At 59.3% G+C, this 115343-nt stretch carries 103 protein-coding genes and 2 pseudogenes (2 of these 105 running past the window's edge); 44 read left to right on the forward strand and 61 right to left on the reverse strand.

What is annotated here, in order from left to right; translation table 11 throughout:
• The 4 genes in view from EL257_RS26645 to EL257_RS26660 are tightly spaced (at most 57 nt apart) and all read left to right on the forward strand, a layout consistent with a single transcriptional unit that may run on beyond the window.
• Positions 1-1111 carry the 3' portion of an SUMF1/EgtB/PvdO family nonheme iron enzyme gene (locus tag EL257_RS26645; RefSeq protein ID WP_126367628.1) on the forward strand. Its footprint begins 434 nt before the window's first position, so 1111 of the gene's 1545 nt are visible here — the last part of the coding sequence; its start codon lies off the left edge, out of view; its stop codon occupies positions 1109-1111.
• A 36-nt stretch (positions 1112-1147) separates the two neighbouring features.
• Entirely contained in the window at positions 1148-1879 is a 732-nt protein-coding gene (locus EL257_RS26650; protein ID WP_126367630.1) for a hypothetical protein, read from the forward strand.
• Between the two features lie 4 nt (positions 1880-1883).
• Positions 1884-2390, forward strand: coding sequence for a hypothetical protein (locus EL257_RS26655; RefSeq protein WP_126367632.1), 507 nt, complete (start codon positions 1884-1886; stop codon positions 2388-2390).
• A gap of 57 nt (positions 2391-2447) precedes the next feature.
• Positions 2448-3851 (forward strand): VWA domain-containing protein, encoded by a 1404-nt coding sequence (locus tag EL257_RS26660; RefSeq protein ID WP_126367634.1) that lies wholly within the window; start codon positions 2448-2450, stop codon positions 3849-3851.
• 105 nt (positions 3852-3956) lie between these two features.
• Here the strand turns inward: EL257_RS26660 and EL257_RS26665 are convergent, their stop codons facing one another.
• Together EL257_RS26665 and EL257_RS26670 are read right to left on the reverse strand one after the other, a co-directional pair.
• Entirely contained in the window at positions 3957-5933 is a 1977-nt protein-coding gene (locus EL257_RS26665) for a methyl-accepting chemotaxis protein (protein ID WP_126367635.1), read from the reverse strand.
• A gap of 188 nt (positions 5934-6121) precedes the next feature.
• Positions 6122-7042, reverse strand: coding sequence for a LysR substrate-binding domain-containing protein (locus tag EL257_RS26670; RefSeq protein ID WP_126367637.1), 921 nt, complete (start codon positions 7040-7042; stop codon positions 6122-6124).
• Between the two features lie 158 nt (positions 7043-7200).
• Here EL257_RS26670 and EL257_RS26675 point away from each other — a divergent pair, with 158 nt between their 5' ends.
• A complete protein-coding gene (locus tag EL257_RS26675; protein WP_126367639.1) occupies positions 7201-8595 on the forward strand; it encodes a NorM family multidrug efflux MATE transporter in 1395 nt (464 codons plus the stop codon).
• A gap of 68 nt (positions 8596-8663) precedes the next feature.
• Here EL257_RS26675 and EL257_RS26680 read toward each other — a convergent pair whose 3' ends face one another.
• Positions 8664-10334: a putative bifunctional diguanylate cyclase/phosphodiesterase gene (locus tag EL257_RS26680; protein ID WP_126367641.1), complete on the reverse strand. Its 1671-nt coding sequence runs from the start codon at positions 10332-10334 to the stop codon at positions 8664-8666.
• Positions 10335-10595: 261 nt separating this feature from the next.
• Here EL257_RS26680 and rep point away from each other — a divergent pair, with 261 nt between their 5' ends.
• Together rep and EL257_RS26690 are read left to right on the forward strand one after the other, a co-directional pair.
• A complete protein-coding gene (gene rep / locus EL257_RS26685) occupies positions 10596-12605 on the forward strand; it encodes a DNA helicase Rep (RefSeq protein WP_126367643.1) in 2010 nt (669 codons plus the stop codon).
• Between the two features lie 57 nt (positions 12606-12662).
• On the forward strand, positions 12663-13235 hold the full coding sequence (locus EL257_RS26690) for a xanthine phosphoribosyltransferase (protein WP_016772573.1): 573 nt from the start codon (positions 12663-12665) through the stop codon (positions 13233-13235).
• A 595-nt stretch (positions 13236-13830) separates the two neighbouring features.
• On the opposite strand, the gene EL257_RS26695 is transcribed toward EL257_RS26690, so the two are convergent.
• From EL257_RS26695 to dadA, 6 genes are all read right to left on the reverse strand, one after another.
• A complete protein-coding gene (locus EL257_RS26695; protein ID WP_126367645.1) occupies positions 13831-15753 on the reverse strand; it encodes an acetyl-CoA hydrolase/transferase C-terminal domain-containing protein in 1923 nt (640 codons plus the stop codon).
• A 361-nt stretch (positions 15754-16114) separates the two neighbouring features.
• Positions 16115-16531, reverse strand: a complete 417-nt coding sequence (locus EL257_RS26700) for a c-type cytochrome (protein WP_126368273.1) — start codon at positions 16529-16531, stop codon at positions 16115-16117.
• 182 nt (positions 16532-16713) lie between these two features.
• Entirely contained in the window at positions 16714-17262 is a 549-nt protein-coding gene (locus tag EL257_RS26705) for a cupin domain-containing protein (RefSeq protein WP_126367647.1), read from the reverse strand.
• An 88-nt stretch (positions 17263-17350) separates the two neighbouring features.
• Positions 17351-18424, reverse strand: a complete 1074-nt coding sequence (gene alr / locus EL257_RS26710) for an alanine racemase (protein ID WP_126367649.1) — start codon at positions 18422-18424, stop codon at positions 17351-17353.
• A gap of 93 nt (positions 18425-18517) precedes the next feature.
• Positions 18518-18871: a RidA family protein gene (locus EL257_RS26715; RefSeq protein ID WP_126367651.1), complete on the reverse strand. Its 354-nt coding sequence runs from the start codon at positions 18869-18871 to the stop codon at positions 18518-18520.
• A complete protein-coding gene (dadA, locus tag EL257_RS26720; RefSeq protein ID WP_126367653.1) occupies positions 18843-20147 on the reverse strand; it encodes a D-amino acid dehydrogenase in 1305 nt (434 codons plus the stop codon). The genes EL257_RS26715 and dadA overlap by 29 nt, the downstream gene beginning before the upstream one ends.
• Before the next feature lie 155 nt (positions 20148-20302).
• On the opposite strand from dadA, the gene EL257_RS26725 reads away from it, so the two are divergent.
• Positions 20303-20791 (forward strand): Lrp/AsnC ligand binding domain-containing protein, encoded by a 489-nt coding sequence (locus EL257_RS26725; protein WP_010465173.1) that lies wholly within the window; start codon positions 20303-20305, stop codon positions 20789-20791.
• An 87-nt stretch (positions 20792-20878) separates the two neighbouring features.
• On the opposite strand, the gene EL257_RS26730 is transcribed toward EL257_RS26725, so the two are convergent.
• A complete protein-coding gene (locus tag EL257_RS26730; protein WP_126367655.1) occupies positions 20879-21232 on the reverse strand; it encodes a YkgJ family cysteine cluster protein in 354 nt (117 codons plus the stop codon).
• A 146-nt stretch (positions 21233-21378) separates the two neighbouring features.
• On the opposite strand from EL257_RS26730, the gene EL257_RS26735 reads away from it, so the two are divergent.
• Positions 21379-22689: an NAD(P)/FAD-dependent oxidoreductase gene (locus tag EL257_RS26735; protein WP_126367657.1), complete on the forward strand. Its 1311-nt coding sequence runs from the start codon at positions 21379-21381 to the stop codon at positions 22687-22689.
• A 131-nt stretch (positions 22690-22820) separates the two neighbouring features.
• Here the strand turns inward: EL257_RS26735 and EL257_RS26740 are convergent, their stop codons facing one another.
• The gene (locus EL257_RS26740) at positions 22821-23063 is read right to left on the reverse strand and encodes a DUF1127 domain-containing protein (protein ID WP_126367659.1); all 243 of its coding nucleotides are present in this window, start codon (positions 23061-23063) and stop codon (positions 22821-22823) included.
• Between the two features lie 175 nt (positions 23064-23238).
• On the opposite strand from EL257_RS26740, the gene EL257_RS26745 reads away from it, so the two are divergent.
• Together EL257_RS26745 and EL257_RS26750 are read left to right on the forward strand one after the other, a co-directional pair.
• Positions 23239-24660, forward strand: a complete 1422-nt coding sequence (locus EL257_RS26745; protein ID WP_126367661.1) for a PLP-dependent aminotransferase family protein — start codon at positions 23239-23241, stop codon at positions 24658-24660.
• Positions 24661-24720: 60 nt separating this feature from the next.
• Entirely contained in the window at positions 24721-26289 is a 1569-nt protein-coding gene (locus EL257_RS26750; RefSeq protein WP_126367663.1) for a phospholipase D family protein, read from the forward strand.
• An 88-nt stretch (positions 26290-26377) separates the two neighbouring features.
• Here EL257_RS26750 and EL257_RS26755 read toward each other — a convergent pair whose 3' ends face one another.
• Positions 26378-27520 carry an MFS transporter gene (locus EL257_RS26755; RefSeq protein ID WP_126367665.1) on the reverse strand — a complete coding sequence of 381 codons (1143 nt, stop codon included), beginning with the start codon at positions 27518-27520 and terminating at the stop codon, positions 26378-26380.
• Between the two features lie 184 nt (positions 27521-27704).
• Positions 27705-29198 (reverse strand): aldehyde dehydrogenase, encoded by a 1494-nt coding sequence (locus EL257_RS26760; protein ID WP_126367667.1) that lies wholly within the window; start codon positions 29196-29198, stop codon positions 27705-27707.
• Between the two features lie 235 nt (positions 29199-29433).
• Here EL257_RS26760 and EL257_RS26765 point away from each other — a divergent pair, with 235 nt between their 5' ends.
• Positions 29434-29796 (forward strand): cupin domain-containing protein, encoded by a 363-nt coding sequence (locus EL257_RS26765; protein WP_126367670.1) that lies wholly within the window; start codon positions 29434-29436, stop codon positions 29794-29796.
• Between the two features lie 177 nt (positions 29797-29973).
• On the opposite strand, the gene rpmG is transcribed toward EL257_RS26765, so the two are convergent.
• Both rpmG and rpmB read right to left on the reverse strand, forming a co-directional pair.
• Entirely contained in the window at positions 29974-30129 is a 156-nt protein-coding gene (rpmG, locus tag EL257_RS26770; protein WP_022960960.1) for a 50S ribosomal protein L33, read from the reverse strand.
• Positions 30130-30140: 11 nt separating this feature from the next.
• A complete protein-coding gene (rpmB, locus tag EL257_RS26775) occupies positions 30141-30374 on the reverse strand; it encodes a 50S ribosomal protein L28 (RefSeq protein ID WP_007920377.1) in 234 nt (77 codons plus the stop codon).
• Positions 30375-30822: 448 nt separating this feature from the next.
• On the opposite strand from rpmB, the gene EL257_RS26785 reads away from it, so the two are divergent.
• Complete coding sequence (locus EL257_RS26785; protein WP_126367674.1) at positions 30823-32409, forward strand: ABC transporter substrate-binding protein; 1587 nt, start codon at positions 30823-30825, stop codon at positions 32407-32409.
• Between the two features lie 101 nt (positions 32410-32510).
• Here the strand turns inward: EL257_RS26785 and radC are convergent, their stop codons facing one another.
• Positions 32511-33185 (reverse strand): RadC family protein, encoded by a 675-nt coding sequence (radC, locus tag EL257_RS26790; RefSeq protein WP_126367676.1) that lies wholly within the window; start codon positions 33183-33185, stop codon positions 32511-32513.
• A gap of 135 nt (positions 33186-33320) precedes the next feature.
• Between radC and coaBC the strand changes: the two genes are divergently transcribed.
• The 5 genes and pseudogenes from coaBC to EL257_RS26815 all read left to right on the forward strand — a co-directional run bounded on the left by coaBC (position 33321) and on the right by EL257_RS26815 (position 38045).
• Complete coding sequence (gene coaBC, locus EL257_RS26795) at positions 33321-34529, forward strand: bifunctional phosphopantothenoylcysteine decarboxylase/phosphopantothenate--cysteine ligase CoaBC (RefSeq protein WP_126367678.1); 1209 nt, start codon at positions 33321-33323, stop codon at positions 34527-34529.
• A gap of 5 nt (positions 34530-34534) precedes the next feature.
• Positions 34535-34990 (forward strand): dUTP diphosphatase, encoded by a 456-nt coding sequence (gene dut, locus EL257_RS26800; RefSeq protein ID WP_126367680.1) that lies wholly within the window; start codon positions 34535-34537, stop codon positions 34988-34990.
• A gap of 338 nt (positions 34991-35328) precedes the next feature.
• Positions 35329-36705 (forward strand): annotated as a pseudogene (locus EL257_RS26805) (phosphomannomutase/phosphoglucomutase); the annotation flags it as partial.
• Between the two features lie 17 nt (positions 36706-36722).
• Positions 36723-37628 (forward strand): acetylglutamate kinase, encoded by a 906-nt coding sequence (gene argB, locus EL257_RS26810; RefSeq protein ID WP_016772548.1) that lies wholly within the window; start codon positions 36723-36725, stop codon positions 37626-37628.
• 204 nt (positions 37629-37832) lie between these two features.
• Entirely contained in the window at positions 37833-38045 is a 213-nt protein-coding gene (locus EL257_RS26815; protein WP_126367684.1) for a hypothetical protein, read from the forward strand.
• A gap of 150 nt (positions 38046-38195) precedes the next feature.
• Here the strand turns inward: EL257_RS26815 and pyrE are convergent, their stop codons facing one another.
• Complete coding sequence (pyrE, locus tag EL257_RS26820; protein ID WP_008078597.1) at positions 38196-38840, reverse strand: orotate phosphoribosyltransferase; 645 nt, start codon at positions 38838-38840, stop codon at positions 38196-38198.
• An 82-nt stretch (positions 38841-38922) separates the two neighbouring features.
• On the opposite strand from pyrE, the gene EL257_RS26825 reads away from it, so the two are divergent.
• Positions 38923-39702, forward strand: coding sequence for an exodeoxyribonuclease III (locus EL257_RS26825; protein ID WP_007920349.1), 780 nt, complete (start codon positions 38923-38925; stop codon positions 39700-39702).
• An 88-nt stretch (positions 39703-39790) separates the two neighbouring features.
• Here EL257_RS26825 and EL257_RS26830 read toward each other — a convergent pair whose 3' ends face one another.
• A complete protein-coding gene (locus EL257_RS26830) occupies positions 39791-40159 on the reverse strand; it encodes a DUF4870 domain-containing protein (RefSeq protein WP_126367686.1) in 369 nt (122 codons plus the stop codon).
• Between the two features lie 25 nt (positions 40160-40184).
• Positions 40185-40907, reverse strand: coding sequence for a ribonuclease PH (rph, locus tag EL257_RS26835; protein WP_126367688.1), 723 nt, complete (start codon positions 40905-40907; stop codon positions 40185-40187).
• Positions 40908-41177: 270 nt separating this feature from the next.
• Here rph and EL257_RS26840 point away from each other — a divergent pair, with 270 nt between their 5' ends.
• The 6 genes from EL257_RS26840 to EL257_RS26865 all read left to right on the forward strand — a co-directional run bounded on the left by EL257_RS26840 (position 41178) and on the right by EL257_RS26865 (position 46480).
• Positions 41178-42041, forward strand: a complete 864-nt coding sequence (locus tag EL257_RS26840; protein WP_126367690.1) for a YicC/YloC family endoribonuclease — start codon at positions 41178-41180, stop codon at positions 42039-42041.
• A 12-nt stretch (positions 42042-42053) separates the two neighbouring features.
• Positions 42054-42674 carry a guanylate kinase gene (gene gmk / locus EL257_RS26845; RefSeq protein ID WP_126367692.1) on the forward strand — a complete coding sequence of 207 codons (621 nt, stop codon included), beginning with the start codon at positions 42054-42056 and terminating at the stop codon, positions 42672-42674.
• A gap of 167 nt (positions 42675-42841) precedes the next feature.
• Positions 42842-43105: a DNA-directed RNA polymerase subunit omega gene (rpoZ, locus tag EL257_RS26850; protein ID WP_122594506.1), complete on the forward strand. Its 264-nt coding sequence runs from the start codon at positions 42842-42844 to the stop codon at positions 43103-43105.
• Positions 43106-43162: 57 nt separating this feature from the next.
• Positions 43163-45268: a bifunctional GTP diphosphokinase/guanosine-3',5'-bis pyrophosphate 3'-pyrophosphohydrolase gene (gene spoT / locus EL257_RS26855; RefSeq protein ID WP_007920338.1), complete on the forward strand. Its 2106-nt coding sequence runs from the start codon at positions 43163-43165 to the stop codon at positions 45266-45268.
• Between the two features lie 24 nt (positions 45269-45292).
• Positions 45293-45673: a RidA family protein gene (locus EL257_RS26860; RefSeq protein WP_003229509.1), complete on the forward strand. Its 381-nt coding sequence runs from the start codon at positions 45293-45295 to the stop codon at positions 45671-45673.
• A 66-nt stretch (positions 45674-45739) separates the two neighbouring features.
• Positions 45740-46480 carry a hypothetical protein gene (locus tag EL257_RS26865; protein WP_126367694.1) on the forward strand — a complete coding sequence of 247 codons (741 nt, stop codon included), beginning with the start codon at positions 45740-45742 and terminating at the stop codon, positions 46478-46480.
• Positions 46481-46567: 87 nt separating this feature from the next.
• Here EL257_RS26865 and EL257_RS26870 read toward each other — a convergent pair whose 3' ends face one another.
• A complete protein-coding gene (locus EL257_RS26870) occupies positions 46568-47422 on the reverse strand; it encodes an SDR family oxidoreductase (RefSeq protein ID WP_126367696.1) in 855 nt (284 codons plus the stop codon).
• Positions 47423-47610: 188 nt separating this feature from the next.
• Here EL257_RS26870 and exbB point away from each other — a divergent pair, with 188 nt between their 5' ends.
• From exbB to EL257_RS26905, 6 genes are all read left to right on the forward strand, one after another.
• The gene (exbB, locus tag EL257_RS26875; protein ID WP_126367698.1) at positions 47611-48564 is read left to right on the forward strand and encodes a tonB-system energizer ExbB; all 954 of its coding nucleotides are present in this window, start codon (positions 47611-47613) and stop codon (positions 48562-48564) included.
• 6 nt (positions 48565-48570) lie between these two features.
• Positions 48571-48999, forward strand: coding sequence for a TonB system transport protein ExbD (gene exbD / locus EL257_RS26880; protein WP_126367700.1), 429 nt, complete (start codon positions 48571-48573; stop codon positions 48997-48999).
• Positions 48996-49742, forward strand: coding sequence for a TonB family protein (locus tag EL257_RS26885; RefSeq protein WP_126367702.1), 747 nt, complete (start codon positions 48996-48998; stop codon positions 49740-49742). The genes exbD and EL257_RS26885 overlap by 4 nt, the downstream gene beginning before the upstream one ends.
• Before the next feature lie 278 nt (positions 49743-50020).
• A complete protein-coding gene (locus EL257_RS26895) occupies positions 50021-50950 on the forward strand; it encodes a hydrogen peroxide-inducible genes activator (RefSeq protein WP_126367706.1) in 930 nt (309 codons plus the stop codon).
• Between the two features lie 9 nt (positions 50951-50959).
• On the forward strand, positions 50960-53035 hold the full coding sequence (gene recG / locus EL257_RS26900; protein ID WP_126367708.1) for an ATP-dependent DNA helicase RecG: 2076 nt from the start codon (positions 50960-50962) through the stop codon (positions 53033-53035).
• 80 nt (positions 53036-53115) lie between these two features.
• Complete coding sequence (locus tag EL257_RS26905) at positions 53116-54516, forward strand: aminoacyl-tRNA deacylase and HDOD domain-containing protein (protein ID WP_126367709.1); 1401 nt, start codon at positions 53116-53118, stop codon at positions 54514-54516.
• A gap of 263 nt (positions 54517-54779) precedes the next feature.
• Here EL257_RS26905 and EL257_RS26910 read toward each other — a convergent pair whose 3' ends face one another.
• Entirely contained in the window at positions 54780-55163 is a 384-nt protein-coding gene (locus EL257_RS26910) for a helicase (protein ID WP_039757355.1), read from the reverse strand.
• 585 nt (positions 55164-55748) lie between these two features.
• Here EL257_RS26910 and EL257_RS28170 point away from each other — a divergent pair.
• Positions 55749-56119: pseudogene (locus EL257_RS28170) on the forward strand (DUF6124 family protein).
• A gap of 62 nt (positions 56120-56181) precedes the next feature.
• Here the strand turns inward: EL257_RS28170 and EL257_RS26920 are convergent.
• From EL257_RS26920 to tssA, 29 genes are all read right to left on the reverse strand, one after another.
• Positions 56182-57201, reverse strand: coding sequence for a hypothetical protein (locus EL257_RS26920; RefSeq protein ID WP_232013050.1), 1020 nt, complete (start codon positions 57199-57201; stop codon positions 56182-56184).
• 167 nt (positions 57202-57368) lie between these two features.
• Positions 57369-57809, reverse strand: a complete 441-nt coding sequence (locus EL257_RS26925; protein WP_172604588.1) for a hypothetical protein — start codon at positions 57807-57809, stop codon at positions 57369-57371.
• Positions 57810-57852: 43 nt separating this feature from the next.
• A complete protein-coding gene (locus tag EL257_RS26930) occupies positions 57853-58611 on the reverse strand; it encodes a lysozyme inhibitor LprI family protein (protein ID WP_126368276.1) in 759 nt (252 codons plus the stop codon).
• Positions 58612-58613: 2 nt separating this feature from the next.
• The gene (locus tag EL257_RS26935; protein ID WP_126367713.1) at positions 58614-59477 is read right to left on the reverse strand and encodes a tetratricopeptide repeat protein; all 864 of its coding nucleotides are present in this window, start codon (positions 59475-59477) and stop codon (positions 58614-58616) included.
• Between the two features lie 4 nt (positions 59478-59481).
• Positions 59482-59937 (reverse strand): hypothetical protein, encoded by a 456-nt coding sequence (locus tag EL257_RS26940; RefSeq protein WP_126368278.1) that lies wholly within the window; start codon positions 59935-59937, stop codon positions 59482-59484.
• A 184-nt stretch (positions 59938-60121) separates the two neighbouring features.
• Positions 60122-62734, reverse strand: a complete 2613-nt coding sequence (locus tag EL257_RS26945; RefSeq protein ID WP_126367715.1) for a T6SS phospholipase effector Tle1-like catalytic domain-containing protein — start codon at positions 62732-62734, stop codon at positions 60122-60124.
• Entirely contained in the window at positions 62719-63201 is a 483-nt protein-coding gene (locus EL257_RS26950; RefSeq protein WP_232013130.1) for a DUF3304 domain-containing protein, read from the reverse strand. The genes EL257_RS26945 and EL257_RS26950 overlap by 16 nt, the downstream gene beginning before the upstream one ends.
• 294 nt (positions 63202-63495) lie before the next feature.
• Entirely contained in the window at positions 63496-64050 is a 555-nt protein-coding gene (locus EL257_RS26955) for a DUF3304 domain-containing protein (protein WP_126367719.1), read from the reverse strand.
• Positions 64050-64856, reverse strand: coding sequence for a DUF4123 domain-containing protein (locus EL257_RS26960; RefSeq protein WP_126367721.1), 807 nt, complete (start codon positions 64854-64856; stop codon positions 64050-64052). The genes EL257_RS26955 and EL257_RS26960 overlap by 1 nt, the downstream gene beginning before the upstream one ends.
• 11 nt (positions 64857-64867) lie before the next feature.
• Positions 64868-66934 (reverse strand): type VI secretion system tip protein VgrG, encoded by a 2067-nt coding sequence (locus EL257_RS26965; RefSeq protein ID WP_126367723.1) that lies wholly within the window; start codon positions 66932-66934, stop codon positions 64868-64870.
• Between the two features lie 28 nt (positions 66935-66962).
• The gene (locus tag EL257_RS26970) at positions 66963-67964 is read right to left on the reverse strand and encodes a serine/threonine-protein kinase (protein ID WP_126367725.1); all 1002 of its coding nucleotides are present in this window, start codon (positions 67962-67964) and stop codon (positions 66963-66965) included.
• The gene (locus tag EL257_RS26975) at positions 67961-68689 is read right to left on the reverse strand and encodes a PP2C family protein-serine/threonine phosphatase (RefSeq protein ID WP_126367727.1); all 729 of its coding nucleotides are present in this window, start codon (positions 68687-68689) and stop codon (positions 67961-67963) included. Before EL257_RS26975 ends, EL257_RS26970 begins: the two co-directional genes overlap by 4 nt.
• Entirely contained in the window at positions 68689-72228 is a 3540-nt protein-coding gene (gene tssM, locus EL257_RS26980) for a type VI secretion system membrane subunit TssM (protein WP_126367730.1), read from the reverse strand. The genes EL257_RS26975 and tssM overlap by 1 nt, the downstream gene beginning before the upstream one ends.
• Positions 72229-72242: 14 nt before the next feature.
• On the reverse strand, positions 72243-73118 hold the full coding sequence (gene icmH / locus EL257_RS26985) for a type IVB secretion system protein IcmH/DotU (protein ID WP_126367732.1): 876 nt from the start codon (positions 73116-73118) through the stop codon (positions 72243-72245).
• Between the two features lie 5 nt (positions 73119-73123).
• Positions 73124-74455, reverse strand: coding sequence for a type VI secretion system baseplate subunit TssK (gene tssK / locus EL257_RS26990; protein ID WP_126367734.1), 1332 nt, complete (start codon positions 74453-74455; stop codon positions 73124-73126).
• 2 nt (positions 74456-74457) lie between these two features.
• Positions 74458-74958, reverse strand: a complete 501-nt coding sequence (gene tssJ, locus EL257_RS26995; protein ID WP_126367736.1) for a type VI secretion system lipoprotein TssJ — start codon at positions 74956-74958, stop codon at positions 74458-74460.
• Between the two features lie 5 nt (positions 74959-74963).
• Positions 74964-76160, reverse strand: a complete 1197-nt coding sequence (gene tagH, locus EL257_RS27000) for a type VI secretion system-associated FHA domain protein TagH (protein ID WP_126367738.1) — start codon at positions 76158-76160, stop codon at positions 74964-74966.
• An 18-nt stretch (positions 76161-76178) separates the two neighbouring features.
• Complete coding sequence (locus EL257_RS27005) at positions 76179-76319, reverse strand: hypothetical protein (protein ID WP_003229566.1); 141 nt, start codon at positions 76317-76319, stop codon at positions 76179-76181.
• Positions 76320-76412: 93 nt separating this feature from the next.
• Positions 76413-77933 (reverse strand): sigma-54 interaction domain-containing protein, encoded by a 1521-nt coding sequence (locus EL257_RS27010; RefSeq protein WP_126367740.1) that lies wholly within the window; start codon positions 77931-77933, stop codon positions 76413-76415.
• Positions 77934-77943: 10 nt separating this feature from the next.
• Positions 77944-80601: a type VI secretion system ATPase TssH gene (tssH, locus tag EL257_RS27015; protein WP_126367742.1), complete on the reverse strand. Its 2658-nt coding sequence runs from the start codon at positions 80599-80601 to the stop codon at positions 77944-77946.
• Positions 80602-80612: 11 nt separating this feature from the next.
• The gene (gene tssG / locus EL257_RS27020; protein WP_126367744.1) at positions 80613-81620 is read right to left on the reverse strand and encodes a type VI secretion system baseplate subunit TssG; all 1008 of its coding nucleotides are present in this window, start codon (positions 81618-81620) and stop codon (positions 80613-80615) included.
• The gene (tssF, locus tag EL257_RS27025; RefSeq protein WP_126367747.1) at positions 81584-83371 is read right to left on the reverse strand and encodes a type VI secretion system baseplate subunit TssF; all 1788 of its coding nucleotides are present in this window, start codon (positions 83369-83371) and stop codon (positions 81584-81586) included. The genes tssG and tssF overlap by 37 nt, the downstream gene beginning before the upstream one ends.
• 101 nt (positions 83372-83472) lie before the next feature.
• Entirely contained in the window at positions 83473-83865 is a 393-nt protein-coding gene (locus EL257_RS27030) for a hypothetical protein (RefSeq protein WP_126367749.1), read from the reverse strand.
• The gene (locus EL257_RS27035; protein ID WP_126367751.1) at positions 83853-84704 is read right to left on the reverse strand and encodes a hypothetical protein; all 852 of its coding nucleotides are present in this window, start codon (positions 84702-84704) and stop codon (positions 83853-83855) included. Before EL257_RS27035 ends, EL257_RS27030 begins: the two co-directional genes overlap by 13 nt.
• A gap of 5 nt (positions 84705-84709) precedes the next feature.
• Positions 84710-85213, reverse strand: coding sequence for a PAAR domain-containing protein (locus EL257_RS27040; RefSeq protein ID WP_126367753.1), 504 nt, complete (start codon positions 85211-85213; stop codon positions 84710-84712).
• Between the two features lie 11 nt (positions 85214-85224).
• A complete protein-coding gene (tssE, locus tag EL257_RS27045) occupies positions 85225-85632 on the reverse strand; it encodes a type VI secretion system baseplate subunit TssE (RefSeq protein ID WP_090287609.1) in 408 nt (135 codons plus the stop codon).
• Positions 85633-85641: 9 nt separating this feature from the next.
• Positions 85642-87117: a type VI secretion system contractile sheath large subunit gene (gene tssC, locus EL257_RS27050; RefSeq protein ID WP_025112673.1), complete on the reverse strand. Its 1476-nt coding sequence runs from the start codon at positions 87115-87117 to the stop codon at positions 85642-85644.
• A gap of 28 nt (positions 87118-87145) precedes the next feature.
• Positions 87146-87649 (reverse strand): type VI secretion system contractile sheath small subunit, encoded by a 504-nt coding sequence (tssB, locus tag EL257_RS27055; RefSeq protein ID WP_126367755.1) that lies wholly within the window; start codon positions 87647-87649, stop codon positions 87146-87148.
• Between the two features lie 32 nt (positions 87650-87681).
• Entirely contained in the window at positions 87682-89244 is a 1563-nt protein-coding gene (gene tssA / locus EL257_RS27060; protein WP_126367757.1) for a type VI secretion system protein TssA, read from the reverse strand.
• A gap of 699 nt (positions 89245-89943) precedes the next feature.
• Here tssA and tssI point away from each other — a divergent pair.
• From tssI to EL257_RS27090, 6 genes are all read left to right on the forward strand, one after another.
• A complete protein-coding gene (tssI, locus tag EL257_RS27065) occupies positions 89944-91971 on the forward strand; it encodes a type VI secretion system tip protein TssI/VgrG (RefSeq protein ID WP_126367759.1) in 2028 nt (675 codons plus the stop codon).
• Positions 91968-92816 (forward strand): DUF4123 domain-containing protein, encoded by an 849-nt coding sequence (locus EL257_RS27070; protein ID WP_126367761.1) that lies wholly within the window; start codon positions 91968-91970, stop codon positions 92814-92816. The genes tssI and EL257_RS27070 overlap by 4 nt, the downstream gene beginning before the upstream one ends.
• Positions 92813-93604: a hypothetical protein gene (locus tag EL257_RS27075; RefSeq protein WP_126367763.1), complete on the forward strand. Its 792-nt coding sequence runs from the start codon at positions 92813-92815 to the stop codon at positions 93602-93604. The genes EL257_RS27070 and EL257_RS27075 overlap by 4 nt, the downstream gene beginning before the upstream one ends.
• Positions 93601-94425 carry a hypothetical protein gene (locus EL257_RS27080; protein ID WP_232013051.1) on the forward strand — a complete coding sequence of 275 codons (825 nt, stop codon included), beginning with the start codon at positions 93601-93603 and terminating at the stop codon, positions 94423-94425. Before EL257_RS27075 ends, EL257_RS27080 begins: the two co-directional genes overlap by 4 nt.
• Positions 94422-96758, forward strand: a complete 2337-nt coding sequence (locus EL257_RS27085) for a lipase family protein (RefSeq protein WP_126367765.1) — start codon at positions 94422-94424, stop codon at positions 96756-96758. Before EL257_RS27080 ends, EL257_RS27085 begins: the two co-directional genes overlap by 4 nt.
• A 95-nt stretch (positions 96759-96853) precedes the next feature.
• Positions 96854-97210 carry a hypothetical protein gene (locus EL257_RS27090; protein ID WP_126367767.1) on the forward strand — a complete coding sequence of 119 codons (357 nt, stop codon included), beginning with the start codon at positions 96854-96856 and terminating at the stop codon, positions 97208-97210.
• Between the two features lie 97 nt (positions 97211-97307).
• Here EL257_RS27090 and EL257_RS27095 read toward each other — a convergent pair whose 3' ends face one another.
• From EL257_RS27095 to EL257_RS27105, 3 genes are all read right to left on the reverse strand, one after another.
• Positions 97308-97583 carry an HU family DNA-binding protein gene (locus EL257_RS27095; RefSeq protein WP_003213368.1) on the reverse strand — a complete coding sequence of 92 codons (276 nt, stop codon included), beginning with the start codon at positions 97581-97583 and terminating at the stop codon, positions 97308-97310.
• Between the two features lie 190 nt (positions 97584-97773).
• Complete coding sequence (locus EL257_RS27100; protein ID WP_126367769.1) at positions 97774-98922, reverse strand: NAD(P)/FAD-dependent oxidoreductase; 1149 nt, start codon at positions 98920-98922, stop codon at positions 97774-97776.
• A gap of 19 nt (positions 98923-98941) precedes the next feature.
• Positions 98942-99109, reverse strand: coding sequence for a rubredoxin (locus EL257_RS27105; protein WP_003177199.1), 168 nt, complete (start codon positions 99107-99109; stop codon positions 98942-98944).
• Positions 99110-99309: 200 nt separating this feature from the next.
• On the opposite strand from EL257_RS27105, the gene EL257_RS27110 reads away from it, so the two are divergent.
• A complete protein-coding gene (locus tag EL257_RS27110) occupies positions 99310-99870 on the forward strand; it encodes a chorismate--pyruvate lyase family protein (protein WP_126367771.1) in 561 nt (186 codons plus the stop codon).
• Positions 99870-100760 carry a 4-hydroxybenzoate octaprenyltransferase gene (ubiA, locus tag EL257_RS27115; RefSeq protein WP_126367773.1) on the forward strand — a complete coding sequence of 297 codons (891 nt, stop codon included), beginning with the start codon at positions 99870-99872 and terminating at the stop codon, positions 100758-100760. The genes EL257_RS27110 and ubiA overlap by 1 nt, the downstream gene beginning before the upstream one ends.
• 82 nt (positions 100761-100842) lie before the next feature.
• On the opposite strand, the gene EL257_RS27120 is transcribed toward ubiA, so the two are convergent.
• Entirely contained in the window at positions 100843-101226 is a 384-nt protein-coding gene (locus EL257_RS27120; RefSeq protein WP_126367775.1) for a hypothetical protein, read from the reverse strand.
• A gap of 150 nt (positions 101227-101376) precedes the next feature.
• Between EL257_RS27120 and phoB the strand changes: the two genes are divergently transcribed.
• The 3 genes from phoB (at position 101377) to EL257_RS27135 (ending at position 104941) form a co-directional block, all read left to right on the forward strand.
• Complete coding sequence (gene phoB / locus EL257_RS27125; protein ID WP_007896474.1) at positions 101377-102066, forward strand: phosphate regulon transcriptional regulator PhoB; 690 nt, start codon at positions 101377-101379, stop codon at positions 102064-102066.
• Between the two features lie 137 nt (positions 102067-102203).
• On the forward strand, positions 102204-103490 hold the full coding sequence (gene phoR, locus EL257_RS27130) for a phosphate regulon sensor histidine kinase PhoR (RefSeq protein WP_232013131.1): 1287 nt from the start codon (positions 102204-102206) through the stop codon (positions 103488-103490).
• A 110-nt stretch (positions 103491-103600) separates the two neighbouring features.
• Complete coding sequence (locus EL257_RS27135) at positions 103601-104941, forward strand: hemolysin family protein (protein WP_126367779.1); 1341 nt, start codon at positions 103601-103603, stop codon at positions 104939-104941.
• A 124-nt stretch (positions 104942-105065) separates the two neighbouring features.
• On the opposite strand, the gene EL257_RS27140 is transcribed toward EL257_RS27135, so the two are convergent.
• From EL257_RS27140 to EL257_RS27170, 7 genes are all read right to left on the reverse strand, one after another.
• Positions 105066-105962 (reverse strand): peptidoglycan DD-metalloendopeptidase family protein, encoded by an 897-nt coding sequence (locus EL257_RS27140; protein ID WP_126367781.1) that lies wholly within the window; start codon positions 105960-105962, stop codon positions 105066-105068.
• Positions 105963-106148: 186 nt separating this feature from the next.
• Positions 106149-107072 carry a response regulator gene (locus tag EL257_RS27145; protein ID WP_126367783.1) on the reverse strand — a complete coding sequence of 308 codons (924 nt, stop codon included), beginning with the start codon at positions 107070-107072 and terminating at the stop codon, positions 106149-106151.
• Between the two features lie 177 nt (positions 107073-107249).
• Positions 107250-108011: a phosphate signaling complex protein PhoU gene (gene phoU, locus EL257_RS27150; RefSeq protein WP_016772483.1), complete on the reverse strand. Its 762-nt coding sequence runs from the start codon at positions 108009-108011 to the stop codon at positions 107250-107252.
• A gap of 119 nt (positions 108012-108130) precedes the next feature.
• Positions 108131-108964 carry a phosphate ABC transporter ATP-binding protein PstB gene (gene pstB, locus EL257_RS27155; protein WP_007920249.1) on the reverse strand — a complete coding sequence of 278 codons (834 nt, stop codon included), beginning with the start codon at positions 108962-108964 and terminating at the stop codon, positions 108131-108133.
• A 93-nt stretch (positions 108965-109057) separates the two neighbouring features.
• Positions 109058-110728 (reverse strand): phosphate ABC transporter permease PstA, encoded by a 1671-nt coding sequence (pstA, locus tag EL257_RS27160; protein ID WP_126367785.1) that lies wholly within the window; start codon positions 110726-110728, stop codon positions 109058-109060.
• A 16-nt stretch (positions 110729-110744) separates the two neighbouring features.
• Complete coding sequence (locus EL257_RS27165) at positions 110745-113030, reverse strand: ABC transporter permease subunit (protein WP_126367787.1); 2286 nt, start codon at positions 113028-113030, stop codon at positions 110745-110747.
• A gap of 301 nt (positions 113031-113331) precedes the next feature.
• A complete protein-coding gene (locus EL257_RS27170; RefSeq protein ID WP_126367790.1) occupies positions 113332-114333 on the reverse strand; it encodes a phosphate ABC transporter substrate-binding protein PstS in 1002 nt (333 codons plus the stop codon).
• Positions 114334-114520: 187 nt separating this feature from the next.
• On the opposite strand from EL257_RS27170, the gene EL257_RS27175 reads away from it, so the two are divergent.
• Positions 114521-115343, forward strand: the 5' portion of a protein-coding gene (locus EL257_RS27175) for a helix-turn-helix domain-containing protein (protein ID WP_126367792.1). It continues 236 nt past the right edge of the window; 823 of the gene's 1059 nt are visible here — the first part of the coding sequence; its start codon is at positions 114521-114523; its stop codon lies off the right edge, out of view.

A 115343-nucleotide genomic window follows, 5' to 3' on the forward strand; every position in this document is an offset into this window, starting at 1 on the left:
CGACAAGTACAACCTGTGGCTGCGCAAGAATGCTGCCGACAAGCTGCCGAAAGAAGACGGCGCGCTAGGCTTTCTGCGCCTGCCAACAGAGGTCGAGTGGGAGTTCGCCGCCCGTGGCGGTCTGGAAGTCGGCGCGGCGGAGTTTCGCGACACGCACTATCCGATGCCGGACGGCATCAACGCCTATGAGTGGTTCGCCGGGGCGCAATCGTCCAACGGCAAACTGCAACTGAGCGGTTTGCAGAAACCCAATCCGCTGGGCCTGCACGACATGCTCGGCAACGTCGATGAAATGATGTTCGAGCCGTTCCGCCTGAACAAACTCGACCGCCAGCACGGCCAGGCCGGCGGCTACGTAGTGCGCGGCGGCAATTACCTGACTGCGCAGGCCGACCTGCGCACCGGGCTGCGCAAGGAACAGCCGTACTACAACGCCGACGGCCAGGTGAAAAACAAGACCACCGGCCTGCGTCTGGTCATGGTTTCGCCAACCCTGACTTCGCGTGAACGCGTCGCCAGCATCGAAAGCAGCTGGAAGAAACTCGGCACTGGCAGCAAGGAAACCGAATCGGCCGATAAAGGCACAGTGCAGTCCTTGAACACGTTGGCGTCGGGCGTGGAAGACAAAGCCCTCAAGGAAAAACTTCAGGCGTTGGAAAACCAGTTGCGCGCGAGCAATCAGCAGCAGGAAGAAACCCGCGATCAAGCGATTCGCGCCAGCCTCAATCTCGGCGCGTTCCTCTGCACCAAAATGCTCGATGACGGCCAGTACGTGGACTTCCTGCAGAAAAACTACAAGCTCAACTGCGAGTCCGCCGACAAGGACGCCAGTTGCGACATGCGCAAGGGCAAGCTCGACGAGCAGAAGGATCGCCTGCACAAACTCAGCCGTTACTACGCCAGCAGCCTGGTGGAGTCGGCGACGTTGTATGGCCAGCCGCTGCTGGAGGCACAGGTTCCGGTGATGGAAGAAATCATCACCCGCAACAAACAACTGCAGGACCTCAAGCCGTACTTGCGCACGCATTGGGCGAATCAGAAGACCTTTCTGCAAAAACAGAAGATCGACACCGATGCCTGGCTGAACAGCTGCAAAACCGTATCCCAATAACAACGCACCACAACACTGTCATCAAGGAGTTTCACCATGTCGCGCAGCCTCTGGACTCGCTTCAAGCTACAAATCGCTTTCGTACTCACCGGTAGCCTGCTGCTGACCGGTTGCGCCAACACTGGCAGCTCGATGCTCGGTGGCAGCGACGGTGCCGACCCACGCCTGACCCAGGGCAGCGACGCGCAGTTCTTCAGCAAGTCCGGTTATCAGGCCTGTGCCGTTGGCGCCGGCGTCGGCATTCTCGGTTGCGCGTTGTCCAACAGCAGCAACAAGGCTGTTTGCGCCATCGCCGCCGGTATCACCGCGTGTGGCGTGGCGATGGGTGCCAACTACTATCTGGATCAGCGTCGCAGCGAATACTCCGACACCACCACCCGTCTGGCAAAAATGAACAGCGAAGTCGAACAAGACACGCAAAACGTGGTTACCCGCACCGCGACCGCGCAACAAGTGATCAACGACGATCAGGCGCGCATCGCGCAGATCAAGAAAGACATCGCCAATAAGAAAGTCGACAAGACCAAGGCCCAGGCGCAAATCGCCGAGATCGATCAGAACATCGCGCGTCTGCGCAAAGACCTCGGCAACATGCGCACCAAGGTCACCGAGTACACCAAAGTGGCTGACGCCGAACGTGCTCAGGGCGCCAACGCCGAGATGAAACAGGTCGACATGAACATCCTGAAAATGAACGAGAAAGTCGCCGCCCTGCAGAAGGAAGTCGACGGTCTTTACAGCCAGCGCTCCGCGATCACTTTGGGTTAAGCACATGACGCTGAAACAGCTGGCGGTTGTGACCGCCGTTCTGGCGCTGAGCGGATGCGCCACCAAGCCGGGCGAGTGCGACGCAACCAATCGCGACAGCAGCATGTTGACCAAAATGAACTGTGACTACACCGGTGGCTACAGCGATCAGGTCAAGCAGAAGGAGCTGGCGCTGACCGAGGCTCGCCAGCAGAACGCGATGTTCCGCCAGGTCTACGAGAACATCCAGGCCCAACAACTGAGCACCCGCACCGATCTGGCCAGCCAGCAGAAATCCCAGGCTGAGCTGAATCAGTCGCTGGGCAAGCTGCTGACCTCACTCAAGGGCCGCCGTGGCAACGAAGGCCAGGTGCAGAAGCAGATCAGCGACCTGGAGCAACAGCTCAAGGCCTCGCAGGTTGCGCCAACTGCCAAGGTGTCACCGGCAACGCTGGCGGCCAAGCAGGAGCAGCTCAAAACCCTGCAAAAGAAGGTCAATCAGTTGCAGTTCAGTCTCGGTTACGAAGAGTAACTTTTCACCCCGCAGGCCTGCCGTCGCAGGCCTGCAGCTTTTTCAGGAATCGTCGTCATGCAGCGGGTCATCAGGGATGCGCACGCCACACCGGAGGGGATGAGTGCGCTGCAGGCCAAAGTCGCCCTCATTCAGAAACACTTTCCACCGACAACCGCGAGTCTGTTCGCTATCCCACGGCTGGGCAGTGGCGAGGTGCTGGAATGGTGGACCGAACTGGGTGGCCAGCCCACGCCGTATGCCGAGCTCAATGAGGACGCGCAGCGACGCTTGCTGCAAACCTATGAGGTGCGCCAGACCTCCCTCGAACAGTTGGCGAATGAATTGCAAAAACGCGGTCAGCCGGATGTCGCGGATGATCTGCGCAGTCTGCTCGGCAGCCCTGAACTGGACAAACTCTACAGCCTCAACGGCGAGCCACTGGTGGTGCGCTGGAACCAGCGCCCGCCAAGGCCGGTCGTGCCGCCGGTCGTACCGCTGGCGCCAGTGGTGGCACCTTCGCGCCGCGGCTGGTGGCTAGCCGCGTTGCTGGCGCTACTGTTGCTGTTGTTGCTGGCGCTGTGGTTGTGGTGGTTTCTGCACCGTGAGCCTGCCGTCGTCGCAGTGCCCCCTGCCGCACCGATCGTGGCGCCAGTTGAGCAGCCGGTCGAACCGCTGCCCGAACCCGTCGTCGAACCGGAGCCTGTGCCGGAACCTTTACCCGAGCCGGAGCCGGCGCCGATACCCGAACCGAAACCTGTGCCGCCGCCGAAACCGGTGGTCGTCGCTCCGCCGCCACCGACCCTGGACAACTTCGCCTGTCGGAAAAAAGCACCGGATGCGGTGGTCCCGCAATTTGTCGTGGTGCTCGATACCTCCGGGTCGATGGAGCTGAACATCAAAGCGGTGAAAGCCGATGAAGACTGGTTTTTCGGCAATAACCTCAACAAGTACACCGACCCGAACCGCACCTTGCAGATCTTCGAGAAACCGAGCCGCATGAACGTCGCGCAGGACTCGCTGGCCGGGATGATCAACGCGCTCGACCCGAAGATCGACACGCGCCTCATCACCTTTGAGGGTTGCGAAAGCACGCCAGACCAAGGGGTGTTCAAGTTTGCCGACAGGCAGCGCCTGATCAACGGTATCCGCGGCCTGGTGCCCAACCAAGGCACACCGTTGGCCGACAGCCTGGCTAAAGCGGCGAGCACCGTGGACGGACGCAACAACGATGCGGTGATCGTGATGTTCGTCGACGGCGAGGACGGTTGTCAGAAGGATGTTTGCGCGGTATCGCGACGTATTGCCCAAGAGCAACCACGCTTGCGCGTCAACGTGGTGAACATTGGCGCGGGCGGACCGTCGCAGTGCATCGCGAAAAACACCGGTGGCCGGGTTTACGCGAGCACCAACGCGGCCGAACTGGCCAAGCAGTTGAAGCTGGCGAGCAAGGAAGTGTCCAGCAGCGCCAAATGTAACTGACACCGTGCAGGAGCCGCGGCACGCTGCGATCTTTTGAGCTGCTTTTGAAGATCAAAGGATCGCAGCCTCGTTTTACTCGTCAGCTCCTACAGGGGCGCTGCGGGGTTAACGGAAGCGGTCGACCTCGGAGCGCAGGTCTGCGGCGAGTTTTTCCAGCTCTTTGGCGGTGACCGCGAGGTTCGAGACCACTTCGCGCTGCTCGCTGTTGGCCAAGGCAATGCTTTGCAGATTGCTGCTCAGCAAGGTCGCCGTGCTGCTTTGTTCCTGAGTCGCGGTGGTGATCGCGGCAAACTGCTGGCCCGCCGAACGGCTCTGCTCATCGATCCGCGCCAGCGCCGTGGCGACATTGGCGTTACGCGACAAACCTTCCTGCATCAACACATTGCCCTGCTCCATGGTGCTGATGGCGTTGCCGGTTTCCTGCTGGATGCTGTGGATCATGCTGGAAATTTCATCGGTCGCCTGACGGGTACGCGAGGCGAGGCTGCGCACTTCATCGGCCACCACGGCAAACCCGCGACCTTGCTCACCGGCACGCGCCGCTTCGATCGCGGCGTTTAGCGCCAACAGGTTGGTCTGCTCGGCAATCGAGGTGATCACACCGACGATGCCGCCGATTTCCTGCGAACGCTGGCCGAGAGTGTTGATCACCGTGGCGGTGCTGTTCAGCGCACCGGCGATCTGCTCCAGCGACGACGACGCTTCTTCCATGGAACTGCGGCCGATCTGGGTTTGCTGGGCGTTTTCCTGGGCCAGACGCTGGGTCGCGCCCATGTTGTCGGCGATGTTCAGCGACGTCGCACTGAACTCTTCAACGGCACCGGCCATGCTGGTGATTTCGCCAGACTGCTGCTCCATTCCTTCGTACGCGCCGCCGGACAAACCGGACAGTGCCTGCGCACGGCTGTTGACCTCTTCCGAGGCGCGGCGGATGTGCTCGACCATAGTCGACAGCGCCTGACTCATCTGGTTGAACGCACGGGACAGCTGACCGATCTCGTCGTGGCTCGACACGTTCAGACGCACGCTCAGGTCACCAGCACCCAAGGCTTCGGCCTGACGCACCAGATCGCCCAGCGGCGCGAGTTTGCTGCGCAGCAGCCAGACCACAGAGCCGACGGCCAGCAACATCGCCAGCAGACTGCCGATCGCCAGTTGGGTACCTACGCTCCAGGTCACCGCGCGAATCTCGGCCTTTGGCATGCTCGCCACCACCGACCACGGGCCATCTTCGAACGGCACGGCGACGCTGTAGAAATCTTCGCCCTTGTCGCTCCAGAACTCACCCTTGCCTGGGGTTTTCACCAGATTGTTGATGGTCGGGACGGCTTGATCCAAGGCTTCTACGCCGGCAACCGGCACCAGCCATTTGTTCTGCTCGTCGAGCAACGCCAGCGAGCCGGTTTTGCCGATGCGGAAGCGTTTGAGGTTGGCGAACTGTGCGTTTTGCGCATCGGTGTAATCGAAGCCGACGTACAACACCGCAATGATCTTGCCCCCCGCGTCGCGCACCGGGGTGTACTGCGACATGTAGTAACGTTCGAACAACAGCGAGCGGCCAACATAGCTCTGTCCCGCCATCAACTTCGCATACGCCGGGTTGGCGTGATCGAGCACGGTGCCGATGGCACGGGTGCCGTCCTGCTTGCTGACGTTGGTGCTGACGCGAATGAAATCTTCGCCGCTGCGCACGAACACCGTGGCCACGCCGGCGGTCATCTGCTTGAACTCGTCAACTTCCTTGAAGTTGTTGTTCAGCACCACGTTGCCCAGGTGCAGGCCCGGAGTCTGTACGCCGGCCACGGTCACTGGCTCATCCGGATGCACGCTCAAGCCGCTGCCGAAGCGTTTTTCGAACAGCCCGCTCAAACGCAGGGTGCTTTCGCGCAGCGTGCTGTGAAAAGTGCTCAGTTGGTCGGCCAGCAGCCGCGCCTCACTGGCCAGATGTTCTTCACGGGTGGCGAGGTTGGCGGTATCCAGTGAACGTAGGGCGAACACCGAACTACCGCTGATAACAATCGCCAGTATCACAGCAAGGGCAAGGCCCAGCTGCGAAGCGATCCGAGCACGAGGTTGAGACATGAACAGCTCCTGGCCGAGCCACCGAATCTTCCTTGATCGCGGTAATTGCCCGGAAAATATTCTAATAATGGGGTGCAGCGCGGAACCGGCACGACGGTTCCACTTGCTCGTAGTCGGCGGGAAAACCGAATACTTGAGCGGTTTACGTGGGTATGGCGCAGTAATGGCATTGTGCCGGCTCGAACGTTTCAGCTCAAGCGCGCGACCGTCGGCAGTTGCATGGCGCGGACCTCGCCCTGCAGGAAGTCGCTGAGACGGCGCAAACGTTCACCTCCGGCACGCGTTTTCGGCCACACCAAGTAATAATTCAGTCCGCTGGCCACCGCTGTTGGCCACGGCAGACTCAAGCGTCCTTGCGCAACATCTTCGGCGACCATCAACAAATCGCCCATCGACACGCCGTAACCGCGCGCCGCCGCGATCATGCCCAGCTCCAGCGTGTCGAACACCTGGCCGCCCTTGAGCGAGACCTGCTCGGACAGGCCCATGCGTTCCAGCCAACTGCGCCAGTCGCGTCGATCCGGAGTCGGATGCAACAACTCGGCAGTCGCCAGTCGTGCCACATCCCAAGGCTGATCATTGAGCAGGTTGGGCGCGCCGACCGGGATCAGTTCTTCAGGAAACAACAGGCTCGCTTCCCAGTCCGGCGGAAAGTGCCCGTCACTGAGCAGCACCGCGCAATCGAACGGCTCGTTGTTGAAGTCAACCGAATCGACGTCCATCCACGCGCTGGTCAGTTGCACCTCATTGCCCGGCTGCAATTGGCGGAAGCGACTCAAGCGCGCCAGCAGCCAGCGCATGGTCAGGGTCGATGGCGCTTTCATGCGCAGGATGTCGTCTTCGGCACGCAGGGTATTGCAGGCGCGCTCGAGGGCGGCAAAGCCCTCGCGAACACCGGGTAACAGCAGGCGCGCCGACTCGGTGAGTTGCAGATTGCGCCCGCTGCGATGAAACAGCCGGCAGGCGAAATGTTCCTCAAGAGTGCGCATGTGCCGACTGACCGCGCTTTGGGTGATCGACAGCTCCTCAGCGGCGCGGGTGAAAGAACTGTGGCGCGCCGCCGCTTCGAATGCGCGCAGGGCATACAACGGCGGAAGGCGTCGGGACATACACAAAGCTCCAACAGCGGGATGCAGCCAATCTGGCGATGGTGTTTCAGGATGAGTTTCAGTCATGCAACCCATCCTTTTTATCCCTTTGTGCAAAGCCTGCCAAGCGCCGAGAATCGACGGTCTGCTGTTCCCTCCAAAATCGACTGGTGATGACCATGCAACATCCTGTGCGTACCGAACTCTGGGCCATCCTGCGGCTGGCGGGGCCGCTGATCGCTTCGCAGTTGGCGCACATGCTGATGGTGCTGACCGATACCCTGATGATGGCCCGCCTCAGCCCCGAGGCGCTGGCGGGCGGCGGTCTCGGCGCGGCGACGTATTCGTTCGTGTCGATTTTCTGCATCGGCGTGATCGCGGCGGTCGGTACGCTGGTGGCGATACGCAAAGGTGCCGGCGACATCCTCGGCGCGGCACGGTTGACCCAGGCCGGTTTGTGGCTGGCGTGGCTGATGGCGCTGGTCGCCGGATTGCTGCTGTGGAATCTGAAACCGGTGCTGTTGCTATTCGGTCAGACCGAAACCAACGTCAACGCTGCCGGGCAGTTTCTGGTTGCCCTGCCCTTCGCGCTCCCCGGCTATTTGAGTTTCATGGCCTTGCGCGGCTTCACCAGTGCAATTGGCCGGGCGACCCCGGTGATGGTCATCAGCCTGGCCGGCACCGTGGCTAATTTCCTGCTCAATTACGCGTTGATCGCCGGAATGTTCGGGCTGCCGAAAATGGGTCTGACCGGCATCGGTATGGTCACCGCTATTGTCGCCAACTGCATGGCCCTGGCGCTGGCCTGGCACATCCGCCGGCATTCGGCCTATGACGCCTACCCATTGCGTGCCGGGCTGTCGCGACCAAATCGGCAATACCTCAAGGAGCTCTGGCGCCTTGGCCTGCCGATTGGCGGCACGTACGCTGTGGAAGTCGGCCTGTTCGCATTCGCCGCGCTGTGCATGGGCACCATGGGCAGCACGCAGTTGGGCGCACACCAGATCGCCCTGCAGATTGTCTCGGTGGCATTCATGGTGCCGGCGGGCATGTCGTACGCGATCACTATGCGCGTCGGCCAGCATTACGGCGCCGGGCAGTTGCTGGATGCGCGGATGTCCGGGCGGGTCGGCATCGTCTTTGGCGCGGTGGTGATGCTGGGCTTTGCCATGGTGTTCTGGTTGCTGCCGAACCAGTTGGTGGGGTTGTTCCTTGATCACAATGATCCGGCATTTGCCGAGGTGATTCGCTTGGCGGTGAGCCTGCTGGCCGTGGCGGCGTGGTTCGAATTGTTCGATGGCACGCAGACCATCGCCATGGGCTGCATTCGCGGGCTCAAGGATGCCAAGACAACATTTCTGGTCGGGCTCGCCTGTTATTGGCTGATCGGTGCGCCAGCAGCTTGGTGGATGGCGTTCCACTTGAGCTGGGGACCGACGGGCGTCTGGTGGGGTCTGGCGCTGGGGTTGGCGTGCGCGGCGGTGAGTTTGACGCTGGCGTTTGAATGGAAGATGAAGCGGATGATTCGGCGGGAGCCTGCGGCAGAAGATTATCAAGCGGTTGCGGCGGATTAGGATCAGAAGATCGCAGCCTGCGGCAGCTCCTACAGGTCCTTGTTGGAGCTGCCGCAGGCTGCGATCTTTTAAACGGCTTCCACAGAAGTCTGCTGGCTGGCGCCAAAAGTCAGGTAATCCACCAGTTCAGCCAATGGCAACGGCCGGCTGATCAGATAACCCTGCACCTGATCGCAACCAAATCCGCGCAGCAATTCCAGCTGCTCCGGCGTTTCGACGCCTTCGGCCACCACTTCCAGGTGCAGGTTGTGCGCGAGGTTGATCATCGCGTGCACCAGTTTGCGGTTTTCTTCGCGCTGCTCCATGCCGCCAACGAAGCTCTTGTCGATCTTCAGCAAGGTGATCGGCAGGCTATTGAGGTGCACGAACGACGAGAACCCCGTGCCGAAATCGTCCAGCGAGAAGCGCACGCCGAGGCGACCGAGGGCGTCCATGGTCTGTTTGACCAGATCGCTGCGGCGCATCACGGCGGTTTCGGTCAATTCGAACTCCAGCCACTGCGCCTCGACGCCACGTTCGACGATCAAACGGCTGAGCGTCGGCAATAACTGACTGTCCTGAAACTGGCGGAACGACAGGTTGATCGCCATGTGCAGCGCCGGCAGACCTTGCTCGCGCAGCGCCTGCATGTCGCGCAGCGCCCGGGAAATCACCCAATAACCCAACGGCACGATCAACCCGCTTTGTTCGGCCAGTGGCACAAATTCGCTCGGTGGCAGCAGACCGCGTTCGCCATGGCGCCAGCGCACCAGCGCTTCGAGGCCGACGATCTGGCCATCCTCAAGGTTGAGGCGTGGCTGGTAATGCAATTCCAGTTCATCGCGGCGCAGGGCCCGGCGCAGCTCGCTTTCAAGGTCAGCCATGCTGCGCGCGTTGCGGTTGATGCGTTCGTTGAAAATGTGAAAGGTGCAGCCCTGGGTGCTTTTAGCCTGCTGCATGGCGATGTGCGCGTGCCACATCAGCGGGTCGGCGCCGCCGTTGGCGCGGGCATGGGCGATGCCGAGACTGGAGCCGATCAACAGGCTTTCGCCATCGACCCAATACGGTTCGGCCAAGGCTTCGGTAATTCGTTCGGCCATCCACTCGGCGCGTTGCGGCGCGCGGCGAGTATCGATCAACAGAGCGAACTCGTCACTGCCCAGGCGCGCCAGTTGATCGCCAGCCTCCAGCTGACTTTTCAGCCGGGCGACGACCTGCAGAATCAGCCGGTCTCCCGCTTGATGGCCGAGGGCGTCATTGGCATGGCGGAAATTGTCGAGATCGAGATGCCCCAGAGCCAGGCCGCGACCGTCGCCTTCAGCAAGACGCGCGGCCAGCAAGGTCTGGAAGCCCTGGCGATTGGCAATGCCGGTCAACGGATCCTGTTCGGCGAGGCGTTGCAGGGTATTTTCAAGCACCCCTCGTTCGCGCACGTGGCGCAGGCAACGACGCAACATGCCGGCATCGAGGGCGTCGAATACCAGCCAGTCGCTGACACCATCGGGTGCATGGGCCGGTTCGTGTTCAAGCAACAATACCGTCGGCAGGCTGCAGCGGCCGGGTGCCGGTTGCAACGCTGGAATGGTCAACAGCACCGCGTGCCGGTTGTCTTCGAACAAACGGCAGACTGACTCCCAATTCGGCGCGCTGATCAGCACCGCCGTGCTCCCCATCGGAGCCAGACACTCGCGCAATAACGCTGTCCACGCTGGCTCTTCGGCCAGTAGCAGCAAACGCAAGGGTTCGACAGGCGTAGACAAGCTAGCTCCCTAGACTCTGCAATGATGTGGGCGGGGGCATTATGCCGTTGCGACGACCAATGACCAAATGACCGGTTAGCAAAACGTTATTTTGTGTCACGAATGAGAACATTAGCCGCAAAATCCCCGCGCATCCTGCGTGAAAGTAACAAAACCGGCAAATTTGAATCGCGTGGTACGTCACAAGTCGGACAGAGCAGCACAATTCGCTGAGCCTGTTAAAATGCCGGCCCATTTCGTTATCGACTCCCGAATTTTCGTATGTCCCGACTCAATCCCCGGCAGCAAGAAGCCGTGAACTACGTCGGCGGCCCTCTATTGGTGCTCGCCGGTGCTGGCTCCGGCAAGACCAGTGTGATCACGCGCAAGATTGCGCACCTGATCCAGAACTGCGGCATCCGCGCCCAATATATCGTCGCCATGACCTTCACCAACAAGGCCGCGCGCGAGATGAAAGAGCGGGTCGGTACCCTGCTGCGGGCCGGCGAAGGTCGCGGCCTGACGGTCTGCACCTTCCACAACCTGGGCTTGAACATCATCCGCAAGGAACACGCGCGGCTGGGCTACAAACCCGGTTTCTCGATCTTTGACGAGACCGACGTCAAAGCCCTGATGACCGACATCATGCAGAAGGAATACGCAGGCGACGATGGCGTCGACGAGATCAAGAACATGATCGGTGCCTGGAAAAACGATCTGATCCTGCCGCCCCAGGCCCTGGAAAACGCGCGCAATCCCAAGGAACAGACCGCCGCCATCGTCTACACCCACTATCAGCGCACGCTCAAGGCGTTCAACGCGGTGGACTTCGACGACCTGATCCTGCTGCCGGTCAAACTCTTCGAGGAACATGCCGATATCCTCGAAAAATGGCAGAACAAGGTTCGCTACCTGCTGGTCGACGAATACCAGGACACCAACGCCAGCCAATACCTGCTGGTGAAAATGCTCATCGGCAAGCGCAACCAGTTCACCGTGGTCGGCGACGACGACCAGTCCATCTACGCCTGGCGTGGCGCGCGGCCGGAAAACCTGATGCTGCTCAAGGACGACTACCCGTCGCTGAAAGTGGTGATGCTCGAGCAGAACTACCGCTCCACCAGCCGCATCCTGCGCTGCGCCAACGTGCTCATCTCGAACAACCCGCACGAATTCGAAAAGCAGCTGTGGAGTGAAATGGGCCACGGCGACGAGATCCGCGTGATCCGCTGCCGCAACGAGGACGCCGAAGCCGAGCGCGTGGCCATGGAAATCCTCAGCCTGCACTTGCGCACCGACCGCCCGTACAGCGACTTTGCGATTCTCTATCGCGGTAACTATCAGGCCAAACTGATCGAATTGAAGCTGCAGCACCATCAGGTGCCGTATCGCCTGAGCGGCGGCAACAGCTTCTTCGGTCGCCAGGAAGTAAAGGACCTGATGGCCTACTTCCGCCTGATCGTCAATCCGGATGACGACAACGCCTTCCTGCGCGTCATCAACGTGCCGCGCCGCGAGATCGGCTCGACGACCCTGGAAAAACTCGGCAACTACGCCACCGAACGCAAGATTTCGATGTACGCCGCCACTGACGAAATTGGTCTGGGCGAACATCTCGACAGCCGTTTCACCGATCGTCTGGCTCGCTTCAAGCGTTTCATGGACAAGGTTCGCGAGCAGTGCGCCGGCGAAGATCCGATTTCGGCGCTGCGCAGCATGGTCATGGACATCGACTACGAGAACTGGCTGCGCACCAACAGCTCCAGCGACAAGGCCGCCGACTACCGAATGGGCAACGTCTGGTTTCTGATCGAGGCGTTGAAAAACACCCTCGAGAAGGACGAAGAAGGCGAAATGACCGTCGAGGATGCCATCGGCAAACTGGTGCTGCGCGACATGCTCGAGCGCCAGCAGGAAGAAGAAGACGGTGCCGAAGGCGTGCAAATGATGACGCTGCATGCATCCAAGGGTCTGGAATTCCCCTACGTGTTCATCATGGGCATGGAAGAAGAAATCCTCCCGCACCGTTCCAGCATCGAAGCCGACACCATCGAAGAAGAACGTCGCCTGGCCTACGTGGGTATCACCCGCGCTCGGCAGACGCTGGCGTTCACGTTCGCCGCCAAGCGCAAGCAGTACGGCGAGATCATCGACTGCGCGCCAAGCCGCTTTCTTGATGAATTGCCGCCGGACGATCTGGCCTGGGAAGGCAACGACGACACCCCGACCGAAGTCAAAGCCGTGCGTGGTAATAGCGCATTGGCCGATATACGCGCGATGTTAAAGCGCTAGAATCGACTACTTTTTAATCTACCTTCGGCGCCCCATGCGCCAACAGAGGAAGCTGTTGTGGAAGCACTGCACAAAAAAATCCGCGAAGAAGGCATCGTGCTTTCCGATCAGGTCCTGAAAGTCGACGCCTTTCTGAACCACCAGATCGACCCGGCCCTGATGAAGCTGATCGGCGACGAATTCGCCGCGCTGTTCAAGGACTCGGGAATCACCAAGATCGTCACCATCGAAGCCTCGGGCATCGCCCCGGCGATCATGACCGGTCTGAACCTCGGCGTGCCGGTGATCTTCGCCCGCAAGCAACAGTCCCTGACCCTGACTGAAAACCTGCTGTCGGCGACCGTCTACTCGTTCACCAAGAAGACCGAAAGCACTGTGGCGATTTCCCCGCGCCACCTGACCAGCAGCGACCGCGTGCTGATCATCGACGACTTCCTGGCCAACGGTAAGGCTTCGCAGGCGCTGATCTCGATCATCAAACAGGCCGGCGCGACCGTGGCCGGTCTCGGCATCGTCATCGAGAAGTCGTTCCAGGGTGGCCGCGCCGAACTGGACTCGCAGGGCTATCGCGTCGAATCGCTGGCTCGGGTGCAATCGCTGAAAGATGGCGTCGTCACCTTCATCGAATAACACAACCCCGCCGCTCCCCTGTAGGAGCTGTCGAGTGAAACGAGGCTGCGATCTTTTGACCTGCTGAAAGATCAAGATCAAAAGATCGCAGCGTGCCGCAGCTCCTACAGGGCTATTGCGCGGCGTCGCTGCTCGGTCGTCACCTTCATCGAATAACACAACCCCGCCACTCCCCTGTAGGAGCTGTCGAGTGAAACGAGGCTGCGATTTTTTCGATCTGCTGCAAGATCAAGATCAAAAGATCGCAGCGTGCCGCAGCTCCTACAGGGCTATTGCGCGGCGTCGCTGCTCGGTCGTCACCTTCATCGAATAACGCGACCTCGCCACTCCCCTGTAGGAGCTGTCGAGTGAAACGAGGCTGCGATTTTTTCGATCTGCTGCAAGATCAAGATCAAAAGATCGCAGCGTGCCGCAGCTCCTACAGGGCTATTGCGCGGCGTCGCTGCTCGGTCGTCACCTTCATCGAATAACGCGACCTCGCCACTCCCCTGTAGGAGCTGACGAGTGAAACGAGGCTGCGATCTTTTGACCTGCTGAAAGATCAACATCAAAAGATCGCAGCGTGCCGCAGCTCCTACAGTGGTGGGTTGTGCGGTTATTGCGCGGTGGCTTTGAGGCCTGTGAGCAGCAGGCGCTGGAACAGGTCTTCTTTCAGGCCTTCCGGAGCCGTTAGCTGCATACGTTCGAGATGTTCGGGATACAGCGATGGCTCGGGGGCGTCGAGGGCTGCTTTGCCGAGTTCGAGGATTTCGGTGAGTTTGAATTTGCTTTTCAGCCAGTTCAGCGCCCGCAGTAAATCCCTTTCGATCGCGGTGAAGTCACAACCCAGCGGATACTCCGGAAACAGGTTCGGATGCCGTGCGGCAATCGCTTGCAAACGTTGCGGTGTGTTGTCGGCGAAGCGCGGGTCGAGGCGGAAATCCTTCGGCAGCTTGCCGACTTTCTGCGCCTGTTCGATCAACCCCGGCTGAAAGCGCGAATCGCTGATGTTAAGCAGCGCTTCGATCACCGCCGCGTCGGACTTACCGCGCAGGTCAGCGATGCCGTACTCGGTGACGACGATGTCGCGCAGATGCCGTGGGATCGTGCAGTGGCCATAATCCCAGACAATATTGGAATTGACCTCGCCGCCGGACTCGCGCCAGCTGCGCAGGATCAGCATGGATCGCGCGCCTTCCAGCGCATGGCCCTGGGCGACAAAGTTGTACTGCCCACCTACTCCGCTAAGCACGCGCCCGTCCGCCAGTTGATCGGCCACACCCGCGCCAAGCAGAGTCATGGTGAACACGGTGTTGATGAAGCGCGCATCGATGCGCTGCAAGCGCTTGAGCTCTTCCTGGCCGTACAGCTCGTTGATGTAGCTGATGCGGGTCATGTTGAATTCAAGCAGCTTGCTTTGCGGCAGCTCACGCAGACGTTCATAGAAACTGCGCGGGCCAAGGAAGAAGCCGCCATGAACGCAGATGCCGTCAGGCTGCGCGGCCTCGTCGAGGGTGCCGGCGTTGGCCTGCTCCTGCGTCGGTATATCCGGGTAAACCTTGCGCCGAATGATTCCGGCATCCGCCAGCACCAGCAGACCGTTGACGAACATTTCGCTGCAGCCGTACAGGCCTTTGGCGAATGGCGCGGTGCCGCCCTCGCGCTGGATCAACTGCGCCCATTGGCTGAGATTGATGTCATCGAGCAACGCCTGATACCCGACGTTATCGGCCTGACGCGCCAGCAACGCGGCGGTCAGCGCATCGCCCATCGAACCGATGCCGATCTGCAACGTGCCGCCGTCGCGTACGAGGGTGCTGGCATGCAAACCAATAAAATGATCCTGAAATCCCACCGGCATGTTCGGCGTGGAAAACAGCGTGCTGCTGTCTTTCGCGTCGATCAGCAGATCAAAGGTGTCGATATCGACCTCGGCGTCGCCGGGCATGTAAGGCAAATCCGTGTGCACCTGGCCGACCAGCACAATGGTCTCGCCTGCTTCACGCCGCTTGGCGATCATCGGCAACAGGTCAAGGGTGATATCCGGATTGCAGCTCAGGCTCAGGCGATCCGGATGGTCGCTGCTGCTGGCGAGCAATTGCGCCACGAGATTCAGGCCGGCCGCGTTGATATCGCGGGCGGCGTGGCTGTAGTTGCTGCTGACGTAATCCTGCTGCGCCGGTGCGCTGTTGAGCAGGCTGCCGGGCTGCATGAAGAACTGTTGAATGCGAATGTTGGTGGGCAGACTGTCACGCTGCAGGTCGGCGAGGAAGTCGAACTCCGGGTAGTCCCCAAATACGCGTTCGACGAAAGGTTCGATGAAGCGCTTCTGCAAACCATCGCCCAGATTCGGCCGGCCAAGACACAGCGCGGTGTAGATCGTCAGTTGCCGCTCGGGCAAGTCCTTGATGCGCCGGTACAGGGCGTTGACGAAATGATTCGGCTTGCCCAGACCCAGCGGCAGGCCCATGTGGATATGCACCGGCAACCGCGCCAGAACGTCATCCACCGCTTGTTCGATCGAACACAACTGCACCATCTGAAGCCTCCCGCCCGTTCCGTTGATAGGGGTAGACCGAGATTGCCTTGAGTTTGCTGCAAAGGACAGCCGAAAGTCCCGGACGATCGTCGGCATGGGAGCTTTATGGCTGAAGATCGCATGCCCTCACCCTAGCCCTCTCCCAGAGGTAGAGAGGACTGAATGGGGGTTGCTGTGAAGATACGCCGACGTGCAAGTGATGCGCTGAATCCATAATCGCTAAGGTCTTTCAGGTCGACGGAGAGCGAAAGACATTACGGTCGGCCCCCTCTCCCTCCGGGAGAGGGCTGGGGTGAGGGGCTGTTGAATCGCAGGCACAAAAAAACCGTCCGAAGACGGTTTTTTTCGTCAGAAGTGCGGCTTATTTCAAACCGGACATTTTCTGGATAGCGCCCTTCAGCTCTTCATCCGAGCAATCGGCGCAGGTGCCTTTTGGCGGCATGGCGTTGATGCCAGTGATGGCCTTGGCGAGAATGCCGTCGAGACCGCCTTGATGATCCGCCCGTTCTTTCCAGGCGGCTGCGTCACCGATTTTCGGTGCACCCAACAAGCCGCTGCCGTGGCAAGCGTTGCAATGTTTGGCAATCACTTCATCCGGGGTTTTCGCACCACCACCGCCGCCAGCAGTTGCGGCCACTTCCATCCCTTTGCATTCCTGCCCCTGAACACACACCTGACCGACAGGCTCAAGGCGTTTGGCAATGTCGTCGTTCGTCGCAGCTTGAGCGCTGACAGCCCAGAGGGCCAGTACGGTTGCTGGTGCAGCCAGCATTTTCATAATTAGGTTCACGCGTTCACCCTCAATGGTGGCTATTCACGCCTGCGGCCACGGTTCGCAGGCGGGCGCAAGTATAGCGGGTAGCCCGCCACACTGAAACAACCCCATTCTTAGAGGGGTCTTGTTGCGCATCGGTAAAACAGCTCGGGTGCCTTCGCCGTAATGGCTTGGCGCCTCTTGATTTAGAAATTCGCCGGCGTGGCTGCGCTGATAAGTCGCGCAGGCATGTCGAACGGATTCCGGAAACGATGCGGCTTGGTACTTTCAAAATAGTAGCTGTCGCCGGCTTCGAGAATAAAAGTTTCCAGCCCTACCACCAGCTCCAGCCGGCCTTCAACCAGAATTCCGGTTTCCTCGCCTTCATGGGTGAGCATTTCTTCGCCGGTATCTGCGCCCGGTGGGTAGATTTCGTTGAGGAAAGCGATGGCACGGCTCGGGTGCGCGCGGCCGACCAGTTTCATGGTCACGGCGCCGTCAGAAATGTCGATCAGCTCATTGGCCTTGTAGACGATCTGGGTCGGGACTTCCTGCAGGATTTCTTCGGAGAAGAACTCGACCATCGACATGGGAATGCCGCCGAGCACCTTTCTCAGTGAACTGATCGAAGGGCTGACGCTGTTCTTTTCGATCATCGAAATGGTGCTGTTGGTGACGCCCGCGCGTTTGGCGAGTTCACGCTGGGAAAGCCCTTTGAGCTTGCGGATCGATTGCAGTCGTTCACCGACGTCCAAGGCGGGAGCCTCCTGATGTTGTAAGAATATTGAGCGTTATCATGGCGACAGCGTTCAGTATTTACAACACTTGGCCCCCGCAGCGGCGTCAACCCTCGGAATAGAGCCTTGGCACCCGGCGCAGGTTGCAGAAGATCTGGTACGGGATGGTGTCGGCCCATTTCGCCACGTCGCTGGCGAGGATGTTTTTGCCCCACAGTTCGACGGACGAGCCAAGTCCGGCTTCCGGTACGTCGGTCAGGTCGATGCAGAGCATATCCATCGACACCCGCCCCAGCAGACGGCTGCGTTTGCCGGCCACCAGCACTGGCGTCCCGGTCGGCGCCTGACGCGGATAACCGTCGGCATAGCCCATGGCGACTACGCCGATACGCATCGGCTTGTCGGTAACGAATTTCGCACCGTAGCCAATCGGTTCGCCGGCTGGCAGTTCACGCACGCTGATGACTTTCGACTCCAGCGTCAGGACCGGTTGCAGGCGTTCGGCGACAGCGTTGGCTTCTTCGAACGGCGTCGCGCCGTAGAGCATGATGCCCGGGCGTACCCAGTCGCTTTTGATCTCTGGCCAGCCGAGCACCGCCGGCGAGTTGCGCAGGCTGATTTGCGCAGCCAGGCCCTGACGCGCCGCTTCGAACACTGCGACCTGCTCGGCACTGCTTTGCGCATGCAGTTCATCGGCGCGGGCGAAGTGGCTCATCAATACGATTTTCGCCACTTTGCCGCAGGCCAGCAGACGCTGGTAAGCGCTTTGAAAATCCTTTGGATGCAGGCCAACGCGGTGCATGCCCGAATCGAGCTTGAGCCACACCGTCAGCGGTTTGCTCAATGCCGCCTGCTCGATCGCTTCAAGCTGCCACAGCGAGTGCACCACGCACCAGAAATCATGCTCAACGATGAGCGCCAGTTCATCCGCCTCAAAGAAGCCTTCCAGCAGCAGAACCGGCGCACGGATGCCTGCGGCGCGCAGCTCCAGCGCTTCTTCGATGCACGCCACAGCGAAGCCATCCGCCTCGGCTTCCAGCGCCTGGGCGCAACGCACCGCGCCATGGCCGTAGGCGTCCGCCTTGATCACCGCGAGCGCCTTGGCGCCGGTGACTTCGCGGGCAATTCGGTAGTTGTGACGCAAGGCTTGAAGGTCGATCAGGGCACGGGCAGGACGCATGGCGGCAAACTTCTGGGCGGTCAGGAGAAGAAAAACCGGCGCCGACTGACGACATTAACCGCCAACAGCGCCGGGAGAGGGATCTTTGTAACGTTACGGCAGCGCAGCGACGATGCAAATCTCGACGAGAATGCTCGGCTTGGCCATTTTCGCCTCGACGGTGGCACGGGCCGGGGCCGCGCCTTTTGGCAGCCACTGGTCCCATACCGAGTTCATTCCGGCAAAGTGCGCCTCGATGTCGTTCAGGTAGATCGTCGCGGACAGCAGATGCTGCTTGTCGGTGCCGGCCAGATCGAGCAAACGTTCGATATTGGCGAGGACGTCGCGAGTCTGCTGTTCAATTCCGGCGTCGAAGTCGTCGCCGACCTGCCCGGCCAGATACACGGTGCCGTTGTGGCTGACGATCTGACTCATGCGCTCATTGGTGAGCTGGCGCTGGATTGCCATGTTTTGCGGACTCCTGGGTCGTGTTGCCATAACGGGAAATATCGAGGCCTTCGGCGCTGATCTGCGGTCGCTTCTTGGCCATCAGATCGGCCAGCAGACGGCCGGAACCACAGGCCATGGTCCAACCGAGCGTGCCGTGACCGGTGTTGAGGAACAAATTCTTGAACGGCGTGGCGCCGACGATCGGCGTGCCGTCCGGGGTAGTCGGACGCAGACCGGTCCAGAAACTCGCCTCGGCCAGATTGCCGCCCTGAGGATAAAGGTCGTTGACGATCATCTCCAGAGTTTCACGGCGACGCGGATTGAGCGACAGATCAAAACCGGCGATCTCGGCCATGCCGCCGACGCGAATGCGGTTGTCGAACCGAGTGATCGCGACTTTGTAGGTCTCGTCGAGAATGGTCGACGTCGGCGCCATGTCCGGATTGGTGATCGGCACGGTCAGCGAGTAGCCCTTGAGCGGATACACCGGCGCCTTGATGCCCAGCGGCTTGAGCAATTGCGGCGAGTAGCTGCCGAGCGCCAGCACGTAGCGGTCGGCGGTTTCCAGCTTGCCGTCGATCCACACCCCATTGATGCGATCACCGGCATAGTCGAGCTTTTGAATGTCCTGGCCGAAACGGAATTCCACGCCCAGCTTGCGCGCCATTTCGGCGAGGCGGGTGGTGAACATCTGGCAGTCGCCGGTCTGGTCGTTGGGCAAACGCAGGGCGCCGGCAAGAATGTCGGTCACGCCAGCAAGTGCCGGTTCGACGCGGGCGATGCCGGCGCGGTCGAGGACTTCAAACGGTACGCCGGATTCTTTCAGCACCGCGATGTCTTTGGCGGCGTTATCCAGTTGCGCCTGGGTGCGGAACAGCTGCGTGGTGCCGAGGCTGCGGCCTTCGTAGGCGATGCCGGTTTCGGCACGCAATTCGTCGAGACAGTCGCGGCTGTACTCGGACAGACGCACCATGCGCTCCTTGTTCACCGCGTAACGATTGGCTGTGCAGTTGCGCAGCATTTGCGCCATCCACAGATATTGATCGATATCGGCAGTTGCCTTGATCGCCAACGGCGCGTGACGTTGCAACAGCCACTTGATTGCCTTGAGCGGCACGCCCGGGGCGGCCCACGGAGAGGCGTAGCCAGGCGAGACCTGCCCGGCGTTGGCGAAACTGGTCTCCATGGCCGCAGCAGGCTGCCGATCGACCACCACCACTTCAAACCCGGCACGGGCCAGATAGTAAGCACTGGCGGTACCGATGACGCCGCTACCCAAGACCATAACGCGCATTTTCTTATTCCTCATCGCGGCCGTTCGCCGAGCTGTGTTGTTCGAGCACTGATGGGCGCAGTGTAAAAAAGAAATTCCAGTGCTTTTCACTATATAAGCGCCTATATTTGGCGACAATTCTCGGCAAAAACCCTTTTCACGGAGGCGCATCCCCTATGCGTACCAACACCCAGACCAAACGTGAGCTGGACAAGATCGACCGCAACATCCTGCGCATCCTGCAGGCGGACGGGCGAATCTCCTTCACTGAACTCGGGGAAAAGGTCGGCCTCTCGACCACGCCGTGCACCGAGCGCGTGCGGCGTCTGGAGCGCGAGGGGATCATCATGGGCTACAACGCCCGGCTTAATCCGCAGCACTTGAAGGGTAGCCTGTTGGTGTTCGTCGAGATCAGCCTCGATTACAAATCCGGCGACACGTTCGAAGAGTTTCGGCGTGCAGTGTTGAAGCTGCCGCATGTGCTGGAATGTCATTTGGTCTCGGGGGACTTCGACTACTTGGTGAAGGCGCGGATTTCCGAGATGGCTTCGTACCGCAAACTGCTCGGCGACATACTGCTCAAACTGCCGCATGTGCGCGAATCGAAGAGCTACATCGTCATGGAAGAAGTCAAAGAGAGCCTGTGCCTGCCGATTCCTGACTGAGGTTTTGAAGATCAAAAGATCGCAGCCTCCGGCAGCTCCTACAGAGAAATGCATTCCCATACAGGAGCTGCCGAAGGCTGCGTTCTTTTAGATCAACACCTGCCGGTTCGCCGCCATGTACTCGAAAATCTGCTTTTCAACCCGCGGATGAATCAACTCCGCCGGCCGTCGCTCGTTCGGGCACGGCAAGGTCTTGGTCGTGCCGAACAACCGGCAGATCAGCGGCCGCTCTTCATATACCGTGCAGCCGTTCGGCCCCAAGTGCACGCAGTTGAGCTCTTCCAGCGCTGCATCCTGTTCGGCGCGGCTCTTGCGCGGCAGACGGGCCATCTCTTCCGGTGAGGTGGTCACCGGGCCGCAGCAGTCATGGCAGCCGGGCACGCATTCGAACGAGGGAATTTGCTGACGCAGGGCGCGGATTTTCTGGCTGTTGCAGCTCATCGAAGCAGTGACCGAGGCGAATAGGCGACAATTGTGCCGCAAAAGCCTGGATCCAGACACCGCAGGCCGACCAGTGTTGCCGGGGTTCGGGCGCACGGCTTATGCTCCGTCAAATTTCCTCGACACCCAGCCGTTGGATGATGCCCATGACCGCCCGCGCTCAGAACACCGCGAGCCAACCTCACGTTGCCTCTTATTACGCCGCCAGCAGCCTGCCGCACCCCGACTATCCGGTGTTGCAAGGCGAAGCCGTGGCCGATGTCTGTGTGGTCGGCGGCGGCTTTTCCGGATTGAATACGGCGCTGGAGCTGGCTGAACGCGGCCTCAGTGTGGTGTTGCTGGAGGCGCACAAGATCGGCTGGGGCGCCAGCGGTCGCAATGGCGGGCAGCTGATTCGCGGGGTTGGCCACGGCCTCGACCAGTTCGCCAATATCATCGGTGCCGATGGCGTGCGTGAAATGAAGCTCATGGGCCTGGAAGCGGTGGAAATTGTCCGGCAGCGCGTCGAGCGTTTCGGCATTGCCTGCGACCTGACCTGGGGCTATTGCGACCTTGCCAACAAACCTTCCGACCTTGAAGGTTTCGCTGAAGATGCCGAGGAGTTGCGCGGCCTCGGCTATCGCTACGAAACCCGCTTGCTGCAAGCCGACGAGATGCACACCGTGGTCGGTTCGAAGCGCTACGTCGGCGGCTTGATCGACATGGGCTCCGGGCATCTGCACCCATTGAATCTGGCCTTGGGCGAGGCGGCGGCGGCGCAGCAATCGGGTGTGCAGCTGTTCGAGCGATCGGCGGTGACGCGCATCGATTACGGCACCGAAGTGAAGGTGCACACCGCGCAGGGTTCGGTACGGGCGAAAACCCTGGTGCTCGGCTGCAATGCTTATCTCAACGACCTCAACTCGCAACTAAGCGGCAAAGTTTTGCCCGCTGGCAGCTACATCATCGCGACTGAGCCATTGTCCGACGAGTTGGCCCATAGCCTTTTGCCGCAGAACATGGCCGTCTGCGACCAGCGGGTGGCGCTGGATTACTACCGGCTCTCGGCGGATCGACGCTTGCTGTTTGGCGGCGCGTGTCACTACTCGGGGCGTGATCCGAAAGACATCGGCGCTTACATGCAGCCGAAGATGCTCGAAGTGTTCCCGCAACTGGCCGGGGTGAAGATTGATTACCAGTGGGGCGGGATGATCGGCATCGGCGCCAACCGCTTGCCACAGATCGGCCGGCTCGCCGATCAGCCGAACGTGTATTACGCCCAGGCCTATTCCGGCCACGGAGTGAATGCCACCCACCTGGCGGGCAAGCTGCTGGCCGCAGCGATCAGTGGCCAGCACAGCGGCGGGTTCGATCTGTTTGCCAAGGTGCCGCACATCACCTTCCCCGGCGGTAAGCTTTTGCGCTCGCCATTGTTGGCGCTGGGGATGTTGTGGCATCGAATGAAAGAGTTGGTCTGAACCATCCCTGTAGGAGCTGCCGAAGGCTGCGATCTTTTGTTCTTGCCGTTAAAACAAGATCAAAAGATCGCAGCCTTCGGCAGCTCCTACATTTAAACGTGGCCGGGATGTCGACCGGGACGATACGGCTCTCAGATCCGCCAGAACGGCTTCAACCCCTCCTCCAATGCCTGTTCACGCGTCAGGCCGACGTCCCTGAGCTGATCCGTGGTCAGCGCCAGCAAGGCCTTGCGCGTGTGCAGACGATGCCACAACAGACCCCAGCGACTCAGGCCAGACGGTGCGTTACGCATGAGATTGCGCGCATTTTCCTTCTGCCCTGCCGCCAGTTCCTGACTGTGTAACGTCAGCCGCACATCGCTCAAGCCGTTCATTTTTGTCGCTCCTGTTTACTTGGGTAGCCAGAGATTCCATGATGCGCGGGCGAGCAAAACCATTACAGACGCAAACAACCTGTATTAACTCCATACAGATTTACTGATCTGCCGACTGAATGATCGATTTTTGCCGCATCTGTACTGGTTTTTGCTCAACTGCACCGAGGCCGCCATGACTCTGTATGTAAACCTTGCCGAATTGCTCGGCACCCGCATAGAACAGGGCTTCTATCGGCCCGGCGATCGCTTGCCCTCGGTGCGCGCCTTGAGCGTTGAACATGGCGTCAGCCTGAGCACGGTGCAGCAGGCTTATCGCATGCTTGAAGACAACGGTCTCGCTACGCCGAAACCCAAGTCCGGTTACTTCGTGCCGGTCGGTCGGGAGCTGCCGGAGCTGCCCGCAATCGGTCGCCCTGCGCAGCGGCCGGTGGAGATCTCACAATGGGATCAGGTGTTGGAATTGATCCGCGCGGTGCCGCGCAAAGACGTGGTACAGCTTGGCCGCGGCATGCCCGATGTCGGCTCGCCGACCATGAAACCGCTGCTGCGTGGGCTGGCGCGAATCAGTCGCCGACAGGACATGCCCGGTCTGTATTATGACAATATTCACGGCAACCTCGAACTGCGCGAACAGATCGCTCGCTTGATGCTCGATTCCGGGTGCCAATTGAGCCCAAGCGATCTGGTTATCACTACAGGCTGTCACGAAGCGCTATCCACCAGCATCCACGCCATCTGCGAGCCGGGCGACATCGTCGCGGTAGATTCGCCGAGTTTCCATGGCGCCATGCAGACGCTCAAAGGCTTGGGCATGAAAGCCCTGGAAATCCCTACTGACCCGCTCACCGGTATCAGCCTCGACGCGCTGGAACTGGCGCTGGAGCAATGGCCAATCAAGGTCATTCAGCTCACGCCGAACTGCAACAACCCGCTCGGCTACGTCATGCCAGAGTCGCGCAAACGCGCGTTGTTGACGCTGGCCCAGCGCTTTGACGTGGCGATCATCGAAGACGATGTGTATGGCGAACTCGCCTACACCTACCCGCGCCCACGCACGATCAAATCCTTCGACGAAGATGGTCGCGTATTGCTGTGCAGTTCGTTTTCCAAAACCCTGGCGCCGGGATTGCGCATTGGTTGGGTCGCACCGGGACGCTATCTGGAACGGGTGCTGCACATGAAGTACATCAGCACCGGATCCACCGCGCCGCAGCCGCAAATCGCCATCGCCGAATTTCTCAAGGCTGGTCATTTCGAACCACATTTGCGCCGGATGCGCACGCAATACCAACGCAATCGCGACTTGATGATCGACTGGGTAACCCGCTATTTCCCCGTCGGCACCCGCGCCAGCCGTCCGCAGGGCAGCTTCATGCTGTGGGTCGAGCTACCAGAGGGTTTCGACACGCTGAAACTGAATCGTGCGTTGCATGACCAAAACGTACAGATTGCTGTCGGCAGCATCTTTTCCGCCTCGGGGAAATACCGCAATTGCCTGCGGATGAACTACGCTGCCAAACCAACCGCGCAAATCGAAGAGGCGGTGCGCAGGGTCGGTGCGGCCGCGATAAAATTACTCGCGGAGACCGACTGACTTTTTTCGCGAGCCTGGCGTCCAAATCCCGACCTCAGCCGCCAACCGGAACATGCCTACGTGAGCTTCAGACAGCCCCTACTCGCTTTACTGATACTCGCCTCGTTCCTCAGCGGCTGCGCCAGCCTTGATGTATCGCGCGAACCGAGCCAGACGTTACCGGCGGAGCAGTCCAGTTTCGGCCGTTCGATCCAGGCTCAGGCGGCTCCCTATAAGGGGCAATCGGGTTTCCGTCTGCTGTCCGACAGTGGCGAGGCGTTTACCGCCCGGGCTGAGCTGATTCGTCATGCGCAGGTCAGCCTTGATTTGCAGTACTACATCGTTCACGACGGCATCAGCACCCGAATGCTCGTGGAAGAGGTGCTGAAGGCTGCCGACCGTGGCGTGCGCGTGCGCATCCTGCTCGACGACACCACCAGCGATGGCCTCGACCAGATCATCGCCACGCTGGCGGCGCATCCGCAGATCCAGATTCGCTTGTTCAATCCGCTGCATCTGGGGCGCAGCACCGGTGTCACGCGTGCGGCGGGACGTCTGTTCAATTTGTCTGTGCAACATCGGCGCATGCACAACAAGCTGTGGCTGGCGGACAACAGTGCGGCCATCGTCGGCGGGCGCAATCTGGGTGATGAATATTTCGATGCCCAACCCAATCTGAATTTCACCGACATCGACATGCTCAGCGTCGGCCCGGTCGCCGAGCAGCTTGGGCACAGTTTCGATCAATACTGGAACAGCGCGTTGAGCAAGCCGATTGAAGAGTTTCTCTCCAGTCGACCCACCGCTGCCGACCTGCACAACACCCGCACGCGCCTGGAAGAATCGCTGGAAGAAACCCGCAAGCAGAATCACGCGCTGTATCAACAGTTGATGAAGTTCACCACGGATCCGCGCATGGACATCTGGCGCAAGGAGCTGATCTGGGCCTGGAACCAAGCCTTGTGGGATGCGCCGAGCAAAGTCCTGTCCAACGGCGAACCGGATCCGCACCTGCTGCTGACCACGCAACTGGCGCCGGAACTGACCGGTGTCAGCAAAGAGCTGATCATGATTTCAGCGTATTTCGTGCCGGGCCAGCCGGGGCTGGTCTACCTGACCGGGCGCGCCGACGCCGGAGTTGCCGTGAGTCTGCTGACCAATTCGCTGGAGGCCACCGATGTGCCCGCGGTACATGGCGGTTACGCGCCGTATCGCAAGGCGTTGCTTGAACACGGAGTAAAACTCTATGAGCTGCGGCGCCAGCCTGGGGATAACTATGGCAGCGGGCCGCGCGTGTTCTATAGCCGTTCGTATCGCGGCTCGGATTCCAGCCTGCACAGCAAAGCGATGATCTTTGATCGACGCAAATCGTTTATCGGTTCGTTCAATTTCGATCCACGCTCAGTACTGTGGAATACCGAAGTCGGCGTACTGGTCGATAGCCCGGAGCTGGCCGAGCATGTGCGCGCATTGGCGCTGCAAGGCATGGCGCCAACCCTCAGTTATCAGGCGAAACTTGAAGAGGGCAAGGTCGTGTGGCTCACCGAAGACAACGGTCAGATGCATACCCTGACCAAGGAGCCGGGGAGCTGGTGGCGACGCTTCAATTCGTGGTTCAGCACCAGCGTCGGCTTGGAACGCATGCTATAAAAAAGCAAAAGATCGCAGCCTCCGGCAGCTCCTACAGGGGGATATGCGTCCAACTGCAGGAGCTGCCGGAGGCTGCGATCTTTTGACCTTAAGCCGCCTGCGCGGCGCCGAACGCCCCTTGGCGCAACAACAAAAGCACCAACCCGAACGCCCCCGCCGCCATCAACAGCGGCAACGCATGCCCATTGATCCACTGACTGCCCGCCCCCGCCGCCAACGGTCCGACCAGACAACCGACACCCCACAGCTGCGCGATGTGCGCATTGGCGCGGACCAGTGCGTCGTCTCGATAGCGCTCGCCGATCAAAATCAGCGACAAAGTGAACAAGCCGCCGGCGCTGGCGCCGAACAGTACCCACAACGGCCAGATCAGCAGCGTGTCGAGCAGCATTGGAATCGCCAGACTCGACAGCATCAACACCACCGCGCAACCGGCAAACAGCGTGCGCCGCGACAGGTAATCGGCCAGAGCGCCAATCGGCAATTGCAGCAACGCGTCGCCAACCACCACGGTGCTGACCATCGCCAAAGCAATTTCGGCAGTGAAGCCCTGTTGCAGGCAGTACACCGGCAGCAGTGTCAGAATCATGGCTTCAAACGCCGCGAACAACGACACCGCCCAGGCAATCGCCGGTAGCTCGCGGGCGAACCCCCACAAGTCGCTGAACGTTACGCTGTTGGCTTCACTGCTCGGCGCGCCGCTGCGTCCCAGGAGCAACAAAGGCGAAACCGTGAGCAGACCGACGCCCACCCAGAATCCGTAATCATGCTCGGTGCCGAGCGCGCCCAGCAGCAGCGGACCCGACAATTGGCTCAACGCATAGCTGCTGCCATACAGCGCCACCAGACGCCCGCGCCACTGCTCGACCACCAATTGATTGATCCAGCTTTCGCCAAGGATAAACACGATGGTCAGGATCACTCCAATCATCAGCCGCAGCAGCAGCCAGATCGGATAGCTCGGCAACAGTGCCAACAGGCCGATCGACAAGGCGCCGGCCCACAGGCACAAACGCATCAGGTTCGCCGTGCCGAAATACGCGGCGAGATGGCTGGAAATCTTCGCCCCCAGCAGCACGCCAATCGCCGGCATTGCCGCCATCACACCGATAGCGAACGAGCCATAACCCCAGCCTTCCAGGCGCAGCGACACCAGCGGCATGCTGACACCCAAAGCCAAGCCGACACTCAAGACAGACGCCAACACGGCGAAATACGTCCCCCACCGCATGTTCCACGCTCCTGTGGATATTTTTATGAACATCGCAAAACTACTGTGGGAGCGAGCCTGCTCGCGAATACGATTTCACATTCAGCAGATGAGCTGACTGATACACCGCATTCGCGAGCAGGCTCGCTCCCACAGGGATCTCTGTAGGTCCGAGAGCCTGACTGACTCAGGCTCTCTTAATGAATTACAGCTTGATCCACGTCGCCTTCAGCTCGGTGTACTTGTCGAAGGCGTGCAGCGATTTGTCGCGACCGTTGCCCGACTGCTTGAAGCCACCGAACGGAGCGGTCATGTCGCCGCCGTCGTACTGGTTGACCCACACGCTACCCGCGCGCAAGGCTTTGGCGGTCAGGTGCGCCTTGGAGATGTCCTGGGTCCAGACCGCTGCGGCGAGGCCATACGGCGTGTCGTTGGCGATCTGGATGGCCTCTTCAGCCGTGTCGAAAGCAATGACCGACAACACCGGGCCGAAGATCTCTTCCTGGGCAATCTTCATCGCGTTGCTGACGCCGTCGAAGATCGTTGGCTCAACGTAGGTGCCACCGGTCTCCTGCATGATGCGCTTGCCGCCAGCGACCAGTTTGGCGCCATCGCTATGCCCGGATTCGATATACGACAGCACGGTATTCATTTGCTGGGTATCGACCAGCGCACCGACGTTGGTCGCCGGATCCAGCGGGTTACCTGGCTTCCAGGTTTTCAGCGCCTCGATCACCATAGGCAGGAATTTGTCCTTGATCGAACGCTCGACCAGCAGACGCGAACCGGCGGTGCAAACTTCGCCCTGGTTGAAAGCAATGGCGCTGGCGGCGGATTCGGCAGCGGCCTGCAGGTCCGGCGCATCGGCGAAGACGATGTTCGGGCTCTTGCCACCCGCTTCCAGCCAAACGCGTTTCATGTTCGATTCGCCGGAGTAGATCATCAGTTGCTTGGCGATTTTGGTCGAGCCGGTGAACACCAGCGTGTCGACATCGTTATGCAGCGCGAGCGCCTTGCCGACGGTGTGACCGTAACCCGGCAGCACGTTGAGCACACCTTTCGGAATCCCGGCCTCAACGGCCAAGGCAGCGATGCGGATGGCGGTCAGCGGCGATTTTTCCGACGGCTTGAGGATCACCGAGTTACCGGTCGACAGCGCCGGGCCGAGTTTCCAGCACGCCATCATCAACGGGAAGTTCCACGGCACGATGGCCCCGACCACGCCCACCGGCTCGCGAGTCACCAGGCCTAGCTGATCGTGCGGAGTCGCGGCGACTTCGTCATAGATCTTGTCGATCGCTTCACCGCTCCAGCTCAGCGCTTGGGCTGCGCCTGGCACGTCGATGTACAGCGAATCGCTGATCGGCTTGCCCATGTCCAGAGTTTCGAGCAGCGCCAGTTCTTCGGCATGCTGTTTCAACAGTCCGGCGAAACGGATCATGGTGGCTTTACGTTTGGTCGGCGCCAGGCGCGACCAAACGCCGGAATTGAAGGTGGCGCGAGCGTTTTCCACCGCACGCTCAGCGTCGGCGGCGTCGCAGCTGGCGATCTTGCCGAGCAGACGACCGTCGACCGGGCTGATGCATTCGAACGTCTCGCCGGAGACAGCGTCGGTGTATTCACCGTTCAGGTAGGCGCGGCCTTCAATCTGCAAATCGCGGGCGCGTTGTTCCCAGTCGGCACGAGTCAGGGTGGTCATTCGGGTGTCCTCCTCTTATTGAATACGGGCGCCGCGATCTTCGCGGACGTCTTCAAGAATTCTGCCCGGCCAGCCTGCATTTCGGCCCGAGGCACCCGCCACCCTAAACCAGCGGCCGGGGTTGTTTCAATATATTTGACATAAGCCGGCCATACGGCCTTGCGGTGTTCATTTTAATAAACATAGACTTTGTTCAATTCCAGTCAACGCGCCGTCATTACGGGAGAAAACAACAATGAGCATCCACAACGTCGTCGACATCAGCCTGGGGAGCAGCGAAGCCGAACGCTATCGCCCGGACCCGACAAAAGTTCTCAAGGGCTACCCTGAGCAAGCGGTGTTCCATCAATACGACAGCCCTTGCGGGCAGATGGGCGTCGGCGTGTGGGAAGGCGCGGTGGGCCAGTGGACGGTGAATTACACCGAGCATGAGTATTGCGAGATTCTGCAGGGGGTTTCGGTGCTGCGTGACAGCGATGGCAATGCCAAGACGTTGCGAGTTGGCGATCGCTTTGTGATTCCGGCCGGGTTTCGCGGGACCTGGGAGGTGCTGGAGGCTTGCCGCAAGATCTATGTGATCTTCGAACAAAAAGCCTGATCTAAGCCCTCTGTAGGAGCTGCCGAAGGCTGCGATCTTTTGATCTTGATCCTTAAAAAAAAGATCAAAGATCGCAGCCTTCGGCAGCTCCTACATAGACAGCCTGCAAATATTCGAGGCAACAAAAAAGGCCCGCATCGTGAGATACGGGCCTTTTTTGTAAGTCAGGAAAATCAATTACTTGATTTTGCCTTCCTTGTACATCACGTGCTTGCGAACAACCGGATCAAATTTCTTGATCTCGATTTTGTCCGGGGTAGTACGCTTGTTCTTGTCGGTAGTGTAGAAGTGACCAGTACCGGCGCTCGAGATCAAACGAATCAATTCACGCATGATTAGCTCCCTTAAATCTTGCCATCGCGGCGAAGTTCGGCGAGCACGACAGTGATGCCACGCTTGTCGATGATACGCATGCCTTTGGCAGATACGCGCAGACGCACAAAACGTTTCTCTTCTTCAACCCAGAAGCGGTGATGCTGCAGGTTCGGCAGGAAACGACGACGGGTTTTGTTGTTTGCGTGGGAAATGTTATTCCCAGTCACCGGACCCTTACCGGTAACTTGACATACTCTCGACATGCCTCAGCCCTCTAAAACCACATGCCCAACCCGGCATGGGTTGGCCGCTTAATCTCTCAGTCATTTGGCGCCAGGCGCCGCGTTTCTTTAGAGGTCTTACCGGCTACACCTACAGTGAAGGAACCGGGCCCCTAGAAAAGAGCGCTGCTTTATACCAGAAAGACCGGGGTGCAACAACAATCGCTGTGCAATGAATCAATAAAAAGCCGCTTTTTCGGCTTGCGGGCGCTTTGGATAAAGGCTGAGGTGGATGTTGACCACTCGTCGCGGAAATTCCTCTTAACGAGCGAACCAGACTTTTTGCGCCACGCCGCGGTCTGAAAAACTGCCATCACTGTGCCCTGAAAATGCAAAAAGGGGATAGTCATTTGTAATCCAGCCCTCTAGGGTAGGCCTTTTCCAGACTGCACTTGCAGATGGGCCTTCGATCTGTAAAAGGAAACCGACCATGCGCCTCGCTGCCCTACCCCTGCTGTTCGCCCCGCTCTTGCTGAGCCCACTGGCCCAAGCCGCCGCATTGAGCGTCTGCACCGAGGCCAGCCCTGAGGGGTTCGACGTGGTGCAATACAACTCGCTGACTACCACCAATGCCTCGGCGGACGTGCTGATGAATCGCCTGGTGGATTTCGATACCGCCAGCGGCAAGGTCATCCCCAGTCTGGCTGATAGCTGGGAAGTCAGCACCGATGGCCTGACTTACGCCTTCAAGCTACACCCGCAGGTGAAGTTTCATACGACCGACTACTTCAAGCCGAGCCGTGAGCTGACCGCCGAAGACGTGAAATTCAGTTTCGACCGCATGCTCGATCCGGCCAACCCGTGGCACAAAGTTGCGCAGAGCGGCTTCCCGCACGCGCAGTCGATGCAGCTGCCAGCGCTGATCAAGAAAATCGATGCGCTCGACCCACTGACCGTACGTTTTACGCTTGATCATCCGGACTCGACCTTCCTCGCCACCCTGAGCATGGGCTTTGCTTCGATCTATTCCGCCGAATACGCCGACAAGCTGATGAAGGCCGGCGCGGCGGAGAAGCTCAACAGCCAGCCGATCGGCACGGGCCCGTTCGTGTTCACCCGCTTCCAGAAAGACGCCGCGATCCGCTACAAGGCCAACCCGGATTATTTCCGTGGCAAGCCTTCAGTGGATCCGCTGATCTTCGCTATCACCCCGGACGCCAACGTGCGCCTGCAAAAACTGCGGCGCAATGAGTGCCAGATCGCCTTGTCGCCCAAGCCTCTGGACGTACAAGCCGCGCTGAAAGAACCGACGCTGAAAGTCGAAAAGACTGACGCGTTCATGACCGCTTTCGTTGGCATCAACAGCCAGCATCCGCCGCTGGACAAGCCGGAAGTGCGCCAGGTGATCAACTTGGCTTTCGATAAGGCCAACTACATCAAAGCCGTATTCGAAGACACCGCCGAAGCGGCCAACGGCCCTTACCCGCCGAACACCTGGAGCTACGCGAAAAATCTGCCGGGCTACCCGCACGACGTTGCGAAAGCCAAAGCGCTGCTCGCCAAGGCCGGGTTGCAGGATGGCTTCAAGACTACGATCTGGACACGTCCATCGGGCAGCCTGCTGAATCCCAATCCGAGCCTCGGCGCGCAAATGTTGCAATCGGACCTGGCAGAAATCGGCATTCAGGCGGAAATCCGCGTCATCGAGTGGGGTGAGCTGATTCGCCGCGCCAAGGCGGGCGAGCATGATCTGCTGTTCATGGGCTGGGCCGGCGACAACGGCGACCCGGACAACTTCCTCACCCCGCAGTTTTCCTGCGCGGCGGTGAAGTCCGGCACCAACTTCGCCCGCTACTGCAACGCCGATCTGGACAAGCTGATCAGCGCCGGCAAGACCACCAGCGAACAAGGGGTGCGCACGAAGCTATACGAACAGGCGCAAACGCAGATCCAGCAGCAGGCGTTGTGGCTACCGCTGGCGCACCCGACCGCCTATGCACTGACGCGCCAAGACGTGCAGGGTTATTCGGTAAGCCCGTTCGGGCGTCAGGATTATTCGAAAGTCACCCTGAAATAGCCCGGTCCATTGTAGGAGCTGCCGCAGGCTGCGATCTGTTGATGTTGTTTTTTGAAGATCAACATCAACAGATCGCAGCCTGCGGCAGCTCCTACATGGCGTTACATCCAACCACACTCAGCCATCGACAACGGCTCGCCATCGCCCACGATGAAGTGATCCAGCACCCGCACATCAACCAACTCCAGCGCCTTCTGCAGACGCTTGGTCAGCAATCGATCAGCCTGACTGGGGTCAGTGTTCCCCGATGGATGGTTGTGGCACAGGATCAACGCCGCAGCGTTATTGGCCAGGCATCGCTTGACCACCTCGCGCGGATGCACGCTGGTGTTGTCGATCGAGCCACGAAAAAGTATTTCGAAATTCAGTACTTGATGTTTGGAGTCGAGAAACAGGCAACCAAACACTTCATGCGGTTCGTGACGCAGCATCGCTTTAAGATAATCGCGAACGACCTGTGGGTTTTCCAGGGCCGGTTTCTGCCTCGATTTTTCAGCCAGATGCCGCCTGTTCATTTCCTGAGCAGCTTGCAGTTGCGCAAACTTTGCCGGCCCGAGACCCAATTGTTTGCTGAATGCGTGCTGATCGGCCTCAAGCAGCAAACGCAGGCTGCCGAATTGAGTCAACAAGTTGCGCGCCAGATCCACAGCACTCAATCCGGGCAAGCCAGTGCGTAGAAAAATGGCCAATAACTCAGCGTCCGAAAGGCTCGCTGCCCCGTGCTCCAACAACCTTTCCCGCGGCCGTTCTGCCGCAGGCCAATCACGAATACTCATACACATTCCCTGTCTGTGGGCGCCGCTGTTCCGTAGCGGTCGCTGTGATATCTTAGCCCATCTTTTTTGCGGGCGGATTCACCCTGGGGAGGGGTTTTCGCCACGTATGTCACCCACGAAATGAAAGGCAGACCTATGCAGCGGCTGTATCGGAAACGCATCGTTCTGGGCGTCGGCGGCGGCATTGCGGCCTACAAGAGCGCCGATCTGGTTCGTCGCCTGATCGACCAGGGCGCCGAAGTGCGTGTGGTCATGACCCATGGCGGCGCCGAGTTCATCACCCCGCTGACCATGCAGGCCTTGTCGGGCCACCCGGTTCACCTCGACTTGCTCGACCCCGCCGCTGAAGCCGCGATGGGCCACATCGAGCTGGCCAAGTGGGCTGATCTGGTGCTCATCGCCCCGGCCACCGCCGACCTGATCGCCCGCCTCGCGCAAGGCATTGCCAACGATCTGCTGACCACGCTGGTGCTGGCCACCGACGCTGTGGTCGCGGTCGCACCAGCGATGAATCAGGCGATGTGGCGCGATCCGGCGACCCAAGCCAACCTGCAACTCTTGGAAAGCCGTGGCCTGAAGACTTTCGGCCCGGCTTCGGGTAGCCAGGCCTGCGGCGACGTCGGCATGGGCCGCATGATGGAAGCCACTGATCTGGCGCTGCTCGCCGCGGACTGCTTCCAGCGCCAGGCATTGACCGGCAAACACGTGGTGATTACCGCCGGCCCGACCCAGGAAAACATCGACCCGGTGCGCTACATCACCAATCACAGCTCCGGGAAAATGGGCTTTGCCCTCGCTGAAGCGGCGGTAGAAGCCGGCGCCCGTGTCACCCTGATCAGTGGCCCGGTGCACCTGCCAACGCCTGATCGCGTTACCCGCATTGATGTGGTCAGTGCCCGCGACATGCTTGCGGCCTGTGAGTCGGCGATCCCCTGCGATGTATTCATTTCCTCAGCAGCAGTGGCGGACTACCGCCCGGAAGTCGTCGCCCCGCACAAACTCAAGAAAGATCCTACGAGCGGCGACGGCTTCGTCCTGCAAATGGTGCGCAACCCGGACATCCTTGCCACCATCGCAACCCGTACCGATCGTCCATTCAGTGTCGGCTTCGCCGCCGAGACCGAACACCTGCTCGACTACGCTGCACGCAAGCTGAAGGACAAGAATCTCGATCTGATCGTCGCCAACGACGTCGCCAACCCGAGCATTGGTTTCAACAGCGAAGAAAACGCCTGCAGCGTCATCGACCGTGAGCTGCACGCCACGGTTTTCGCCCAGACCAGCAAGAGCAAGATTGCTCGCCAACTGGTCACTTTTATCGCCGAACGTCTGAACCAGGTTTAATTTACATGCACGCTTTGCAAGCCAAGATCCTCGATCCACGCATCGGTACCGAATTCCCGCTGCCGCAATACGCCACTCCGGGCTCCGCCGGCCTCGACCTGCGCGCGATGCTGGAACACGACATCCTGATCAAACCGGGTGAAACCGTGCTGATCCCCACCGGCCTGTCGGTCTATATCGGCGATCCGAATCTCGCCGCACTGATCCTGCCGCGCTCGGGCATGGGCCACAAACACGGCATTGTGCTGGGCAATCTGGTCGGCCTGATTGACTCCGATTATCAAGGCCCGCTGATGGTGTCGTGCTGGAACCGCGGCCAGACCGACTTCACCATGACCGTCGGCGAGCGCTTGGCGCAGCTGGTGCTGGTGCCGGTGGTGCAGGCGCATTTCGAAATGGTTGACGAGTTCGTCGAGACTGAGCGCGGCACCGGCGGCTTCGGACACACCGGCAGCAAATAAGCCAATCACACCCTGTAGGAGCTGCCGCAGGCTGCGATCTTTTGATGTTGATCTTTTAAAAGCAAAATCAAAAGATCGTCCGATCGCGGCCCGAGCCTTCGGCAGCTCCTACATGAGAAATTTGTGCAGATTTATCTGAACGGTTAAGCGCCGAAAATCAAGGTTTTGCTAGCCGCGAGCCCAGCCAGACGAGGCATCATGGCCCTTTCATAGCACGAACTCTCTGTGGAAAACGCCGTCATACCCTTCAGTTTGAGCCTGCCGTCGAACGACTCGTCGGTCTGTCCCGCCCCTTTCGAGATGGAGCATTTCCGCAGATGAACACCCCCGCCAAGCTTGCCCCGACGCTGCCTGACAGCATTTTCCGCGCCTACGACATTCGCGGCACCGTGCCGGAATACCTCAACGGTGAAACCGCTTACTGGATCGGCCGCGCCATCGGCTCGCAAAGCCTGGCCCAGGGTGAACCGAACGTGTCGGTGGGTCGTGACGGCCGCCTGTCCGGTCCGGAGCTGGTCGCCGAGCTCATTCGCGGTATCGCCGAAAGTGGCTGCCACGTCAGCGATGTCGGTCTGGTACCGACTCCAGCGCTGTACTACGCCGCCAATGTGCTGGCCGGCAAATCCGGGGTGATGCTGACCGGTAGCCACAACCCGTCGAACTACAACGGCTTCAAGATTGTGATCGCTGGCGACACTCTCGCCAACGAACAGATTCAGGTGCTGCATGAGCGCATCAAGAACAACGATCTGAGCAGCGGCCAGGGCAGCGTCACCCAAGTCGAGATTCTCGACCGCTACAACCGCGAAATCGTTGAGGACGTGAAACTGGCGCGCCGCCTGAAAGTCGTGGTCGATTGCGGCAACGGCGCGGCGGGGGTAATCGCCCCGCAACTGATCGAAGCGCTGAACTGCGAAGTCATCCCGCTGTTCTGTGAAGTCGACGGCAACTTCCCGAACCATCACCCGGATCCGGGCAAGCCTGAGAACCTCGTCGACCTGATCGCCAAGGTCAAGGAAACCAACGCCGACATCGGCCTGGCCTTCGACGGCGACGGCGACCGCGTAGGCGTGGTGACCAACACCGGCACCATCGTCTATCCGGACCGCCTGTTGATGCTGTTCGCCCGCGACGTGGTGGCGCGCAATCCGGACGCGGAGATCATTTTCGACGTCAAATGCACCCGCCGACTGGTGCCACTGATCAAGGAATACGGCGGTCGGCCGCTAATGTGGAAGACCGGTCACTCGTTGATCAAAAAGAAAATGAAACAATCCGGCGCGCTGTTGGCCGGTGAAATGAGCGGGCACATCTTCTTCAAGGAACGCTGGTTCGGTTTCGATGACGGCATCTACAGCGCCGCACGTCTGCTGGAGATCCTGAGCAAGGAAAAATCCACCGCGGAAGAGCTGTTTGCCACCTTCCCGAATGATATTTCCACGCCGGAAATCAATATCCATGTGACCGAAGAGAGCAAATTCAGCATCATTGATGCACTGCACGATGCTCAGTGGGGCGAAGGCGCCGACCTGACCACCATCGACGGCGTGCGGGTCGATTACGCCAAAGGCTGGGGCCTGGTGCGCGCGTCCAACACCACACCGGTGCTGGTGCTGCGTTTCGAGGCCGATGACGAGGCTGAATTGCAGCGCATCAAGGACGTATTCCACGCCCAACTGAAACGCGTTGCACCTGATCTCCAACTACCGTTCTGATCCACCCGGAGCCCTGAATGACCCTCGAACGCGAAGCCGCCGCCAACACTGCCAAGGTCCTGTCCGAAGCGCTGCCTTATATCCGACGCTACGTCGGCAAGACCCTGGTGATCAAATACGGCGGCAACGCGATGGAAAGCGAGGAGCTGAAAACCGGCTTCGCCCGCGACATCGTGCTGATGAAAGCCGTGGGCATCAACCCGGTGGTCGTACACGGTGGCGGCCCGCAGATCGGTGATCTGCTCAAGCGCCTGTCGATCGAAAGCCATTTCGTCGACGGCATGCGCGTCACCGACGCGGCGACCATGGATGTCGTTGAAATGGTACTTGGCGGGCAGGTCAACAAGAGCATCGTCAACCTGATCAACCGCCACGGCGGCAGCGCCATCGGCCTGACCGGTAAAGACGCCGGGCTGATTCGTGCGAAGAAACTCACCGTTTCCCGCCAGACCCCGGAAATGACCCAGCCGGAAATCATCGACATCGGCCACGTCGGCGAGGTGGTTGGCATCAACACCGAACTGCTGAACCTGCTGGTCAAAGGCAACTTCATCCCGGTGATTGCGCCTATCGGCGTCGGTGAGAACGGCGAGTCGTACAACATCAACGCTGACCTGGTGGCCGGTAAAGTTGCCGAAGCGTTGAAAGCCGAGAAGCTGATGCTGCTGACCAACATCGCCGGCCTGATGGATAAATCGGGCACCGTGCTGACCGGCCTGAGCACACAGCAGGTCGACGACCTGATCGCTGACGGCACGATCTACGGCGGTATGCTGCCGAAGATTCGTTGTGCATTGGAAGCGGTTCAGGGCGGCGTGGGCAGTTCGTTGATCATCGACGGCCGTGTACCGAACGCGATTCTGCTGGAAATCTTCACCGACACCGGTGTGGGCACGCTGATCAGCAATCGCAAGCGTCCTTGATCGCTAATCGCTGAAGCAAAAGATCGCAGCCTTCGGCAGCTCCTACAGGGATTTCGCACATTGAGAAATCCCTGTAGGAGCTGCCGCAGGCTGCGATCTTTTTTATGCGCGCGAGAATCGCCTTACGCAACACAGCGAAACGTCCGACATCGCATCAGAACAAATCCCCTTAGGATCTTCCACTTATCCACCGGAGATCTTCCCATGCAAAAAGACAGCGTACCTTACGGCAGCGACGTTTCGGCAGGCACCTACGAGTGTGCCGACTGTGGCCGCGCGTACTCCAATCAGTCGAAAAGCTCGCTTCCACCCTGCCCGGACTACCAACCCGGCACTCACGTGCTCAATGGCTGGAATATCTTGAGCGGTCAGGGCGATGCGACGGCAGATCCGTACCCCGCGCAGTCTGCCAACTAGCCGAAGACAAAAAGACCCCGCTCAGCCGAACCGAGCGGGGTCTTTTTTGCCTGCCCCCCTGTAGGAGCTGCCGCAGGCTGCGATCTTTTGATCTTTCGACGGCAAAAATCAAGAGATCGCAGCCTTCGGCAGCTCCTACAGAAAGGGGGATCAGACGCCGAACTGTGCGCGGTAGGCTTCGACGGCTGGCAGATGTTGCTTGAGCTGCGGATCGTCGGCGAGAAATTCCAGCACCTGGTTCAGCGAAACGATGCTGATTACCGGGATACCAAAGTCACGCTCCACTTCCTGAATCGCCGACAACTCGCCATTGCCACGTTCCTGACGGTTCAGCGCGATCAGCACACCGGCGGCCTTGGCGCCATCCTGCGAGGCAATGATCTGCATTACTTCACGAATCGCGGTACCAGCGGTGATCACGTCGTCGATGATCAGCACATCGCCAGTCAACGGCGCGCCGACCAGGCTGCCGCCTTCGCCGTGAGCCTTGGCTTCCTTGCGATTGAAGCACCATGGCAGGTCACGGTCGTGATGCTCGGCCAGCGCGACCGCGGTGGTCGCTGCCAACGGAATACCTTTGTAAGCCGGGCCAAACAGAACGTCGAAGGGAATGCCGCTTTCGGCGATGGCTGCCGCGTAGAAACGCCCCAGCTGCGCCAGGGCCGAGCCCGAATTGAACAGGCCGGCGTTGAAGAAGTAGGGACTGGTGCGCCCGGACTTCAGGGTGAACTCACCGAAGCGCAAAACGCCGCGATCGATGGCAAAACGAATGAAATCGCGCTGATACGCTTGCATGAAAAAAACCCCAAATACCACGGATTTAGCTAATTAGCTTGACGCCGTGTATCATACACGCACGCGATTTTTGGGGCCATTTATGCGGATCATCAGTGTGAACGTCAATGGTATTCAGGCTGCAGTCGAGCGTGGTTTGCTCAGTTGGCTGCAAGCACAGAATGCCGACGTCATCTGCCTGCAGGACACCCGTGCCTCCGCCTTTGAACTGGATGACCCAGCCTTCCAACTGGATGGCTACTTCCTTTATGCCTGCGATGCTGAAGTCCCCGCCCAAGGTGGCGTGGCTTTGTATTCGCGGTTGCAACCGAAGGCTGTCATCAGCGGTCTCGGTTTCGAGACGGCCGACCGCTACGGGCGCTACCTGCAAGCAGATTTCGACAAAGTCAGTATTGCCACCTTGCTGCTTCCTTCGGGGATGAACGGCGATGAGGACTTGAACCAGAAGTTCAAGCTCATGGACGATTTCGGCAAGTACCTGGACAAACAGCGGCGGAAACGTCGCGAGTACATTTATTGTGGCTCGCTTTACGTAGCGCAGCAGAAGCTCGACATCAAGAACTGGCGCGACAGCCAGCAATCTCCAGGTTTCCTGGCGCCGGAACGCGCCTGGATGGACGAGATTGTCGGCAACATGGGCTATGTCGATGCGTTGCGTGAAGTCAGCCGCGAAGGCGATCAGTACAGCTGGTGGCCGGACAACGAACAGGCCGAGATGCTCAATCTGGGCTGGCGCTTCGATTACCAGATCCTGACCCCAGGCCTGCGGCGCTTCGTGCGCAGTGCACGCCTGCCACGTCAGCCAAGGTTCTCGCAGCACGCGCCGCTGATCGTTGACTACGACTGGACGCTGACGATCTAAGCGTCCATGTTGCAGATACAAAAAAACCGACAGCGATGTCGGTTTTTTTGTGGGCGCTCATTCCTACAGGGGAATATGCAATTGGTCGTTATTTGATCAATCGCCAGGTAAACGGATAACGATACGGAAAACCTTCGTTAGCCTTCACACCGCCAATGATCGTCAGCACCAACGCGGCGATAGCCAGCAAGCCGAACAGGAAGAAACCGATAATCAGCAGCATGAGCAGGAAGCAAATCATCGAGGCAATCGCGACGGTGATCTGAAAATTCAGTGCTTCTTTGCCTTGAGCATCGATGAACGGATCTTTCTCACGCTTCATCTGCCACAGAATAAGCGGCCCGATCAGATTGCCGAACGGAATCCAGATCCCCAGCAACGCGGACAAGTGACAAAACATTGCCCACTGACGAACCTCCTGGCTCGGTTTGGGCAGCAACTCTTGCTCGTCACTCATCACATCCTCCTTGTGGTCAAGAACTTCAGTCGGCCAATGCAGCCTTTTGCAGTGCGAAGATTTCGTTCATGCCTTTTTTCGCCAGTTCGAGCATGGCATTCAGCTCTTCCGGCTGGAACGGCGCGCCTTCGGCGGTGCCCTGCACTTCGATGAAACCACCGCTACTGGTCATCACGACGTTGAGGTCGGTCTCGGCTGCGGAGTCTTCAAGATAGTCCAGATCCAGCACCGGCTCGCCCTGATACATGCCGACCGACACCGCGCCGATCATTTGCTTGAGCGGGTCGCCGCCTTTAAGGCCGCCGCGCTTCTTGATCACTTTCAACGCGTCGACCAGTGCAACCATGGCGCCGGTGATGGAAGCGGTGCGGGTGCCGCCGTCTGCCTGGATCACGTCGCAGTCGACATACAGCGTCACGTCGCCCAGCTTGGACATGTCGAGCGCGGCGCGCAGCGAACGGCCGATCAGACGCTGAATCTCAAGAGTACGGCCGCCCTGCTTGCCACGGCTCGCCTCACGCTGGTTACGCTCGCCGGTGGCGCGCGGCAGCATGCCGTATTCGGCCGTCAACCAACCCTGGCCCTGGCCTTTCAGGAAGCGCGGCACACCGTTTTCGACGCTGACGGTGCAGATGACTTTGGTATCACCGAATTCGACCAGTACGGATCCCTCGGCGTGTTTGGTGTAGTTGCGGGTGATGCGGATCGAGCGGAGCTGATCGGCAACGCGACCACTTGGACGTTTCATAGGGATACCCTGTACTGAGGACGGAAAACTGCCGAGCATTATAGAGCGCTGCACCGCGAGTGGGCACTGGTTAAAACTGCCGCCCGACGACCGAAGGCGCTGAACCGCCCATAACCGACGGGCTGCAGCGCTTTGTCACACCGTGTGTTTGGGCGCATTCGCCGCACTGCGCTACAATCCTGCGCCTTTGCTGCCAGTCGGCTTAAATTCACTGATATCGAGCCCGCGAGACTGCCGTTTCGCGCCGATCTGCATTGCGAGGTCACCGCCATGGTGCACAGCATGACCGCTTTCGCCCGCGTCGAAAAAGCCGGCGTCCAGGGCACCCTGAGCTGGGAACTGCGCTCGGTCAACAGCCGCTATCTGGAGCCGCACCTGCGCCTGCCGGAATCCTTTCGCGACCTCGAAGGCGCCGTGCGTGAAGCGCTGCGCCAGGGACTGTCGCGGGGCAAACTGGAATGCACCCTGCGATTCACTGAAGAAAGCACTGGCAAGACGCTGCAAATCGATCGCGAGCGCGCAGCACAGCTGGTCGCCGCCGCTGAGACCGTTGCCGGCCTGATCAAAAACCCTGCGGCGCTGAATCCGCTGGAAGTGCTGGCCTGGCCCGGCGTGCTGGTTGGCGATGCGAGTGACCCGCAGGCGTTGAACGCCGAAGCACTGGCGCTGTTCAACCTAGGCCTCAAGGAGTTGAAAGCCGGTCGTGAGCGCGAAGGCGCGGAACTGGCCCGGTTGATCAACGAGCGCCTGACATCCATCGAAGAAGACGTCGTGACCCTGCGTGAACTGGTGCCGCAAATGCTCGCCACCCAGCGCCAGAAAATCCTCGACCGCTTCACCGACATGAAAGCCGAGCTGGACCCACAGCGCCTGGAACAGGAAATGGTCATCCTCGCGCAAAAGAGCGATGTGGCCGAAGAACTGGATCGCCTGAGCACCCACATCATCGAAGTGCGCCGGGTGCTCAAATCCGGCGGCGCGGCCGGTCGCCGCCTCGACTTCCTGATGCAGGAACTCAACCGCGAAGCCAACACACTGGGCTCCAAAGCCTTCGATCCGCGCAGCACCCAAGCCGCCGTCAACCTCAAGGTGTTGATCGAGCAGATGCGCGAACAAGTGCAGAATATTGAGTAAGGCAACCCCGACATGACCCACAGCACTGGCACCCTGTACATCATTTCCGCCCCTTCGGGCGCGGGCAAGAGCAGCCTGGTCAAGGCACTGACCGACGCCAGGCCGGAGATCCGCGTTTCGGTTTCGCACACCACCCGGGCCATGCGTCCGGGGGAAGTGGACGGCGTGAACTATCACTTCGTCTCACGCGAAGCGTTCGTGAAGATGGGCGAACACGGTGATTTTCTGGAGCGCGCCGAAGTCTTCGGCAATCTCTATGGCACCTCGCAAAGCCACCTGCAGCAAACCCTCGACGCCGGCCACGACCTGATCCTGGAAATCGACTGGCAAGGCGCGGAACAGGTGCGCAAGCTTATGCCGCAGGCGCGTTCGATTTTCATTCTTCCGCCTTCGCTGCAAGCGCTGCACCAGCGCCTGACCAATCGCGGCCAGGACAGCGACGAGATCATTGACGGGCGCATGCGTGAAGCCGTCAGCGAGATGAGCCATTACGTCGACTATGACTACCTGATCATCAATGACGATTTCGCCCACGCACTGGACGATCTGAAGGCGATTTTTCGCGCCAATCAGCTGATCCAGAAGCGTCAGCAGCAGCTTCACGGCAAATTGCTGGCTGAACTGCTCGGTTAATCAGTACTTCCCAAAATGCCTGCAAGCGCTTTACATTGGTGCTTGCAGCGCGTTGAAGGGCTTGGTTAAAAAATCAGCGCTTCCCTAATCGCTGGTGATTTTTTAAACTGTTGAGTCCGCTCGCCCAACCGGGCAGCGCGCATCTTGCATTCGCTCCGAGGAATACCATGGCCCGCGTAACCGTTGAAGACTGCCTAGAACACGTGGATAACCGCTTTGAGCTGGTCATGCTCTCTACCAAGCGTGCCCGTCAACTGGCCACCGGCGGCAAAGAGCCACTGGTCCAGTGGGAAAACGACAAACCGACCGTAGTCGCCCTGCGTGAAATCGCTGAAGGCCTGATGAGCTACGAGTTCATCGCTGAGCAGGAAATCGTCCACGAAGATCCAGTCTTCGCTGCGTTCGAGGACGAGTCCAACGAGGCCGTCTAAGCCTATGCCTGGTCGACGTAGCACGGCGCGGGAACCCAGCTTGCGGCAGGAGTCATCATGCCGAGCATAGACGCCCTCGCCGATCGCTTATCGACCTACCTCGGCAACGACCAGGTCAACCTGGTCCGCCGAGCGTATTTCTACGCCGAACAAGCCCATGACGGTCAACGCCGTCGTAGCGGCGAGGCGTACGTCACGCATCCTCTTGCCGTGGCCAATATCCTTGCCGACATGCACATGGATCATCAGAGCCTGATGGCCGCGATGCTGCATGACGTGATCGAAGACACCGGTATCGCCAAGGAAGCGCTGCAAGCGCAGTTCGGCGAGACCGTGGCCGAACTGGTCGACGGGGTCAGCAAACTGACCCAGATGAACTTCGAGACCAAGGCCGAAGCACAAGCCGAAAACTTCCAGAAAATGGCCATGGCCATGGCGCGCGACATTCGCGTGATCCTGGTCAAACTCGCCGACCGTCTGCACAACATGCGCACGCTGGAAGTGCTGTCCGGCGAAAAACGCCGGCGCATCGCCAAGGAAACCCTCGAAATCTACGCGCCCATTGCCAACCGGCTGGGCATGCATGCGATCCGCATCGAGTTCGAAGACCTCGGTTTCAAGGCCATGCACCCGATGCGTTCCGCGCGGATCTACCAGGCAGTCAAACGCGCCCGGGGCAACCGCAAGGAAATCGTCAACAAGATCGAAGAATCCCTTGGCCATTGCCTCGCCATCGACGGCATTCAGGGCGAAGTCAGCGGTCGCCAGAAACATCTTTACGGCATCTACAAGAAAATGCGCGGCAAGCGTCGGGCCTTTAACGAGATCATGGATGTTTACGCATTCCGGATCATCGTCGACAAGGTCGATACCTGTTACCGCGTGCTGGGTGCTGTGCATAATTTGTACAAGCCGTTGCCGGGGCGCTTCAAGGATTACATTGCCATTCCCAAGGCCAACGGCTATCAGTCGCTGCACACCACGCTGTTCGGCATGCACGGGGTACCGATCGAGATCCAGATCCGCACCCGCGAAATGGAAGAGATGGCCAACAACGGCATCGCCGCCCATTGGCTGTACAAATCCAGCGGCGACGAACAGCCGAAAGGCACTCACGCTCGCGCCCGCCAGTGGGTCAAGGGCGTACTGGAAATGCAGCAACGCGCCGGCAACTCGCTGGAATTCATTGAAAGCGTGAAGATCGACCTGTTCCCGGACGAGGTCTACGTATTCACGCCCAAAGGCCGGATCATGGAGCTGCCGAAAGGCTCCACGGCGGTCGACTTTGCCTACGCCGTGCACACCGACGTCGGCAACAGCTGCATCGCCTGCCGGATCAACCGTCGTCTCGCACCGCTGTCCGAACCGCTGCAAAGCGGTTCCACGGTCGAGATCGTCAGCGCTCCCGGCGCACGGCCGAATCCGGCGTGGCTCAACTTCGTGGTCACCGGCAAGGCGCGCACGCACATCCGCCATGCGCTGAAATTGCAGCGGCGCTCGGAGTCCATCAGCCTAGGCGAACGCCTGCTGAACAAGGTACTCAACGGCTTCGACAGCTCGCTGGAGAAGATCCCGGCCGAACGCGTCAAAGCGATGCTCACCGAATACCGTCTCGAACTGATCGAAGACTTGCTCGAAGACATCGGCCTGGGCAATCGCATGGCCTATGTAGTCGCCCGCCGTCTGCTCGGCGAAGGCGAACAACTGCCAAGTCCGGAAGGCCCGCTGGCGATTCGCGGCACCGAAGGTCTGGTTCTCAGCTACGCCAAATGCTGCACGCCGATTCCGGGCGACCCGATTGTCGGTCACCTGTCGGCTGGCAAAGGCATGGTCGTGCACCTGGACAACTGCCGCAACATCAGCGAAATCCGCCACAACCCGGAAAAATGCATCCAGCTCTCCTGGGCCAAGGATGTCACCGGCGAATTCAATGTCGAACTGCGCGTCGAGCTGGAGCACCAGCGCGGCCTGATCGCCCTTCTGGCCAGTAGCGTCAACGCAGCCGACGGCAATATCGAGAAAATCAGCATGGACGAACGCGATGGTCGCATCAGCGTTGTCCAGTTGGTGGTCAGCGTCCACGACCGTGTGCACCTGGCCCGCGTGATCAAGAAACTGCGCGCCTTGACCGGGGTGATCCGCATCACCCGCATGCGTGCCTGAGCCCACTCTTACAAGGAGTCCTACATGACCAAGACTGTTATCACCAGCGACAAGGCCCCGGCCGCCATCGGCACTTACTCCCAGGCGATCAAGGCTGGCAACACCGTCTACATGTCGGGTCAGATTCCTCTGGACCCAAAAACCATGGAGCTGGTTGAAGGCTTCGAAGCTCAGACCGTCCAGGTGTTCGAGAACCTTAAAGCCGTAGCCGAAGCTGCGGGCGGTTCGTTCAAGGACATCGTCAAACTGAACATCTTCCTCACCGACCTGAGCCACTTCGCCAAGGTCAACGAGATCATGGGCAAATACTTCGACCAGCCCTACCCTGCCCGCGCCGCCATCGGCGTAGCCGCCCTGCCAAAGGGTTCGCAGGTTGAAATGGATGCCATTCTGGTCATCGAGTGATGCGCACGGCGCGGCCCCTAATGCCGCGCCGACTGCTGCAAGAAAAGGTTTTGAAAGGATTTCACCATGCGCAAAGCGCTAGCACTCTCGCTGCTCGCCATTTTTCTCGGCGGCTGCGCCAGCGACCCTGCAGACCGTGACATCAGCGGCACCTGGATAAACCAGGTGGCGATCGATGCCGCCGCCAAGGGCGGTCCACTGCGCGAAGCCCTTCAGGCTTATGGTCCGAACCTGGAATGGGACGTCAATACCAAAGCCAGCCAAGCCCGCTACACCAACGGTTTTGAGAACGTCGAGGGACGGTTGCTGGGCGAACAGTCCGGCGCCTGGAAAGTCGACTTCTATGGCAGCTCCGCCAGTGAGCTGAAACGCGACGGCGCGCAATTGCAGCAAGCCGCCAGCGAGAACGAACCGGAACAATTGTTCAGCCGTGCGCAGATTGCCGTGCCGGAAGGCGCGCCGATTGGTGCAAGCTTTGAACGCGCCTTGTATTCGGCCTATCTGGGTGGCGACTGGAAAATCGCCAGCGGTCAGGGCGAAGGCAACACCGTACAGTTCCAGGCCGACGGCCAAGTGACCGGTCTGCCGGGCGTTGATCGTTATGCCTTGTGTCTGGCGGGCGATTGCGCCTCCATGAGCAATGGCAACGACAGCATGTGGTTGCAACTTAACGGCCAAGGCAATAACTGGATCTTTGTACGCAAGGGCAAAGAACTGGAGATCTTGCAGGCGGTGAATGCCGCGCTGGCGGATGAACAGCCGCAGTTCGCTGCAGGTGAGCGCAAGTGGTTGCTGGAAAAACAGTAACCCAATGAAAAGATCGCAACCTTCGGCAGCTCCTGCTTTGGAATGCATTTTCCTGCAGGAGCTGCCGAAGGCCGCGATCTTTTGCTTTTAGCGACCTTCAAGGATCGCCGCGTAGCCTTCGCGATAACTCGGATATTTCGGCACCCAACCCAAGGCTTTCGCCCGCGCATTGCTGCAGCGTTTGCTGCCAGTGCGACGCACGCTGGCATCTTCTGCCCATTCAGTGACACCCAGGTAATCGCGCAACCAACCTACAACTTCGGCCAACGGCGCTGGCGCATCGTCAACCCCGATATAAAGCTGCTCCAGCTTCACGCCCTGACGGTCTTGTTCCAAAAGAAACGCCAGTAACCCCGCCGCGTCATCCGCATGGATCCGATTGCCATACAGCGGCGGCTCGACCGCGACGCGATAACCGCGACGCACCTGGGTCAATAGCCATTCGCGGCCCGGGCCATAGATACCGGTCAGACGCAGCACGCTCGCGGGAATGCCGCTATTGAGCGCGACCTGCTCCGCTTCGAGCATCAAGCGCCCCGAATAACCAGCGGCAACCGTCTCGGAAGTCTCATCAACCCAGGCACCGTCCTGCTGTCCGTAGACGCTGCTGCTGGAGACGAAAATCAATCGTTCGGGTGCCTGGCCGTAATCGCCCAACCAGCTCAGGACATTCTGCAACCCCTGCACATAAGCCTTTCGATATCCCTCTTCATCGTGATCGGTGGCGGCCGCGCAATACACCAGATAATCCACAGCGCCCACCGGCCAGGTCGCCGGGCATTCCTCATTGAACAGGTCGCCGGCTACGCCGATCACACCCTCCGGTAGCTTGGCAACGTCCCGGCGCAGGCCGTGAACACTCCAACCGGCGGCCAGCAATTGCGTGGCCAGACGACTGCCGACATCGCCACAACCGGCTATCAAAACAGAAGGCGCGGACATCAGAAAACTCCCATCGGAAAGGTAAAGACTAGCTCTGGCACAGGACGAACGGCTAGCAATGAAGGAAAAAAAGTTACTCTATTACTTTTGTTAACAAGAATTACTTGCAATAATGCACGCCACTTTTGTTCTCGGCCTCACGAGGCCTGGAAGAGCAACAACGTTTTTCTATCTCAGGTCCGGCCAGCATGACACGTAATCAAACTCCCGCTTCGCCAACCAATCGACCTCGCGCCTGGAGCGCAGTGGCGGCTTTGTTGTTCAGCCTGATGCTGGCGCCAACCGCCGCATTCGCTGACGCTCAGGCCCCGACCACGCCAGCCGCTACCGAACAAAGCTCAGCGGCCGCCGCGCCAGCTGCACCGGCTGCTACCGATCCGGTGCAGGCCGTGCAACCTGTCGACGCACCTGAAGTCCTCGAAGCCGACAACAGCCTGGGCATGGCCCACGACCTGTCGCCATGGGGCATGTATCAGAACGCCGACATCATCGTGAAAATCGTGATGATCGGTCTGGCCATCGCTTCGATCATTACCTGGACCATCTGGATCGCCAAAGGGTTCGAGCTGATGGGCGCCAAGCGCCGTCTGCGTGGCGAGATCGCCGCGCTGAAAAAAGCCACCACTCTTAAAGAAGCCAGCGCTACCGCGGGTAAGGAAGGCACCCTCGCCAACCTGCTCGTCCACGATGCGCTGGAAGAGATGCGCCTGTCGGTCAACAGCCGGGAGAAAGAAGGCATCAAGGAACGCGTCAGCTTCCGTCTCGAGCGCCTCGTCGCCGCCTGCGGTCGCAACATGAGCAGCGGCACCGGCGTGCTTGCCACCATCGGTTCCACCGCGCCGTTCGTCGGCCTGTTCGGTACCGTCTGGGGGATCATGAACTCGTTCATCGGCATCGCCAAAACCCAGACCACCAACCTTGCCGTCGTAGCGCCAGGTATCGCCGAAGCGCTGCTGGCCACTGCACTGGGTCTGGTGGCTGCGATTCCTGCCGTGGTGATCTACAACGTTTTCGCCCGCTCCATCGCCGGCTACAAGGCGCAGGTTTCCGATGCCTCGGCAGAAGTCCTGCTGCTGGTCAGCCGCGATCTCGACCACCAGCCTGAGCGCAGCTCGCAGCCGCACATGGTTAAAGTGGGGTAATCGGCCATGGGCCTGCATTTGAAAGAAGGCGCAGACGACGATCTGGCCGAGAACCACGAAATCAACGTTACGCCGTTCATCGACGTGATGCTGGTGCTGTTGATCATCTTCATGGTGGCTGCGCCGTTGGCAACTGTGGACATCAAAGTCGATCTGCCGGCCTCGACCGCCAAACCGGCGCCACGGCCAGAGAAACCGGTGTTTCTCAGCGTCAAGGCTGACCAGCGCCTGTTCATCGGCGAAGACGAAGTGAAGCCGGAAACCCTCGGCGCTTTCCTCGATGCCAAGACTCAGGGCAAGAAAGACACCACGATCTTCTTCCAGGCCGATAAAGGCGTGGATTACGGAGACCTGATGAGCGTGATGGATAACCTGCGCGCCGCCGGTTACCTGAAGGTCGGTCTGGTGGGTCTTGAGACGGCAGCCAAGAAATGATCACGACGCGCCATAAGCTGACGCGTTACAGCGGTAGCCTGGCCGTTGTGCTGGGCGTGCATGCGCTGGCCATCGCGCTGGCGCTGAACTGGACCGCCCGCCCGCCCATCGAATTGCCGCCACAGGCAATGATGGTCGAGTTGGCTCCGCTGCCTGCCCCGCCACCGCCGGCACCGCCGAAAGTCGTCACACCGCCGCAGCCACCGGCTCCGGTTGAAGAGCTGCCGATCCCGAAACTGGCCGAAGCACCGAAAGCGGAAATCGCGGTGCCGAAACCCAAGCCGAAGCCAAAGCCTAAACCGCCGAAGCCGGTCGAGAAGAAGCTGCCTGATCCGCCGAAGGAAAAACCTTCGGAGGAAAAACCCGCCGACACGCAACCGACGCAGGCACCCACGGAGAAATCCGCTCAGCCTGCGCCGGGCCCGTCGCCTGCGACGGTTGCCGCGAAAGCCAGTTGGCAAGGCTCCCTGCTGGCGCACTTGGCGAAGTACAAGAAGTACCCGGACAGCGCGCGGCAGAGGGGCAAGGAAGGCCTGAATCGTCTGCGGTTCGTAGTCGATGGCGAAGGTAATGTGCTGTCGTTCGAACTGGTGGGCCGCTCCGGCAACGCCGATCTGGACCGGGCTACCCTGGAAATGATCCGCCGCGCCCAACCGCTGCCCAAGCCACCGGCCGAGATGCTCAACAACGGCTCCATCGAAATTGTTGCGCCGTTTGTTTACTCGCTGGACCGTCGCCGTTAAGCAACACCGCAATACCTGTGGGAGCTGGCTTGCCAGCGATAGCGGTGTGTCAGAGAAGGATTTATTGGCTGACCCACCGCTATCGCTGGCAAGCCAGCTCCCACAAGGTTCTTCGCCAGCCGAGAGAACCAAGCCAAAAGGGCACCGAAAGGTGCCTTTTGCGTATCTGCCAGCGGCAAACCGAGCTCGACCGGTGTCGCACTCCGCCCTCAGTCTGATAACGTGCGTCTATCGATTGCAGCCGGTATGCTTGGCCCGCATCTTCATGGACGCTTGCTATGACCCTCACAGAATTACGCTACATCGTTACCCTCGCCCAAGAGCAGCATTTTGGCCATGCCGCCGAACGTTGCCACGTCAGTCAGCCGACGCTGTCGGTGGGCGTGAAGAAACTTGAAGACGAACTCGGTGTGCTGATTTTCGAGCGCAGCAAAAGCGCCGTGCGCCTGACCCCGGTCGGCGAAGGAATCGTTGCCCAGGCGCAAAAGGTTCTGGAACAGGCCCAAGGCATTCGCGAACTGGCCCAGGCCGGCAAGAACCAGCTCACCGCCCCACTGAAAGTCGGCGCGATCTACACTGTCGGCCCATACCTGTTCCCGCATCTGATTCCACAACTGCACCGGGTCGCCCCGCAGATGCCGTTGTACATCGAAGAAAATTTTACCCACGTGCTGCGCGACAAACTGCGCAACGGCGAGCTCGACGCGATCATCATCGCACTGCCGTTCAACGAAGCCGATGTACTGACCCTGCCGCTGTACGATGAGCCGTTCTATGTACTGATGCCGGCGCAGCACCCGTGGACCAAGAAAGAATCCATCGACGCTGGTCTGCTCAACGACAAGAGCCTGTTGCTGCTCGGCGAAGGTCACTGCTTCCGCGATCAAGTGCTGGAAGCCTGTCCGACCCTGACCAAGGGCAACGACGGCGCCAAGCACACCACGGTCGAATCCAGTTCGCTGGAAACCATTCGGCACATGGTTGCGTCCGGCCTCGGCATCTCGATCCTGCCGTTGTCGGCGGTCGATAGCCATCACTACGCTCCGGGCGTGATCGAAGTCCGCCCGCTGTCGCCGCCGGTGCCCTTCCGCACTGTGGCCATCGCCTGGCGCGCCAGCTTCCCGCGGCCGAAAGCCATCGAGATTCTCGCCGACTCCATTCGCCTGTGTTCGGTGGCCAAGCCCCCCGCACCGGTTACAGCCGGTTAAGCGAGCGTCATGACTGAGCTGTCGCAGGTGTCGGTGACGGCACTCAAGGGTGTCGGCGAAGCCATGGCCGAAAAGCTGGCGAAGGTCGGCCTGGAGAATCTTCAGGACGTGTTGTTCCACCTGCCGCTACGCTATCAGGATCGCACCCGCGTGGTGCCGATCGGCCATTTGCGGCCGGGACAAGACGCCGTGGTCGAAGGCACCGTGAGCGGTGCCGACGTGGTCATGGGGCGGCGCCGCAGTCTCGTCGTCCGCTTGCAGGATGGCACCGGCGGCCTGAGTCTGCGCTTTTATCATTTCAGCAATGCGCAGAAAGAAGGCCTCAAGCGCGGCACGCGGGTGCGCTGCTACGGCGAAGCCCGGCCCGGCGCGTCGGGTCTGGAGATCTATCATCCGGAATACCGCGCGATCACCGGCGACGAACCGCCGCCGGTGGACGAAACCCTGACCCCGGTCTACCCGCTCACCGAAGGCCTGACTCAGCAACGCCTGCGTCAGTTGTGCATGCAGACTCTGACGCTGCTCAAACCGAACACCCTTCCAGACTGGCTGCCAACCGAACTGGCGCGCGACTATCAACTGGCGCCTCTGGCCGATGCAATCCGCTACCTGCACAACCCGCCCGCCGATGCCGACGTCGATGAACTCGCCCTAGGGCATCACTGGGCCCAGCATCGCCTCGCCTTTGAAGAACTGCTGACCCATCAACTGTCGCAACAACGTCTGCGCGAAAGCATGCGTTCGCTACGCGCGCCAGCCATGCCGAAAGCCACGAAGCTGCCGCCGAAATACTTGAAGAACCTGGGCTTCAACCCGACCGGTGCCCAACAGCGCGTCGGCAATGAAATCGCCTACGACCTCAGCCAGCACGAACCGATGCTGCGGCTGATTCAAGGCGACGTTGGCGCGGGTAAAACCGTGGTCGCCGCACTCGCTGCGTTACAGGCGTTGGAGGCCGGTTATCAAGTCGCGCTGATGGCGCCGACCGAGATCCTCGCTGAGCAACACTTCATCACCTTCAAGCGCTGGCTCGAACCGCTGGGCATCGAGGTCGCGTGGCTGGCCGGCAAGCTCAAGGGCAAGAACCGCGTTGCCGCGCTGGAACAAATCGCCAGCGGCACACCGATGGTGGTCGGCACTCATGCGCTGTTTCAGGACGAAGTGCAGTTCAAGAACCTCGCGCTGGTGATCATCGACGAACAGCACCGCTTCGGCGTGCAGCAACGCCTGGCGCTGCGGCAGAAAGGCGTCGGCGGGCGCATGTGCCCGCATCAGCTGATCATGACCGCCACGCCGATTCCACGGACGCTGGCGATGAGTGCCTACGCCGACCTCGACACCTCGATCCTCGACGAACTTCCGCCCGGGCGAACGCCGGTCAACACCGTACTGGTCACCGACACGCGTCGCGTCGAAGTGATTGAGCGCGTGCGCAGCGCTTGCGCCGAAGGCCGTCAGGCCTACTGGGTGTGCACGCTGATCGAGGAATCCGAAGAGCTGACCTGCCAGGCTGCCGAAACCACGTTTGAAGACCTCACGCTCGCCCTCGGCGAACTGAAAGTCGGGTTGATTCACGGACGCATGAAACCCGTCGAGAAGGCCGCCGTGATGGCCGAATTCAAGGCCGGCAACCTGCAACTGCTGGTCGCCACCACAGTGATCGAAGTCGGCGTCGACGTACCCAACGCCAGCCTGATGATCATCGAAAACCCCGAGCGCCTTGGCCTCGCGCAACTGCACCAGTTGCGCGGCCGCGTTGGCCGAGGCAGTGCCGCCAGTCATTGCGTGCTGCTCTATCATCCGCCGCTGTCGCAGATCGGTCGTCAGCGCCTGGGCATCATGCGCGAAACCAACGACGGTTTCGTCATCGCCGAAAAGGATCTGGAACTGCGCGGCCCCGGCGAAATGCTTGGCACTCGCCAGACTGGTCTTCTGCAATTCAAGGTTGCCGACCTCATGCGCGATGCCGATTTACTACCCGCCGTCCGCGACGCCGCGCAAGCCCTCCTGGAGCGCTGGCCGACCCACGTCAGCCCGTTGCTCGACCGCTGGTTGCGCCATGGGCAGCAATACGGCCAAGTGTGAGCATGGTCGCAGTTTCTGACAGAACCTTCTGAACAAGCTGGTTATACTCCTGCCCATTGTTCCAAAAACGGATACAGACCATGACTGACGCAGCTCTCGCCCCCGAACTCCCGCACGCACCGTCTGTGATTCGGCTGTTGCTCGGCAAGCTGGGTATCGCCTACGAAGAAGTGCTCGACCACCACGGCCTCAATCCTTCGCGCAAGGTGCAAGCCGTGTTGCTGGACGACGCCGTGGGCGCGCTGATGGTGCTGTTTGCGCAGAGCCAGTTGCTGGATCTCAATCGTCTCGCCGAACTGACCGGGCGCCGCCTCACCGCGGTGCCCACCGAGCGCCTGGAAAAGATGCTCGGCAAACACAATCTGAGCCTGCTGCCGGGTTTGCCAGCGCTGACCAGTTCGCCGTGCCTGTATGAAGAAAGCCTGCTGCGCGAGCCGAAGCTGCTGATCAACTCCGGCGAGCCGGGCGTGCTGCTGGAAATCTCCAGTGAAGACTTCAAGTCGATGCTGACCAAGGCCAGCGCCGCCAACTTCGGCGAAGCCCTGAGCAGCATCCGTCCCAACCTTGACCGCCCGGACGATGACCGCGAGGAAATCACCCAGGCCGTGCAGGCGTTCACCGCGCGGCGCATTCAGCAACGTCTGGAAGCGACCATCGAGATTCCGCCGCTGGCCGAGACTGCACAAAAAATCATCAAGCTACGCGTTGATCCGAACGCCACCATCGACGACATCACCGGCGTGGTCGAAACCGACCCGGCACTGGCTGCACAAGTGGTGAGCTGGGCGGCGTCGCCGTACTACGCCTCGCCGGGCAAGATTCGTTCGGTGGAAGATGCGATCGTCCGCGTGCTCGGTTTCGATCTGGTGATCAACCTCGCGCTGGGCCTGGCTCTCGGTAAAACCCTGAGCCTGCCGAAAGACCACCCGCAACACACCACGCCTTACTGGCAGCAGTCGATCTACACCGCCGCCGTCATCGAAGGCCTGACCCGCGCCATGCCGCGCGCCCAGCGCCCGGAAGCCGGCCTGACCTATCTGGCCGGTCTGCTGCATAACTTCGGTTATCTGCTGCTGGCCCACGTGTTCCCGCCGCACTTCTCGCTGATCTGCCGTCACCTGGAGGTCAACCCGCACCTGTGCCACAGCTACATCGAGCAACACCTGCTCGGTATCAGCCGCGAACAGATCGGCTCGTGGCTGATGCGCTACTGGGACATGCCCGATGAGCTGGCCACCGCCCTGCGCTTCCAGCACGACCCAAGCTACGACGGCGCCTACGCCGAATACCCGAACCTCGTCTGCCTGGCCGTACGCCTGCTGCGCAGCCGCGGCATCGGCTCCGGCCCCGACGAAGACATCCCCGACGCCCTGCTCGACCGCGTCGGCCTGAGCCGCGAAAAAGCCAACGACGTCGTCAGCAAAGTCCTCGAAGCCGAAGTCCTGCTGCGCGAACTGGCTTCGCAGTTCAGCCAGGCCTGAAACGCATCACGGGCAAGCCCCACTCCCACAAGATCGACACAATCCCTGTGGGAGCGGGCTTGCCCGCGATGAACCCAACTCGGTTTCCTGGATGTACTGAACCCCTGTGGCGAGGGAGCTTGCTCCCGCTCGACTGCGCAGCAGTCGCAAAACCAGCCAACAAGATAGGCCTGACACAACAAGGCCTCAGGGTTCAGGGCCGCTCCGCAGCCCAGCGGGAGCAAGCTCCCTCGCCACAAAAGCTCTTCTCATCAAGACTCGGCTCAAGCCTTAGGCTTGGCCTTCCTCGGCTTCAAATATTTCATCAACCCCTGAAACCACATCACCAGCGCCGGATTACCCTTGAGCTGAATCGACTTGTCCTGAATCCCCTGCATAAACGCCAACTGCTTGTTCTTCGCCTGCATCGTGGCAAAGCCATAACCCGCATCTTTAAACGCAATCGCAAACGCCGGCTCCGCCACCACGCCAGACTTGCTGGTGATGCGCTGATCCTTCACCACGAAATGCCGCGCCACTTTCCCATCCAGCGTCTGCAGCTGAAACACCAGATCCTTATCACCCAACTGCTGCTGGAACGCAGGATTTGTCCGACTGGCCTTGCCCATCAACAAACCCATCATCCACAGAAGAAAACGAAATTTCATGCGCACAGCCTCAAAAGGAAAATGAACGGCCGGGGCAGTGTAAGGGATTCGGACGATAACGCCAGTATCTGACGCTGTTGGAAGAGGATGCTGACTATTTCCCGCACGATGACCGCCAAGTCACGATTCAGCGCTCGCCGACTGATCGTTCCCTCGCTCCGCGTGGGAATGCATCCCGAGACGCTCTGCCTCTCACCACTCACCTTTCCCACGCCTGGTGAGACACATCCCTGTAGGAGCTGGCGATGCCTGCGATCCTTTGATTTTCCGGCCCGCGAATCCATGGGAAATTTCCTGCGAAGTGCCGGGCTGTCCGTGAACTAGGCGGGATTGGTTGTGAGGGATAGGCTTTGTATGTCGCCGCAAAATCGGCGATACGGACGTGCAAGTCCGGCGGGAGTACACATTGGTTATGGCAATTCGCCGAGCGTTTTCCTATGCTCGCGGATCGTTATGGCTGCTGTGTATGGGAGGCCTTCGGGTCTGCCGGGTGACTCCACCGGTCTTGCACACCTATGCACAGCTGCCACCCCTGTCGAAGTGCGAGCGAAACGGTGCCAGCTCCTGAAACTGGAGTAAGACCGAATGAAGAAACCAACACCCAACCCCCCGGAAACGCCGGACATATCGCCCTACGAATCTCTGGAATCAAAGAAATTCCACGAAGCCGCCGAACGCGCCCTCGACCACCACTTCAAACCGCCCACCGAACCACATCTCAAACGCGAAACCGGCCTCTTCAACTCTCCCCCGGCACCGACGCCGAAGCCCTCAAGGCCAACGCCTCCGAAGACCTGCTGTCCATCAGCGTCATCGCCTGCGACCTGGCTGACGATCTGCACGGCTCACGCCGCTCGGTGGCACTGGAGCTGAGCCGAATGGCGGACGGGGTGCGACTGATGGTGGAAGGGACGCTTGATCATATCGAGGTGAAGAGCGCGGCGGCGAAGCCGTAGCGGGATTTGCGGATGAAAAAAAGTGGACGCCAAGTCCCCTTTCTAAAGCTCGATAACAAAAACTAGCGAAAGTCCTCTGCGCTTTTTGGGCGCGCTTCCAACCCCCGGAGCGGCGCCCGGTTTATGTAGGCATTCCCTCCCTCACCGCAATACTGCCGGAACACCGCCTTGTCGTCCTTGAGCACCGTCAGATAACTCAGAAAGGCTTGATTAACGAGGTAGGTATAAGCACCGTTTTTGAACTTGATGATGTTCAAGTTCACGCTGCCTTCAGAAGCGTTCACGACAAAGAATTTGCCCTTGGGTGGCAAAGCCGTCTTCGGATAGATCATCTCTATTTTGCTCGGCACGCCGTAACGGTACTGAACAAAACCGGCCGTGGGCTTGCTGTTTCCCCGTGCACAAACGGAAACCGTCTTACCACCCTCCAACGGGCAACTGAAGTAAATGTCTTCGTCATCTGAACACAACGTTCCATCCTGCCTGCCCTTCAATGGCGCTGTTTCTTGCGAGACGCGTACTGATATTTGAGTGACATCGGCGCAATTGGACAAACACACCAGCTTCGAAAGATCCGGAACATCGCTTTCAGTAAACAGGTAAGTCGCTGAACCATCACGGTTGCGAGCGTGGTAAACGGGAACACTGACAGCCAGCCCCTTGGCTGACACGGGCACGATTTCATCCTTCCCTGAGACGACCCAGCCTTCAGCACCACCGCACAACGCCTCCAAGGCAACTTCACTGAAGGGTTCTTTCGTTGGCACTGCGAACGGCTTGGCATCACCTCGACAGTCATAGCCGTGCCAGTACGGTCCGGTGTTCGGGTCAATGTCTGTCGAGAAAATATAGGCGCCGTCGAGTACTACTTTTCCGCCGTTGTAAGTAAAAACCAGCCAACGACGCGTCTTTGCCTGGGAGTAGTTTTCGTTCTCCAGAATGTAACGCTCGCCATCTCGATACAGCCAGAAACCACTCATTGCTCCGGCCGATTCCGCCTCGTCGGAGAGACGTTGCCCGGATTTTGCGTCCACCAGAAGGTTTTCTTTCAACGCCAACGCACAGCCGCTGCCCGCGTCCATGCAGGACTTAAGGGACGGGAACATTGGCCCCGCAGCCACAGAGAAAGAGCACAGCAATAACGCGACCAAAGCTAATCTTTTCAACTCGCCTCCCCGCTGATGATTCAAGAGCCTGATTGAATATGAAAAAAGGGGCGTTAAGCCCCCCAACGTGAGTATTCCCTGTCTCACCACTGGCAACCTGTTTCAGGCTTCGAATCCACGTTGTAATCATTTTCAAACGAATACTTCTTTGCAGATTTGTAATTTGTATACGTCATCGCATCAACACGGCCACCCTGAGTGACCATCTGATACTCACCTGACAGAGCGCCATCAACCACTTCAACCCAAGTCGTCGTGTACTGATAGGGGCGACCATACGCAAGCTCTTCTTGCTCAGTGTTGCGGTGAACCAGCCCAATAGCCTTTTTCGACTTGCTGTACTTGACGCCAGCACCGCTCCATTTGGCGACAGAATCGTAATAGGTTCTGAATTCAAAATTTATGGGCTTGCCTTCGTAGGAGCGGAAGCAAAAAACCTCGGTCGTGACCTCGCTATGAGCCGCCAGAGGAACGATAACGAGCAACGCGGAAAACAATGCAGACGAAAATTTCAAACCGAACATTCCTTTAGCGGTTTCATGGGTATCAGCAAACGATTCGGGCCTGTTATGCCCCAGGCTCAACCGCGTCGCACTTCAGCTCTTTGATTTGCTCGTTCTTGATCGGAATCACACAAGCGAGGCGCTTCTCTCCGAGCCCACGAAGCTCCGTCAACCTTAGCGTCACGTGCAATCCATCATCGGCAAACGCATGATCCTCAAACCCGGCATCGGCATAGTCCGTCCAAAATGCCTTGCCCTCGAAACTGCAAAACCGCTCGGAGGACAGCACTCTCCAACCGCCGTTGGGCGCCAGTATCTGGACCGTCAGGCATGGGCTGCCAAAGGTGCTGACATAACGTGCCACGACATCGCCGAAGCGCTGAGAGCCGGACAGGTACACCTTGTTGAGATCGACTACATTACCCGGCTCATCAGCGACGATTGTGTCCAGGTAGGCCGCACGCTCCAGACTTATTCTGGCCATGCAGTTGCTGATCGTCGTGACATGCGCTGCCACCCCAGGCTCGATTTCCGTGGCTTCAAGCGGGCACGTGGTGTCGCGTAGCTTGATCCAGGCGCGCTGAGATTCTCTGGCCATGGCGACCAGCGCCTTACCCTGCTCAGGGTCGCGCCGCTGTTGAGCCTCAAACCGTCCCAGCAGTTTCTTGTAGCTGGCATTGAGTTGCGTGTCGGCTTCCTTGAGGGCTGCCTCCACACACCGATCAACCTGGGCGCTAACGGTGATTTCTTTGCAGTCGTCCTCGGCCATCGCGAAGGAGACAAACAGACACCCAAAGGACAACGCGATAAAACGTGCAAACATGTTCAATTTTTCATTTCCTGAATGGCTGATCGCTCAATTACGCGTTGAGGTATTTTCTGCGCCTTGCCGTCGGCGCTCATCCCGTCGCGGTATTGGCTGTAATAGCGCTGCGCTTCGCCTTTCCGATCATGGCGCCAGAGCGAGTCGGCTATGTTCAACATCAGTACCGTGCGCTTACCAACGGACTCAACGCCGCGATAAAACTTCAGCGCCAGCTCATCGTTACCGCCCTCGGCCAAGTAGAAAGCCAAGTCGTTGAAAGCTTGAACATTGCGCGCCGGTGGGTGACAAGCCATATAGGACTCTGGACTTATAGTGCGAAGATTGAATGCGAGTTCTTCCACGCGAGATTGCGGCTTCTCAATATTTGAGACCTGCTTCAATAAGTCCTTTGGAGACGGCGTCTGCATGACGAGGTCAGGCGCATCCTCTTCTCCGGAAATCCACCGATTGCCCTCCCACTTGCCGTAGCAAAACCTGGCTGCAGGCTGACTGAGCACGCAACCGGTCTCCATCGAAATGACCCCGCAACCAGTTTCCTCTGTCGGGATTTCTTCACCCTCCTGGCCAATGACAACGCCATACAAAGTCTGAAGGAGGAGCAATGTTTTCTTGTCGGGACTTAACCAAGCCTCATGCGTTTCAGTACCCACCGCGGGTACATAGAGGGGAAACGTTTTTCCATTGGCGGTAAACGAGGCGACCGCCGACTCCGCAGCAGGCCTGCCCCATGTCTTGTCCTTCAGCGTCACTAAGTGCCCGCCAACCCCCACGATCTGAATATTTTCAGACAAGGCATTGGCTGAAGCTGACAGGCTCATGACAATCATCATCCGCTTAAGGGTGCCCGCGAGAAGATGATTCATCCGCTCACTCCTCATCCATCGGCGACGATTCCACGTCGGTCATGCTCAGCAGTCGAAATTCATTGTTCACAAACTCGTAGTAACGATCCCGGTTACCACTTTCCAACGCATTCCCCTGCGCATCTTCTTCGCCGTCGAGCGTGATGCCGGAGACGATGACCAAACGACTATCGGGCTGGTAAACCATGCCAAACGTGCTGCCGTCGTAAGCATTCGGCAGACCTCCAACCACTTCACCGGTCTGGGCGTCCAGCACTTCGCCGCAAATGGCGCTGCCGCCACAACCGAGCCTGTGCAGGATGTAATGGCCGGCGAAGTTGACCTTGCCTTGCGGGGCTTGCACCCGTGCCTGATCCATCATTGGACTGCTGTTCTCTTGCGGCACCAGTTTATGGTTGGGCCCGTTGAAAACTGGCGTGACGGTGTAATCCTTGAAGGCTGGATCGGCAGCGAATGCCATGGACGCGGCAGCCAATATCAAGCTGCCGAGAAGAACCGAAAATCCTTTCACGCTTTAGCTCCATCTATGCAATGCATCGTCAACATCCCCACTCGAAGGCGAGAGAAAAGGGGACAGACCACGTTTTTCGGGTAATTACTAAAACCGTGGTCTGTCCCCATTTCCCGCTGTTCACCTATTACGATTACACCTTCTTCTCCGACACCTTCAGATTGCCGGCCTGCTCGGCCACCAAGTCCATCCAGCCACCGGGCTTTTCTTCATCATTAGCGGCTTCCGCCACCATACCGGCCAATGAACCGAAGTCCTTCTTGCGCGCAGCTTCGGCTGCTTCCACCGCTTGATGGGCAACCAGGATTTTCTGTAGTGCCGCGGTGTTGGCAGTGGCTTCGCTCAACGGTTTAAGCGGAGGCAAGGCGGCGACTTTGGCGACCATATCGCCCGGCGTCTTGGTGAACGACCTCAGAGCATCCAGATTGCTTGCCATCGGAATCGCGATACCGGTAAGCGGGTCGAATGCGCTGATTTCTGGTAGGCCTTTCCCGGTCAGTATTGGTCGAGCGGCGTTCATCAGAGGAAGTGCCAGCAACATACGCGGATCGCGTTTTTTTATGCTCAAACCGATACTGGCTACCGCGACGCCGATGCCGATAACACGCCCAGCTGTGGCAACCAAAGACAGCTGTTTGTTTGACTCATTATCGAAATGCACCAGACGTATGCGGAAGTAATCTGTGAAAGGTTCGCGTGGCCCTAAGCCAGATGTATTCATAAACCATGCGCGAGAGTCATGAACCTGATCATCAAACAGTGCAACCAATTCTTCTTGACCCTGACGCACTTTGTTTGGCCCGCTGAACATTTCCTTGTAACGCGCCGTGCCATTGTCGTACAGGTAGTTGTACTCCTCGGCTTCATCTTCCTCGTTGATAGCGTAGACAGTGCCGCCAACCAACATATCGACGATCGTGCTGCCGATTTTCCAGTCATCCAGGATTCCCCATTCCTTCAGGTAGTCATGACGGAACTCAGCAGCCGCACCCAAGAGCTGAACTCGATCGAGGGGTGGATCGAAAGCTTTCTCCAGACGAATGCTGTCGACCTTTTCCTGGCCCCCCACAATCTGGACATTTAATTGATATTCTTTTTCCTGCGCCTCAGTGTAAGTGGGCAGCGGTTGCCCTTGGGCAGCGGCAGCAGATTCAGCGGAGCGACGCTTATAGATCGCACTCCAGGCATCCTGCTGGGCCGCCGGCATATCCTTGTCGACATTTGCAAAGAAACCACGTTGTGCTAAGCCACCGGCATAACGATCAATACGCCAGCCCGTAATGAGCGCCTGCTCACGCTTGATCATTTCATCGAGAGTGCCGCCTTTGACTTGAGACTGCCATGCATTGAAACGTTTGATCAGCTCGTCTGAAACCTTGAATTCGATTTCCGTTTCTGGGGCCATCACACGCCAGTCTTCGTGAACATCTGGCTGGCTTGCCGGCTCAGGTACCTGCAAAGGTGCACCTGCCTTGAAAGCTTCTGCATAAAGATGATGCAGCGGTATTTGCGATAGCACGTGGTCAGTACCCGGTAGGGCTTTGCCCTGACTTCCAGGTGGATAGCCCCCGCCCACATCTGAGTGCACCCCAGGGTAGAGATATTCTTCCGTTCCACTCCGATAACTTGACGCCTGAGTGTCATCCCGTTGGCCAGCAGCGTTTTTGGGCCTACGCCTGATTGAGTCTAAGGGGAAGCTGGCGCGCTGTTCGTGTGCTGATACCAGATGAACGCAACGCTTCAAAAAGTGGCAATCATCAGGAAGTGCGGTACTCATGCATTTTTCTACTGCCTCATCTGGCAGGCGCATTGTATCGTCAGCCCAGCCCATATGACCCGCTGCAAAAGGCATGCTATCTGCCATACCTACAGCCGCTACCGTGTCACAGATGCCGAGAAATTCGATAGATATTGGCAGTCCGGCAAAGCGGTACTCGGTCTGGCCATCAGCGCCAGTGCAACGAGTTAAGGTTTGCAGCCAATTAGCAAATGTCCGAGCCTGTGCTGCGCCACGGGAAAAACCATAAACATACAATCGCATAGCGAGAATGTGAGGTTTAACTTCCTCATCAACGCGCTTTTTTAACGCTTCCTCGAATTTCTGAATCTCTGGTCGCATTGCTGCTTCACGGTTTTTTTCTCCATTTTCCAAGAGTCCACCCGTGATCGCAGTCACCAGCCCGGTGGACATTGCACCTATCAGTCGCCGCATATCAGGCACAGCAAGGGCAGTAGACTCCAATGTCAGCTTTAATGCGTCCAGCATTCGAGTGAGCCCCCAGTTAATCCGGTTCTCACCCCCGCTCGCGAACATCAAACCACCATCGCTTGGCGTAAATTCGAGTATGTCAGGAAAAACGGTACCTACCCCTGGGCTGTAGTAACGAAAATATCCTTGCGCTTGCGCGTCGCTGGAGTCGCCGACACTGGCATGGAACATCCGAGCGATATTGCTGCGCGACGACGGAGTGGAAGAACCATCGGCCTGGTCATTGTTGTTGGTACCATCGAAAGCAAGGGTGATATGCAGGGTCTTACTGCAAGGTGGGCCGCTCTGAATATCACCTTTCGCCTGTAATAACTTTCGTTGCTGATTTCCAAACGCGACCTCATCACGCTTTTGCAGTTTTATATTTTCCGTCAACTGACTCGGCTCCCTTGGCAACCGGCGAGTCAAAGGAAAACTAGGGGCCACTAGTGCGCCAGCAGGTTTTGAAGTGGCTCCCGAATTCAAAAAGTCGGACATTTGGCGGACTCCTTCGCATTGAAATAAGCATGGTCCGGATAGTCAGGATGCTCCGGGGTGTAGCAGGTGGTAGAAACACGGACTTTATCGCAAGGTAGAAAATGCACCTGTATTGCGCAAAACTTTTCGCCATACTTAGGAACATCGACAATTTCTTTATGATGCGTGTAATTAGCGGCATGACGGGTATAAGCATCAGACTCAATCTGGCCGTACTTATCACGTTTAATGGCCGCGCGAGGGGCCGGATCGCTTTCCCACTCAACAACAGCTTTCAATCCCGGAGTCCATGTACGAGGCAAGGTGGTACAGCAAGTCTGAGAGCTCAGACCACCTTGATGCGGGCCAATGTTAGGCCCGCCGCCTCCATTCACTGTGAATCGATTAATGTTACTGGACGTGTGGTTATAGCCTGAAATGGGAGTGCCTAACATCTCGGACTGCGCCTGACAGGCAGCCAAATTCATCGAACCAAATATCAACAACAAAACGTTGGTTAACCGAATCCTTTTAGGACGAAAACACCCCAATCTACTTTTAACCTTAAAACGATCCCAGCCTAGAAAAACTTTTGATATAAGCGCCAACGAACCCCGCAAGTCGTTTACCCAAACCATACGCTTAGACATATACCTGACCCTCCATGCTCGCCTGATAATTAACAGGACTTTCGGACAACCAGGTCCTGCGCTTATTGTACATATACGTTTTAAATCGCATATCAGAAAATTCCTTTCGAACCTGCCGCACCGTATGCCGAATTATAACTTCGAACATACCGACGTCTCCTTTAATTGAAAATAAGCCTTATCGGGATAGTTACGATGACCGGGTGTAAAACACGTGGTAGAAACCCGAACTTGATCACACGGCAGAAAGTGAACTTGTAACGCACACACCCTTTCAGCGTACTTTGGAATTTCAACGATGGTTGAATGATGAGAATACCCAGCAGAGTGAAGAGCAGCAGCATCCTTTGCAATTTGACCCTGCTGGTCACGTTCAAGCTTCGCATAGGGCTGTGGATCTTTATCCCACTCAACAACCGCTTTTAGATTGGGACTCCATTGAACAGGAAGTCGACCGCAACAGACTTCACCGCCTCCCTGATGGGGCAAAATATGAGGACCACCGGCGCCATTGATACTAAATCGAATAACTGATGCAGACGTGTGGTTATAGCCAGTAACCGGCGCACTCACCATCTCCGGCCCACCACGACACCCACTAATCGCCGCCGCCCCCATCAATACCCACACACAGACCAGCCCGGAAGACATCGCCCTCCGCACCGCCCCCCGCGCAATCGTATTCATCAAATCAACGCCTTCGGCGGCTCATCGATCACAAACGACGAGTTCTCCACCAACCACTGTTCAATAAACGGCTCGCGTTCCTCCGGCTCTTTCAAGCCCTTCTGATTCGCCGCTAACTGGCTGCGATACAAATGCCGAATCAAACTCTCGTTACGACTCAAGCCATAGTTCTGTGGCACTGCGCAGCGATCGACGCGGTAGGCATCTGCTTCTGTCCACGCGAGCAAGTTGGCCACTTGCGGGTGATCGAACATTACCGGGCCGGCGGCGGGTATCTGGGCGTGGCGGACATAGTTGCCGGGCAGGCTTTGCGGTTGTTGGTCGCGGTCGAGCCAGTGCCACGAGATGACGGCGGCGTGGAAGGCGTTGCTTTGTGCCGGGGTCAGGGTTTCGGCGACTGGCAGCAGCATGCGCGGGTCGTAGTAGCGCAGCACGCCTTCGGAACGGCCCTGGTTCCATTGGGCTTGAAGGAAGCCGCGCAGGTGATCGGCGAGCGCTTCGAATTGCCATGGGCTGAATACAACGACGACATGTTTGTTGCAGTCGACGGCGTTGATGAAGGTTTTCAGCCAGTCGCGTTGGGCGATGTCGACGCGCAGCAGCAGCGGACCGAAGTCGGCGATGGCAACTTCGGGCGTTTTTTCGAACAGCTTGGCCAGCTTTGCCGCGTCGGGCTGTTCGGCAAGCTGTTGCAATAACGGGTAGTCGAGGCTGGTGGCATCGACCAGCACGTCGAGGTGCTGCTGCTTGAGTTGTTGAGCATTGACCCACAACTCGTCGAGCCAGCGCGCATTGCTTGGTTTCATGAAGTCATCCTTTATCGTGCGGCCAAGGCTTGAGCGTTACGTTTGGCCCGGGCCAGACATTCCTTGCACACCGGCGGTGGCGGTTTCGGTGCGTTGCCCAGTGCCTGCGGTGGCACCGCGCCCGCGATGTCCTTGTCGGCAGCGCCCGGCAATATCGGCGGTTTGATGCCGATGCCTGTGCCGGAGCCAGCCGAACCACCGGCATTGATCTTGATCACCGGCCCAACCACCGTCACCCCACCGCCATCCAGCTTGATAAAGCTCCCACCCCCCAGGATGGTCAGCTCCGTCCCCGCCTCAATAACAATCTTGTCTCCAGCCTTGAGGTGGATCTCTTTGCCCACACTGGTCAATTGCGCCGTGCCCAGCTTCACATGCTGGTTCTGCCCAACCGTGAGGTGATCGTCCAGCTTCGCCTCAACCTTGCGGTCGGCGATCGTGGTGCGGTGTTCTTCGGCCTTCAGCTCGGTGTAGGTGTTCTTAACCACCGTGTCATGACGCTCATTCCCGACCCGAATCTTCTGGTCATGCTCAACGTTCTCATCCCAATCGCGCTGGGCATGAATGTAGATTTGCTCTGCACCTTTCTTGTCTTCAATGCGCAGTTCGTTGTAACCGCCGCCGCCCGGTGAGCTGAGGGTTTTGAACACGCTGCGGGTCTTGTTCGCTGGCAGTGCGTACGGCACCGGGTTTTCTTTGTGGTACAGGCAGCCGGTCACCAGCGGTTGGTCGGGGTCGCCTTCGAGGAAGGTGACGAGGACTTCCATGCCGATGCGCGGGATGCTGATGGCGCCGTAGCGGTCGCCGGCCCAGGCGCTGGAGACGCGTAGCCAGCAGCTGGTTTTGTCGTCGGCGAGGCCTTCGCGGTCCCAGTGGAACTGGACTTTGATGCGGCCGTACTGGTCGCAGTGGATTTCTTCGCCTTTGGGGCCGGTGACCATGGCGGTCTGGCTGCCGAGCACGCGTGGTTTCGGGTGCTCGAGGGCTGGGCGGTAAAACACGTCCCACGGGGTGGCGAGGAAGGTGTTGCGGTAGCCCTGGTGGAAGTCGTCTTTGTTGTCGGTGGTGTCGCTGGTCACGCCTTCTTCGAGGACTTGCGGCTGTTTGCCTTCGTGGAAGATTTCGGTGAGCAGCCACAGGTCGTTCCACTCGGTGCGCGGGTGGTCGGACATTTCCATGAAGTGACCGCTGACCAGTTTGGTCTGGTCGCCGCGACCTTCGGCCTGGCGGTAGTCGGCGCGGTGGCGTTCTAGGGCGCGCTGGCTGAGGAACTTGCCGCGCGCGCGGTCGATGAAGCGGCCCGGGTAGTCGTAGTCTTCGAGATCCGGTTCGGTGCTGTCGCCGTCAGGCTTGTACGCAGCCTCCATTTGCAGACGCGGCTTTTCGAAGTCGTAGTCACGGCGCGTGGTGCGGCTGGTGCGGGTTTCCAAGCGCAGCTTGAAGCCTTTGATCACCGGTTCTTCGGCGACCATGCCGCTGCCTTGCACGTAGGCAGTTGGCTGGCCAAGGTTGGGGAATACGGTCTGGTCATCGCCGAACACCAGCAGGTGAGCTTTTTCGCTGTGCTGGAAGTGGTAGTGAATACCCTCTTCTTCGCACAGGCGCTGGACGAAGTGCAGGTCGGTTTCGTCGTACTGCACGCAATAGTCGCGATCCGGGCACGGTTGGCTGAGCTGGAAGCTGTAGGCGTTGCCCTTGATGCCGTGCTCTTGGAGGATCAACGCGATGATTTTCGGCGCCGACATCTGCTGGTAGATGCGCTGGTTGGTGCGGTGATGCAGGTATTGCAGTTGCGGCACGATCGAAACTTTGTAGCGAGTCAGACGCTTGCCCGCATCGCCCTGGGCGACGCGGTAGATCTGCCCGTGAATGCCCGAGCCCTGTGGATCGAATGCCAGAAACGCCTGCTTGTGCAGCAGCTGTTCGAGGTCCAGATCGGGGTTTTCGCTGACCAGTTCGAGGTCGAAGCGATACGGCTGGCTGATGCCTTCGGTGCCGGTGAACGACAGCACTTGCAGGTCGCCGACGTAGTCTTCGACCTTGAGGCTGAAGTGGGTTTCGTTAGCTGAGTTGAACATCGTGTGCTCCCTGTTCGAATGTCATCCGTTACGCCCGAAGTCGCAGACGTTGCAGCCAGGACGAAGTGGCGCCCAAGGCGTCACGCAATTGTTGGGCAGTGATGGTGCGTTCTGCCGGGTTGAAGCTCAGCGCGGTTCGCAGCGCTTGCCAGCCGTGCTGGGGTAGATTCGCTGGGGCGCGCAGCTCGCGCTCCAGGTGTTCGTCGCGGGCCTGGGTCGAGGGCAAGCGGCGGCACGGGTGTTTGCCGCTCGCCAACTCATAGATCACGCAGGCCACGCCATACACGTCCGCGCTGGCCGACAAGGGTTGGCCCTCAAGCAGTTCGGGGGCGGCGTAGCCCGGGGTCCAGGCGTTGAAGCGTTCACGGCTCAGGTGCGGCAGGCCGGGCAACGTGCCCGCCTCTGCCTGCCCCAGACCGAAATCGAACAGGCGCAGACCATCTTCGCTGAGCATGACGTTGCTCGGCTTCAGATCACCGTGCAGCACGCCGCGACGGTGCGCGTAGGCCAGCGTGTCGAGCAGCGGCAGGACGATGTCGCGCAGTTCTTTCCACGGCAGGCCGAGGGGCCGCTCGCAGAGCAATTTGTCCAGGGTCAGGCCACGCATGTATTCCATGGTGATGAAGGCCCGCTGGCAGTCGGTGTCGACTTCAAAGGTGTGCGCACGCACGACGTTGTCGTGGCGCAGACGCCGGGTCAGGGCGAACTCGCTGTAGAGCAAGGCGCTGGCGTCCGGCGATTCGGCAAATTCTTCGCTGAGGATTTTCAGCGCAATGTAGGGATCGGGATCGCCGAACTGTTCGTGCAGCAGGTCCCGCGCCCGGTAAACGGCGCCCATGCCACCGGCCCCGAGCAGGCGCTCGAGGTGGTAGCGACCGGCGAGTACATCCGGCAGCGCACCGATGCTGGCCTTGGTCGGCGTCAGCAACGGTTCGGCCTTGTTGCCCTTGGCGAAGGCGAAGTAGGTCAGGTTGTTGGCCTGTTCTTCGCTGATCAGCAAGTCATCAATGGGCGATTCGAGTTCACTCATTGGCGGATCACCACGGCAGTCAGGTTGTCGCGCGCGGCGCCACGCAGGGCGCCGTCGAACAAACGTTCCAGCGCCACGTGCGGCGCGCTGAGGCTGAGGGCATTGCCGAGGGCATCGCTGCTCAGGCCCTGATACAGGCCATCGCTGCAGAGCAAAAACGCATCACCCGGATAGACCTCGAGTTCCAGTACATCCAGAGTCAATGTTTCGGCCGCGCCAACAGCTCGGGTCAATGCCTGAGCCGCCGGGTGTGCTGCCGCCTGTTCGACGCTCATTTGTTGCTCGTCGATCAATTGCTGTTGCAGCGAATGGTCCTTGGACAGCTGATACAACCGCTGCCCACGCCACATGTAGCAACGGCTGTCGCCGGCCCAGATGCAGGCCGCGCGATTGCCTTCCACCAGCAGCGCGACGACGGTGCTGCCCATGATGCTGTCGTGGCGCCCGGCGGTAACCGTCAACTCTTGGCCCAAACGCCGGTTCAGCCAGTGCAGGCACTGGCGGATGGCTTTGAGACGTTCGTCGAAGTCCTCGTGTTGCGGCAGCTCAGCCAGACTGGCGACGATCAACTGGCTGGCGATATCGCCGCCCTGATGACCGCCCATGCCGTCCGCGACCACCCACAGTCCATGCTGCGGCGAGTCGAGGAAGGCATCTTCGTTGCGCGCCCGCACCTTGCCCGGGTCGGTACGCGCCGCGCTGCGCCAGGCACTGGCCACCAGCATCAGAGCTGCACCGGCATACGGAAGGTGCGCAGCACACCCATGTCGAACGGGTTCGGCGTGCGCTGGCTGGTCAGCAGGTAGTTGGCGCGCAGGCCACCCACGTCGGCTTTCAGTACCAGCACGTCGCGACCGGTCATGTATTCGGTCTGCATCAGATCGAACAGACGGAACAGCGACCATGGGCCGGAGTTCTTCTCGATGCCGATCGGACGCCCGGCCATCTTGTCCATGACCAGACTGGTGCGGCCGTCTTCAGCGTCGGTCGGCCACTTGAAGGTCATTGGCAGGATCGGACCGTGACGGTATTCCATGGTCTTGTCGCCGAACTTGAATTCGGAACGGCTGACCGCCGGATCGAGGGTGTAAGGCTCCAGTTTGAATTGCACGGTCGGCTCGGCCGGGTTGATCGAGAAGAAGCTCTGACGAATCGTCAGCGCTGCAGCCATCTGATCGAGGTAGACCTTCGATACCGGCAGGCTGTGGCCATCGACGCTGCGCATGCGGTAGTTGCCCGGATCGCCGCTGACGAACGGACGCATGTAGCTGTCGAAGAAGCGGTCGACGATGCCCTGAGCCTTGAAGAACTCGCGGAAATCGTTGATCGCCACGTCGCTGGTGCTGCTGGCGCTGAACGGATAACGCTTGCTGATGGTTTTGCCATACACGCTGTACAGCTCGTTCTGATAACGACCGTTCAGGTACTGATAGGCGTCGTTGAGTACCAGACGCCACGAGTCTTCGGCCAGCACGTTGAACCACACGCTCAGCGGGCGAGGCAGACGACCGGAGGCGTTGCGCAGGTTGGTCAGCGCATCACGCTGGCCGCTCATGCGGGTCTTGGCCATCTCGAAGGCGGCTTGCTCCGGCGTGCTGGAACGAGCCAGACCGGCCAGCTGCAGTTGCAGGTCGTTGAGCGCGCTGAACGCTGGGGTCAGGTCAGCGCCCGGGCCGTTGTTGTCGTCGAGCAAACGATGCAGCGGTTCGAAGCGGCGTTGCAGGGATTTCTTCGCGGTGTCCGGCAAGTTCTTCGCCACGTTCAGGACCGAAGCCTTGTCCGCCACGGCAGAAGCCAATTTGCCGACCTTGCCCAGTTTGCCCTTCTGTCCGGCCAGCGCATCGGCGGCTTCGCCGGCTTCATCGACCGGGTCAGCCGTGGCTTCGAAGCGCGTGTTTTCCCGCACTTCGGTGAGCAACGCGAGTACCGGCGAGTTGGCCGAGGTCAGGCCCGCCAGTTGCTCGGCGCCTTCGCCAGCGTCGCTGATCGGCGGCAGTGCCACCTGGCCAACGGCTTCGCTCCAGTAATTGGCGTAGTCGCGGAAGTACAGCTGCTCGAGTTCGACCATCAGGCGACGCAAGTCCATGTCGCTGATGCCTGCGCCTTCGCCCAGCACCCAGTTATCACGCAGGATATCGGTGACCAGCGCAGCGCCTTGCACCGAGAAATACTGCTGATAACCCTGCTGGGTGTAGAAACCCGGAATCACGTATTCAGTACCGATGAACAGCGAGCCTTGTGGGCCGAGGTGTTGACTGAACCGGTAATCCGGCAGGTTTCGCGCCTGCTCGCGGAGCATGCGGTAAACCACGGTAGCCAGCGATTCGCTGCGCAGAATCTGACGCGCCTGTGCGACCAACTGGTCGTTCAGCGGGTAGATGAATGGCTGCTTCAGCAGACGTTCGAGATGCGCATTCAAACCATTCTGCACAGCGGTGTTGCCGGTGTAGCGCTGCGACCAGTCGGTAGCGACCCAGTCCTTGAGCCATACGGCGTCACGACGGTCTTTCATGTTCAGCATGAGGTAAGCGCGCAGGCTGTTGAGCAAGCGATCGCGGTCCTTCATGTTGGCGCGAATCTGCCCTTCGAGCATGGTCGCCACCCGTGGCAGCAGTTGCGCTTCAAGCTCCCGCTCGTAGGCGTCGCTGACCACCGGGTTGACGTCGTCGCCCTGATACAGACCGCCGCGTTCGTGGTACGAAACATCGCCCCTCTTCGGGAATACCTGCGTCGCGGCGTAGCTGGTGTCGAGGGCTTTCAGCGCACCCATGGCGTCATCACGCGACGACAACGCCGTGCGCTGCTGCGTCCAGTTCTGCGCCAGATCGCGGAGGTTTTCCAGGCGCTCGTAGTTGGCCGAGAAACCGCCCGCCCAAAGCATGCCGAACAACGCCAGCGCGGCCAGCGCGCCCACATACAGCGCACGCTGCCCCCAGTGAATGCGGCTGCGCTCGCGCTTGTCCAGACCGGCCAGATCAGCTTCGGGGAAGATTACCTGGCTGAGCAAGTGATGGATGAAGCGCGAACGGCCGCTGCGCAGGGTCGGCAGCACGCCGGCGTTCAAGCCGAGGCTGGCGCCGATGCCGGCGGTGGTCGCGTCCATTTCCTGGGTCAGGTGCGGTGCGCTGGTCAGGTAGAAACCGCGCAGTTGCGTGGCCCGCTGATAACGGTTGCCGGTGAACGCCATGTCGACGAACAGGCACAGACGCTCGCCGATCTGCCCCAGTTGATGCGGGAAGTCGAGGATGCGACCACGGCGCTGGGTATCACGCTCAGAGTGCATGCGCATGATCACTTGGCTGTTCAAGCGGCGCAGCAGCTCTTCGAATTCGTTGCGCAGTACCGCGACGTCGGTGCCGACCTGATCCTTGCGGAAACTGGTGCCGAGCACCTGATCGCTCTCTTCGCGGGTCAGTTGATCGAAGAACTCGTCGAAGCCGAGCAGCTTGTCAGCCTTGCTCAGGACCAGGTACACCGGCACATCGACGTGAAGTTTCTGATGCACGTCCTGCAGACGGCTGCGCACTTGGCGCGCCAAGACGTCGATGTCCTGCTCGGTGCCGCCAGTCAGGGTTTCTACCGGGATGGTGACCAGCACGCCGTTCAACGGACGGCCACGACGACGCTTGCGCAACAACTCCAGCAAGGTGGTCCAGGCGCTGCCGTCGACTTCCGCGTCAGGCTGGCTCATGTAACGTCCGGCGGTATCGATCAGCACCCCGTGGTCGGCGAAATACCAGTCGCAATGACGGGTGCCGAGGGTGTCGCGGGTCAGCTTGCGGTCGATCTTGTTGATCGGGAATTCCAGTCCGGAAAAGTCCAGCAGGCTGGTCTTGCCCGAGGCCTGCGGGCCGATCAGCAGATACCACGGCAAGTCACTGCGCCAGCGCTCGCTGCGGCCGCGATACAGGCTCGACGTCTTGAGCGTTTTCAGCGCGTCCTTGAAACGCGCCTTCAACTCTTTCTGTTCTTCATCGATCAGCTCTTCGCGGCGAATGCGGTCCTGGCCGTCTTCGCTTTCTTCCTCGGCTTTCTTGCGAATGCCAGCGCGCCAGCTGACAAAGACCATGGTCAGGCCCCAGATCAGGAACAGCGCACTGATGGTCAGCAGACGCGAGGTCGCGCTTTCCCAGAACTTGTAATCATCGACCGCCAACAATGGGCCGACGAACCACACCAGCAATGCAACGAACAGCACCAGCAGCAAGGTCCAGACCCAGGTCTGGCGCAGGAAGGCGCCGACTTTCTTGAAAAACTTTTTCATCACACGTCCCTGTTTTACGGCTGCGCCTGCGGTTGCACCGCGGCTGGATCAAGCGGCTGATAAGGTTGCAGAACGGTGTCGCGTTGCTCGCTCAATACCCAGGCGAAGCCCGAATACATCACCACCAGGCAGACCAGAGTGAAGAGCACCACCATCCACGCCGGAACAATGCGCACCAGGTTGCGGCGCTGATCGTTGAGGCCTTCCCAGTGCGGCGACAACTCGCGCGGCACGTCGCCACGCAACTGACGGATTTGCCGGTACAAGGCATCGCGGATGCCTTCAAGCTCGAGCATGCCGCGCGCCTGTACGCGGTATTTGCCCTCGAACCCGAGGGACAGGCACAGGTACATCAGCTCAAGCATCGGCAGATGCTTGACCGGGTTTTTCGACAACCGATCGAGCAGCTGGAAAAACTTCTCACCGCCGAAGGTTTCGTTGTGGAAGCTGCTCAGCAGACTCATCTGCGACCACTCGCTTTCGTTGCCCCACGGCGTGGTCACGACCGCTTCATCGACCACGGTGCAGAGCACGTAACGCGCGGCCATCACCTGGCTGCTTTCGGCACCGTTGTGCAGAGCGCGGACTTCGAACAGCTTGAGCCCGGCGGTCAGGCGCTCGTTGAGCGCATACAGATCTTCACGAGTGTCGCTGTGCTTGAGACGCACCACTTCCGAAAGCAGTTCGGACGAAGCCGCTACCAGCGAATTGAGGCTGATGTTGAACGCTTCTGCCGGGCGTAGCCGCGCAGCGTAGATCATGCGTTCTTCCAGTTGCTCGAAACGCGGCGGCGCGGCGAAATCGGTCAGCGGACTCGATGCCGGTCCGTGGCCTTGACGATCGAGCAGGACGGTTTTGTCGTCCTGGCTGTAATCCGTTTCCTTGATCATATCGGTCAGTTCCTGATGGCCCAGAATTTCAGTTCAAGCTCGGCAAATTCGCCGGACACGTGGAACGCGAAACCGCCGGAGCGCTCGAGTTGTGCCAGGTCTTCGGAACTGAGTTCGAGGATGAAATAGGTTTTGTTCGAGTGGAACGCGATCTGCCGCGGGGCCACCGGCAACGGTTTGACCTTGATCCCCGGCAAGTGCAGGTTGACCAATTGGCGGATACGCTCCACCGGGCCGACCTTGAGGTGCTGCGGCAAACGCTGCCGCAGTTCTTCGGAGTCGCAATTGGCACTGGCCGCCAGCACGAACGAGGCCGAGCCGAGCAGTTTGTGATCGTGCAATGGCGAAACGATGATGCCGTACTGACGCGCCTGCAGGATCAGTTCGATGGCGTGCTGTTCGAGCACCATCGATAGCACCTGACGGATCGCTTCCATCAGTTTGCGGAAGCTTGCGCCCTGATCGGCGTGGGAGTAGCGGCTGTCCAGACGCGGGCGTTTGCTCTCGCCAGAGAAAGTCGCCAGGTCGCCAAGCATGGTCAGCAGCGTGCGGTACAACTCTTCCGGGTGCACCTGCTCAAGCCCGAGGTAATGGCGCAGCAGCAGTTCGGTGCGATTGATCAGTTGCAGCATCATGAAATCGCCGACCTCGGCACCGCCGACCTTGCCGTTGGAGCGAATCCGCTCGGCAATCGTGTCGCCGCGGTGGCTGAGCATGCTGATGACTTCTTTCAGGCACGACAGCAGATAACTGGAGGCGTGGGCCTGAATGTAGGTCGGCACGAAATCCGGGTCGAGGCTGATCACGCCATCGGGCGTGGTGTCGAGCACGTCGCAGATCTTCAGCTTCACGTACGCTTGATCGCTCTGCTGCTCGCCGAGCAACAGTTTGAAGTCCGGGCGCCCGCAGCTGACCTGGCTGGCCGAATCGTCGCCGGCGTTGGAGTCGGCCACTTCGGCGTCGTACGCGGTGTAACGTGCGAGCACGTCGGATTGCTCCGGGCGGCGCGACTCGATGTGGTTACCGGTGACCAGCGGCAGCGCCAGGTAAATCGGCGTATTGCCAGTGTTCGGCGGTACGTCCAGCGCCAGCGGCTCGGTGTTGCCGCCAAGTTCGAACAGGCTGCCGTCCGGCAAAATTCCCGAGGCTTCACTGATCACCAGTTTGCCCATGTTGAGGAATTGCAGGTCGATCTCCAGATTGAGGAAACCCCAGGTGTAACCGCCGAGCAGTTGCGTGCGGGTTTTCATCTGGTGATCGTAATAGCGATCGTTGTGCTGGAAGTGCTGCGGACGCAGCAGCATGCCTTCCTGCCAAATGACTTTATGCGTGTTCATGTTCAGTCATCCGCCTTGGCGAGCACTTCGTGGGTGTTGCGGATGCCGGCCTGATCCAGAGTCAGATCAGCCTCGGTCACTTCCAGCGGGGTGATCTGCACGGTGTAGCGCCATTTGGTTTCCGGCAGGTCGCGGTAAGCGGCGAGAACGCCGACGTAGCGGCTGCCCTCCTCCACGCTGAGTTTCATTTCCACGGTTTCACCCGGGCGCAGTTCGAGTTCTTCACTGGCCACCAGATCCGGATTGAGGGATTCCTTGGCGCGCTCGTAGAGGCTGAAGAAATCGGCATTTTCGAACGTCACCGGGTGCTTGAGTTCGAACAGGCGCACCACCACCGGCGACGGGCGACCGTTCAGATCCGGGTTGAGCTGGTCGCTGCCGGTCAGTTTCAGGTTGATCTTGGTGACTTTCGAGTACGGCGACAGCGACGAGCAACCAGCGAGCAGCACCAGCAGGGTGAGCGCAGTCAGCGTCTGGAAAAAAGCGGTAGAGCGGCGAGACATGCGCATCATCCTTGGTGGTCGGTATGGAGGGTGGAGATCAGGCGAATCTGTTCTTCGTAGGCCTGGGCGAAGTCGCGGGCCAGCAGGCGCTCGCTCCAGTCATCGTCCTGACGCAATGCCTGGTGATAACGGCCGAACGCTCTCCAGCGGCCGCCCGACGTGGCGATCAGCGGTTTGCTGTCGCGCTCGAAACGCAGGGTCAATTGCTCCGGCGAGAAATGTTCCAGCGTTCCGCGCACTGCGGCGCGACTGGCGGTCAGCAAGGCCACCTGATGCGCCTGCAAATCACGGAAGGCACGGGAAATCGCTTGCTCGGCCGGCAGGTGTCCGGGCTTGCTCGGCTGAAACAGAATCTGCAGCGCTTCGCTCGGATCGACGGCAAATTTCAGCGGGTTCTTGTTGGTGCCTTGCACGGTGGTCTGAGCGAGGCGCAGTTCGTTCTTCAGCTCGGAGCGGGTGCGCAAACTCTGCTGCAACCCGCCGATGCTCTGACGCAACAAGCGCGCAGCATTCAGTGCCAGCGCCTCACGCTCGTCGTGGCTGAGACCTTTGAGGTCCACACCGAGGGCTGCACCGAAGTGCTCCCAGAAGCCTTCGCTTTGGCGCTCGACGGCTTTGGGTGCCGGAGCAGGCTCAGGTTCGACAGGGGCCGCGACCAGTTCCGGCACCATCAGGCTTTCCATGTCGATGCGTGCGTAATCGGCGCGCTGGCGGGAGTCTTCCGGCTTGGCGCTCGGCGAGAGCAATTCGTCGATTTCCGAGTAAACGCGCTCCTGCTGTTCGAGCGCGTTGAGCGGGTCGAGGTCGAGGAAGGCGTCGTCCGGAATGATGCTGCCGGCAGCGCGTGGGCGGCCGACTTCGCCGTCGAAGGTCGCCGGGTCGCGCACCAGCCGCGCGCGAATCTCGAAGTCGCCGAGAATGTAGGTGCTGCCGTGCTCGATGCGCACCGGCTCGCCCTTGTGCAGGCGCGCGTGGCTGCTGCCGTCCTGCACACCGTTGCTGCTGGTGTCGGTAAGGAAGAACGAGCCCTCGCGGTAGCTGACAATCGCGTGGTGATTGGACAAGTGACGCTTGCGGTCAGGGATGATCCAGTCGCAATCCTCGCCCCGCCCGATCACGCCGCCGGCCTGTTTGAAGGTCCGCTGGCACAATTCGGTGGGCACGAACTGCTTGGTGTTCAGCATTTCGAAAACCAATTCCATGTTTGATGCTCCTTGCGGTCACTTGCCGCGATTGACCGCTTGCGGATCACCCAACGGGCGATAGTCGTTGTCGTTGAATTTGTAATTGCCGCTACAGCCGCCAAGGCCGCATAGAACGACGAGGGTCAGCAGGACAGCATGCCAGTGACGGACAGACATCAGAGGGTCTCCAAAGCTAGACAAAGCACAAAGCGCCGGCCCTTGCGGGCGGCGCTGAAATGGGTTTTTCGGGACAGATCGATGCGTTTTTGCCTAGCCATCGAAATCCCCCAGATTGATGTTCAGACGACCGAGCCGGTACAGGAGCGTGCGCCGAGGCAAGCCCAGTTCGCGGGCGGCGAGGGTCTGGTTGCCGTCGTTTTTGCGCAGGCAATCGAGCAGCAAGGTGCGCTCGACCTGCTCCAGGCGTTCGCGCAGATTCAAATGGCTGTTGTCTTCCAGCATCGGTTCCAGGCGCAGGGAAAAATGCTCGGCGAGCAACTCGCCGCCTTCGCACAGCAACACCGCACGTTCGACCAGCGCCTTGAGTTCGCGGACGTTGCCGGGGAAGGTGTAACCGCTCAGATGCTCCAGCGCTGCGTCCGACCAGCGCACTGGATCACGCTGCAAATACGTGCAGGTTTTCTCGGCGAAATGCTGGGCCAGTTCGAGAATGTCGCCTTCGCGCTGACGCAGCGCCGGCAGCTCGATCGGGAATTGCGCGAGGCGGTAGTACAAGTCCTCGCGGAATTTGCCTTCACTGACCAGCGTCGACAGATCGCGATGAGTCGCAGCGATGATGCGCACGTCGATCTTGTGCGTATCGTTGGAGCCCAGCGGGCGGATCTCGCCTTCCTGCAACACGCGCAGAATTTTCGCTTGCAGCGACAGCGGCATGTCGCCGATTTCATCGAGCAACAGCGTGCCGCCATTGGCCGCGTCGAACAGTCCGGCACGGTCGCGGTCGGCGCCGGTGAATGCGCCTTTGCGATAGCCGAACAGTTCGCTTTCCAGCAGGTTTTCCGGAACCGCCGCGCAATTCTGCACGATGAACGCCTTGGAACGACGCGGGCCGCAATCGTGAATCGCCCGCGCGACGACCTCCTTGCCCGTGCCGGTTTCACCGCGCAGCAGCACGGTATACGGGCTGTGCAAGACCTTGCTGATCAGCGAGTGGGTCTGGCGCATGGCCGCGCTTTTGCCGATCAGGCCATAGCCGCTGATGCTCGGCAGGCTGCGCGACACCGATGCGGCCGGCGCCAACGGTTGGCGCAGACGCTGCAGCAAATGTAACTGGCCAAGCACGAACGAGCCGAGCTGGCCGAGGGAATCGGCAAAGCCTTGCAGGTTGGTGCGACGACGACTGGCACACAGCAGCAAACCTTCAACGGCCTTGTGCTGATTGACCAGCGGCACACACAGCAACGACTGCCATGGTGACGCCGCTGCCGGTAGAAAACTGGTTTCGTGCAGGCTGCCGCTCAAATCGTCGAGGCACACCACGCGGCTCTGGCACAGTGCGAATTGCAGCAGTTGTTCACCGTTGTAATCCGCCGGCAGGCTCGCCGCTTCGCGCGGTTGCAGGGCGCCGTCGAGGCATTCGGCGTTCATCCCCAGGCAGGTGTGGGTAGCGTCGAGCAGATACAGCTGCGTCAGTTCGCAACCGCTCAGCTCGGCCAACCCACGCACGAAGTCACCCAGCAACGCAGCTCCGTCCGCCGCTCGCGACAGACTGGCGAACTGCGCCAGCAACGCTTCGGCATACACCAGCGGCTGCGGCACTTGGGTGAACATCACGCCCACCTCAGGCGAACTCGCACGTCACGCTGGCGTCGCCGTCGAGCGTGGCATGCACACGCTTGAGGCTTTCACCGGTGGCCATGGCATCGAGCAGACGATCGGCTACCAACGGCAGCACGTGCTGATCGAGCAGATGGTCGATCAGACGTGCGCCGCTTTCGCTTTGGGTGCAGCGCTCGGACAGGTGATCGACGAGGTTCTGGCACCAGGTGAATTCCAGCTGACGACGGTTCAGGCGCTCGCCGAGACGGCCGAGTTTGATCTCGATCAGCTCGCGCAGCACCGGGCCGCCGACCGGGTAGTACGGCACCACTTTCATCCGCGCCAGCAGCGCCGGTTTGAAGTGTTTGCTGAGCACCGGGCGAATGGTTTCTTCGAGCACTTCGGCGGTTGGCCGCGCGCCGTTTTCACAGAGGTCGCTGATCTTGTCGCTACCGAGGTTGGAGGTCATCAGGATCAACGTGTTGCGGAAGTCGATCTCGCGACCTTCGCCGTCGTTGGCCACGCCTTTGTCGAAGATCTGGTAGAAAAGGTTGAGCACGTCCGGGTCAGCCTTTTCGACTTCATCGAGCAGCACTACCGAGTACGGTTTCTGCCGCACGGCTTCGGTGAGCATGCCGCCCTCGCCGTAACCGACGTAGCCCGGTGGCGCACCGATCAGTCGCGAAACGGTGTGTTTCTCCTGGAATTCAGACATGTTGATGGTGGTGATGAAACGGTCACCGCCGTACAGCAGGTCAGCGAGAGCCAACGCTGTTTCAGTCTTGCCGACGCCGCTCGGCCCGACCAGCAGGAACACGCCGACCGGTGCGTCTGGCTTGTTCAGACCGGCAGCAGTGGCGCGCATCGAGCGATCCAGCGCGTGCACGGCTTGTTCCTGACCACGAATGCGCGTGCGCAGGTCGGTGGCGAAACTGGCAACTTTGGCGTTGTGTTCGCGGGCCAGTTGCGCCAACGGCACGCCGGTCCAGGCGCTGATCACTTCGGCAACCAGACGCGGGCACACTTCGAAGCTGACCAGACGTTCCTTGATTTGTGCAGCAGTCAACGCCGTGTGGGTTTCGTGGAGTTGAGCTTCCAGCGCTTCGACGCTTTGGCCTTCCTCGACTTCGGCGGCGTGGGTTTCGATCACCGTGCCTTCGGCGTCTTCCTCCACGCTAACGGTCGGCTCGACTGCGGCGGCTTCGCGGGCCTTGGCCAGTTGCTGACGCAATTCCAGCAGGCGCTCCGCCAACTGTCTCTGTTCAGTCCACAGGGTTTCCAGCGCGACCATTTCGCTTTCGGCTTCGTCCAGACGGGCTTCCAGTGCTTCGAGCGCTTCGAGATCGATCAGCAAGCCAGCTTCGGCATCGCGGCGCAGGGCCTGACGCTGACGGCCGCCTTCAGCCAGTTCACCACGCAAACGCTCGAGGCTTTCCGGGGCAGCGGCGAGGCTGATGCGCACGCGAGCGCACGCGGTGTCGAGCACGTCGACGGCTTTGTCCGGCAGTTGCCGTCCGGCCAGATAACGCGCTGACAATTCCGCAGCGGATACCACCGCGTCATCGCGCAGATAGATGCCGTGGCTCTTCTCGTAGACCTGAGCCAAGCCACGCAGAATGGTCACCGCTTCGCTGACAGTCGGTTCGTGCAGTTGCACGGGCTGGAAACGACGGGCCAGCGCCGGGTCTTTCTCGAAGTATTTCTTGTACTCGGCCCATGTGGTGGCGGCGATGGTGCGCAGTTCGCCGCGGGCCAGCGCCGGTTTCAGCAGGTTGGCCGCGTCGGAACCGCCAGCATTACCGCCAGCGCCAATAAGGGTGTGAGCTTCGTCGATGAACAGAATGATCGGTTTTGGCGAGGCTTTGACCTCATCGATCACGCCTTTCAAACGACGCTCGAATTCGCCTTTGACGCTGGCGCCGGCCTGCAACAGGCCCATGTCCAGCGAGAGCAATTCAACGCCTTTGAGCACTTGCGGAACTTCACCAGCAGCAATGCGCGAGGCGAGGCCTTCAACGATGGCGGTTTTACCGACACCGGCCTCACCGACCACGATCGGGTTGTTCTTGCGGCGACGGGCGAGGATGTCGACCATCTGCCGGATCGCGCCGTCTCGGCACAGCACCGGGTCGAGTTTGCCGTCGCGGGCCTGCTGGGTGAGGTTGTGAGTGAAGCGCTGCAACAGCGATTCGCCCTGCGCGGCCGGTTTGCCATTGGCCGCCGGTTGCTCCTGTTGCGACAGGGCAAATTCTTTCAGGCGATCGATGTTCAGTTTGGCGAGCAGCGGCTGATAACGGCTGCCGGCATAACGCATCGGGTTGCGCAGCAGAGCCAGTATCAGCGCGGCGTCTTCGACCTGGGTCTGGCCCAGTTCGAGGTTGGCCACCAGCAGCGCATCTTGCAGCCATTGCACCAGTTCCGGGGCAAACACCGGGTTGCGCGAAGCGCTGTGCTCGACGCGCGACTGCAATGCAGCGGTCAGTTCACCGGCGTCGACGTCAGCATCTTGCAACGCGCGCGACAGCAAGCCGTTCGGGCGCTCGAGCAAGCCCAGCAGCAAGTCTTCGACCAGAATCTTGCTGCCGCCACGGGCCACGCAACGCTCGGCCGAACGCTCCAGATCACGACGGGTTTCGGCGTCCAGCGCCTGGATGAGTTGTTGCAGGTCTACGTTGATCATGGCTCACGTCCTTAATGAATTTTGCTGCCCAGGGTCACCACGCCGTCCGCTTTTTCGCGGCCCAGCCAACTGGTCCAACCGAGGCGACAGGCGTTCTGCTCACCGATGCGCAGTTCGCGGATTTCTTCCTGGCGCAGGACCAGGCGAATGTCGTAATCGAGCGGGTCACGCAAGGTGAACCGCACCAGCGCGCAGAGCGGCTGGTAGCCGAAACCGATCGGCAGGAATTCATGAAATCGCTGCCAGTCGAGTTCGGTGATGTGAATGCGGAATTTGCCGCTGCGATCGCGCACGTGCTCGCCCAGCACCAGGTCTTCGCCGAGTACGCTGTTGGCGCGGCCCAAACGATTGCGCTGCTCGTCGAGAATTTCCACGCGGCGCTCGATGCACTGCTCGATGACCAGGTCTTCGTGCTTGAAGTAGTAACGCAGCACGGCTTCGATCAGCGCCGCCGAGTGCGCCCGCAAACTGAGCAAACCGAGGTACGGCAGCAGGCGTTTCCAGTTGAGTTCCTTGGCCTTGCGGATCTCATCGCCGCCCAGGCCGATCAGGGCAAACAGCTGCGCCGAGAACGGATCGACCGCGCCGCTCTGGAAGCTTGCGCGGTAGCGGTACTTGCGCCAGATCGGCAGCATCAGCCGTTGCAGACGATGGTGGAACAGGTCAAGGAAATTGCGCGTCGGGTTGCCGTCTTCGCTGTCGCCCAGGGCCTGCTCGCCATAGAACGCCGGCAGCGGCGAGCCGGAACCGACCAGGCCGATAAGGTTGAAGCGCATGCGCGCGCGCATCTTGCCGTGCTCTTCGAAAAACTCGACGCGATCGACGTCGCTGCGCGGGAAGCCCAGGCTCGGGTTGGCCTGAAACTCGACCTGATCGTACAGATCGTCTTCGCTCAGATGCGGGTGTGCCACGCGCAGCCGGTCGATCACCAGCAGCACGGCCTGAAACAGCGAGTACTCGCGTATTACCTTGGTCAGCCCGCTTAAAGCAGGGGCTGCAGGCCCATACGTGGTGTCCATTGGTACACCTCTCCCTGTGTGCTTTTTACCCGCAGCTCATGGAATGAATTGAGACTGGCGTAAAGCGCGAAAAACTCGTTGAGAACCGAAGCGAAAACGAACAGGTCGCCCTCGCCGATATAGCCTTCCGGGTCGATGGTCAGCTCGGTGCGCAAACCGCGCACCGGCAGACCGCGATGCAGTCGGTCGACGTGGTGATGTTTGATGTGCTTGAGGCCGCCGAGCAGGCGCTTGCTGACCTTCTCCGCGTGCTGGTCGTAGTAGCGCGGCAGGTCGTAGGTTTCCAGAATTACCTTCAACGCATTGACGTCCGCCAATGACAGATAGTTGAGCGACATGTTGCTGATCAGCTTCCACAGGAAGTCACGGTTCAGCGGCGGCGCGAAACTCGACGTGGCCGGGGTGATGTTGCGGAAGCTGAGAAATTCCGGGGTCTGCTCGCTGGCCATGCAGATGTCGCCGAGCTTGAGCTTTTTCGGCAGGTTCTGATTGGTGCACATCAGCTCGATCGACAGGGTTTCATGGGCTTCTGTGTGGCGGATGCCGAAGCTCAGATAAGTGTCGAGGCCGTCATGCAGCAGCGACGAACGCTGGCGGATGCTGTAATGCGGACGGCTGTTGGGCACGTCGAAACTCGGGTCGTGCTCGAACGATTCGAACGGCACGTATTCCTGATAACCGAGGCCGCCGGGCTTCCAGCCGGTCACGGTTTCCACCGAGAACACACCGCAGTTTTCCAGGTCGTATTCCGCTGGCAGCAGCAGGTATTCGTCCTGCTTGCCGTCGAGGCGGATCGGCAGCGCGTCGTGCTCGAACAGATTGACGATCGGCGTGCAGAACAGCTTCACGTTGTCCAGGGTCGGACGCATGCGCATGATGCCGCTCTTGCGAATGTCGAAGCGCAATTCAAGACCGCGCATTTGCTTGAGCGTGTCCTCCGGCAACGCCTTGAGGATGTCGAGGCCGTTGACATCGACAAACAGGAATTTGTCCTGGAAGGCGAAGTATTCCTGCAAATAGCGATAGCCACGGAAGGTGTTCAGCGGATACGGGATCAACGCCTCTTCTTCGGCAAAACCCACCGGTTTCACCCGGTCGCCGGGTATCTTGAACGCCATCGGCTTGCCGCTGACGCCATCAATCGGCTTGCCGGCGCCGTCGAGCGGGATCAGCTCGATGCCGTCGAGGTTGCGCAGCAGGCTCAGGTACAGCATCTGGCTGATGTAGCGCTCCCCGGCAAAGTGCAGACGCAGTTTGCTCAGCTCCAGCTCGCCGAGGTGGCCGTCAGCGCTCATCTCCAGGCGCAGACTGAGCAGCGAGCCGTCGCCCTTCACCGAGTAGTTCAGCGCCGCCAGATCCAGCGGCAGCACTTCGGTCGGGTAGCAGGTGCGGAAGCGGCAGCGCACGTCTTCGATCGGCTTGCTCTCGATCGGCGTATCGCGCGCGACCAGCAGCGCCGGCCCGGAACGCTTGAGCGGGTCGAACTGCAAAATGCTGAACGCCGGCAGCGGGCGCATGTAGTTCGGCCACAGCAGCTGCATTAACGAATGGCTGAGCTCCGGCAGCTCGTCATCGAGCTTCTGACGCAAACGCCCGGTCAGGAACGCAAAGCCTTCGAGCAACCGCTCCACATCCGGATCCCGCCCGGCCTGCCCCAGATAAGGCGCCAGCGCCGGACTACGCTCGGCGAAACGGCGACCGAGCTGGCGCAGTGCGGTGAGTTCGCTTTGGTAGTAGTGGTTAAAGGACACGGGATACCTGCCTGGTAGTGGAACTCATTTAAAAGAACAGCGGAACGTTCCATGCGGGCTGGGAATTCCCCGCGCGCAACGTCGGCAATGACGGCCGATAGTCATGCTTCAACATTTCTTTTTTGAAAAAAAAGGCGATCAATTAACCGACCAGCGAATATCGCCGCAAAAGTCAGGACACCACCCATCAATGTGTAAGCCATCGCACGAACGGGATAATGCGGTAAAAAATAATACAGAATAAGTGCAAGCATGAATGAGACAAAGAGGACTTTTAATTTAAGCCTTGGGATAAAAAAAGTTATAGCGTTCATCACTATAAAATACTGAACCATCAGATCGGGCGTCATGCCGATGCCAATACCTCTTGATGTCAATCCACCGTATATATCAATATATAAGTCGACACCAAAGTTATGCAGCGGAATGTACAGGGCACACACTATCAAATGGGGAATACAAGCCATTAATCGCCGAGCTTTCATTTCTTCCACGTCCCGTACTGATCCATATCACCTTGCGATATGGAATTTATCAATTTTGCGTTGGATACCGGCACATAAGGTGCGTCAGTAAGTTCGATGGTGTGAGGAATACCTTTATCGTATACCGTGTCTTTTTTCACGACCAACTTACAGTTTTCCTTTGCCCACAATATCCCTCGCAAAATGATGAAGTTATCGTAAACGTCTTTCGGTCCTCGCTCCGCCCCGGTATAGGCTTTGCCGTCACCCCACGTGACACCCGTTTCACCAGCCATCCTAATCGCGAGCTCTACCTGCTTTGTTTCTCGCAGATACTTCCTATAGGTGTTAACCGCAAACGGCACTTGACCAATGCCATCAGTCCAATAGGGTTTATCCTCCATGAACACCATCAAAAACTCAGCACCGCCCACGGCACGGAATTTCCAGTCACCAGGCATTCCGGAGTGAAACGTGAAGGAAAACCGGTCAACAATGGCAAAGTCGATCAATTCCTGCCAGGTAACATGTTTATAAGCCGCATTCGACTCTGTTCCAACCACGGTTGTTTCGGGGTTGATCCAGATGAGCTCTCTGTAATATCTGGCCAACGGTTCAAACCACTGTCCCTTTTCCGCGTACAGTTTTTCTGCAGTGATGATTCTGAATGGAGAGTCATCCTTGCCTGGCTTCAAGGCGAAGAGAGGTACACCACTTTTCCTTGTAATAATCCAGGCTGACGGCAGGTCAACTTTCTTTGGCTTTGTATCCTTGCTTTCTGTCGTTTCGGCAAGCACTTTAAGCGTAGTAACTTGATCCTGAGTCACGAAGGTGTAAGCAACGCCATCGATGTTGATTATGGTCTCCATACCTGTTATTCCGCCGATATATATATAGTTACAGGCTCTGCTGTTTTCCCAGATGAAAAACCAGCTGACATACCTGTCGACGTTGAGCCTGTTTTCTCAATCCCGCTATCAGAGCGGATGGTGTAGTTTAAATTTTCAACCGTTCTTCCATCTCCGGTTTTGAATTCAAAGATACGATTGAATACTCCAGGAATGATGACCGGCACCGGCGGCACAAACGGCGCTGGCGTATGCGAATTGCCAATAATCACCGTTCCGGATCCAGCCGTAACCTTGTTGCCATGGGTCCCCACCGAATCAACCGTCGCGGCAGGTTTGCCATTGATCAACACAGTAGTCGCCAAGCCGCCGGACATCGCACCACCACACGCCGAGGCATCGCCTTGGCGGGCGGCCGCGAGGCCGTCGAAGAACACGTCGCCGGAACCGGCGGCGATCGGGTTGGTACCATGGCCTGGAAGTGGGCAAGCGGTAGGGTCGGATACGCGTGCTGCGGGTTTGCCAGACATCGGGGATCTCCTTAGGTGACCTTGACTTGACCGCTGCCATCCAGGCGCGCGGAAAAACTGACCTGACGCTTGAACCCTTCAACTTCCAGCAGGCCTTCGATACTGAAGGCCAGGCGAAGCTGATCGTGGTCACGCGGCAGGGAAATGACACGCACGTTGCTCAGGCGCGGCTCGTAGGCTTCGATGAAGCTTTCGATGGCCAGGCGGGCCTGACTCAGGGAGTCGTGCAGGCTCAGGCGCATGTCATTGAGATCGGGCAACCCGTAGTCGGCCAGCGTTTGCACGCTGCCGGCCCGGGTGCTGAGCATTTTGGCCAGATGGGCAGCCACCGACGCCATGGCAGAAACCTCGAGGCTCTTGCCATTGCGTAGTTGTGCGTCGCCGTTGAGGCGTTCGAACAGGCTGCCGTATCCGTCCATGAGTCGCTCTTACTCTTTGTCCAGCTTGCCAACCAGCGACAGGGTGAAATCAGCACCCATGTACTTGAAGTGCGGACGCACGTTCAAGCTCACGCGGTACCAGCCTGGCTCGCCTTCAACGTCGCTGACGATCACTTGCGCAGCGCGCAGCGGACGACGGCCACGCACTTCGGCGCTCGGGTTTTCCTGATCGGCAACGTACTGACGGATCCACTTGTTCAGTTCTAGCTCGAGGTCGGTACGTTCTTTCCACGAACCGAGTTGCTCGCGCTGCAGCACTTTCAAGTAGTGAGCCAGGCGGTTGACGATCATCATGTACGGCAGTTGGGTGCCGAGCTTGTAGTTCAGCTCTGCCGCCTTGCCTTCTGCGCTGATGCCGAAGAACTTCGGCTTCTGCACCGAGCTTGCGGAGAAGAACGCCGCGTTGTCGGAACCTTTGCGCATGGTCAGGGAAATGAAGCCTTCCTCGGCCAGTTCGTATTCACGACGGTCGGAAACCAATACTTCGGTAGGAATCTTGGTTTCGATTTCGCCCATGCTTTCGAAATGGTGCAGAGGCAGGTCTTCAACCGCGCCACCGCTCTGCGGGCCGATGATGTTCGGGCACCAGCGGAATTTGGCGAAGCTGTCGGTCAGCTTGGTGCCGAACGCGTACGCAGTGTTGCCCCACAGGTAGTGCTCGTGGCTATTGGCAACGGTTTCCTTGTACACGAACGATTTGACCGGGTTTTCTTCCGGATCGTACGGGTTGCGCAGCAGGAAACGCGGCACGGTCAGACCAACATAGCGGGAGTCTTCCGAAGTACGGAAGCTCTGCCATTTGGCGAATTGCGGGCCTTCGAAGTGGTCTTTCAGATCTTTCAGATCCGGCAGGCCGGTGAAGCTTTCCAGACCGAAGAATTTCGGCCCGGCCGCAGCAATGAACGGCGCGTGAGACATGCACGAAACGCTGGCCACGTACTGCATCAGCTTGACGTCTGGCGAGCTTGGCGACATGTAGTAGTTAGCGATGATCGCGCCCACAGGCTGACCACCGAACTGGCCGTATTCAGCGGTGTAGATGTGCTTGTACAGGCCCGACTGCATGACTTCCGGCGAATCTTCGAAATCGTCCAGCAGGTCTTCTTTGGAGACGTTGAGGATTTCGATCTTGATGTTTTCGCGGAAGTTGGTGCGGTCGACCAGCAACTGCAGACCACGCCACGACGATTCCAGCGCCTGAAAGTCCGGGTGGTGCAGGATCTCGTCCATCTGCCGGCTGAGCTTGGCATCGATCTCGGCGATCATGCGGTCAACCATGGCCTTCTTGACCGGCTCACCGTTGTTCTGCGGCTTGAGCAGCTCTTCGATGAACGCCGACACGCCACGCTTGGCGATGTCATAGGCTTCGTCGTCCGGGGTCAGACGGGTTTCGGCGATGATGCTGTCGAGAATGCTGTACTCGCCGTTCTCGGCGCTCTTCTCTTGTGCTGCGCTAGTGCTCATTGTGTTGGCTTCCTTGGCTACTGGAGTCTCAAGCGTCCGGGGCTGCGGCGTTCAGGCCCAGCTCACCGAGTACGCGACCGCGGGATTCGTCGTCGGCGAGCACGCCTTCGATGGCTTTACGGAACGCAGGTGCGTTACCCAGCGGGCCTTTGAGGGCCACCAGCGCATCGCGCAATTCCATCAGTTTTTTCAGCTCAGGCACTTGGTCAACCAGGCTGGCCGGGTTGAAGTCCTTCATCGAATTGACGCGCAGTTGCACAGCCAGCTCGTCGGCCTCGCCATCTTCCTGCAGACGGTTCGGCACGCTCAGCGTCAGACCCAGTTCTTGCTTGGCCAACACTTCGTCGAAGGTCATCTTGTCGATGCTGATCGGCTTGCGATCTTCGATTTTGCGATCGTCCTTGCGGTGGGTGTAGTCACCGATTGCCAGCAGTTTCAGCGGCAGTTCAATCTCTTCCTGAGCACCACCGGTGGCGGGTTTGAAGGTGACGTTGATGCGTTCCTTGGGGGCTACCGAGCCTTCTTTGGCCATGGCTTTTCTCCTTGCGGTTGTGGCCCTGGGGCCTATTCGAGTACCACTTCGAGATCGAGGTGGCACAGCCTGCGATAAATCTCTTCCTTGCGTTCACGTACGGCATGGTTCTGCGGCAACAACTCGCAGCAACTGTGCAGCAGGTGCAGCACTTCCAATGCAAGATCGGGCTCCCAGGCGTGCAGGCCTGAGTCCTGTAATGTCTGATCGAGGGTTTCGAGTTGGTTCTTGGCCAGTTCGTATTTCTTGGCCATGAAGCACAGCCGGGCGAGTGCGAACTGCCAGAAGAACCGTTCGCGACCGCCATGCGCGGACTGCAAACCCTGCTTGAGAATCTGCACGGCAGGTTTGAGGCCTTCCTTGCGCAGCAGTGGCAAGACGTCTTCGAGGGCTTTTTCCCAAGCCGGCTGAGTTTCGACGTTTTCGCTCTCGACCTTGCGCGGCGCGCTGGCGCTTTGCAGGTGCGGCATGACGTTGGCGGCGATCCACGCCCGGGTGGACGGATCGGCAAACGGCGCGCCGTCATGGAAGCGCAATTCGATGATGCCCGGCAGGCGCTGAACCAAAAGCGCGAAGTGGATTTCCACTTCGCGCATTGCCAATTCGGCGTTGAGGTTCTGGAGGCATTCCCAGACCATCCTCTGACCATCGAACCAGAACGGCGCCTTCGCCAGGCTCGCCTCCAGTTCCACCAGCAGGTCGGCGTATTTGCCCTGATCGAAACGGTCCTGATAGAGCTTGAGTTTTTCCAGCGGCAGGCCGCGCAGCACCGTGATCTGCTCGGCGTTGCGCTCGGGCACGGCGTCGATGGTCATCCACAGCAGCGTTCGATTGAGCCGCAAAGCGCGCAGGTCGGTGGCTTTCTGCTTCAGCCACCAGGCACACAACGGACGCGCGCTTTCCTGCTGGGCGCGCAGCGCCTTGTGCGCATCGCGTTCGTTATCGATCGGCGCGCCGGGGGTGAGCAACTGGCTCGCCGCCTGCTTGACCTGCGCCACCGCCGCGCCGACCACGCCGGGTGCCGGCTGGTTGTCGGCAGCACGCTGGATCATGGTTTTCAGGCGACGGGAGATCGGCAGCAGCAGCGGCGCGTCATCGCCCAGATGTTCAGTGCAGGCGGCTTCCAGACCGGCCAGGTGCTCGGAAAGCTGCCGGAACATCGGCAACTGCTCTTTGATCGCAATGTTTTCGGTGATGACTTGCTCGAGCCGCGGCACCAGCCAGCCGATGGCGGCGGCACGAGTGCGGGGTTTGAGCGGGTGAACGTCGACCCAGTTGTGTTCCGACAGGTGGTGAAGCAATCCGAGGCCGGCAAGCAGGCCGGGGAAGGATTCACGCTGGTACAGCGACCACGTCAGCCAAGCGCCGACACGCAAATCCTTGGATTGGGTACGTAGGAGATTTTCGCTGTTTTCGCGGATTTTAAGCCAATCGATCTGCCCGCTTTCGTGCATAGACGAAGCTTTTGCCAGCTCGCTTTCCAAAGCCTCGAATTCGCTCGAAAAACGAACGTCTTCGCCCGCGAAATTCTCTTTGGAAACAGAGACTTTTGCGAGTTCGAGGTAATGGGCGGAAAGTTTGCTTGAGTAGGACATCCATGGCCTTTATTAAAGATTACAGTCGTGCGCCTATCGGAGTTAATCGCGGCGCGGGACAGTATCGAAGAGCGGTGAAGCGACTCATCCAATTGAGATGTGCTCTTTCAAGTGGGCGCATCGTAATCACAATGATGGCCACTAGCAAGCATCTGATTAAACAATAAGACGAAGTGTTTTCCGGCGTTTGTAGGAGATTGCCCTATATGTCACAGGGGATTCCCTGAGGCCGCTTAATCATCCGCACATTTTCGCTGCTCCCGCCAAACCATTGATCCAGAGCCTCGCAGCCAAGTCGAGGCGAGCTACTGGCCGCTCTTACCCTCGAGCGGCGTGCAGCATGACAAATCTGGAAAAAAATAGAAGTAGGACACTTCTGAAAAATGACTGGCATTGATCAATAACTTACCGGCGACAACGCTTGGTGGAAAAAGTGCCAGCATATTGATGGCACTTCATTGTTTGCACTGTTCATACCTATCGAACATCGTTAACTCCACAGTTAACGAGATAGCATCCTTCGGACATCTCCTACATTTCACCCAATACTTCAAACCCGGAATACTCTGACAAATGTCAGGGATACTTCTTACATCATTTAATTTCCCGCGCCGCTAGCTTGCTTGAGCAACTCTGTGTGCGCGGCGATCACGGAGGATCGGACACCGCGTTTTGACTCACTTTGCTTAAGGACAAGCCATGTTCAGCAAAGGCAATTGCGCGCCATTCTCGCTGCATATCCCCGCCATTCAACATGACTTCAAAGTGCTTGCCTTCTCGGGTGCCGAGGCGATCAGCCAGTTGTACGCGCTGCGCGTCGAGCTGGTGAGTGAGCACCCGGATTTTGATGTGGAAGGCTTGCTTGGCCAGCCTGCGTTTCTGCAGTTCGGGCCGCAGGGAGAAGGCATTCACGGGCGCATCGAAGATGTGCTGATCGGCAATGCCGGCAAACGCCTGACCCATTACCACCTGACCCTGGTCCCGGCGCTGTATTACTTGCAGTTCAATCACGACCAGCGAATTTTCCAGCAACGCACGGTGCCGCAAATCATCGCCCAAGTGCTTGAACAGCACGGCATTCAAAGCGATGCATTCACCTTTCACGTCACGCCGAATCCGCCGCGTGAGTACTGCACGCAATACGGCGAGGACGACTTTGCCTTCCTCCAGCGTTTGTGCGCCGAAGATGGCATTGCCTGGCATCACCAGCATTCGGCCGACGGGCATTTACTGGTGTTCACTGACAGCCCAGTGTTCGCGCCCAGTCTGGGGACGACGCACTTTAAGGCCGACAGCGGCATGGTCGCGGAACAATCAGTGGTCAATCACCTGACCATGGGTTTCAACACACGCACCAGCACGGTCACCCGTCGTGATTATGATCTCGAGCGCCCGAACCTGCTGCTGGAAAGCCGCTTCACCGCCGAATTCAGCCCCGATCTCGAGGACTACCGTTACCCGCTGTTGATGACCTCAGAGAAGTCCGGCAAACAGCAAACGCGTCAGGCTCTGGAGCGACACCGCAGCGACTACCAATGGATTGAAGGCAAAAGCAATCAGGCGACGCTGCGCAGCGGTCACCTGTTCGATCTGCGCCAACACCCGAGACCCGGCTGCAACGAGTCGTGGTTGTTGGTGACACTGACGCATGAAGCCGCGCAACCGCAAGTGCTCGAAGAGGCCTTCAGCAGCGACGATGTCCAGTCTGCCAATGGCTTCACTCAGGGTTATCGCAACACGTTCAATGCGATCCCGGCGGAGGTGTTTTACCGCCCGCCGCTGCCAGCGCCAAGACCCCTGCTGGTCTGCCAGACCGCCAGAGTCACCGTGCCACCGGGAGAGGAAATCTTTTGCGATGAATACGGCCGGGTTCGGGTGGAATTTCCCTGGGACCGCACTGAACGCAACAGCGAAAAAAGCAGCTGCTGGCTACGCGTAGCCTCCAGCTGGGCGGGCGATGGATTTGGCGCGGTGGCCATACCCCGGATTGGCATGGAGGTGGTCGTCACCTTTCTGGAAGGCAACCCGGATCACCCCCTGATAACCGGCTGCGTCGCAAACAAGGTCAACGGTGTTGCTCATCCATTGCCGGCCAGCAAAACCCGAACGGTACTGCGCAGCCAGAGCTCGCCGCGCAATGGCGGTTACAACGAACTGTCGATCGAAGATCGCGCCGGACAGGAGAAAATTCATCTTCGGGCCCAGCGTGATCTGGAGCAATTGATCCTTAACGACAGCCGCAGCCTGATCACGCATGACCGCTTCGAGCAAGTCGGCAATGACAGCACCAGCCTGATCAAGGGCAAGGATTGCCGCACTCATCAAGGTCTGCGCAGCACATTGATCAATGCCGATGATGTGCTGACCGTCAGCGGCACCAGCAGTCAGACCCTCGGTGCCCTGGTGATTCAGGCCGGTCAGCAGGCGCATGTCACCGCCAGCAACGTGGTGATCAACGCCGGCATGAGCCTGACGCTGTCGGCCGGCGGTCATCACATCGTGATCAACCCCGGCGGGATTTTCAGCAGCGTGCCCATGGTTGAGGGCGGCGCGCCGCTGCCGGGTCTCGCGCCGTTACAACCGCTGCAGGCAGAGGCTGGCCTCGCTCCGCCGATCAGCGCCACACCGCTGTCGATCATCAACAGTGCCCGCCAGCAGGCGGCGGACTATTGCCCTCTGTGCGAAGCCTGCGCAGCAGGTCAGTGCGAGCTGGGAGACGTCGCATGAGCCCGGTCGAACAATGGCTGCACACTCAATCCCGTGCCGGCTGCGATTTATATCTGGTGCTGGACGCGGAGAATCAAAGCGAAGCGCACGCTGCACTCGCTCGCGATCTGGGCACCGAGCAATTCCGCCATCTGTACGCGGGCACGGCCGCCGAGTCGCTGGCGCCGACCGGCCCGCTACTGGTGCAGATCGACACGGCGCACCATCCCGTCATCCAGCAATTGCTCGCCACACCCGAGCGGCATTGGGGCTGGCTAGCCAGTGCCCGACACACCGAGCTTGATGCGCTGGCCGCGCACTGGCGCGAGCGGGTGGTGACTGGCGAGCGCCCAAACCTGGCCGTGTATCGCGTGCATGACAATCGGGTTCTGGGGCGTGCGCTGGCGCATCTGCATTCCGAACAGTATTCGTCTCTTCTCGGACCGCTCGGCAGCGTCTGCTATTGGCACGCCGGGCAGTGGAACGTCGCCACCAACCCCGACCCAGGCGCCCATCCGCTACCGATCGACCCGCCATGGCTGCAGACGCCGACACCGGAACTGATCTACGCCAACGTGCTGTTCGACAACACCCGTCGCTACCTGGTTGGCGAACATACCGAAGTCATGGCGAAGCTCGCCGAGCAACTCGACATCGATGAGTGGTTATGGGGCCTGATTCAACTGGCGCGCTTGTGGGGCTGGCAACAACCGGAGCAAGTGCACTTTTTGCTGACCCGCTGTTTGCAGTTACCGGGATATCGGCCAGCCAAATCGTGGCTGCCCAAACCCGGTGAAGATCCGGCGGCGCACTTTGAGCGGGTGTATCAAGAAGCGCTTTATTGGCAGGGAGAGGTAGGTGGATGAGGAACTTGAAACGAGCGTTGATGCTGAGTGGTTGCCTGGAATTGCTGGTGGGTTGTACGACGGTGAAGACACCAAACACGTTTACGTTTGTTCCGGATTTTCCGCCCGGATTCAAGTACGACTTTACAGCCACCTACGTTCCGGCCAAGGGCCAAACATGCACCGTGCCGGGCGGGAAAAACACTCAGCTGGGATTCAATAAAACCAACATGAAGTACGAAAGGACTTCAGAGATCCCGCTTTACAGAACCGTAAACGAATGCCCGCTGGCGCTGAATTACATCGAGATCAAGATCATCGGTATTTATGGTCCAGGGCGAAGCAACTTCAGCTATGACTTCGCCTCGGTTGCTGTACGTCCGGAGCTGCTCGAATACCAAATGGGGACTTTCAGTAAGAACGGCAAGGGCGAATTTTATGGTGAATGCAGGTGGTCATTCCGCACCGTCGGCCCAAATCGTTACCTGATCAAACTGCTGACCTGCAAAAACATGGATGCACAGGGAAACGTGCTGCGAACGAGACCTTCCGCGGCGTACACATTGAATCAACTTGAGGGCAAGAAGGTGACGCTGAAGGTCAGGCTGGCAACTGAAGAATTACCAGCCATCGGCGATACCTGGATCAAAGTACCTAGCGGCTGGAAGCGCTGTATGGGTGCCAACTTCGGGGATCAATACGCCTTTTGCTACGGGAATGACAAAGATTTCAGCACTTTCAAAATGGTAGACGAGCGCATCTGCACCATTTACCCCGGCTGTACGGAAAACAAGGACGAGACCCCATGACGGAACAAAAAACACCGCATTCCCCGCACTTCAAACGAGTCCTTCAAAGTCTGGCATTGAGCACTTGCCTTGTTATGACTATGGGTTGTTCAGCTGTCAGCAAACCGAACACATTCACCTTTGTTCCGGACTTCCCGCCCAACTTCAAGTACGACCTGACGGCCACCTACGTGCCCGACAAGGATCAAACCTGCTCGGTGCCGGGCGGAAGGGGTACTCAGCTTGGGTTCAATAAAACCAATATGAAATACGCAGGCACCTCGGAAATCCCGCTTTATAGAACCGTAAGCGACTGCCCGCTGGCGCTGAACCATGTGGAGATCAAGGTCATCGGCGTTTTTGGCCCCGGACGAAGTAACAGCAGCTATGACTACGCCTCATTTGCCGTTCGTCCAGAGTTGCTGGAGCGGCAAATGGGGACTTTCAGAGATGACGAGACGGCTGAATTCTTCGGTGAGTGCATGTGGTTTTTTCGCACCGTCAGTCCCAAGCGTTACCTCATAAAAATGTTGAGATGCAAAAAAATGGATACACAGGGCAATGTCGGGAAAAGCCGCCCTTCCACGGCGTACACGCTGACTCAGCTAGCGGGAATAACCGTAAGGCTGAAGATCAAGTTGGCTGATGAGGAAAGGCCCGGCTGGGGTGACACCTGGGTTGAAGTTCCCCGTGGCTGGAAGCGCTGTTTGGGTGAGGGCATGGAAGATCAGCGTGGTTACTGTAATGGAAATTACAAGGACTTCAGCACCTTCAGGATGGTGGATGAGCGCGTTTGCACCATTTACCCCGGCTGCACGGAAAACAAGGATGAGACCCCATGAGCATTGAACCGTTAGATCCGAGCATCGCTGCTTTTATGCAAGGGAAAATCCATGCCTGCCCAAGCCGCGGACATTCGACGAGCTTTCAATTAGTGGACGAGTTCGGTGACGGCAAACCCTACAACGGTTTGGCCTACGAGATCATCGATTATGAAGATACCGTCTACACGGGCAAACTGGACGCCACAGGTTCCGGAAAGGTAGATGACCATTACTGTGGCCCAGTGGTACTAAAGCTCAATCAGCCGTTCAACGGGACAGAACCACTCTATAAAGATTTGAGGGCAAGAGAGCATTACCCCCTCCCCATCACCGAACTCCAGGTCCGCGCCGAAAAGACCCGCTTCTTCAACAAATCAGGCGTACGCACCCAAGCCAACCCCGCAAAAGACGTAGCCGCAAACGCTGCCTATTACCAGGTTGAGGTGAGCGAACTGGTCAAGCATGTAGCGCACTTGCCACCACTGGCCCATCGAAGTGATCCGCCGAATAGGGTGGTTCACAAACTCATGCGATCCGCCCCCAAAACCAGAGCTTTCGCGCAGGGTGATACAAGCACCCCGGACAGTGGCGCGAGCGCGATCTTCAGTCAGGGAGAACTGGCCACGGTCGAGTTGGGTTTCTTTCCACCGCCGCCCAAACCCAAAGGCATTGCCCTGCTGCCGAACAAGCATCATGTGATGGAGGTGCGCCCCATGAGGGCGTTGCGCCCGATGTTGTCGACGAGCAATGAGTTCTGCGCACTCAACCTCTACCAACTGTCTTTGATGGCGACCCTGAGTTACACCGACTTCGGACAGGAGCCCAACACACAACCGGTCAAGACCGACAGTGTGAGCTTCCCCTTGCAGCCCAGCAGCGGCAACTGGTTCGGCCATGCCCTGCCGCAGCTTGATGAACTGTGGAAAGTCGATGCCCTGCAACCGAAGAAGTACTTCCCCTTGTATGAGGAGGTCCCCTACTCGAAACGTCTGGAAGTGCTGCCGTTCGATCCATCGCTCTATCCCGAGGTAAACAACCCCGACTTGGGCGATCAGCAGGAGCACCCGGCCAAACTGCATTTTTTCGATGATCGCAAACAGGTCGACAGCACGGACACCCAAGCCTTCATCACCCATCACGACGAATTGATATTAATCAGCGTACGCGGAACCAGTGAAATAAGACCCGATGCGATGCGGGATGGGGATGCTTATCAGGTTCCTTTTGAGGAAGGAGAAGGCAAGGTACATCGCGGCTTCTATGGCGGCGCCCAAGCGGTTTACCCGTTTGTGGTGAGTTATCTGGAGCGATTCTACAGCGGGCAAAAACTGCTGATCACCGGACACAGTCTGGGCGGGGCAATCGCACTGATCTTGTCCGAAATGCTGCGACGCGATCCACAGTACCTGCCGGAGATCGTCCTCTACACCTACGGCGCCCCGCGCGCTGGTGACACGATTTTCATCGAAAGCGCCAAAGCATTGGTCCACCACCGCATCGTCAATCAGAACGATCCGGTCCCGAGCGTCCCCGCCACATGGATGAATACTTTCTCGAAACCGAAGGAAATGTATGCGGCCAACGTGGGACTACTGGCCCTGCATCCAGTTGGCGGTTTCGCATTTCTGATCCTGGGAATGATCAACTTGCTGGGCGACGACTATGGGCATCACGGTGACTTGCGTCATTTCATGCCGGTGACATTTGGCGAAGGTCACAAGTCGTCGATTCTGTGGAAACCGGGTTGCAGCACGATCAACGATCACGGGTGCGCCAAGGCATTGCGCGCGATCAATGGCTTGCCCGACCGAGTCTCGTTTTTTCGTCAACTCCTTGCCGCTGGCCAGCACTCCATGGTCAACAGCTACATTCCCGGCTGCTGGGCCAGCCTGCGCCGCTGGCAGGAGGCGCAGCAACTCAAACGCTCGCTGGTGACGCATCGAGAGTTCGAATGGGTCAGCGGCGTCCTGGACAATATTGAAAAGCAACTGCGTGCCGTTGAGCGCGGGATTCGAGCTCACCCCAGCGCCTATGTGCGCCACCAGGAACGAAACGACAAGACCGCAGCGCTCAACAATGAAATAGACAAGATCAAAATGACCCAGGCGCGTCTGGTCGCCCTGCGCGGACAGCGGGTCACCGAGGTCGACGTTTACGGCAGCTATGCCGACCAGCCCGAATGGGTTGAGGAAAGTCTGCTGCGCTGGAACGCCCACCCGGAAAACCTTGTTCGGGAGCAACTGGCGATGATCCCGCCCGCCGCCGAAGACCACGATGCCGCTATCGCCGCGATGACCGGAGGGCATGCGGTTGGCGCGCCGTTTCATTTGGATATTGATTCGATTGTGTAGCGATTAAACAACGCGCGGACAAATCATGCCTGTGCCAGAATCCACAGCCCAAAAGTTCGGCCTCGTTTACAACAGCTGGCAAGGAGCTTCACATCATGGAATTGAAACCACTGTTTTTCGCCACACTCATGTGGCTGCCCATCAACCAAGCGTCGGCAGATACCCCGCCGCTGGATGGCCATTATTATCTGACCGGCGCGATGGAAATGGGTGCTGAGTTGCTATTGCGCAAGGACGGCACCTTTAATGCCGGTGTCGCGTATGGCAGCGCCGACGGCTTCGCCAAAGGCACTTGGAAGGTAGAGAACCAGACAGTGTTGCTGAAAAGCCAGACCAAGCCTGCTTCCAACAGCGATCTGGGCGGCCTGTTCGAGGATCTGCAATTAGCGATCGAACCAAACTGTCTCGCCGTGGATTTTGGCAACGGCAAAGCCTGCTTCCGTCGCCAGTAACCCATCACGCAGCCACAAAAAAATGGGCACCCGACCGCAATCGGTGTGCCCATTTTTTATCGCAGCTCTCCCCGTTATTCGGAGGAGTACGCCGCCATCAAGGATTGACGCTGTCTTTCAATGATTTGCCTGGCTTGAACGCAACGGTGTTGCTGGCCTTGATCTTCACCGGTTCGCCGGTTTGCGGGTTCTTGCCGGTGCGGGCGCCGCGGTGGCGTTGCAGGAAGGTGCCGAAGCCGACCAGCGTCACGCTGTCTTTGCGGTGCAGGGCGCCGGTGATTTCTTCGAGAACGGCGTTGAGGACGCGGTTGGCCTGCTCTTTGGTCAGATCTGCTTTTTCAGCGATTGCAGCGGCGAGTTCTGGTTTACGCATTAGTGAAGCCCCTTTGACGGTTTTTTGTTGTTATGTCCGTGCTGTTCTCGTTGGAACAGCGCCCAAGGCGCCGCAGGCTCTACTCTGCGGCAGACGGGAGTGAGAATGGCACGCGGATACCGGCGGCGCCAGTGTCCCCGCGACCTTTGTAGGGGCAAAAGCGCGGTGATTCCGACAGAACGGCCAGTATTTACGCCAGTAGCGGCGGCAGCTGTTTGTTGAGGGCAAGTTTTTCCATGACCGCCGTACCGGTCAGGGCGTAACCGAGCAACTGGCCATTGCTGTCGTGGCACAGGGCTTTGATGTCAGTTCCCTGCCCTTCGACTGTCCAGACGCCCTCGCTGCCGCGTGGCGCAGGCGAAACCACCAACGGGCAGACCGGGGTTTTTACCGTGATCGGCATCGGGCCGTAGCTGACGGCGGTCGGGTTGCCTGCCAGCGTTTGCGCCAGCGCTCGGGCGCAGCTCATCAGCGGCATCACATACAGCAGATTCAGGCCATCGACTTCGGCGCAATCGCCCAAGGCGTAGATGTTGGCGTGGGAGGTTTGCAAATGCCGATCGACCACGACGCCGCGATTGACCTGCACACCCGCAGCGGCCGCCAGGTCAATGCGTGGACGCAGGCCGATCGCCGACACCACCACGTCGCACGCGACGACCTGGCCGTCAGACAGGTGCGCGTCCAGACCATCGGCTACTTTCTGCAGACGGGTCAACACCGGGCCGAGGTGAAACTTCGCCCCGATACTTTCCAGCCCGGCCTGCACCGCTGCCGCAGCCGCCGGATGCAGCAGGGTCGGCATGACCTGCTCGCAGGGTGCGACCAGTTGCACTTCGTAGCCGCCGAAGATCAAGTCATTGGCAAACTCGCAGCCGATCAACCCGGCCCCGAGCATCAGTACCCGACGCTTGCCCGCGGCGGCGGCGCGGAAACGTGCGTAATCTTCCAGATCGTTGATCGGGAACACCAGGTCTGCGCCATCGCCTTCGACAGGCACCCGAACGGTTTCTGCGCCCCAAGCGAGAATCAGATCGCGATAGGCCACGGCTTCTTCGCCGATCCACAGGCGCTTGTGGCCGGCATCGATGCCGCTGATGCGCGTATGAGTGCGCACTTCGGCCTTCAGTTGCTCGGCCATTGCCCCCGGTTCGGCCATGCTCAGGCCGTCGGCATCCTTGTTCTTGCCGAAGCCGGTGGAGAGCATCGGCTTGGAGTAAGAGCGGCCGTCATCGGCGGTAATCAGCAGCAGCGGAGTTTCGCTGTCGAGCTTGCGAAATTCGCGAGCGAGGTTATAGCCCGCAAGCCCGGTGCCAATGATTACGACAGGTGCGCTCATGCCTTACTCCTTGTTTTGCTCAGTTGATTTCGATCATTTCGAAGTCCATCTTGCCGACGCCGCAGTCCGGGCACAGCCAGTCTGCCGGTACGTCTTCCCAACGGGTGCCTGGCGCAATGCCGTCATCCGGCCAGCCATCGGCTTCGTTGTAGATCAGGCCACAAACGATGCATTGCCACTTTTTCATTCAGATACTTCCTCAGGGTTCAGGCTCATTTCCGGCGCGGACGGTCGATGGGTGTCGCGTTGCCATCCGGCTCAGGGCGTTTTGTACTGAGGGTGCCGGGCAGATGCAAGCCTGTTCGGCGCAATGGCGGCCGGCACCGATCAATATCGCGGGCTGCCATGGTAAGCTCGCCGCCTCATTTGCGGCCAATATGACTCATTGTGCAACAGACAAAATCCTCTTCGGCCCCGCTCTGGCTGCTCCAAAGCCAACTGACGCCCTCCCCCGATTCGTTGACCCTTGACTGGTTGTTCGACGAAGGTTCGCTGACCCGCCGCCTCACCCGTTTATCCGATGACGGCTTCAGCGTGACACCGCTGTTCGAAGGCTGGGACAACCTGCGCGACGACGAGTGCGCTGCGCTGAATCTGGCCGTGGGCAGCGAGGGTTGGGTGCGCGAGGTGTATTTGCGCGGTCACGGCGAAGCCTGGGTCTTCGCGCGCAGCGTGGCTTCGCGCGCCGCGCTGCAGGGTGACGGCTTGCACATGGACGAATTGGGCAGCCGCTCACTGGGCGAACTGTTGTTTTGCGATCAGGCGTTCCAGCGCCGCGCCATCGAAGTCTGCCACTACCCTGAGCAATGGCTGCCGACGGACGCCAAAGCCCCTGAGCTGTGGGGCCGGCGCTCGCGTTTTGACCGTGGCGCGTTGAGCGTACTGGTCGCGGAAATCTTCCTGCCGAGCCTGTGGCGCGCCGCCCGCGCCCATCCGGAGAACTGCTGATGTATCAGAGCTTGCTCAAGTCCCTGAACCGTTTGAATCCGCGCGCCTGGGACTTCGTTCAGTTGACGCGCATGGACAAGCCGATCGGCATCTATCTGCTACTGTGGCCGACATTGTGGGCGCTGTGGATTGCCGGCAAGGGTTCGCCGTCGCTGTCCAATGTCGTCATTTTTGTCCTTGGCGTGGTGCTGACCCGTGCCGGTGGCTGCGTGATCAATGACTGGGCTGATCGCAAGGTTGACGGCCACGTCAAACGCACCGCGCAACGGCCGCTCGCCAGCGGCAAGATCAGCTCGAAAGAGGCGCTGGTGTTCTTCGCGGTGCTGATGGGCATCAGTTTTCTGCTGGTGCTGTGCACCAATGCGCCGACCATCTGGTTGTCGCTCGGCGGTCTGGCGCTGGCGTTCACCTATCCGTTCATGAAGCGCTACACCTATTACCCGCAAGTGGTGCTGGGTGCGGCGTTTTCCTGGGGCATGCCGATGGCATTCACCGCCGAAACCGGCGAGTTGCCGGCGGCGGCGTGGCTGCTGTGGATCGCTAATCTGCTGTGGACGGTGGGTTACGACACTTACTACGCAATGACCGACCGTGACGACGATCTGAAGATCGGCGTGAAATCCACGGCGATTCTGTTCGGCGAGGCGGATCGGGTGATGATCCTGAGTTTGCAGGCGCTGTCGCTGGGCTGCCTCGTGCTGGCCGGGTCGAAATTCGAGTTGGGAACGTGGTTTCACCTTGGCTTGCTGGTGGCGGCCGGGTGTTATGTGTGGCAGTTCTGGTACACCCGCAGCAAGGACCGCATGCGCTGCTTCCAGGCGTTTTTGCATAACCACTGGGCGGGGTTGGCGATTTTTGTCGGGATCGTGCTGGATTACGCATTGCGCTGATTGAAAAGATCGCAGCCTGCGGCAGCTCCTACAGGCGTACACAATGCAATGCAGGAGCTGCCGAAGGCTGCGATCTTTTCCGCTATTTGGCCTTGGCAACTTTCCAGGCGCCGTCCATTTTGCCGTCGCCGGTCATGTCGCCGGCCTTCTTGTCCATCACGAAGGTGTACAGCGGCATGCCTTGGTAGGCCCATTGCATTGAGCCGTCGTCGCGCTTGATCACCGTCCAGTCGCCCATCGACTTGTCACCTGTCTGCGCCGTCAGCGGCGGCCAGTTTGCCGCGCACTTGTCGTTGCACGCGGACTTGCCAGCGGAGTCCTTGGCGAAGGTGTACAGGGTCATGCCCTTGTGGTCGGTGAACATGCCGTCTTTTTCCATCGCCGGATCGGCCGCCATGGCCAGGCCGGGCAAAGACAGGGCAGCAGCCATCAGCAGCGCTTTAAGGGAAACAGTCATCTGAGTCATGGAAACCTTCTTTTGTGGTTGTCAGGATTCGGACTTAGAGCTTAGTTGAGGATTCGCACAATCGCCGCAGACTGAAATACTGTCACACGACTGCAATAATTCCGTTATCTAATGCGGCGCAAGACAGTTAAATGACAAGAGGATTAAGGCATGGTTGGCAGGAGCATTCTGATCGTCGACGACGAAGCGCCCATTCGCGAAATGATCGCCGTGGCGTTGGAAATGGCCGGCTATGACTGCCTCGAGGCGGAGAACTCGCAGCAGGCCCACGCCATCATCGTCGATCGCAAACCGGACCTGATCCTGCTCGACTGGATGCTGCCCGGCACATCCGGCATCGAACTGGCCCGACGCCTCAAGCGTGACGAGCTGACCGGGGATATCCCGATCATCATGCTCACCGCCAAGGGCGAAGAGGACAACAAGATCCAGGGTCTGGAAGTCGGCGCCGACGATTACATCACCAAACCGTTCTCGCCGCGTGAGCTGGTCGCCCGCCTCAAAGCCGTGCTGCGCCGCGCCGGGCCGACCGATGGCGAAGCGCCGATCGAAGTCGGCGGCCTGCTGCTCGACCCGATCAGCCACCGCGTGACCATCGATGGCAAACCCGCCGAGATGGGCCCCACCGAATACCGTCTGCTGCAATTCTTCATGACTCACCAGGAACGTGCCTACACCCGCGGTCAGTTGCTCGATCAGGTCTGGGGCGGCAACGTTTACGTTGAAGAGCGCACCGTCGACGTACACATCCGCCGCCTGCGCAAGGCGCTCGGCGACGCTTATGAAAATCTGGTACAAACCGTGCGCGGCACCGGCTATCGCTTCTCCACAAAAGCATAAAAGCAGCTGCAAGCGTTCAGCTACAAGCGGCAAGAAACAGCGAACCGCTCTGACTTGCAGCTTGTAGCTTGAAACTTGACGCTGCGGCTAAGGACGCCTCTGTGAATCAAAACTGGCATGGCACCCTGATTCGCCACATGCTGTTGCTGGTCACCGCTTGCCTGGTGATCGGTCTGATCACCGGCTATTACGGCTGGAGCCTCGCGGCCGGTCTGGGCCTTTATCTGGCCTGGACGCTCAAGCAACTGCTGCGTCTGCACGAATGGCTGCGCCTGCATCAGCCTGATGAAGCACCGCCCGACGGTTATGGTCTGTGGGGTGAGGTGTTCGATAGCATCTACCACCTGCAGCGCCGCGACCAACGCGTGCGCGGGCGGCTGCAAGCAGTGATCGACCGGGTGCAGGAGTCCACCGCCGCACTGAAAGACGCGGTGATCATGCTCGACAGCGACGGCAACCTGGAATGGTGGAACCGCGCTGCTGAAACCCTGCTCGGCCTCAAGACACCGCAGGACAGCGGCCAACCGGTGACCAATCTGGTGCGGCATCCGCGCTTCAAAGAATATTTCGAGCAAGACAGCTACGCCGAGCCGCTGGAAATTCCATCGCCAACCAACGATCGCGTGCGCATTCAGCTGTACCTGACCCGCTACGGCAATAACGAACACCTGATGCTGGTGCGCGACGTCACGCGCATCCATCAGTTGGAACAGATGCGCAAAGACTTCATCGCCAACGTGTCCCACGAATTGCGCACGCCGCTGACAGTCATCTGCGGTTATTTGGAAACCCTGCTCGACAATGTTGAAGAAGTGAATCCGCGCTGGAGCCGCGCCCTGCAGCAGATGCAACAACAAGGCGGGCGCATGCAGACACTGCTGAACGATTTGCTGCTGCTGGCGAAGCTGGAGGCCACCGATTACCCGTCGGACAACCAGCCGGTGCAGGTCGATACGCTGCTGCAATCGATCACGAGCGATGCGCAGCAATTGTCCGGTTCGAAGAACCAACGTATCACTCTTGAGGCCGACGCCAGCCTGTTGCTCAAGGGCAGCGAGGCGGAATTACGCAGTGCGTTTTCCAATCTGGTGTTCAACGCGGTGAAATACACGCCGGCTGAGGGCAACATCCGCATTCGCTGGTGGGGCGACGAACAAGGCGCGCACCTGAGCGTGCAGGATTCCGGCATCGGCATCGACAGCAAACACCTGCCGCGCCTGACCGAACGCTTCTATCGCGTCGACTCCAGCCGCAACTCCAACACCGGTGGCACGGGGCTTGGTCTGGCCATCGTCAAACACGTATTGCTGCGCCATCGCGCGCGCATGGAGATCAGCAGCGTGCCCGGCCACGGCAGCACGTTCACCTGCCATTTCGCCCCAGCTCAGGTCGCCAGCGCACGGGCGATCCAGACCGCTGAGTAATGTCGCACTAGGCAATCGCCAGGTCAGCCGCTACATTGGCTGACTTGTGCCTGCCTTTCAGGCGCGACTATTACCTCTCTTGAATCACACGGAACCCGCAAAACTCCATCATGGACCCTTCCCCTGGCTTGTCCCTCGCAACGATATTCGCCGACTTCGGCATGATCCTTTTTGCTCTGATCCTGGTTTTGCTCAACGGTTTTTTCGTTGCGGCGGAATTCGCCATGGTCAAACTGCGCTCGACCCGGGTCGAGGCCATCGCTGAACAGAACGGCTGGCGCGGGCATATCCTGCGCACCGTACACAGTCAGCTCGATGCGTACCTCTCGGCGTGTCAGTTGGGTATTACCCTCGCCTCGCTGGGTCTTGGCTGGGTCGGTGAGCCGGCGTTCGCGCACATTCTCGAGCCGCTGCTGAGCGCGGTCGGTGTCGACTCGCCAGAGATCGTCAAAGGCGTATCGTTCTTTACCGCGTTTTTCATCATTTCTTATCTGCACATCGTCGTCGGCGAGCTCGCGCCAAAATCATGGGCGATCCGCAAACCCGAGCTCTTGTCGTTGTGGACGGCGGTGCCGCTGTACCTGTTCTACTGGGCAATGTACCCGGCGATCTACCTGCTCAACGCCAGCGCCAACGCGATTCTGCGGATCGCCGGTCAAGGCGAACCCGGCCCGCACCACGAACACCATTACAGCCGAGAAGAACTGAAACTGATCCTGCACTCCAGCCGTGGCCAGGATCCGAGCGATCAGGGCATGCGTGTACTGGCGTCGGCAGTGGAAATGGGCGAGCTGGAAGTGGTCGACTGGGCCAACTCTCGCGAAGACCTGATTACGCTGGAATTCAATGCGCCGCTGAAAGAAATCCTGGCGATGTTCCGACGCCACAAGTTCAGCCGTTATCCGGTGTACGACAGCGAGCGCCAAGAGTTTGTCGGGCTGCTGCACATCAAGGATCTGCTGCTGGAACTGGCGGCGCTGGATCACATTCCCGAGTCGTTCAACCTGGCTGAGCTGACCCGTCCGCTGGAGCGCGTGTCGCGGCACATGCCGCTGTCGCAGCTGCTGGAGCAGTTCCGCAAGGGCGGCTCGCACTTCGCCGTGGTCGAGGAGGCTGACGGCAACATCATCGGCTACCTGACCATGGAAGACGTGCTGGAAGTGCTGGTCGGCGACATTCAGGACGAACACCGCAAGGCTGAGCGCGGCATCCTCGCCTATCAGCCGGGCAAGCTGCTGGTGCGCGGTGATACGCCGCTGTTCAAGGTCGAGCGCCTGCTGGGCATCGATCTGGATCACATCGAAGCGGAAACCCTCGCCGGGCTGGTCTACGAAACCCTGAAACGGGTGCCGGAAGAGGAAGAAGTGCTGGAAGTCGAAGGCCTGCGCATCATCATCAAGAAGATGAAAGGGCCGAAGATTGTCCTGGCCAAGGTGTTGATGCTGGATTGAGTGTAATGCGGGAAACCGCATTGCCTGCTAAAAGATCGTCCGATCGCGGCCCGAGCCTGCGGCAGCTCTTACAGGGGATCGCATTCCCCATGTAGGAGCTGCCGCAGGCTGCGATCTTTTTGCTTTATTGCTTGCCCAACGCAAAATTGGGCAGCGCCCCCAGCGGCTGGACGAACTGATACGGAATCGACACCAGCCCCTCCCCCGTATTGCGCTGCACCACAAAGTGCAGGTGCGGGCCGCTGCTGTTGCCGGTGTTGCCCGACAGCGCCAGCGGGCTGCCGACTTTCACTCGCTGCCCTTCGCGTACGCCCACCGAACCTTGCTTGAGGTGCAGATACACGCCCATGGTGCCGTCATCGTGCAGCACCCGAACGAAGTTGCCGGAAGCATCGGTGCCGCGGCCGCTCTGGGAATTCTCCGTCTTGACCACCACTCCGGCTCGCGCCGCGATGATCGGCGTGCCAACCGGCATGGCGATATCCATGGCATAGCGATTCTTCGGCCCGTAATGGCTGTACTTGCCGTTAGCGCCCTGACTCAGACGGAACGGCCCGCCACGCCACGGCAGCGGATAGCGATAGCCTTGCGCCGTTCCTGCAGGATCGCCGAGGGAATAGTGAAACTGCGGCGTATACACCAGCGGTTGGCTAGCGCTTACCGCCTTCAGCTGCGCCAGCCGTGTATTGCTGCGCGCCGGCAGCACGCGGTGAATGGTTTGTGCGGGCGCGCCGCGTACGTTGCTCAGCCCGGTGAACGCCAGGGCAATTTTCACCGGCGCATACAGATCGTTGCGCACGAACACCACGTCCATACCCTTCTGCTTTTTGATATCGACAAAGACCTGTCGCTCCAGGCGCTCGATCATGCGGTCCTGGAAGACGAACACCTGCGCGCCTTTGCTCGGGCGGTCACTGTACGAAACCACGCCGTTGGCGTCGGTGGATTTGTAGACGGTCATGGCCAATGCCAGTTGGGAGACCAGGCAGAGACCGCAAAAGAGCAGCAGGCGCGCGAGCATGGGCATAAATCTGTCGAAGTGAGGCCTGGGAATCAGCCTAGCAGCTGAGACAGACCAGGCTAGTCGACAGATGTTTCAAATTGCCCAGCGCACAAAGCAAAAGATCGCAGCCTCCGGCAGCTCCTACAGGGAAACGCATTCCAATGTAGGAGCTGCCGCAGGCTGCGATCTTTTCACAGACGCCGATTACGCGCCCGGGATGAAGTGCTTCTGCGCCGTGCCTCGGGCGATCAGGCGGGAGATGTAGTCGAGCTTCTGCGCATCCTGGTCAACAAAGCGGAACGTCAGTTGCAGCCAGTCGCTGTCGGCTTTTTGCTCATGCGCCACGATGGCGTGCAGGTAACCGTTGAGACGGGCGATCTCGGCGTTGTCGCCCTGCTCCAGGTCGAGCACTGCGCTGTCGAGGATCTGCGGCAGCGTCTCGGTGCGCTTGATCACAAGCAGCGCTTCCTTGATGCTCAGCGCCTTGATCACGCATTGCTGATTGCCGCTTGGCAGACGCAATTGGCCCTGACCACGGCCACCGACCGGTGCTTTCGACGCGGCTGGCGCCTGTACCGGCGGGCTGTTGAGCAAACCGCGCGAAGCGGGAGCAGGTGCCGCAGCGGCAGGCTTGGCCGCAGCGGCGCCGACCACGGCAGGTTTGCCGCCAGTCAGTGCGCTCAGGGAATCATTGCCGAACGCCGAGTTCATCTTGGTCGGCGCGCTGTTCATCAAGGTGTCGAGCTTGCCAACCTTGTTCAGCGCCTGCTTGACCTTGGTCAGCAGTTGTTCGTTGGTGAACGGCTTGCTGACATAGCCGGAAACGCCGGCCTGAATGGCCTGCACGACGTTTTCCTTGTCGCCGCGGCTGGTCACCATGACGAATGGCATGGTCTTGAGGTTGTCCTGCTCGCGGCACCAGGTCAGCAATTCGAGGCCGGACATTTCCGGCATTTCCCAATCGCACAAGACCAGGTCGAACGCCTCTTTGGCCAGCATGGCCTGGGCCTTCTTGCCATTGATGGCGTCCTCGGTGCGAATCCCCGGGAAGTAATTACGCAGGCATTTTTTCACCAGGTCACGAATGAACGAAGCGTCGTCCACGACCAACACACTGATCTTGCTCATCCAACACCCCTATTAAAATCCCGGCAAGCATAACGCTGGCTGATGGCACATTGCCAAAACTCTTCAGTCACGCCGGGACTTTTCGTTCGCGGGTGCTGCTTTTTAATTCGATCTGCATTGTGAACAGCAGAAACAAAAACGCCCGGCCAAAGGGCCGGGCGCTTTTCTCAGGCAATCTTACTTATCGTCAGCTTCGCCCGGAACATTAGCGGTTTCAGCGCTTGTGCCTTCAACTTCTTCCTTCATGCGCTTGAGGCCCATGTGGCGTACATCGGTGCCGCGCACCAGATAGATAACCAATTCGGAGATGTTGCGCGCGTGATCGCCGATGCGCTCCAGCGAACGCAGCACCCAAATGATGCTCAGAACCCGCGAGATGGAGCGCGGATCTTCCATCATGTAGGTGGCCAGCTCACGCAGCGCGGTTTTGTATTCGCGGTCGATGATCTTGTCGTACTGCGCCACTGACAACGCCAGATCGGCATCGAAGCGGGCAAACGCGTCCAGCGCGTCACGAACCATGTTGCGCACCTGGTCTCCGATGTGGCGAACCTCGACGTAACCGCGCGGCGCTTCACCTTCCTCGCACAGCTGGATGGCACGGCGGGCGATCTTGGTCGCTTCGTCGCCGATGCGCTCAAGGTCGATCACCGATTTGGAAATGCTGATGATCAGCCGCAAGTCCGACGCCGCCGGCTGACGACGAGCGAGAATGCGCAGGCATTCTTCGTCGATGTTGCGTTCCATCTGATTGATCTGGTCATCGATCTCGCGCACCTGCTGAGCCAGGCCCGAGTCGGCCTCGATCAGCGCGGTGACCGCGTCGTTGACCTGCTTCTCCACCAGCCCGCCCATGGCAAGGAGGTGGCTGCGCACTTCCTCCAGTTCAGCGTTGAACTGCGCAGAGATGTGATGGGTAAGGCCTTCTTTGGAAATCATTTTTCGCTCCGCGAAAGTTGCAAGCTTCAAGCTGCAAGCTTCAAGCAGTTAAATATAAGTCCTGATATCGCACCGCATCGTTCTTGCCGCTTGAAGCTTGCGGCTTGCAGCTGCCTCAATCAGCCATAGCGACCGGTGATGTAGTCTTCGGTCTGCTTTTTCGCCGGATTGGTGAACAGGGTATCGGTGTCGCCGAACTCCACCAGTTTGCCCATGTACATGAACGCGGTGTAGTCGGAGACCCGCGCCGCTTGTTGCATGTTGTGGGTAACGATGACGATGGTGAACTTGGACTTCAGCTCGTAGATCAGCTCTTCCACTTTCAGCGTCGAGATCGGGTCGAGGGCCGAGCACGGTTCGTCGAGCAGCAGCACTTCCGGCTCAACCGCGATGGTGCGGGCAATCACCAGACGCTGCTGCTGACCACCAGACAAGCCCAGGGCCGACTCATGCAGACGGTCTTTCACTTCGTCCCACAGCGCCGCGCCTTTCAGGGCCCACTCAACCGCTTCGTCGAGCACGCGCTTCTTGTTGATGCCCTGGATACGCAGGCCGTACACGACATTTTCGTAGATGGTCTTCGGGAACGGGTTGGGTTTCTGGAACACCATGCCGACGCGACGACGCAGCTCGGCGACGTCTTCGCCCTTGCGATAGATGTTGTTGCCGTACAGGTTGATCGCGCCTTCGACGCGGCAGCCGTCAACCAGATCGTTCATCCGGTTGAAGGTGCGCAGCAGGGTCGATTTACCGCAGCCGGACGGGCCGATGAACGCGGTCACGCGCTGTTTCGGAATATTCATGCTGACATCGAACAGCGCTTGCTTCTCGCCGTAGTACAGGCTCAGGCCCGGCACTTCGATGGCAACGGTTTCCTGCGCCAGGTTCAGGCTCTGCTTGTCGCGGCCCAGGGCAGACATGTTGATGCCGTGACTGTGTGTTTCGTGCTGCATGGGTCTCACTCCGTTCGTAGCTGCAAGCTTCTAGCTGCAAGCTGCAAGTTTGAGCAAAAGCGGCTTGTAGCTTGCCGCTTGTGGCTAATGGCTTTAGCTATCCAGTGCTTTGTATTTTTCGCGCAGGTGGTTGCGGATATACACCGCCGACAGGTTCAGGGTCGCGATCACCAGCACCAGCAGCAGCGCAGTGGCGTACACCAGCGGGCGGGCCGCTTCGACGTTCGGGCTCTGGAAGCCGACGTCATAGATGTGGAAGCCCAAGTGCATGATCTTCTGGTCCAGGTGCAGGTACGGGTAGTTGCCGTCCACCGGCAGCGACGGCGCCAGCTTCACCACACCCACCAGCATCAGCGGCGCCACTTCACCGGCGGCACGAGCCACGGCGAGGATCATGCCGGTCATCATCGCCGGGCTGGCCATCGGAATAACAATCTTCCAAAGGGTTTCAGCCTTGGTCGCGCCGAGGGCCAACGAGCCTTCACGCACGGTACGTGGAATCCGCGCCAGACCTTCCTCGGTCGCCACAATCACCACCGGCACCGCCAGCAGCGCAAGGGTCAGAGACGCCCAGAGCAGACCAGGAGTACCGAAAGTCGGTGCCGGCAGCGCTTCCGGGAAGAACAAGCGGTCAACGGAACCACCGAGCACGTAAACGAAGAAACCCAGACCGAACACGCCGTAAACGATCGCCGGTACGCCGGCGAGGTTGTTCACCGCGATACGGATGATCCGCGTCAGGGTGTTCTGCTTGGCGTATTCACGCAGATACACCGCCGCCAGCACGCCGAACGGAGTCACGATCATCGCCATGATCAAGGTCATCATTACGGTGCCGAATATTGCCGGGAAAATCCCGCCTTCGGTGTTGGCTTCACGCGGGTCATCCGACAGGAATTCCCAGATCTTGCTGAAGTAGAAACCGACTTTGGTGAAGGTGCTCATCGCGTTCGGCTGGTAGGCGTGAACCACCTTGCCCAGACCGATTTCAATCTCTTTGCCGTTGGCATCACGAGCGGTCAGCGCGTCGCGGTTGAACTGCGCATGCAGATCGGCCAGACGTGCTTCGATGTCCTGATAACGCGCATTCAGCTCGGCGCGCTCCGATTCCATGTCCGCTTGCGCGGTGGCGTCGAGTTTGCCTTCAAGTTCCAGCTTGCGGCCGTGCAGACGGATGCGCTCCAGCCCTGCGTTGATTGCGCCGATGTCGGTTTTTTCCAGCGACTTCAGTTGTGCAGCGAGGCCGTTCACACGATCGATGCGTGCTTGCAGCTCAGGCCAGGCGGCCTCGCCTTCAGCGATGACCTTGCCGTCCTGTTTGACGTTGACCAGATAGCCGTAGAAGTTGCCCCACTCGCGACGCTCGATCGCCATCAGCTCCGGCGGCGTGGTCTGTTTGGTCAGCCACTCGCCGACGATCCAAGTGAAGTCATTGCCGTTCAAGTCACGGTTGCCGACCTTGATCAGCTCGCGGGTCATGAATTCCGGGCCTTCGTCCGGCACCGGCAGACCGGCACTCTTCAGACGCGCGCGCGGCACTTCTTCTTTCTGCACCACTTCGCCGATCACCAGGTGATTGGCCTGGCCCGGTACGTCGTAGTGCGCATGCACTAGATCCGCCGGCCAGAAGTGACCGAGACCGCGCACGGCAATCACCGCCAACAGGCCAATGGTCATGATGACCGCAATGGACACCGCGCCACCGCTGATCCAGACCCCCGGGGCGCCGCTCTTGAACCATCCTTTCAGGGAGTTCTGTTTCACAGACTTCTACCTTTGCTTAAAGCGACGAGTATTTCTTGCGCAGACGCTGACGAATCAGTTCTGCCAGGGTGTTCATGACGAAGGTGAACAACAGCAGCACCAGCGCCGAGAGGAACAGCACGCGGTAGTGGCTGCCGCCGACTTCCGACTCGGGCATTTCCACCGCGACGTTGGCGGCCAGGGTGCGCAGGCCTTCGAACAGGTTCATCTCCATGACCGGCGTGTTGCCGGTGGCCATCAGCACGATCATGGTTTCGCCGACCGCACGGCCCATGCCGATCATCAGCGCCGAGAAGATGCCCGGGCTGGCGGTGAGGATGACCACGCGGGTCATGGTCTGCCATGGCGTGGCACCGAGGGCCAGCGAACCGAGGGTCAGGCCGCGCGGCACGCTGAACACGGCGTCTTCGGCGATCGAATAGATGTTCGGGATCACCGCAAAGCCCATGGCCAGACCGACCACCAGAGCGTTGCGCTGGTCGTAGGTGATGCCCAGGTCGTGGGAGATCCACATGCGCATGTCACCACCGAAGAACCAGTTCTCCAGGAACGGGCTCATGTACAGCGACAGCCAGCCCACAAACAGGATCACCGGAATCAGCAGCGCACTTTCCCAGCCGTCCGGGACTTTCAGGCGGATCGATTCAGGCAGGCGGCTGAAGGTGAAACCGGCGACCAGGATGCCGATCGGCAAGAGCATCAGCAGACTGAAGATGCCCGGCAGATGGCCTTCGACATACGGCGCCAAAAACAGACCGGCGAAGAAACCGAGGATCACCGTCGGCATCGCTTCCATTAATTCGATCACCGGTTTGACCTTGCGGCGCATGCCCGGGGCCATGAAATACGCGGTGTAGATCGCCGCGGCAACGGCCAGTGGCGCGGCCAGCAACATGGCGTAGAACGCGGCTTTCAAGGTGCCGAACGTCAGCGGCGACAGGCTCAGTTTCGGTTCGAAATCGGTGTTGGCGGCGGTCGATTGCCAGACGTACTTAGGCTCGTCGTAGTTCTCGTACCAGACCTTGCTCCACAGCGCGCTCCACGATACTTCCGGGTGCGGGTTGTCGAGCAGCAGCGGTTGCAGCTTGCCGTCGGCTTCGACGATCACGCGGTTGGCGCGCGGCGACAGGCCGAACAAGCCTTGGCCTTCAACCACCTGATCAACCAGCAAAGTGCGGTGCGCGGTGCTGTGGAACACGCCGAGCTTGCCGCTGGCATCCAGGGCCAGGAAGCCTTTGCGACGCTCTTCGGCGGCGATTTCGATGATCGGCGTGGTGCCCATCTGGAACGTCCGAATCTGCTTCAGACGCTGTTCGCCATCCGGGTCGCGCGCCATGAACCATTGGGCCAGACCACCCTTGGAGTCACCGACGATAAGCGAGATGCCACCCACCAGTTGCGTAGTCGCGGTGACTTCCGCGTCGGCGTTGTCGAGCAACTTGTAGCGACCGTTGAGACTCTTGTCGCGCAGGCTGAACACATCGGCCTGGGCACGCCCGTTGACCACGTACAGCCACTGCTGGCGCGGGTCGACGAAGATGTTTTTCACCGGCTCGGTCATTTGCGGCAGATCGATACGCTTCTGCTCGTTGGTGACTTCGCCGGTCATCATGTTTTCTTCGCTGGTCAGCGACAACACGTTGAGTTGCGAACCGGTGGAGCCGACCAGCATCAGGGTCGAATCGGTGGCGTTGAGGCTGACATGCTCCAGCGCGCCACCGCTTTCGTTCAGCGCAATCGCCGCCTCTCCATACGGATACTCGATGGCCGGGCTGATGGTTTTCTTGCCATCGGGGTAGCTGACTTTATAGGTGTGACGGAACACCAGCGCCTGACCGTTGGACAAGCCCACGGCCACCAGCGGATGGCCCGGCTGGTCTTCGCCAATCGACGTTACCGTTGCGCCTGCCGGCAGTGGCAGATCGACCCGCTTGAGCTCAGCGCCACTGTCGATATCGAAGAACAGCGCCTGGCCCTTGTCGGATACGCGCATGGCCACCTGATTCTGCTCTTCCAGCGAGATCATCAGCGGCTTGCCGGCATCCTGCATCCAGGCCGGGGTGATCGAATCTTTCGAGGTCAGGTCGGCACCTTGAAACAATGGCGCAACAACGTAGGCGAGGAAGAAAAAGATCAGGGTGATGGCTGCCAGCACCGCCAGGCCGCCGACGAGGACGTACCAACGGGTGAAGCGATCCTTGAGCGCGCGAATGCGACGCTTGCGTTGCAGCTCAGGCGTATTGAAATCAATGCGCTTGGGAGGGGAAGTCGTAGTCATTGGGGAATTGGCCAGATCATTCATGCGCACACCCTAGCGATCCTGTATGACAGAAAGATGACAATGCAGTGACGCAGCAAATCCACCGCCAGCGGGACTGGAGGAGGAATCGAGAAATTCGAAGGTTCACGTTGCCCTGTGAGGCCCGCATGGAACCTGCTGAAACAGAACCGTTTGAAACCTGTGTAGGAGCTGACGAGGGAACCGAGGCTGCGATCTTTTGATCTTGCGGTCAGAGGCCAGATCAAAAGATCGCAGCCTCGTTTCACTCGACAGCTCCTACAGGGGTTCCGGCAGATCCGGGGGTTAACCCGGATCTACTGGGTTACTTCTTTGCGACTTCTGCGCCGCCTTCTTGCAGACCCAGGTCAGCCAGTGCTTTGGCAGCAACCTTGGCTGGCAGCGGGATGTAACCGTCTTTCACCACCACTTCCTGGCCCTGTTTCGACAGCACCAGCTTCACGAACTCGGCTTCCAGCGGGGCCAGAGGCTTGTTCGGGGCTTTGTTGACGTAAACGTAGAGGAAGCGCGACAGCGGGTATTTGCCGTTCAGGGCGTTTTCTTCGGTGTCTTCGATGAACTCCGAGCTGCCTTTCTTGGCCAATGGCACGGTTTTCACGCTGGCAGTCTTGTAGCCGATGCCCGAGTAACCGATACCGTTGAGCGAGGAGCTGATCGACTGCACCACCGACGCCGAACCTGGTTGTTCGTTGACGTTAGGCTTGTAGTCGCCTTTGCACAGGGCCTCTTCCTTGAAATAACCGTAGGTGCCGGAAACCGAGTTACGGCCGAACAGTTGCACTGGCTTGTTGGCCAGGTCGCCGGTCACGCCCAGGTCGCCCCAGGTTTTGACGTCGGCTTTGGCGCCGCACAGACGGGTCGACGAGAAGATCGCATCAACCTGTTCCATGGTCAGGTGCTGGATCGGGTTGTCCTTGTGTACGAATACAGCCAGGGCATCCACAGCCACCGGGATAGCGGTTGGCTTGTAGCCGTACTTCTGCTCGAAAGCAGCCAGTTCGGTGTCCTTCATCTTGCGGCTCATCGGGCCCAGGTTGGAGGTGCCTTCAGTCAGTGCCGGTGGCGCGGTAGCCGAACCTGCAGCCTGAATCTGGATGTTGACGTTCGGGTATTCTTTTTTGTAATTCTCGGCCCACAGGGTCATGAGGTTGGCCAGGGTATCGGAACCGACGCTGGACAGGTTGCCCGACACACCAGTGGTCTTGGTGTAGCTCGGGATAGCAGGGTCAACAGCGGCGAACGCGTTGGCAGTCGCAACGCCAGCAGCGACAAAAGTCATTGCCGCCATCAAACGCTTCAGTTTCATGCCTTACTCCTAGCAGATAGGGTGTGTTAAGTCGGGGCCAAGTATCAGCAGGCCGTGTGAACACTCTATGGCTGAAATATGACAATTGGATGAAAGGCCAGTATCGCAATCAGTAAAAAAGAAGAAACCCTTACTGAGTTGACAAATCACTATCAGAAGATAGCCTTGTCAACCACGAGAGGTACCCATGATAAACGACCGAATTCGCCGTGCACGCCTGCAGAAAGGCCTCACCCTTGAGGCCTTGGCCGTTCAGCTTGGCGACATAACCAAACAAGCATTGAGCAAATATGAAAAAGGGCTGAGTACTCCGAACTCGACTCGCCTGCTGCAACTGTCCAAGGCTTTGCATGTCAGCCCGGAGTATTTTTTCCGCGCGGATGCAATACAGCTCGCGCCGTTGGAGTTTCGCAAACTGGCCAGGATGCCCAAGTATCGGCAGGCACAGGTGGAAGAGAAAATTCGCGAACACCTCGAGCGCTACATAGCGCTCGAAGAATGTTTCAATCCCACTGACATCTATACCCCGGCCACCCCCGCTCAGATGATCCCGGTTTCCTGCCTCGATGAAGCCGAGCAAGCTGCTGAAGAGCTTCGCCAGTTCTGGGGAATCGGCAGCGACCCGATAGCCAACCTGACCGAGCAACTGGAGGAGCACAGCATCAAGGTCGCGATGCTTCATGGACCGGATGATTTCGATGGCGCCTGTGCTGCCACCGGCAACGGGGAGCACGTGTTGATTGCATTGAATGCCGATCGTCCCGGAGAAAGAATCAGGTTTACTGCCGCTCACGAACTTGGTCATTGGGTAATGGCATTACCTGAGAACATGCCCGAAAAGGATAAGGAGAATTGCTGCCATCGATTCGCCGGTGCTTTCCTCTACCCGGCAAAAAGCGTTACCAGTGATTTCGGTAGCCATCCTCGGTCCAGAGTCCACCCACGGGAACTACTGATTGCCAAACGCCAATACGGCATTTCAATGCATGCAGCGCTCAGACGCCTGAAAG

This window comes from Pseudomonas fluorescens (genome assembly GCF_900636825.1).
Classification (GTDB): Bacteria; Pseudomonadota; Gammaproteobacteria; order Pseudomonadales; family Pseudomonadaceae; genus Aquipseudomonas; species Aquipseudomonas fluorescens_BG.

Excerpts from the sequence above, each read along its gene's own strand:
- EL257_RS26650 (WP_126367630.1), top strand. The coding sequence starts at position 1,148 with ATGTCGCGCAGCCTCTGGACTCGCTTCAAGCTACAAATCGCTTTCGTA.
- EL257_RS26655 (WP_126367632.1), top strand. The coding sequence starts at position 1,884 with ATGACGCTGAAACAGCTGGCGGTTGTGACCGCCGTTCTGGCGCTGAGC.
- EL257_RS26660 (WP_126367634.1), top strand. The coding sequence starts at position 2,448 with ATGCAGCGGGTCATCAGGGATGCGCACGCCACACCGGAGGGGATGAGT.
- EL257_RS26665 (WP_126367635.1), bottom strand. The coding sequence starts at position 5,933 with ATGTCTCAACCTCGTGCTCGGATCGCTTCGCAGCTGGGCCTTGCCCTT.
- EL257_RS26670 (WP_126367637.1), bottom strand. The coding sequence starts at position 7,042 with ATGTCCCGACGCCTTCCGCCGTTGTATGCCCTGCGCGCATTCGAAGCG.
- EL257_RS26675 (WP_126367639.1), top strand. The coding sequence starts at position 7,201 with ATGCAACATCCTGTGCGTACCGAACTCTGGGCCATCCTGCGGCTGGCG.
- rep (WP_126367643.1), top strand. The coding sequence starts at position 10,596 with ATGTCCCGACTCAATCCCCGGCAGCAAGAAGCCGTGAACTACGTCGGC.
- EL257_RS26695 (WP_126367645.1), bottom strand. The coding sequence starts at position 15,753 with ATGGTGCAGTTGTGTTCGATCGAACAAGCGGTGGATGACGTTCTGGCG.
- EL257_RS26700 (WP_126368273.1), bottom strand. The coding sequence starts at position 16,531 with ATGAAAATGCTGGCTGCACCAGCAACCGTACTGGCCCTCTGGGCTGTC.
- alr (WP_126367649.1), bottom strand. The coding sequence starts at position 18,424 with ATGCGTCCTGCCCGTGCCCTGATCGACCTTCAAGCCTTGCGTCACAAC.
- EL257_RS26715 (WP_126367651.1), bottom strand. The coding sequence starts at position 18,871 with ATGGCAATCCAGCGCCAGCTCACCAATGAGCGCATGAGTCAGATCGTC.
- dadA (WP_126367653.1), bottom strand. The coding sequence starts at position 20,147 with ATGCGCGTTATGGTCTTGGGTAGCGGCGTCATCGGTACCGCCAGTGCT.
- EL257_RS26725 (WP_010465173.1), top strand. The coding sequence starts at position 20,303 with ATGCGTACCAACACCCAGACCAAACGTGAGCTGGACAAGATCGACCGC.
- EL257_RS26730 (WP_126367655.1), bottom strand. The coding sequence starts at position 21,232 with ATGAGCTGCAACAGCCAGAAAATCCGCGCCCTGCGTCAGCAAATTCCC.
- EL257_RS26735 (WP_126367657.1), top strand. The coding sequence starts at position 21,379 with ATGACCGCCCGCGCTCAGAACACCGCGAGCCAACCTCACGTTGCCTCT.
- EL257_RS26740 (WP_126367659.1), bottom strand. The coding sequence starts at position 23,063 with ATGAACGGCTTGAGCGATGTGCGGCTGACGTTACACAGTCAGGAACTG.
- EL257_RS26745 (WP_126367661.1), top strand. The coding sequence starts at position 23,239 with ATGACTCTGTATGTAAACCTTGCCGAATTGCTCGGCACCCGCATAGAA.
- EL257_RS26755 (WP_126367665.1), bottom strand. The coding sequence starts at position 27,520 with ATGCGGTGGGGGACGTATTTCGCCGTGTTGGCGTCTGTCTTGAGTGTC.
- EL257_RS26760 (WP_126367667.1), bottom strand. The coding sequence starts at position 29,198 with ATGACCACCCTGACTCGTGCCGACTGGGAACAACGCGCCCGCGATTTG.
- EL257_RS26765 (WP_126367670.1), top strand. The coding sequence starts at position 29,434 with ATGAGCATCCACAACGTCGTCGACATCAGCCTGGGGAGCAGCGAAGCC.
- rpmG (WP_022960960.1), bottom strand. The coding sequence starts at position 30,129 with ATGCGTGAATTGATTCGTTTGATCTCGAGCGCCGGTACTGGTCACTTC.
- rpmB (WP_007920377.1), bottom strand. The coding sequence starts at position 30,374 with ATGTCGAGAGTATGTCAAGTTACCGGTAAGGGTCCGGTGACTGGGAAT.
- EL257_RS26785 (WP_126367674.1), top strand. The coding sequence starts at position 30,823 with ATGCGCCTCGCTGCCCTACCCCTGCTGTTCGCCCCGCTCTTGCTGAGC.
- radC (WP_126367676.1), bottom strand. The coding sequence starts at position 33,185 with ATGAGTATTCGTGATTGGCCTGCGGCAGAACGGCCGCGGGAAAGGTTG.
- coaBC (WP_126367678.1), top strand. The coding sequence starts at position 33,321 with ATGCAGCGGCTGTATCGGAAACGCATCGTTCTGGGCGTCGGCGGCGGC.
- dut (WP_126367680.1), top strand. The coding sequence starts at position 34,535 with ATGCACGCTTTGCAAGCCAAGATCCTCGATCCACGCATCGGTACCGAA.
- argB (WP_016772548.1), top strand. The coding sequence starts at position 36,723 with ATGACCCTCGAACGCGAAGCCGCCGCCAACACTGCCAAGGTCCTGTCC.
- EL257_RS26815 (WP_126367684.1), top strand. The coding sequence starts at position 37,833 with ATGCAAAAAGACAGCGTACCTTACGGCAGCGACGTTTCGGCAGGCACC.
- pyrE (WP_008078597.1), bottom strand. The coding sequence starts at position 38,840 with ATGCAAGCGTATCAGCGCGATTTCATTCGTTTTGCCATCGATCGCGGC.
- EL257_RS26825 (WP_007920349.1), top strand. The coding sequence starts at position 38,923 with ATGCGGATCATCAGTGTGAACGTCAATGGTATTCAGGCTGCAGTCGAG.
- EL257_RS26830 (WP_126367686.1), bottom strand. The coding sequence starts at position 40,159 with ATGAGTGACGAGCAAGAGTTGCTGCCCAAACCGAGCCAGGAGGTTCGT.
- rph (WP_126367688.1), bottom strand. The coding sequence starts at position 40,907 with ATGAAACGTCCAAGTGGTCGCGTTGCCGATCAGCTCCGCTCGATCCGC.
- EL257_RS26840 (WP_126367690.1), top strand. The coding sequence starts at position 41,178 with ATGGTGCACAGCATGACCGCTTTCGCCCGCGTCGAAAAAGCCGGCGTC.
- gmk (WP_126367692.1), top strand. The coding sequence starts at position 42,054 with ATGACCCACAGCACTGGCACCCTGTACATCATTTCCGCCCCTTCGGGC.
- rpoZ (WP_122594506.1), top strand. The coding sequence starts at position 42,842 with ATGGCCCGCGTAACCGTTGAAGACTGCCTAGAACACGTGGATAACCGC.
- spoT (WP_007920338.1), top strand. The coding sequence starts at position 43,163 with ATGCCGAGCATAGACGCCCTCGCCGATCGCTTATCGACCTACCTCGGC.
- EL257_RS26860 (WP_003229509.1), top strand. The coding sequence starts at position 45,293 with ATGACCAAGACTGTTATCACCAGCGACAAGGCCCCGGCCGCCATCGGC.
- EL257_RS26865 (WP_126367694.1), top strand. The coding sequence starts at position 45,740 with ATGCGCAAAGCGCTAGCACTCTCGCTGCTCGCCATTTTTCTCGGCGGC.
- EL257_RS26870 (WP_126367696.1), bottom strand. The coding sequence starts at position 47,422 with ATGTCCGCGCCTTCTGTTTTGATAGCCGGTTGTGGCGATGTCGGCAGT.
- exbB (WP_126367698.1), top strand. The coding sequence starts at position 47,611 with ATGACACGTAATCAAACTCCCGCTTCGCCAACCAATCGACCTCGCGCC.
- exbD (WP_126367700.1), top strand. The coding sequence starts at position 48,571 with ATGGGCCTGCATTTGAAAGAAGGCGCAGACGACGATCTGGCCGAGAAC.
- EL257_RS26885 (WP_126367702.1), top strand. The coding sequence starts at position 48,996 with ATGATCACGACGCGCCATAAGCTGACGCGTTACAGCGGTAGCCTGGCC.
- EL257_RS26895 (WP_126367706.1), top strand. The coding sequence starts at position 50,021 with ATGACCCTCACAGAATTACGCTACATCGTTACCCTCGCCCAAGAGCAG.
- recG (WP_126367708.1), top strand. The coding sequence starts at position 50,960 with ATGACTGAGCTGTCGCAGGTGTCGGTGACGGCACTCAAGGGTGTCGGC.
- EL257_RS26905 (WP_126367709.1), top strand. The coding sequence starts at position 53,116 with ATGACTGACGCAGCTCTCGCCCCCGAACTCCCGCACGCACCGTCTGTG.
- EL257_RS26910 (WP_039757355.1), bottom strand. The coding sequence starts at position 55,163 with ATGAAATTTCGTTTTCTTCTGTGGATGATGGGTTTGTTGATGGGCAAG.
- EL257_RS26920 (WP_232013050.1), bottom strand. The coding sequence starts at position 57,201 with ATGGACGCGGGCAGCGGCTGTGCGTTGGCGTTGAAAGAAAACCTTCTG.
- EL257_RS26925 (WP_172604588.1), bottom strand. The coding sequence starts at position 57,809 with ATGTTCGGTTTGAAATTTTCGTCTGCATTGTTTTCCGCGTTGCTCGTT.
- EL257_RS26930 (WP_126368276.1), bottom strand. The coding sequence starts at position 58,611 with ATGTTTGCACGTTTTATCGCGTTGTCCTTTGGGTGTCTGTTTGTCTCC.
- EL257_RS26935 (WP_126367713.1), bottom strand. The coding sequence starts at position 59,477 with ATGAATCATCTTCTCGCGGGCACCCTTAAGCGGATGATGATTGTCATG.
- EL257_RS26940 (WP_126368278.1), bottom strand. The coding sequence starts at position 59,937 with ATGGCATTCGCTGCCGATCCAGCCTTCAAGGATTACACCGTCACGCCA.
- EL257_RS26945 (WP_126367715.1), bottom strand. The coding sequence starts at position 62,734 with ATGTCCGACTTTTTGAATTCGGGAGCCACTTCAAAACCTGCTGGCGCA.
- EL257_RS26950 (WP_232013130.1), bottom strand. The coding sequence starts at position 63,201 with ATGAATTTGGCTGCCTGTCAGGCGCAGTCCGAGATGTTAGGCACTCCC.
- EL257_RS26955 (WP_126367719.1), bottom strand. The coding sequence starts at position 64,050 with ATGAATACGATTGCGCGGGGGGCGGTGCGGAGGGCGATGTCTTCCGGG.
- EL257_RS26960 (WP_126367721.1), bottom strand. The coding sequence starts at position 64,856 with ATGAAACCAAGCAATGCGCGCTGGCTCGACGAGTTGTGGGTCAATGCT.
- EL257_RS26965 (WP_126367723.1), bottom strand. The coding sequence starts at position 66,934 with ATGTTCAACTCAGCTAACGAAACCCACTTCAGCCTCAAGGTCGAAGAC.
- EL257_RS26970 (WP_126367725.1), bottom strand. The coding sequence starts at position 67,964 with ATGAGTGAACTCGAATCGCCCATTGATGACTTGCTGATCAGCGAAGAA.
- EL257_RS26975 (WP_126367727.1), bottom strand. The coding sequence starts at position 68,689 with ATGCTGGTGGCCAGTGCCTGGCGCAGCGCGGCGCGTACCGACCCGGGC.
- tssM (WP_126367730.1), bottom strand. The coding sequence starts at position 72,228 with ATGAAAAAGTTTTTCAAGAAAGTCGGCGCCTTCCTGCGCCAGACCTGG.
- icmH (WP_126367732.1), bottom strand. The coding sequence starts at position 73,118 with ATGATCAAGGAAACGGATTACAGCCAGGACGACAAAACCGTCCTGCTC.
- tssK (WP_126367734.1), bottom strand. The coding sequence starts at position 74,455 with ATGAACACGCATAAAGTCATTTGGCAGGAAGGCATGCTGCTGCGTCCG.
- tssJ (WP_126367736.1), bottom strand. The coding sequence starts at position 74,958 with ATGTCTCGCCGCTCTACCGCTTTTTTCCAGACGCTGACTGCGCTCACC.
- tagH (WP_126367738.1), bottom strand. The coding sequence starts at position 76,160 with ATGGAATTGGTTTTCGAAATGCTGAACACCAAGCAGTTCGTGCCCACC.
- EL257_RS27005 (WP_003229566.1), bottom strand. The coding sequence starts at position 76,319 with ATGTCTGTCCGTCACTGGCATGCTGTCCTGCTGACCCTCGTCGTTCTA.
- EL257_RS27010 (WP_126367740.1), bottom strand. The coding sequence starts at position 77,933 with ATGTTCACCCAAGTGCCGCAGCCGCTGGTGTATGCCGAAGCGTTGCTG.
- tssH (WP_126367742.1), bottom strand. The coding sequence starts at position 80,601 with ATGATCAACGTAGACCTGCAACAACTCATCCAGGCGCTGGACGCCGAA.
- tssG (WP_126367744.1), bottom strand. The coding sequence starts at position 81,620 with ATGGACACCACGTATGGGCCTGCAGCCCCTGCTTTAAGCGGGCTGACC.
- EL257_RS27035 (WP_126367751.1), bottom strand. The coding sequence starts at position 84,704 with ATGGAGACCATAATCAACATCGATGGCGTTGCTTACACCTTCGTGACT.
- EL257_RS27040 (WP_126367753.1), bottom strand. The coding sequence starts at position 85,213 with ATGTCTGGCAAACCCGCAGCACGCGTATCCGACCCTACCGCTTGCCCA.
- tssE (WP_090287609.1), bottom strand. The coding sequence starts at position 85,632 with ATGGACGGATACGGCAGCCTGTTCGAACGCCTCAACGGCGACGCACAA.
- tssC (WP_025112673.1), bottom strand. The coding sequence starts at position 87,117 with ATGAGCACTAGCGCAGCACAAGAGAAGAGCGCCGAGAACGGCGAGTAC.
- tssB (WP_126367755.1), bottom strand. The coding sequence starts at position 87,649 with ATGGCCAAAGAAGGCTCGGTAGCCCCCAAGGAACGCATCAACGTCACC.
- tssA (WP_126367757.1), bottom strand. The coding sequence starts at position 89,244 with ATGTCCTACTCAAGCAAACTTTCCGCCCATTACCTCGAACTCGCAAAA.
- tssI (WP_126367759.1), top strand. The coding sequence starts at position 89,944 with ATGTTCAGCAAAGGCAATTGCGCGCCATTCTCGCTGCATATCCCCGCC.
- EL257_RS27070 (WP_126367761.1), top strand. The coding sequence starts at position 91,968 with ATGAGCCCGGTCGAACAATGGCTGCACACTCAATCCCGTGCCGGCTGC.
- EL257_RS27075 (WP_126367763.1), top strand. The coding sequence starts at position 92,813 with ATGAGGAACTTGAAACGAGCGTTGATGCTGAGTGGTTGCCTGGAATTG.
- EL257_RS27080 (WP_232013051.1), top strand. The coding sequence starts at position 93,601 with ATGACGGAACAAAAAACACCGCATTCCCCGCACTTCAAACGAGTCCTT.
- EL257_RS27085 (WP_126367765.1), top strand. The coding sequence starts at position 94,422 with ATGAGCATTGAACCGTTAGATCCGAGCATCGCTGCTTTTATGCAAGGG.
- EL257_RS27090 (WP_126367767.1), top strand. The coding sequence starts at position 96,854 with ATGGAATTGAAACCACTGTTTTTCGCCACACTCATGTGGCTGCCCATC.
- EL257_RS27095 (WP_003213368.1), bottom strand. The coding sequence starts at position 97,583 with ATGCGTAAACCAGAACTCGCCGCTGCAATCGCTGAAAAAGCAGATCTG.
- EL257_RS27100 (WP_126367769.1), bottom strand. The coding sequence starts at position 98,922 with ATGAGCGCACCTGTCGTAATCATTGGCACCGGGCTTGCGGGCTATAAC.
- EL257_RS27105 (WP_003177199.1), bottom strand. The coding sequence starts at position 99,109 with ATGAAAAAGTGGCAATGCATCGTTTGTGGCCTGATCTACAACGAAGCC.
- ubiA (WP_126367773.1), top strand. The coding sequence starts at position 99,870 with ATGTATCAGAGCTTGCTCAAGTCCCTGAACCGTTTGAATCCGCGCGCC.
- EL257_RS27120 (WP_126367775.1), bottom strand. The coding sequence starts at position 101,226 with ATGACTCAGATGACTGTTTCCCTTAAAGCGCTGCTGATGGCTGCTGCC.
- phoB (WP_007896474.1), top strand. The coding sequence starts at position 101,377 with ATGGTTGGCAGGAGCATTCTGATCGTCGACGACGAAGCGCCCATTCGC.
- phoR (WP_232013131.1), top strand. The coding sequence starts at position 102,204 with ATGCTGTTGCTGGTCACCGCTTGCCTGGTGATCGGTCTGATCACCGGC.
- EL257_RS27135 (WP_126367779.1), top strand. The coding sequence starts at position 103,601 with ATGGACCCTTCCCCTGGCTTGTCCCTCGCAACGATATTCGCCGACTTC.
- EL257_RS27140 (WP_126367781.1), bottom strand. The coding sequence starts at position 105,962 with ATGCTCGCGCGCCTGCTGCTCTTTTGCGGTCTCTGCCTGGTCTCCCAA.
- EL257_RS27145 (WP_126367783.1), bottom strand. The coding sequence starts at position 107,072 with ATGAGCAAGATCAGTGTGTTGGTCGTGGACGACGCTTCGTTCATTCGT.
- phoU (WP_016772483.1), bottom strand. The coding sequence starts at position 108,011 with ATGATTTCCAAAGAAGGCCTTACCCATCACATCTCTGCGCAGTTCAAC.
- pstB (WP_007920249.1), bottom strand. The coding sequence starts at position 108,964 with ATGCAGCACGAAACACACAGTCACGGCATCAACATGTCTGCCCTGGGC.
- EL257_RS27165 (WP_126367787.1), bottom strand. The coding sequence starts at position 113,030 with ATGAATGATCTGGCCAATTCCCCAATGACTACGACTTCCCCTCCCAAG.
- EL257_RS27170 (WP_126367790.1), bottom strand. The coding sequence starts at position 114,333 with ATGAAACTGAAGCGTTTGATGGCGGCAATGACTTTTGTCGCTGCTGGC.